Annotated in this window: 102 protein-coding genes (2 of these 102 cut by a window edge); 43 read left to right on the plus strand and 59 right to left on the minus strand. The window is 68.7% G+C overall.

What is annotated here, in order from left to right:
- Window positions 1-229: the 5' portion of a nuclear transport factor 2 family protein gene (locus tag VN461_02785; GenBank protein ID HXB53679.1), read on the minus strand. It extends 215 nt beyond the left edge of the window; only the first 229 of its 444 coding nucleotides appear in the window; its start codon is at window positions 227-229; its stop codon lies off the left edge, out of view.
- Between the two features lie 26 nt (window positions 230-255).
- Window positions 256-2,580 (minus strand): DNA polymerase II, encoded by a 2,325-nt coding sequence (locus tag VN461_02790; protein ID HXB53680.1) that lies wholly within the window; start codon window positions 2,578-2,580, stop codon window positions 256-258.
- A 140-nt stretch (window positions 2,581-2,720) separates the two neighbouring features.
- Between VN461_02790 and VN461_02795 the strand changes: the two genes are divergently transcribed.
- Together VN461_02795 and VN461_02800 are read left to right on the plus strand one after the other, a co-directional pair.
- Window positions 2,721-3,599 (plus strand): MBL fold metallo-hydrolase, encoded by an 879-nt coding sequence (locus VN461_02795; GenBank protein ID HXB53681.1) that lies wholly within the window; start codon window positions 2,721-2,723, stop codon window positions 3,597-3,599.
- 147 nt (window positions 3,600-3,746) lie between these two features.
- Window positions 3,747-7,085 (plus strand): PDZ domain-containing protein, encoded by a 3,339-nt coding sequence (locus VN461_02800; GenBank protein HXB53682.1) that lies wholly within the window; start codon window positions 3,747-3,749, stop codon window positions 7,083-7,085.
- Between the two features lie 23 nt (window positions 7,086-7,108).
- On the opposite strand, the gene VN461_02805 is transcribed toward VN461_02800, so the two are convergent.
- Window positions 7,109-8,170 carry a hypothetical protein gene (locus VN461_02805; GenBank protein HXB53683.1) on the minus strand — a complete coding sequence of 354 codons (1,062 nt, stop codon included), beginning with the start codon at window positions 8,168-8,170 and terminating at the stop codon, window positions 7,109-7,111.
- 88 nt (window positions 8,171-8,258) lie between these two features.
- Between VN461_02805 and VN461_02810 the strand changes: the two genes are divergently transcribed.
- The 7 genes from VN461_02810 (at window position 8,259) to VN461_02840 (ending at window position 16,825) form a co-directional block, all read left to right on the plus strand.
- Window positions 8,259-9,206 (plus strand): MoxR family ATPase, encoded by a 948-nt coding sequence (locus VN461_02810; GenBank protein HXB53684.1) that lies wholly within the window; start codon window positions 8,259-8,261, stop codon window positions 9,204-9,206.
- 2 nt (window positions 9,207-9,208) lie between these two features.
- Entirely contained in the window at window positions 9,209-10,489 is a 1,281-nt protein-coding gene (locus tag VN461_02815; protein ID HXB53685.1) for a DUF58 domain-containing protein, read from the plus strand.
- Window positions 10,486-11,652, plus strand: coding sequence for a DUF4129 domain-containing protein (locus tag VN461_02820; GenBank protein ID HXB53686.1), 1,167 nt, complete (start codon window positions 10,486-10,488; stop codon window positions 11,650-11,652). The genes VN461_02815 and VN461_02820 overlap by 4 nt, the downstream gene beginning before the upstream one ends.
- Before the next feature lie 5 nt (window positions 11,653-11,657).
- Window positions 11,658-13,199, plus strand: a complete 1,542-nt coding sequence (locus VN461_02825; protein HXB53687.1) for an ATP-dependent DNA ligase — start codon at window positions 11,658-11,660, stop codon at window positions 13,197-13,199.
- Window positions 13,200-13,338: 139 nt separating this feature from the next.
- A complete protein-coding gene (locus VN461_02830; GenBank protein HXB53688.1) occupies window positions 13,339-15,030 on the plus strand; it encodes a GMC family oxidoreductase in 1,692 nt (563 codons plus the stop codon).
- Between the two features lie 14 nt (window positions 15,031-15,044).
- Window positions 15,045-15,671: a gluconate 2-dehydrogenase subunit 3 family protein gene (locus VN461_02835; protein ID HXB53689.1), complete on the plus strand. Its 627-nt coding sequence runs from the start codon at window positions 15,045-15,047 to the stop codon at window positions 15,669-15,671.
- A gap of 29 nt (window positions 15,672-15,700) precedes the next feature.
- Window positions 15,701-16,825: a Gfo/Idh/MocA family oxidoreductase gene (locus VN461_02840; GenBank protein HXB53690.1), complete on the plus strand. Its 1,125-nt coding sequence runs from the start codon at window positions 15,701-15,703 to the stop codon at window positions 16,823-16,825.
- Window positions 16,826-16,829: 4 nt separating this feature from the next.
- Here the strand turns inward: VN461_02840 and VN461_02845 are convergent, their stop codons facing one another.
- Window positions 16,830-17,615, minus strand: coding sequence for a DUF1080 domain-containing protein (locus VN461_02845; protein HXB53691.1), 786 nt, complete (start codon window positions 17,613-17,615; stop codon window positions 16,830-16,832).
- A gap of 50 nt (window positions 17,616-17,665) precedes the next feature.
- Window positions 17,666-18,538, minus strand: coding sequence for a sugar phosphate isomerase/epimerase (locus VN461_02850; GenBank protein HXB53692.1), 873 nt, complete (start codon window positions 18,536-18,538; stop codon window positions 17,666-17,668).
- Window positions 18,539-18,671: 133 nt separating this feature from the next.
- Here VN461_02850 and VN461_02855 point away from each other — a divergent pair, with 133 nt between their 5' ends.
- Window positions 18,672-19,913, plus strand: coding sequence for a TIM barrel protein (locus VN461_02855; protein HXB53693.1), 1,242 nt, complete (start codon window positions 18,672-18,674; stop codon window positions 19,911-19,913).
- A gap of 203 nt (window positions 19,914-20,116) precedes the next feature.
- Complete coding sequence (locus VN461_02860) at window positions 20,117-21,790, plus strand: diguanylate cyclase (GenBank protein ID HXB53694.1); 1,674 nt, start codon at window positions 20,117-20,119, stop codon at window positions 21,788-21,790.
- Between the two features lie 35 nt (window positions 21,791-21,825).
- Here the strand turns inward: VN461_02860 and VN461_02865 are convergent, their stop codons facing one another.
- The 4 genes from VN461_02865 to VN461_02880 form a co-directional block, all read right to left on the minus strand.
- Entirely contained in the window at window positions 21,826-22,530 is a 705-nt protein-coding gene (locus VN461_02865) for a hypothetical protein (GenBank protein ID HXB53695.1), read from the minus strand.
- A gap of 69 nt (window positions 22,531-22,599) precedes the next feature.
- On the minus strand, window positions 22,600-23,481 hold the full coding sequence (locus tag VN461_02870; GenBank protein HXB53696.1) for a 2-oxoacid:ferredoxin oxidoreductase subunit beta: 882 nt from the start codon (window positions 23,479-23,481) through the stop codon (window positions 22,600-22,602).
- A 65-nt stretch (window positions 23,482-23,546) separates the two neighbouring features.
- Window positions 23,547-25,559: a 2-oxoacid:acceptor oxidoreductase subunit alpha gene (locus VN461_02875; GenBank protein HXB53697.1), complete on the minus strand. Its 2,013-nt coding sequence runs from the start codon at window positions 25,557-25,559 to the stop codon at window positions 23,547-23,549.
- Between the two features lie 5 nt (window positions 25,560-25,564).
- Complete coding sequence (locus VN461_02880) at window positions 25,565-25,807, minus strand: hypothetical protein (protein HXB53698.1); 243 nt, start codon at window positions 25,805-25,807, stop codon at window positions 25,565-25,567.
- Window positions 25,808-26,020: 213 nt separating this feature from the next.
- Between VN461_02880 and VN461_02885 the strand changes: the two genes are divergently transcribed.
- Together VN461_02885 and VN461_02890 are read left to right on the plus strand one after the other, a co-directional pair.
- Window positions 26,021-27,721, plus strand: coding sequence for a hypothetical protein (locus tag VN461_02885; GenBank protein ID HXB53699.1), 1,701 nt, complete (start codon window positions 26,021-26,023; stop codon window positions 27,719-27,721).
- Window positions 27,722-28,456: an HAD family acid phosphatase gene (locus VN461_02890; protein HXB53700.1), complete on the plus strand. Its 735-nt coding sequence runs from the start codon at window positions 27,722-27,724 to the stop codon at window positions 28,454-28,456.
- 55 nt (window positions 28,457-28,511) lie between these two features.
- On the opposite strand, the gene VN461_02895 is transcribed toward VN461_02890, so the two are convergent.
- The gene (locus VN461_02895; GenBank protein HXB53701.1) at window positions 28,512-28,943 is read right to left on the minus strand and encodes a plastocyanin/azurin family copper-binding protein; all 432 of its coding nucleotides are present in this window, start codon (window positions 28,941-28,943) and stop codon (window positions 28,512-28,514) included.
- Window positions 28,944-29,193: 250 nt separating this feature from the next.
- On the opposite strand from VN461_02895, the gene VN461_02900 reads away from it, so the two are divergent.
- From VN461_02900 to VN461_02915, 4 genes are all read left to right on the plus strand, one after another.
- Window positions 29,194-29,577: a BlaI/MecI/CopY family transcriptional regulator gene (locus tag VN461_02900; GenBank protein ID HXB53702.1), complete on the plus strand. Its 384-nt coding sequence runs from the start codon at window positions 29,194-29,196 to the stop codon at window positions 29,575-29,577.
- Window positions 29,574-31,565 carry a M56 family metallopeptidase gene (locus VN461_02905; GenBank protein HXB53703.1) on the plus strand — a complete coding sequence of 664 codons (1,992 nt, stop codon included), beginning with the start codon at window positions 29,574-29,576 and terminating at the stop codon, window positions 31,563-31,565. The genes VN461_02900 and VN461_02905 overlap by 4 nt, the downstream gene beginning before the upstream one ends.
- Window positions 31,562-32,560: a hypothetical protein gene (locus VN461_02910; GenBank protein ID HXB53704.1), complete on the plus strand. Its 999-nt coding sequence runs from the start codon at window positions 31,562-31,564 to the stop codon at window positions 32,558-32,560. The genes VN461_02905 and VN461_02910 overlap by 4 nt, the downstream gene beginning before the upstream one ends.
- Before the next feature lie 468 nt (window positions 32,561-33,028).
- Window positions 33,029-34,210, plus strand: a complete 1,182-nt coding sequence (locus VN461_02915; protein HXB53705.1) for a Gfo/Idh/MocA family oxidoreductase — start codon at window positions 33,029-33,031, stop codon at window positions 34,208-34,210.
- A 22-nt stretch (window positions 34,211-34,232) separates the two neighbouring features.
- Here VN461_02915 and VN461_02920 read toward each other — a convergent pair whose 3' ends face one another.
- Window positions 34,233-34,796, minus strand: coding sequence for a YdeI/OmpD-associated family protein (locus VN461_02920; protein ID HXB53706.1), 564 nt, complete (start codon window positions 34,794-34,796; stop codon window positions 34,233-34,235).
- 140 nt (window positions 34,797-34,936) lie between these two features.
- On the opposite strand from VN461_02920, the gene VN461_02925 reads away from it, so the two are divergent.
- A complete protein-coding gene (locus tag VN461_02925; protein HXB53707.1) occupies window positions 34,937-35,440 on the plus strand; it encodes a DinB family protein in 504 nt (167 codons plus the stop codon).
- 241 nt (window positions 35,441-35,681) lie between these two features.
- Entirely contained in the window at window positions 35,682-35,921 is a 240-nt protein-coding gene (locus tag VN461_02930; protein HXB53708.1) for a DUF6364 family protein, read from the plus strand.
- Window positions 35,922-36,034: 113 nt separating this feature from the next.
- On the opposite strand, the gene VN461_02935 is transcribed toward VN461_02930, so the two are convergent.
- Window positions 36,035-36,238 (minus strand): hypothetical protein, encoded by a 204-nt coding sequence (locus VN461_02935; GenBank protein ID HXB53709.1) that lies wholly within the window; start codon window positions 36,236-36,238, stop codon window positions 36,035-36,037.
- 766 nt (window positions 36,239-37,004) lie between these two features.
- Here VN461_02935 and VN461_02940 point away from each other — a divergent pair.
- The 4 genes from VN461_02940 (at window position 37,005) to VN461_02955 (ending at window position 41,689) form a co-directional block, all read left to right on the plus strand.
- Window positions 37,005-38,378: a PP2C family protein-serine/threonine phosphatase gene (locus VN461_02940; GenBank protein HXB53710.1), complete on the plus strand. Its 1,374-nt coding sequence runs from the start codon at window positions 37,005-37,007 to the stop codon at window positions 38,376-38,378.
- A gap of 561 nt (window positions 38,379-38,939) precedes the next feature.
- Window positions 38,940-39,356, plus strand: a complete 417-nt coding sequence (locus VN461_02945; GenBank protein HXB53711.1) for a response regulator — start codon at window positions 38,940-38,942, stop codon at window positions 39,354-39,356.
- A complete protein-coding gene (locus tag VN461_02950; GenBank protein HXB53712.1) occupies window positions 39,353-41,020 on the plus strand; it encodes an ATP-binding protein in 1,668 nt (555 codons plus the stop codon). The genes VN461_02945 and VN461_02950 overlap by 4 nt, the downstream gene beginning before the upstream one ends.
- A gap of 27 nt (window positions 41,021-41,047) precedes the next feature.
- Complete coding sequence (locus VN461_02955) at window positions 41,048-41,689, plus strand: class I SAM-dependent methyltransferase (GenBank protein HXB53713.1); 642 nt, start codon at window positions 41,048-41,050, stop codon at window positions 41,687-41,689.
- Window positions 41,690-41,771: 82 nt separating this feature from the next.
- Here the strand turns inward: VN461_02955 and VN461_02960 are convergent, their stop codons facing one another.
- Genes VN461_02960 through VN461_02970 form a run of 3 tightly spaced genes read right to left on the minus strand, consistent with a single transcriptional unit; the run spans window position 41,772 to window position 44,385 of the window.
- Window positions 41,772-42,149: a hypothetical protein gene (locus tag VN461_02960; GenBank protein HXB53714.1), complete on the minus strand. Its 378-nt coding sequence runs from the start codon at window positions 42,147-42,149 to the stop codon at window positions 41,772-41,774.
- Between the two features lie 47 nt (window positions 42,150-42,196).
- Window positions 42,197-43,471, minus strand: a complete 1,275-nt coding sequence (gene thrC, locus VN461_02965) for a threonine synthase (GenBank protein HXB53715.1) — start codon at window positions 43,469-43,471, stop codon at window positions 42,197-42,199.
- On the minus strand, window positions 43,468-44,385 hold the full coding sequence (locus VN461_02970; GenBank protein HXB53716.1) for a homoserine kinase: 918 nt from the start codon (window positions 44,383-44,385) through the stop codon (window positions 43,468-43,470). The genes thrC and VN461_02970 overlap by 4 nt, the downstream gene beginning before the upstream one ends.
- A gap of 142 nt (window positions 44,386-44,527) precedes the next feature.
- On the opposite strand from VN461_02970, the gene lptF reads away from it, so the two are divergent.
- A complete protein-coding gene (gene lptF / locus VN461_02975; protein ID HXB53717.1) occupies window positions 44,528-46,960 on the plus strand; it encodes an LPS export ABC transporter permease LptF in 2,433 nt (810 codons plus the stop codon).
- Between the two features lie 73 nt (window positions 46,961-47,033).
- On the opposite strand, the gene metK is transcribed toward lptF, so the two are convergent.
- The 4 genes from metK to murJ form a co-directional block, all read right to left on the minus strand.
- Window positions 47,034-48,185, minus strand: coding sequence for a methionine adenosyltransferase (gene metK, locus VN461_02980; protein ID HXB53718.1), 1,152 nt, complete (start codon window positions 48,183-48,185; stop codon window positions 47,034-47,036).
- A gap of 102 nt (window positions 48,186-48,287) precedes the next feature.
- On the minus strand, window positions 48,288-49,175 hold the full coding sequence (gene xerD / locus VN461_02985) for a site-specific tyrosine recombinase XerD (protein ID HXB53719.1): 888 nt from the start codon (window positions 49,173-49,175) through the stop codon (window positions 48,288-48,290).
- A 33-nt stretch (window positions 49,176-49,208) separates the two neighbouring features.
- Window positions 49,209-49,994 (minus strand): hypothetical protein, encoded by a 786-nt coding sequence (locus VN461_02990; GenBank protein HXB53720.1) that lies wholly within the window; start codon window positions 49,992-49,994, stop codon window positions 49,209-49,211.
- Window positions 49,995-50,094: 100 nt separating this feature from the next.
- Window positions 50,095-51,702 carry a murein biosynthesis integral membrane protein MurJ gene (gene murJ, locus VN461_02995; protein ID HXB53721.1) on the minus strand — a complete coding sequence of 536 codons (1,608 nt, stop codon included), beginning with the start codon at window positions 51,700-51,702 and terminating at the stop codon, window positions 50,095-50,097.
- Between the two features lie 44 nt (window positions 51,703-51,746).
- Here murJ and rpsT point away from each other — a divergent pair, with 44 nt between their 5' ends.
- Window positions 51,747-52,022, plus strand: coding sequence for a 30S ribosomal protein S20 (rpsT, locus tag VN461_03000; protein HXB53722.1), 276 nt, complete (start codon window positions 51,747-51,749; stop codon window positions 52,020-52,022).
- Here the strand turns inward: rpsT and holA are convergent.
- From holA to VN461_03165, 33 genes are all read right to left on the minus strand, one after another.
- Window positions 51,994-52,986 (minus strand): DNA polymerase III subunit delta, encoded by a 993-nt coding sequence (gene holA, locus VN461_03005; GenBank protein ID HXB53723.1) that lies wholly within the window; start codon window positions 52,984-52,986, stop codon window positions 51,994-51,996. The genes rpsT and holA overlap by 29 nt on opposite strands.
- Window positions 52,987-53,002: 16 nt before the next feature.
- Window positions 53,003-53,527, minus strand: coding sequence for an LPS assembly lipoprotein LptE (gene lptE / locus VN461_03010; protein ID HXB53724.1), 525 nt, complete (start codon window positions 53,525-53,527; stop codon window positions 53,003-53,005).
- Window positions 53,524-55,992 carry a leucine--tRNA ligase gene (gene leuS, locus VN461_03015; GenBank protein ID HXB53725.1) on the minus strand — a complete coding sequence of 823 codons (2,469 nt, stop codon included), beginning with the start codon at window positions 55,990-55,992 and terminating at the stop codon, window positions 53,524-53,526. The genes lptE and leuS overlap by 4 nt, the downstream gene beginning before the upstream one ends.
- A 48-nt stretch (window positions 55,993-56,040) precedes the next feature.
- On the minus strand, window positions 56,041-57,075 hold the full coding sequence (locus VN461_03020; GenBank protein HXB53726.1) for a histone deacetylase: 1,035 nt from the start codon (window positions 57,073-57,075) through the stop codon (window positions 56,041-56,043).
- Between the two features lie 10 nt (window positions 57,076-57,085).
- Complete coding sequence (locus VN461_03025; protein HXB53727.1) at window positions 57,086-58,768, minus strand: electron transfer flavoprotein-ubiquinone oxidoreductase; 1,683 nt, start codon at window positions 58,766-58,768, stop codon at window positions 57,086-57,088.
- A 127-nt stretch (window positions 58,769-58,895) separates the two neighbouring features.
- Entirely contained in the window at window positions 58,896-59,876 is a 981-nt protein-coding gene (locus VN461_03030; GenBank protein ID HXB53728.1) for an electron transfer flavoprotein subunit alpha/FixB family protein, read from the minus strand.
- 3 nt (window positions 59,877-59,879) lie between these two features.
- Entirely contained in the window at window positions 59,880-60,659 is a 780-nt protein-coding gene (locus tag VN461_03035; protein HXB53729.1) for an electron transfer flavoprotein subunit beta/FixA family protein, read from the minus strand.
- A gap of 115 nt (window positions 60,660-60,774) precedes the next feature.
- Complete coding sequence (gene fabF, locus VN461_03040) at window positions 60,775-62,022, minus strand: beta-ketoacyl-ACP synthase II (GenBank protein HXB53730.1); 1,248 nt, start codon at window positions 62,020-62,022, stop codon at window positions 60,775-60,777.
- 24 nt (window positions 62,023-62,046) lie between these two features.
- Window positions 62,047-62,295, minus strand: a complete 249-nt coding sequence (gene acpP / locus VN461_03045; protein ID HXB53731.1) for an acyl carrier protein — start codon at window positions 62,293-62,295, stop codon at window positions 62,047-62,049.
- A gap of 155 nt (window positions 62,296-62,450) precedes the next feature.
- Window positions 62,451-63,194: a 3-oxoacyl-[acyl-carrier-protein] reductase gene (gene fabG / locus VN461_03050; GenBank protein HXB53732.1), complete on the minus strand. Its 744-nt coding sequence runs from the start codon at window positions 63,192-63,194 to the stop codon at window positions 62,451-62,453.
- Window positions 63,194-64,144 (minus strand): ACP S-malonyltransferase, encoded by a 951-nt coding sequence (gene fabD, locus VN461_03055; protein ID HXB53733.1) that lies wholly within the window; start codon window positions 64,142-64,144, stop codon window positions 63,194-63,196. The genes fabG and fabD overlap by 1 nt, the downstream gene beginning before the upstream one ends.
- Complete coding sequence (gene plsX, locus VN461_03060; protein HXB53734.1) at window positions 64,141-65,175, minus strand: phosphate acyltransferase PlsX; 1,035 nt, start codon at window positions 65,173-65,175, stop codon at window positions 64,141-64,143. Before plsX ends, fabD begins: the two co-directional genes overlap by 4 nt.
- A gap of 26 nt (window positions 65,176-65,201) precedes the next feature.
- Window positions 65,202-65,384, minus strand: a complete 183-nt coding sequence (gene rpmF / locus VN461_03065) for a 50S ribosomal protein L32 (protein ID HXB53735.1) — start codon at window positions 65,382-65,384, stop codon at window positions 65,202-65,204.
- A gap of 9 nt (window positions 65,385-65,393) precedes the next feature.
- A complete protein-coding gene (locus VN461_03070; GenBank protein ID HXB53736.1) occupies window positions 65,394-65,963 on the minus strand; it encodes a DUF177 domain-containing protein in 570 nt (189 codons plus the stop codon).
- 31 nt (window positions 65,964-65,994) lie between these two features.
- Window positions 65,995-67,203: a phosphopentomutase gene (locus VN461_03075; protein ID HXB53737.1), complete on the minus strand. Its 1,209-nt coding sequence runs from the start codon at window positions 67,201-67,203 to the stop codon at window positions 65,995-65,997.
- Complete coding sequence (miaA, locus tag VN461_03080) at window positions 67,203-68,123, minus strand: tRNA (adenosine(37)-N6)-dimethylallyltransferase MiaA (GenBank protein HXB53738.1); 921 nt, start codon at window positions 68,121-68,123, stop codon at window positions 67,203-67,205. The genes VN461_03075 and miaA overlap by 1 nt, the downstream gene beginning before the upstream one ends.
- Window positions 68,124-68,192: 69 nt before the next feature.
- On the minus strand, window positions 68,193-69,311 hold the full coding sequence (locus VN461_03085; protein ID HXB53739.1) for a DUF4388 domain-containing protein: 1,119 nt from the start codon (window positions 69,309-69,311) through the stop codon (window positions 68,193-68,195).
- An 84-nt stretch (window positions 69,312-69,395) separates the two neighbouring features.
- A complete protein-coding gene (locus VN461_03090; protein HXB53740.1) occupies window positions 69,396-71,639 on the minus strand; it encodes a SpoIID/LytB domain-containing protein in 2,244 nt (747 codons plus the stop codon).
- Complete coding sequence (locus tag VN461_03095; GenBank protein ID HXB53741.1) at window positions 71,636-72,508, minus strand: TonB family protein; 873 nt, start codon at window positions 72,506-72,508, stop codon at window positions 71,636-71,638. Before VN461_03095 ends, VN461_03090 begins: the two co-directional genes overlap by 4 nt.
- Window positions 72,509-72,697: 189 nt before the next feature.
- A complete protein-coding gene (locus VN461_03100) occupies window positions 72,698-73,651 on the minus strand; it encodes a Gfo/Idh/MocA family oxidoreductase (GenBank protein HXB53742.1) in 954 nt (317 codons plus the stop codon).
- Window positions 73,644-74,498, minus strand: coding sequence for a UDP-2,3-diacylglucosamine diphosphatase LpxI (lpxI, locus tag VN461_03105; protein ID HXB53743.1), 855 nt, complete (start codon window positions 74,496-74,498; stop codon window positions 73,644-73,646). Before lpxI ends, VN461_03100 begins: the two co-directional genes overlap by 8 nt.
- A complete protein-coding gene (gene lpxA / locus VN461_03110) occupies window positions 74,495-75,742 on the minus strand; it encodes an acyl-ACP--UDP-N-acetylglucosamine O-acyltransferase (GenBank protein ID HXB53744.1) in 1,248 nt (415 codons plus the stop codon). Before lpxA ends, lpxI begins: the two co-directional genes overlap by 4 nt.
- Before the next feature lie 87 nt (window positions 75,743-75,829).
- Window positions 75,830-76,507, minus strand: a complete 678-nt coding sequence (locus tag VN461_03115; protein HXB53745.1) for an OmpH family outer membrane protein — start codon at window positions 76,505-76,507, stop codon at window positions 75,830-75,832.
- A 24-nt stretch (window positions 76,508-76,531) separates the two neighbouring features.
- Window positions 76,532-78,943 (minus strand): outer membrane protein assembly factor BamA, encoded by a 2,412-nt coding sequence (bamA, locus tag VN461_03120; protein ID HXB53746.1) that lies wholly within the window; start codon window positions 78,941-78,943, stop codon window positions 76,532-76,534.
- Entirely contained in the window at window positions 78,940-81,351 is a 2,412-nt protein-coding gene (locus VN461_03125) for an ATP-dependent Clp protease ATP-binding subunit (protein ID HXB53747.1), read from the minus strand. The genes bamA and VN461_03125 overlap by 4 nt, the downstream gene beginning before the upstream one ends.
- A gap of 135 nt (window positions 81,352-81,486) precedes the next feature.
- Complete coding sequence (locus VN461_03130) at window positions 81,487-82,152, minus strand: ABC transporter ATP-binding protein (protein HXB53748.1); 666 nt, start codon at window positions 82,150-82,152, stop codon at window positions 81,487-81,489.
- A gap of 99 nt (window positions 82,153-82,251) precedes the next feature.
- Window positions 82,252-83,481 (minus strand): FtsX-like permease family protein, encoded by a 1,230-nt coding sequence (locus VN461_03135; protein ID HXB53749.1) that lies wholly within the window; start codon window positions 83,479-83,481, stop codon window positions 82,252-82,254.
- A gap of 78 nt (window positions 83,482-83,559) precedes the next feature.
- On the minus strand, window positions 83,560-85,164 hold the full coding sequence (lysS, locus tag VN461_03140; GenBank protein ID HXB53750.1) for a lysine--tRNA ligase: 1,605 nt from the start codon (window positions 85,162-85,164) through the stop codon (window positions 83,560-83,562).
- Window positions 85,161-85,607, minus strand: a complete 447-nt coding sequence (gene nusB, locus VN461_03145; protein HXB53751.1) for a transcription antitermination factor NusB — start codon at window positions 85,605-85,607, stop codon at window positions 85,161-85,163. Before nusB ends, lysS begins: the two co-directional genes overlap by 4 nt.
- Complete coding sequence (gene ribH / locus VN461_03150; GenBank protein HXB53752.1) at window positions 85,600-86,079, minus strand: 6,7-dimethyl-8-ribityllumazine synthase; 480 nt, start codon at window positions 86,077-86,079, stop codon at window positions 85,600-85,602. Before ribH ends, nusB begins: the two co-directional genes overlap by 8 nt.
- Window positions 86,076-86,858 (minus strand): enoyl-CoA hydratase-related protein, encoded by a 783-nt coding sequence (locus VN461_03155; GenBank protein HXB53753.1) that lies wholly within the window; start codon window positions 86,856-86,858, stop codon window positions 86,076-86,078. The genes ribH and VN461_03155 overlap by 4 nt, the downstream gene beginning before the upstream one ends.
- 2 nt (window positions 86,859-86,860) lie before the next feature.
- A complete protein-coding gene (locus tag VN461_03160; protein HXB53754.1) occupies window positions 86,861-87,745 on the minus strand; it encodes a 3-hydroxybutyryl-CoA dehydrogenase in 885 nt (294 codons plus the stop codon).
- A gap of 37 nt (window positions 87,746-87,782) precedes the next feature.
- On the minus strand, window positions 87,783-88,967 hold the full coding sequence (locus tag VN461_03165; GenBank protein ID HXB53755.1) for an acetyl-CoA C-acyltransferase: 1,185 nt from the start codon (window positions 88,965-88,967) through the stop codon (window positions 87,783-87,785).
- Between the two features lie 136 nt (window positions 88,968-89,103).
- On the opposite strand from VN461_03165, the gene VN461_03170 reads away from it, so the two are divergent.
- Entirely contained in the window at window positions 89,104-90,153 is a 1,050-nt protein-coding gene (locus VN461_03170) for a hypothetical protein (protein HXB53756.1), read from the plus strand.
- 6 nt (window positions 90,154-90,159) lie between these two features.
- On the opposite strand, the gene VN461_03175 is transcribed toward VN461_03170, so the two are convergent.
- From VN461_03175 to VN461_03190, 4 genes are read right to left on the minus strand one after another with little or no spacing between them, the layout of a single operon-like run.
- Window positions 90,160-92,142, minus strand: coding sequence for an aconitase family protein (locus VN461_03175; protein ID HXB53757.1), 1,983 nt, complete (start codon window positions 92,140-92,142; stop codon window positions 90,160-90,162).
- Between the two features lie 34 nt (window positions 92,143-92,176).
- Window positions 92,177-93,226 (minus strand): 3-isopropylmalate dehydrogenase, encoded by a 1,050-nt coding sequence (locus VN461_03180; protein HXB53758.1) that lies wholly within the window; start codon window positions 93,224-93,226, stop codon window positions 92,177-92,179.
- Between the two features lie 25 nt (window positions 93,227-93,251).
- On the minus strand, window positions 93,252-93,428 hold the full coding sequence (locus tag VN461_03185) for a hypothetical protein (protein ID HXB53759.1): 177 nt from the start codon (window positions 93,426-93,428) through the stop codon (window positions 93,252-93,254).
- On the minus strand, window positions 93,425-93,829 hold the full coding sequence (locus VN461_03190; protein ID HXB53760.1) for a DUF6677 family protein: 405 nt from the start codon (window positions 93,827-93,829) through the stop codon (window positions 93,425-93,427). Before VN461_03190 ends, VN461_03185 begins: the two co-directional genes overlap by 4 nt.
- A 206-nt stretch (window positions 93,830-94,035) precedes the next feature.
- Between VN461_03190 and VN461_03195 the strand changes: the two genes are divergently transcribed.
- Genes VN461_03195 through VN461_03205 form a run of 3 tightly spaced genes read left to right on the plus strand, consistent with a single transcriptional unit; the run spans window position 94,036 to window position 99,012 of the window.
- Window positions 94,036-95,874, plus strand: coding sequence for a SpoIVB peptidase S55 domain-containing protein (locus tag VN461_03195; GenBank protein ID HXB53761.1), 1,839 nt, complete (start codon window positions 94,036-94,038; stop codon window positions 95,872-95,874).
- A 40-nt stretch (window positions 95,875-95,914) separates the two neighbouring features.
- Window positions 95,915-98,131 (plus strand): hypothetical protein, encoded by a 2,217-nt coding sequence (locus tag VN461_03200; protein HXB53762.1) that lies wholly within the window; start codon window positions 95,915-95,917, stop codon window positions 98,129-98,131.
- 56 nt (window positions 98,132-98,187) lie between these two features.
- Complete coding sequence (locus tag VN461_03205; GenBank protein HXB53763.1) at window positions 98,188-99,012, plus strand: glycosyltransferase family 9 protein; 825 nt, start codon at window positions 98,188-98,190, stop codon at window positions 99,010-99,012.
- On the opposite strand, the gene VN461_03210 is transcribed toward VN461_03205, so the two are convergent.
- The 3 genes from VN461_03210 to VN461_03220 are packed head-to-tail and all read right to left on the minus strand — an operon-like array spanning window position 99,005 to window position 102,024.
- Window positions 99,005-99,736, minus strand: coding sequence for a zf-HC2 domain-containing protein (locus VN461_03210; GenBank protein HXB53764.1), 732 nt, complete (start codon window positions 99,734-99,736; stop codon window positions 99,005-99,007). The genes VN461_03205 and VN461_03210 overlap by 8 nt on opposite strands.
- Complete coding sequence (locus tag VN461_03215; protein ID HXB53765.1) at window positions 99,733-100,371, minus strand: sigma-70 family RNA polymerase sigma factor; 639 nt, start codon at window positions 100,369-100,371, stop codon at window positions 99,733-99,735. Before VN461_03215 ends, VN461_03210 begins: the two co-directional genes overlap by 4 nt.
- Before the next feature lie 60 nt (window positions 100,372-100,431).
- Entirely contained in the window at window positions 100,432-102,024 is a 1,593-nt protein-coding gene (locus VN461_03220; GenBank protein HXB53766.1) for an MFS transporter, read from the minus strand.
- 70 nt (window positions 102,025-102,094) lie between these two features.
- Between VN461_03220 and VN461_03225 the strand changes: the two genes are divergently transcribed.
- The 14 genes from VN461_03225 to VN461_03290 all read left to right on the plus strand — a co-directional run.
- Window positions 102,095-103,285 (plus strand): hypothetical protein, encoded by a 1,191-nt coding sequence (locus VN461_03225; protein HXB53767.1) that lies wholly within the window; start codon window positions 102,095-102,097, stop codon window positions 103,283-103,285.
- A 1-nt stretch (window position 103,286) separates the two neighbouring features.
- Window positions 103,287-103,973: a carboxypeptidase regulatory-like domain-containing protein gene (locus VN461_03230; protein ID HXB53768.1), complete on the plus strand. Its 687-nt coding sequence runs from the start codon at window positions 103,287-103,289 to the stop codon at window positions 103,971-103,973.
- 4 nt (window positions 103,974-103,977) lie between these two features.
- Entirely contained in the window at window positions 103,978-105,756 is a 1,779-nt protein-coding gene (locus tag VN461_03235; protein HXB53769.1) for an ATP-binding protein, read from the plus strand.
- Window position 105,757: 1 nt separating this feature from the next.
- The gene (locus VN461_03240) at window positions 105,758-107,122 is read left to right on the plus strand and encodes a sigma-54 dependent transcriptional regulator (protein ID HXB53770.1); all 1,365 of its coding nucleotides are present in this window, start codon (window positions 105,758-105,760) and stop codon (window positions 107,120-107,122) included.
- Window positions 107,123-107,308: 186 nt separating this feature from the next.
- Complete coding sequence (locus VN461_03245) at window positions 107,309-107,830, plus strand: cupredoxin domain-containing protein (protein HXB53771.1); 522 nt, start codon at window positions 107,309-107,311, stop codon at window positions 107,828-107,830.
- Window positions 107,831-107,858: 28 nt separating this feature from the next.
- Window positions 107,859-108,293: a hypothetical protein gene (locus tag VN461_03250; protein HXB53772.1), complete on the plus strand. Its 435-nt coding sequence runs from the start codon at window positions 107,859-107,861 to the stop codon at window positions 108,291-108,293.
- A gap of 62 nt (window positions 108,294-108,355) precedes the next feature.
- A complete protein-coding gene (locus tag VN461_03255) occupies window positions 108,356-109,564 on the plus strand; it encodes an aspartate kinase (protein HXB53773.1) in 1,209 nt (402 codons plus the stop codon).
- 114 nt (window positions 109,565-109,678) lie between these two features.
- Window positions 109,679-110,872 (plus strand): chorismate synthase, encoded by a 1,194-nt coding sequence (gene aroC, locus VN461_03260; GenBank protein HXB53774.1) that lies wholly within the window; start codon window positions 109,679-109,681, stop codon window positions 110,870-110,872.
- A gap of 53 nt (window positions 110,873-110,925) precedes the next feature.
- Complete coding sequence (gene def / locus VN461_03265; GenBank protein ID HXB53775.1) at window positions 110,926-111,444, plus strand: peptide deformylase; 519 nt, start codon at window positions 110,926-110,928, stop codon at window positions 111,442-111,444.
- Between the two features lie 2 nt (window positions 111,445-111,446).
- Complete coding sequence (gene fmt, locus VN461_03270; GenBank protein HXB53776.1) at window positions 111,447-112,376, plus strand: methionyl-tRNA formyltransferase; 930 nt, start codon at window positions 111,447-111,449, stop codon at window positions 112,374-112,376.
- Between the two features lie 3 nt (window positions 112,377-112,379).
- Window positions 112,380-113,672, plus strand: coding sequence for a transcription antitermination factor NusB (locus tag VN461_03275; GenBank protein ID HXB53777.1), 1,293 nt, complete (start codon window positions 112,380-112,382; stop codon window positions 113,670-113,672).
- Window positions 113,673-113,742: 70 nt separating this feature from the next.
- Complete coding sequence (locus VN461_03280; protein HXB53778.1) at window positions 113,743-114,477, plus strand: PASTA domain-containing protein; 735 nt, start codon at window positions 113,743-113,745, stop codon at window positions 114,475-114,477.
- Entirely contained in the window at window positions 114,474-115,124 is a 651-nt protein-coding gene (rpe, locus tag VN461_03285) for a ribulose-phosphate 3-epimerase (GenBank protein HXB53779.1), read from the plus strand. Before VN461_03280 ends, rpe begins: the two co-directional genes overlap by 4 nt.
- Window positions 115,121-115,343, plus strand: the 5' portion of a protein-coding gene (locus VN461_03290; protein ID HXB53780.1) for a thioesterase family protein. 176 nt of this gene lie beyond the right edge of the window; only the first 223 of its 399 coding nucleotides appear in the window; the start codon lies at window positions 115,121-115,123; the stop codon falls past the right edge of the window. Before rpe ends, VN461_03290 begins: the two co-directional genes overlap by 4 nt.

A 115,343-nucleotide genomic window follows, 5' to 3' on the forward strand; every position in this document is an offset into this window, starting at 1 on the left:
AGCCTTGGGCTACGGCCGGCTGGCCGCGCAAGGTGCCCTGGGCGGACAGGAAAACCGCCTCCACGGCGAGGAAGGACGCAAAAGCCTGGTGATCGCGATCGGCCATGGTCTTGGCGAAGGCCCGCTCCGTGTCCCAGACCTGGCGGGCGAGGTCAGCCCGCGACTCGGAGGACGTCTCGACGGGGACGACGGCGGCCAGGAGGGTCACCCCGGTCAACAGCCATCTCATTTTTCACCTCCCGGGGGCGGGAAGCCTCAAAACAACGAGAGCTGGGAATCGTCGCCCACCACCCCGTTGAAGTCCAGACCCAGCAGGGCCAGCACTGGGTCCGCGATCGGCTGCACCTGCTTCTGGACGTAATGCTCATAGTCGATCGGGCTCCGCCGCCCGTCCAGGGGCTCGGGCCCCGCCACCGTCATGAGATACGCGATGCGCCCGCGCGCCCTGCCGGGCATCTTGCGCGCCGCCGCCACATGCGGGGGGGTGGTGGCGGTATAGGCGGCGGGGTCCTTGCGCAGCGCCTTGCGGTACACCAGCTGGTCGTCGAGCCGGCCCGCGCGGAGGTCAGCCACGACCCGCCGGAGATAGTCCTCTACCGGGCGGTCCGAGAAGAGACGCGCGAAGAGCTCGCGCTGGGCCTCCTTGGCGAGTTCGGTCCAGTCCCCCCGCACGGCCTCCATGCCGGTGAAAACCACCCGCGCGCCGGCCGGGCCCTCGACGAGCCCCGCATAACGCTTGCGCGCGCCGATGGTGCCCCGGCGCACCGCGGGGAGATACAGGCGCGAATAGACCCTCTCGAACTGGAGCTCCAGGCCGCTGCGGACGTGCCAAGTACGTTCAATGTGGGCCGCGAGATCGCGGGTGAGGTCCGCGGCCAGGGTCTCTCCCAGCCTCTGGGCCGCCGCGGGGTCGGCCTCCCCGGACTCGAGGAACAGGCTGTCGGTGTCCCCGTAGAGCACACGCCGGCCGCCCGCCTCGATCCGCGCCTTGCCCCAGAGCAGGATCTCCCTCCCGAAGCTCGTGATGGCATTGGCCAGCCGCGGGTCGTGGAACCGACAGGCCGGGGTTCCCAGCACGCCATAGAAGGAGTTCATGAGGATCTTGATGGCGTGACTCTTGACCTGTTCCCCCGCCCTTCGGGCCGCGTCGCGGAGGGGCAGGATCTCATCCAGGAGTTGCGTGAGGATGCCGGGCCGGCGCGCGAAGGCGGCGCCGTTCGGGGCCAGGATGGGATCCGGATCCTCCACCACCCCCGGTCGGAGCAGGTTCAAAGGATCGATCTGAAACGTCCGGATCAGGCTCGGGTAGAGGCTCTTGAAGTCCAAGACGACCACGTTCCGGTAGAGGCCAGGAAGAGGTTCGAGTACGTGGCCCCCGCCGGTCGGCTCGGTGGGCCCCTCCCCGGCCCCGACGCTGGGGGCGACCACGCCCCGCCGCCCCAGCTCGCTAAGGTAAAGGAAGTCGAAGGCCGCGATGGAAGAGGAGACGCGATCCGGGGGCAGGCCGGTCAGGCGGCTGCGCTCGACCGCTAGCTCCACCAGGCGGAGCTTCTCCAGGATCTCGAGGGCCAGGCGCGCGTCCGTGGCGTTGTAGTCCACGAAGCGTGGCCGGTCCTCCTTGAAAAGGCGCAGGATCTCCTCCGCCCGGCCGTGCCCAGAGATGCTCTTGCCCTCCCCCAACACCTCGCGGGCCACTCCGTCCAGGCTGTAGTCGCCCATGCGGACGAAGGCGCCCCGCAAGAGATGGATGCCGTCCAGGACCACGCGCCCCGGGACAATCGCCTCGTGCGTTCGCCCCCAGCCCCGGGCTCGGAGCCGCAACCGCCCGGGGCCCCGGCCGAGCTCGGTCGACACGCCCAGGGCGCCGGCCAGGCGCGCCAACACGGCCAGGTCAAACTCCACGATGTTCCAGCCGGTGAGGACATCGGGGTCGAGCTCCCGGATCCGCTGGCAGAATCCGATGAGGAGCTCGCGCTCGGTGGCAAAGGGAATCGCATGGGGAGGGGTCGACCAGCCGGGGGGCGTGAGGAGCAGGACCTCCGTGGCCCCGGCACCGTGGATCCCGATCGAGAGGAGCCGCCGAGCTCGGGGGTCAGTCTCGATGTCAAAGGACAAGACGGAGAGCCGGGGCGTCCAGTCGGCGGGACCAAGCGCAGGGTCTTCGAAGACTAGGCCCAGGCCGGGGACGGAACGCGCCTCGCCACGGATCCACAGCGACCCCCGGATCCCCCGGTCGATGAGGTACCGCACCGCGAAGCGAATGTCCGCCTCGTGGCAGCGTATCCCCGCCCGCCTCAAGCCTTCGCGTAGGGGGAGGGTGTCGGAGGGTGTTGTCACCTCGACCCGAGACACGGGTTTGCCCTCGAGCGAGACTTTGCCCGCGGGCGTGATCCGCCCCGCCCCCAGTTCACGGGCGCGCTCGGCGTCGTCCGTCTCCACGTAGAAGTGCGGGACCTCGCGGTGGTCGCGGACGAGAAACGCTCGCCCGTCCTCGAGCCGCCCGTAGAGGTGGATCACGGGCTGGCCCGACTCGATACGGTAGGTCGGCTGCAGAATGAATCCGCGAAGGGGAGCGGGCATGCCGGGGGCCAGGCAGTTGGAACCGCGGGAGTTGTATCACATCCCCTGCCGCCGGGCCGTCCTCTTCGCTTGCCCCTCGCCGACCCGAGGGAGTGGGGAGGTCAAGGTTCCCGGCTGGGGCTAGAATCGGAATCAGGCTCGTGGCCAACCCCGCCCAGCGACATCCCGCCAACGCTCCTGGTCCCTGGTTCGTGGACCTCTCCTGCATCAATTGCGACGTGTCCCGTCAATGCGCGCCCGGAATGTTCGGGGAGGCCGACGACCAGGCGGTGGTCGTTCGCCAGCCCGCCACCCCCGACGAGGTGCGGGACGCCACCCGGGCCATGCTCGCGTGCCCCACCGCCTCCATAGGCGTCACGGGAGAGAAGCCCCCGACCGAAGGCCTCTTTCCCCAGCGCCTCGAGGACGGCGTCTACTACTGCGGCTTCACTTCCCGCCGCTCGTTCGGGGCGAACCCGTACTTCGTCGAGCAGGAAGGGGGAAACCTGCTCGTGGACTCGCCCCGGTTCGTGCCCGCGCTCGTGGACGCCTTCGAGAGCGCGGGCGGCCTCGCCCACGTCCTCCTCACCCACGGCGACGACGTGGCCGAGGCGGAGCGCTACGCGCGGCACTTCCGCGCACGGGTCTGGATCCACGAAGGTGACGGTGCGGCCGCCCCCTTCGCCACCGACGTCCTCCGGGGCCTGGACGCCGTGGCCCTCACGCCCGTTCTCACGGCCATTCCCGTGCCCGGCCACACCCGGGGCAGCGTCGTCTACCTGCTTGGGGGCCGCTTCCTCTTCAGCGGAGACTCGCTGTACTGGAGCCGCCGCCGCGGCCGGCTCTCTGCCTTCCGGGACGCCTGCTGGTACTCCTGGGCGGAGCAAGCCCGGTCCCTGGCCCGCCTGGAGGGGCACCCCTTCGAGTGGGTCCTGCCCGGCCACGGCAGTAGGGCCCACGGTCCCGCGCTACAGTGGCAGGCCGAGCTCCGGGACCTCGTGCGCTGGATGGCGGGTGCGGCCGGCCCCTCCGACTGGTGAACGGGGCCTCGCCCCGCGAGCTCGAACACCCGCATCGAGCCCTCGGCGGGGGAGCTCCCGGGAAGTATCCAGTCCATTGAATCCCAACCTTGCGCTCGCCCGGCAGAAAGCGTATGAAGTGCGGGCCATCCTGCTTGAGGAGCCCAGATGATCCCTCCCCGTGGCCTAGCCGCTGCCCTGTTCATTGCCGCTTTCGTGGCCATCCCGCCCGCCACGGCAGTCGCCGCTACGCGAGCCAAGGAGGCGCAGCCCGACGGCTTCTACCGCTATCCCACCATCGGCGGAGGGATGATCGTCTTCGCCGCCGAAGGGGACCTCTGGAGGGTCCCCGTGGGCGGCGGTGTCGCCGTGCGCCTGACCGCCCACGAGGGCGAGGAGCGCTTCCCTCGGATATCGCCCGACGGTCGGCTCCTCGCATTCACGGCCCAGTACGAAGGGAACGACGACGTCTACGTGATGCCCCTGGCGGGGGGGGAGCCCTCCCGTCTCACCTTCCATCCCGCGCCCGACCAGGCGATTGGCTGGACCGCCGACGGCAAGATCCTCTTCCGGAGCCGCCGCGATCATCCCCACGGGGACTACCGGGTCTACAGCGTCTCTCCGGAAGGAGGAATTCCGGACATGATCCCCCTCGAGCCCGCGGCCTGGGTCAGCTTCGAGCCCGGGGGCTCACGACTGGCGCTGCAGAAGATGGGACTCGAGTTCCACAACTGGAAGCGCTACAAGGGCGGCGAGGCGGAAGAGATCTACGTCGGCACCCTGGAGCCGCTCGCCTTCACCAAGGTCACGACCTACGACGGAAAGAACGCCTTTCCCATGTGGGCCCCCGACGGGCGGATCTACTTTGTGACCGACCGCTGGGGCCGACCGAACCTGGCCTCGATGAAGCCCGACGGGAGCGACGTCAAGAGGCTCACGCACTTCGAGGACTACGACGTGCGTTGGCCGGCGATGAGCGACGGCAAGATCGTCTATCAGCACAAGATGGACATCTGGCTCTTCGACCTCGCCTCTGCCAAGAACGAGCAGGTCACAATCCAGCTGCCCAGCGACCGGCTGCAGGTGCGCGAGCGCTTTGTCGACCCCCGGCCGACCCTGCGGTCCTGGGGGCTCGCGAAGGACGGGGAGCGCATGGTCCTCGAGACGCGGGGCGACGTCTGGGTCGCGCGCACACGAAAGAAGGGCCTCATCCGCCGGATCACGCAGGATAGCGCGGCCCGGACCAAGTCACCCGTCTTCGCCGCCGATGGCAAGACCATTGCGACCTGGACGGAGGTGAACGGGGAGGAGCAGCTGCTTCTCCACGCCGCCGACAACGGCGGCCCTCCCAAGCAGGTGGGTCTCCTTCCGCCCGGCTGGCACTCTGCGCCCGCCTTCTCGCCGGACGGAAGGAGGATCGCTTGGGGGGACGAGAAGTACCGGCTCCAGGTCTCGGACGTGACGAGCGGCAGCGCGTCGGTTCTGGACAAAGGGGAGTGGGAGATAACCCGCTACACCTGGTCTCCGGACAGCCGGTACCTGGCCTACGTCGTGACCCTCCAGAACCTCTATACCCAGGTGAAGGTCTGGGACGGGCAGTCGAACAAGACCCATGAGGTCAGTGATCCGATGTACAACTCCTTCTCTCCCGCCTGGGACGCGAAGGGAAAGTACCTCTACTTCCTCTCCGATCGTTACATCAACCCCTACCTCGACCGCAACGAGGCCCGATTCATCGTCAACGAGGCCACGGTGCCGTGCGTCCTGGCCCTCCAGGCCGACGGCACCCTGCCCTTCGCCCCCCGGGGCGACACCGACCCCATAACGCCGGAGGAGAAGAAGGACCAAGGCAAGAGCGACGCCAAGAAGGACGAGAAGAAGGATGCGCCGGCCAAGGAGGAGAGGGTGGAGCCCATCCGGATCGACTTCGACGGGTTGGCCGATCGCTTGGTTCAGGTGCCGGTGGCGCCGGGGAACTACGACGAGCTCCGCGCGGTGGAAGGGAAGCTCCACTGGCTGAAGGCGCCCAACCGCGGACTGATGCCGCCGGGCGATGAGACGGAGAGACCGGGAGCCGAGCTTCAGACCTACGAGATCGAGAAGGAGAAGGTCTCGACGGTCGTCCCCGGCGTGCTGGCCTACGAGGTCTCGCTAAACGGCAAGGTCCTCGTCTACCAGACCAAGGACGGGTTTGTTCGGCTGGAGGCGGGTGCCACCGCGGCCCCCAAGGACGAGGCCGCCCAAGAAGCCAGGATCGACCTCTCCGGCTGGTCGGTGGGCATCAACCCCCGGGAGGAATGGAAGCAGATGCTCCACGAAGCCTGGCGCCTGCAGCGTGATTTCTTCTACGACCCGAAGATGCACGGCGTCGACTGGGACGGCGTCTGGAAGCAGTACGGTCCCCTCGCCGATCGCATTTCCTCGCGCGACGACCTCGAGGACATGCTGGGCGAGATGTTCGGCGAGCTGAACGTGGGGCACGCCTATCACTCAGGGGGGGACCTGCGCCGGGGCAAGCCGGTGGGGACGGGGCTCCTCGCCGCTGATCTCAAGTACGACCCGGCCAGCGGTTTCTGGCAGATTGAGAAGATCTACCGGGGGGATTTTCCGGATCCCCAGTGGAGCTCCCCCCTGGCCCGGCCCGATCTTCGGGTCAAGCCGGGGCAGTGGCTGGTGGCCATCGACGGCAGGCCGCTGGCCAAAGGCGAGGACTACCTGAGACGGCTCGAGGGCCGCGCGGGGCAGGAAGTGGAGCTGTCGATCGGCAACGCCCCCCGGCTCGAAGGGGCGCGACGGGTAGTGGTCAAGACCGTCCCTGATGACCGGCGCATCCGCTACGCGACCTGGATTCGGGAGACCCGCGAGTACGTGGACAAGAAGAGCCATGGCCAGATCGGGTACCTGCACCTCTACGACATGGGGGGGCTCGGCCTGCAGCAGTTCTCCCGCGACTTCCCACCCCTGTGGAACAAACGCGGTCTGATCGTGGACGACCGCTGGAACCACGGCGGGTTCGTGGCCCCCATGATCCTGGCCCACCTGCAACGGAAGGTGCTGGCGGTGGGGGGGACGCGCTACGGGGCCGTGGACACCGTCCCTTCGCACGCCTTCCACGGTCACCTTCTCGCTCTCATCAATCGTCAGGGAGGGAGCGACTGCGAGACCCTGGCTCTGGGCTTCAAGGAGTTCAAGCTGGGACCGGTCGTCGGCACCCGCACCTGGGGCGGCTGGGTGGGCATCCGGGGGGATAAGCCCTTGCGCGACGGAGGGATGGTCACCGAGCCCGAGTTCGGCGGCTGGGACCCCAAGGGTCATGAGTGGATCATCGAAGGGCACGGCGTCGACCCTGACGTGGAGCTCGATCTCGGCCCCGATGGGCTGCTCCGCGGCCGGGACGTGCAGATCGACTACGCCGTCGACCAGCTGTTGGGTCAGATCGCGCAAGATCCCCAGGACCTGCCCCCGGCCCCGCCGATCCGGCCGCGACCCCTCCAGCCCGTGAAGTGAGCGCGGTCGCCCGCGCGGCGGGGTCAGCGGAAGCGAACGAGCGATACGAGGATCTCGCGCGTCTGGCCGTCCGCCGGGCGCCACTGGACGAGGATCGGGCTTTGGTACGTGCCGCGGACCAAACGGGCTTGCCCCTGTCCGGGGTGGTCGGAAGCCAGGAAGCTGACCCGCCGCGAGCGCAGGAAGCGGCGTGCGGGTACGGCCATGACTTTGGCGACAAGCCGCTCCACCGCCGACTCGTCGAGCCGGAAGGCCTCCATGAGGGTGTTCAGGACCCGCACGAAGTCGTACTTCGCGTAGTTGATGGTCTTGCCCGGGATGGCGAGGGGATCCTCGAGCATGTGGCGGCTCTTGAGGGCCGCGAATTTCAAGGGGTTGCGCAGGATCTCCACCAGGTCGTGCTGCATCAGCAGCGTCTCGTACTCGTTCACGGTGAGCCCGGCGTGACGCTCGCCGGGGGGGAGGGCGATGTCGACACGCCCCTTTTCGAGGCCGGCGCGGCTCAGCCTCTCGTTGATGGCGTCAATGATGCCGAGGCGGGGATCGGCCAAGTTGATGGAATCGATGGGGTGGCGGGACACGGGAACCGTGAGACGTGTCCGGTCCACCACCTCTTCATCGTCGTAGGCGAGCACGCTGGTCGTCCGTTGCCGAGGCGTTCCCGTGTTGACCCCGTCCAAGTCTATGAAATAGACGGGGGTACCGGGCCGGTTACGATAGGTAACGCAGTTGCGCATCCCGGAGCCGATGAATGTCAGGTGGGAGTCCCCGTTTCGCGGCTCTACCTCCTGCTGCTCCGGGGAGAGCTCCGCCCTTAGGTGGACCTGGTCATGTCGATAGGCCCCATTGGGGGGAAAGAGGGTGCGGAAGGTCCGGAAAAAGAGGTCTAAGCGGTCGCTGCGGTGGTGCAATCGGGCGGAGAGGCTGTGCTGCAAGTACCCGGCCGTGGTGTGGAGCGACGAGTAGAGGGCCCTCCGGTAGCGCGCCAGGAGGTCGCCGTCCTCGACCGCGATCTTGAGGGCGACATCGATGGCGTCGTAACGGCGCTCGGGTTCGAGGGTGAGTCGCAGCTCCCTAGGTGGCAATGCCGTTACTATTACGCTATTACTGGCCTCCGGGCGATGTCAAGTTGAGGCCGGCGGGGGTTGGCCGTCCGGGCTAGAATTTCGGGGCATGGCCGAAGTACCCGTCTTCGCGCGGCTTGTCGAAAACATCGGGCGGGTGGTGCTGGGCAAGCGGGGGGCGGTGGAGACGGTGGTGGCCGCCCTCCTCGCCCGGGGGCACGTGCTCCTCGAGGACGTACCAGGGGTGGGGAAGACCGTACTTGCCCGCGCCCTCGCCCGTTCCATCCGGGCCGATCTGCGGCGGGTCCAGTGCACACCGGATCTGCTACCCAGCGACGTAACGGGTGTGTCCCTCTATAACCCAAAGGAGCTCAGCTTCGAGTTCCGCCCCGGGCCCGTTTTCACCCATATCCTCCTCGCGGATGAAATCAATCGGGCGACACCACGCACCCAGTCGGCCTTCCTGGAAGCCATGGAGGAGCGACAGGTCTCGGTGGACGGCGCCACCCACCCCCTTCCCAGCCCCTTTTTCCTGATCGCGACCCAGAATCCAATCGAGCTGGCGGGGACCTTTCCGCTGCCGGAAGCCCAGCTCGACCGCTTTCTGGTGCGCCTTTCTCTGGGCTACCCGGACGACGCCACCGAGGTCCAGGTCATGACCGCCCAGCGCACAAGCCATCCCCTGGAGAGCTTGGAGCCCGTGACCGACCTTGCCCCTTTGGTGGCCGCCCAGGAGGCGGTGACCCGGGTCTTCGTCCACGAGTCGATCGTGCGCTACATCCAGCGGCTGGTGGCGGAGACCCGCCGTCACACCCACGCCGCCTACGGCGCGAGCACCCGGGGAGCCACCGGGCTCGTGCGTGCCGCCCAAGCCCTGGCTGCGATCGGGGGCGACCGTTTCGTGACCCCCGAGCACGTGCAGAGGCTGGCGGAGAGCGTTCTCGCCCACCGATTGGTTGTGAAGCCACGCTCCCGCGTCCAGGGAGTGGATGGGCGGATGGTGGTGGCGGACGTGATGCAGAGGGTAGAGGTGCCGATCGACCTCGAGCCGGCCTGACCATGGATGGAGGGTCGTCGCCCGCCTATCGCCACGTGCTGCTTGCCGCCTGTCCTCTGGCCGGCCTGCTCGGCCTGGCTCTGGGCCTACCCGCCCTGAGGGCCTTCGCCGCCGCCTCCTCCCTTCTTCTTCTCTTCGCTTACGCCCTCCCGCACCGGCGCCTGCGCGGGCTCGCCATCCGCCGCGAGCTCTACCCCAGCGCTTTCGAGGGCGAGGGGGTCGCGGTGTCCCTCGTTCTAGAAAACCACGGGGGAAGGACCGTCCATCTCGTGGAGATTGCGGATAGTTTCGGCCCGGGTCTGGCCCACCGGCAGCTCCTCCTCGAGCCCGGACCCCTGCACGGGCGGTGTAGCCGTCGCCTGACCTACCGAACCTTCTGCTCGCGCTCGTGGGGGATCTATTCCGTGGGGCCCCTCTCCCTCCGCACGGCTGATCCCATGGGGCTCTTCCCGACCCGGCGCTCCATCCTCCAGGTCGAGCCCTTCGCCGTCTACCCCCGGGTCTATCCGGTCGAGGGCATCGAGCGCCTGGGTGGGCGGGCAACCGCCACGCCCCAGCCCACGACCCGGGACCGGTCCGGCCAGAGCCTGGCCTACCTCGGGGTGCGGGACTACCAACCCGGAGACGAACTGCGGCGGGTGCACTGGCCGGCCACCGCCCACCGGGGCCGCCCGGTCGTTAAGGTGCAGGAAGTCGACCTTGTGCCCTACCTGTCGTTGTTCCTCGATCTCGAGCGCGCCCACCGAGCGGGCACCGGCCTGAAGTCCACCCTCGACTACCTCGTGCGCTCGGCGGCCTCCTTGCTGGCCTCCGCCCTCCGCGTGGGCGACACCGTGCAAGTCTTCGCCGAGGGACGCTCGCCCCTCCTCCTGCCGCCGGGGCAGGGGGACGTCCACCTCGCCCATGGGCTGTGGGAGTTGATCCGGGCACGGCAGGAAGGGACGGCGTCGCTCTTCGAGCTGGTACTCCGTCACCGCCCGGCCCTTCCTGAGGGTTCCACGGCCGTGCTCCTCCTCGGGACCATCTCCTTTGCGGACGAGGATCTCGACGAGGTCCTGGAAGCCCTGGCCGCCCGGCGCATCCAGGCGTTCGTCCTGCTCGTGAACAATCACTCGTTTATCCCCATCGACCATCGGGTGCTGCCCCGAGAGCAGGCGGAGGAGCGGACGCGTGAGCTTCTGGCCCTCCTTCGCCACCGGGGCGTGGCGGGGACGGTGCTGAGCGCGGAGGATGACTTGGAGGAGGCCTTGGGACGAGTGGACAGCCTGGGGATGCCGGCGTGAGCGCGCCCCGCCCCCCGGCGGCGGGGGCTGCCTTGGCCTCCGCCCGCTCCCTGGCTCTCTACGGGCTTTCCCTGAGCGCGGGGGCGGGCGTGGCCCTCGCCTGGCCGGGGCACGGAGACCCAACCCTGGGGCTCGCGGGGGCGGCCCTGGGCCTGGCCGCAGCCCAGGTCCTGGGGGACGGACTCTCCCCGTGGCTGGAGGGAACTCTGGGGCCCCGCGCGCGCCTCAAGGCGCGCTCCTGGGCAGGCGTGCTGTACACCGGCATCGCCCTCCTCGGTCTGGCCGTCGTCGTCGTAGAGCCTAGACTGCTGCGTCCGGCAGGCACCCTTTTTCTTCTCTTGCAGGGGTTGTTCCTCCTCGGCGGGCCTCCCTTCGGGGGTTCGGTCCTGGCCGTGGCCAACGCCCTCGTGCTCGTGTTCCTGGTTTCCTTCCGCGGGGGGCTGGTCGCCGCCGCCTGCGTCACGGGTTCGCTGGGCCTGCTCGTCTTTTTCCTGACCCTCGACCACTACACACGCCAGCTCTCCTGGTATCCCCACCGGGATGTCTTCTTGACGGGGGCGGCCCTGCGCCAGGCCGCAGCCGTAGCCGCGCCCCTGGTGCTGGGCCTTTCCCTTTTCTTTGCCCTCTACCCACCCGCGTCCTACGCGCGCCTCCCCCTCCCGGACACCGACTCCGCGGCGCGGTCGGAGCAAGTGGCCAAGGCCTACCGCCGCCTTCTCCTGCTCGCGATCGCGGGCGGAGGGTGTGTTCTTCTCGCGACCCGGCTTTTCCGGCGGGGTCCGAGGGAAGAGCCGCCCCGGGAGGAGCTGGTGGAGCCCCAGCGCGGCCAGGAGGAGACCCTCCCGAGACCGCCCCACCGCCGTCGACTCTACCTGGGCACGCGGGGCCGCATCGTGCGTGCCTACCTGCGCGTCCTTTCCCAGGGCCCTCGCTTGGGCCTCCGTCTCCGGCCGAGCCTGACCCCCCGGCAGATCGCGGCCTACCTTCGTTACCCGGCGGCGGCGGTGGCAACCCTCACAACCCTCTTCCTGGAGGCCCGTTACGGTCCGGAAGAACCCGTAGAGACGGAGGCCCGCGCGGCCGAAGCAGCGGCCGGGAGCATCCTGGCCCGACCACGCTCCGCCGCGGTCGCTCGCCGCGCGGTGCCCGAAGCCGGGGGTTGAGGGCTATGGACTTCGATCGGCTGGTCGACTTGGTCGATCGCGTCCGATCCACCACAAAAAAGACAGAGAAGGTCTCGCTTCTCGCCGAGTTTCTCCGCCAGACGGAGGGGAGAGAGACCGCGCTCGCGACGCTCTATCTCTCGGGCGACCTCCCCCAGGGCCGGATCGGCATCGGCTGGAAGATGGTGCAGGCCGCGATGACCGAGCAGCCCCCCTCCGGACCCCCCCAAACCCTGCTCGACGTGGACCGGGCCTTGGGCGCGATCGCGGCCGAGGAGGGCCCGGGCTCCTCCGAGCGCAAGATCCGAGGTCTCCGGGCCCTTCTGGAGCGAGCCGACGCCCGAGGCCGCCGCCTGTTGGCCGGGCTACTCATGGGGGAGCTCAGGCAGGGAGCGCTCGAGGGGCTCGTGAAAGAGGCGGTCGCCCAGGCCGCCCGTCTTCCCCCGGCGGACGTCCGGCAGGCCGCCATGTTCTCGGGCAACCTCGGGGAGGTGGCGCGGGCCGCCCTAGAGGAGGGGGCGGCCGGCCTCTCCCGGTTCTCGCTCCGGCTCCTCTCGCCGGTGGCACCCATGCTCGCCCACACCGCGGACGACGTGGGCGAGGCCCTCGAACGGCTGGGGGAGGCAGCCTTCGAGTACAAGCTGGACGGGGCCCGGATCCAGCTCCACAGGGCGGGGGACGACGTCCGGGTCTTCACCCGTCAGCTCCAAGATGTCACGCCGCGGGTGGGGGAAGTCGTGGCCTGGGCCCGGGCCCTCCCCACCCGGGGCATCGTGCTGGAAGGGGAGACCATATCCCTAAGGCCCGAGGGAAAACCGCAACCCTTCCAGGTCACCATGCGGCGGCTGGGCCGGTCGAAGGGGGTGGAGGCGGCCCGTCAAGAGCTCCCGCTCTCTTCGTTCTTCTTCGACTGCCTATACCTGGAGGGCGAGGGTCCGCTCGTCGCGCTCCCCTACGCGGAACGGGCGGAGCGTCTCCAGCGCATGATCCCCTCCGCATCCCTCCTGCCCCGCATTGTTACGGGCCGCCCGGAAGTGGCCCAGCAGTTCATGCGCCAGGCTCTGGAGGCGGGGCACGAAGGGCTCATGGCCAAATCGCTGACCGCTCCCTACACCGCCGGCCAACGCGGCTTCCACTGGCTCAAGCTCAAATCCGCGCGGACGCTCGACCTCGTAGTTCTGGCCGTGGAGTGGGGGAGCGGCCGTCGGAAAGGCTGGCTCTCCAACTTGCACCTGGGAGCACGCGATTCCGCGAGCGGCCAGTTCGTCATGCTCGGGAAGACGTTCAAGGGGCTCACCGACGCGAGCCTCAAATGGCAGACGGAGAAACTCCTCTCCCTGGAAGTGGGACGGGATGACTGGACGATCTATGTGCGCCCGGAGCTGGTGGTGGAGATCGCGTTCAGCGATGTCCAGGAGTCGCCTCGGTATCCCGCCGGTCTCGCCCTGCGCTTCGCGCGCGTGAAGCGCTACCGTCCTGACAAGTCGGCCCAGGAAGCCGATACCATCCAAACCGTCGCCGAGATCTTCCGCCAGCAGCGGGCCTGAGGGCGCGCCCGTCGACCGCTCTCCCGCGGGCCGGGCGTCCAATGGCCAAGGAGCGGGCGCAGCGGGGAGGGGCCGGTTGACCGCACTGGAGGAAGGGCGTAGGTTTCCCCCCGACCGAGGAGGGAGCCCCAAGATCGCCATGGAGATATTGGACCCAGGTAAGGCCTACGACGTCTGCATTGTCGGCTCGGGAGCCGGCGGGGGGATGGCGGCCAAGGTACTGACGGAGGCGGGGGCGGACACGGTTCTGCTGGAAGCGGGGCCCTGGTGGGACGTCGAAAAGGACGGGGCGATGTTCAAGTGGCCGTACGAATCGCCGCGCCGGGGAGCGGGCCACCGCTTGAAAGGCTTCGGAGAGTTCGACGGGAGCATCGGAGGCTGGGACCTGGAGGGCGAGCCGTTCACGACCGCTAAGGGCAGCTCGTTCATGTGGTGGCGCAGCCGCATGCTGGGCGGGCGCACGAACCACTGGGGGCGCATCTCCTTGCGCTTCGGTCCCTACGACTTCAAGGGCCGGAGCCGCGACGGGCTCGGCGACGACTGGCCCATCTCTTACGAAGAGCTCAAGCCCTTCTATGACAAGTTGGACCGGCTGGTGGGCATCTTCGGCTCCCAGGAGAATCTCCCCAACGAGCCGGACGGCGTCTTTCTTCCCCCGCCCGCGCCGCGCTGCTACGAGCTTCTGGTCAAGCGCGCTTGCGACGACCTCAAGATCACCTGCATCCCGTCCCGGCTCTCCATCCTCACCCGGCCGCTCAACGGCCGGGAAGCCTGCCACTATTGCGGACAGTGCAACCGTGGATGCTCCACGCACTCCAACTTCTCCACCCCCTCCGTCCTCCTGCCCCCCGCGCTCAAGACCGGCCGGCTCAAGATCGTGACCGGGGCCATGGCGCGGGAGGTGCTGAGCAATTCCGAGGGCCGGGCCACCGGCATCTCCTACATCGACACCGCCACCGGACGCGAGAAGCAGGTCCGGGCCCGCATCGTGGTACTCGCCGCCAGTGCCTGCGAGTCGGCCCGCCTCCTCCTCAACTCGAAGTCGTCGCGTTTCCCGGACGGTCTGGCCAACGGCAGCGGCGCCGTCGGTCGCTACCTGACCGACACCACCGGCACCGAGGTGGTGGGGCACTTTCCGCAGCTCATGGACGGGCTCCCCCACAACGACGACGGCACGGGGGGCATGCATCTCTTCATGCCCTGGTGGTTGGACAACCGGAAGCTGGATTTTCCCCGCGGTTACCACGTCGAATTCTGGGGTGGCCGGGGCGTCCCCAGCTACGGGTTCATGCACAACATCCACAAGATGAGCGGGGGGGGGTACGGCCGGTCGCTGAAGGCCGACTACCGCAAGTTCTACGCTTCCACCATTGGCTTCTCCGGCCGCGGGGAGATGATCCCCAATAAGGACTCCTTTTGCGAGATCGACCCCGACGTGGTCGACCGCTGGGGGATCCCGGTGCTGCGGTTCCATTGGAAGTGGTCAGACTACGAGCTCAACCAGGTCAAACACATGCAGGAGACGTTCCGGCTCATCGTCGACAAGTTGGGTGGCAAGGCCCTGAGCAAGATGCCGGACCGGGAGGAGGAGTACGGGATTTCCAAAGGGGGACAGATCATCCACGAGGTCGGGACAACGCGGATGGGCGACAGCCCGCGCACGTCCGTGCTCAACAAGTACTGCCAAGCCCATGAAGTCCCAAACCTTTTCGTGGCCGACGGGGGTCCCTTCGTCAACAACGCGGACAAGAACGTCACTTGGACCATCCTCGCTCTGGCCATGCGGACCTGCGAGTACATCGCGGAGGAGAGGCGGAAGGGAACGCTTTAAGGGAGCAGAGACAGATGGCCGAGATCGGACGCCGGGGACTGCTGAAGATGCTGGGGGTCGTACCCGTGGCCGCCGCCCTGCCCGTGGCTCGGGCGGAGGTCCCGCCCGCCGCTCCCCGCGCCCGGGAGGCGAAGGCCCGAGCGGGCGCTTTCCCGCCAAAATTCTTCACCACCCGCGAATACGCCACCGTGCGGGTGCTCGCGGACGCCGTGATCCCCCGCGACGAGCGCTCGGGAAGCGCCTCCGACGCCTTGGTGCCCGAGTTCATGGACTTCATCATGATCGATCCCATGGCCAACGACCGTGAGCGCGAGCGGCGGCAGACCGCGATGCGGGGCGGCCTGGCCTGGCTGGACGCGGAGTGCGGGCGGCGCTTCGCCAAGGCCTTCCTCGAGTGCAGCGAGGGGGAGCGGGCGCAGGTGCTGGACGATATCGCCTGGCCAGAGAAGGCCCGCCCGGAGATGAGCCACGGCGTGAAATTCTTCAACGACTTCCGCGACCTCACCGCTTCCGGCTTCTGGAGCAGCCGCATGGGGGTCGAGGACCTCCAGTACCAGGGCAACACGGTCGTCGTGGACTGGACGGGGTGCCCCCCGGAAGTGCTCAAGAGGCTCGGACTCTCGCCCGCAACCAAGCCCTGAAGCGGCGACGGCTACGAAAGAGGCCCCCCATGCCAGAGGTGAACGTCGCCCTCATCGGCTACGCCTTCATGGGGCGGGCCCACAGCAACGCCTATCGCCAGGTCGGTCCTTTCCTCAACCCCCGGCTCAAGCCGCGGCTCAAGGTCCTGTGCGGCCGGAACGCCCGGGCGGTGGGGGAGGCGGCCCGTCGGCTGGGCTGGGAGGAGACCGCTACCGACTGGCGCCAGGTGGTGAACCGCAAGGACATCCACCTCGTTGACGTGAGCACGCCTGGAGACAGTCACGCCGAGATCGCGATCGCGGCCGCGCGCGCGGGAAAAGCCGTCTTGTGCGAGAAGCCTCTGGCCAACACCCTCAAGGACGCCAAGGCCATGCTGGCGGCGGTTCGAAAGGCTGGCGTCGTCCACATGGTGTGCCACAACTACCGCCGCGTCCCCGCCGTGCAGCTCGCCCAAAAGCTCATCGAGCAGGGCCAGCTCGGCGAGATCCGCCATTTCCGCGCTACCTATCTCCAAGACTGGATCGTCGATCCCTCATTTCCCCTCGTCTGGCGCTTGCGCAAGGAGCGGGCGGGCTCGGGGGCTCTGGGTGACCTCGCATCGCATGCCGTGGATCTCGCCCGCTTTCTGGTCGGGGAGATCACGGAGGTGGCGGCGGCCCTGCGCACCTTCATCAAGGAGCGCCCGTTGCCCGAGAACCCCAAGAGGCGAGGGCGGGTCAGCGTCGACGATGCCGCGGCCGCGGTGGTCCACTTCGCGGGGGGTGCTCTGGGGACCATCGAGGCCAGCCGTATGGCGCCCGGCCGCCGTAACTACAACCGGTTCGAGGTCAACGGAAGCCTAGGCAGCGTGGTCTTCGATCTTGAGCGCCTGAACGAGTTGCAGGTCTTCCTGCGCTCCGACGCGGGCGCCATCCAGGGCTTCCACGACGTGATCGTCACCGACTCCGCGCACCACCCGTACATCAAGGCCTGGTGGCCGCCCGGCCACCTCATCGGCTACGAGCACACCTTCACCCACACCGTCTACGACTTGCTGGAGGCGATCGCGGACGCGAGAGTACCCCGCCCCAGCTTCGAGGACGGCGTGATCAACCAAACGGTGCTCGAAGCCATGGAGAAGGCCGCGCGGATGCGGCGCTGGGTGACCGTTTAGGCCTCTACGGCCTCTCCTCCGGCAATTCTCGGAGCCAGATGTTGCGGTAGCGGACGGGGTTGCCGTGCTCCTGGAGCATGAGCGGGAGCCTGTCTGGATGGGGCCCGTACGGCGGCCGCGCCTTGTGCGCCGTGGGCCCCGTGAGCTCGGTGGCGTGCTGCACGACCACACCGTTGTGGAACACCGTGACCCGCGCTGGGCGGCGCAGCGCGCCGGTGACCGCGAAGCGTGGGCCCTCGAAAACGATGTCGTAGCTCTGCCACTGGCCGGGCCGACGGGAAGCGTTCACGAGCGGCGGGGTCTGCCCGTAGACGGCGGCCGCTTGACCGTCCGCGTAGGTGGGGTTCTCATACGAATCGAGAACCTGGATTTCGTACCGCCCCATCAGGAAGACCCCGCTGTTCCCCCGCCCTTGGCCATCGCCCGCCACCGAAGCGGGCGTCGCCCATTCCACGTGGACCTGGCAATCCCCGAACGCCTGCTCGGTCACGATGCCCCCCACGCCCTTGACCACTTCCGTGTAACCGTTCTCAACCTTCCAGCCTGCGGGACCTTCCTTTTCCGAACGCCACCGGGAGAGGTCCTTCCCGTCGAAGAGCACGATGGCATCGGAAGGCGGTCGCCCAGGAAGTTCGGGCGTCCCGGGTGTTCCCGGATCGACCACCGCGGGCAGGGGCCGCTTCGGGTCGTGAATCTCCCACTGTCGCGGCGGGCCCTGTTCCGCCGCGGCGACGACAGCACTCAGGGCCAGAATGAAAGAGGCGCGGTGGGCACTCGCGGTGAAGCTCATGTCGGCGGCACTCCTTTCCTATGTGGCGCGCGGGCGGGGTCGGCCCGCTTCTAGGTCTTCTCCTCCAGGGCCCGCCGGAAGTACTGCAGGGCGTGCCGGACACCCTCCGTCGGGTCGCTCTCCTCGATCTCGTACTCGAGATTGGCGCCATAGCGGAAGTGGACTTCCTTCAGGACCCGTGCGATCTCCCGCAGGGGCGTGGCGCCCTCCCCGAAGCGACGGTAGCTGTGCGCGGGGTCCCGATCCCGATCCTTGATGTGGAGGCTCACGATGCGGTCATGGTGCTCCCGGAGGTAAGCCACGGGGTCGTGCCCCGCCGCGTAGAAGTGCCCCACGTCCAGGTTGATGGCCAGGAAGCGGGAGCGCCCGGCCAGCGCTTCCGCGAAGTCATCGGGGCCTTCGAACTCCTGCTTGCGGTCCCCCTTGAACCAAGGGTCGCCAAACCAGTGGTTGTGAAGACCCAGGTAGACCTCGTGCTTGCGGCACCACTGGTCCAGGCGCGGCACGAGGCTCTTGCGCACGGAAGCCGTCATCACCTTCGTGCCCAGCCGCTTCGCCCCCTGGAAGCCCCGCTCGAGTTGCTCATCGGTGGAGTCGGGGGAGAAGTTCACGCAATAGGCGCTCACGGTGATCCCCGCCGAATCGAGCTTCTGGCGGGCAGCGTCGAAGTCGGCGTCGCTGGCCTTGGCCGGGTCGAGGTGCCCCTGCCACAGCTCGAGGCTGCTGATACCCACGGATCTCATGGCCCCGATCATGCGGTCCAGCCCGAAAGCGCGGAAGGTGTAGCTTTGGACCCCGACCTTTATGCCCCCGAACACCGACGGCGGGATCTTGCCCGCCTCCGCGCGGGCTCGGGGCAAGAAGAGGCCGGCTGAGGCCCCCGCCAACCCGGCCGAGAACGCACGACGCGTGACTTTAGTCATGATGCCTCCCCGTTGGTACTGATGGTATGCCGAGGCGCCGCTTCCGCAAAGGCTTCCGTGGCCGGCCTGTGGGTTGACGGCCGTGGGCCACTGAGCGTAACGTGCGCCCCTATCCTCCGCGCGAGGAGGCATCATGTCCGTCTCTGCGTTCCGACCCCTATTCATGCGGATCGGCGTCCTCACCGCCGCCCTGCAGGAGCTGACCCCGCGGGCTATTCGCGACCCTGACCCCGATCGAGCCATCGAGGACTGGCTAGCCTTTGCCCGCGAACTGGGCGTGGACGATATCCAGCTTTCCGCCGCCCTGCATCCGACGGAGGCGGACGTCCCGGCCGAGGCCTTGCTGGACCCGGTGGCCAACACCCTTGACCTCCGGGCGCCCTTCGATCGGGGCCGAGCGGGACGCGTGCACGCGGCCCTCCAGTCTTACCGGGTGGGACTCTCCGACCTCGCCTACTTCGATAACATGCTCCACGACGACCCGGCCATCCGAAGAAAGAAGCACGCCTTCATGGGGCGGGTGTTCGAAGCGGCAAGCCTGCTTGGGGTGTCGGCAGTCTGCGGGTTCGTGGGACGGAACCAGACCCTGAGCATGGACCAGAACCTCGAGGACTTCCGGGAGAGCTTCGTGCCCCTGCTCAGGGAGGCGAAGGCTAGAGGGCTCGTCTACCGCGTCGAACAGTGCCCGATGCCGGGCTGGACTACGGGGGACAACTTCCACAACAACATCGCCTACACCCCCGGAACCTGGATTGCCCTCCACCGGATCTGCGAAAGGGCGGGGGTGGGGGATCAGTTCCGAATCCACTACGACCCCTCCCACGCCATCCTGATGGGGCAGGACACCCGCTCGCTCTTTCAGTACCTCCGGGACGAGGGCTATCCCTTCTTGATCGGCGGCTTCCACGTCAAAGGCCAGGTCATCGACGCCCGCGGCGTGGCCGGCTGGGGTTACGGCGGGCAGACGGTGGAGCGCGGGGACTGGAAGGACGGGCGGCCTTCCGAGAAGCCGGCGGACCAAGCCCTGGCCTGGCGAAAGCAGACGGTGTTCTGCGAGCACGAGCTTCCGGGCACTGCGCGCCACGACCCGCTGGCCTACCTTCAGAACCGAACCGTGGACTGGCTGGACCATCAGCTCGCCGCCCGCGAGCTGCTCGCGCTGGACATCCCCAGGACCCACCTGGTGGTGGAGCACGAATACCCGAAGGCCCGCATCCAGGACAAGGAGCGGCTGCTCCCGATCCTGGCCGGGTCCATCGCGTTCACGCGCAAGATCGACGAGGCGGCCGCCTGCATGTACGCCCTCCAACGCGAGGTTCTGCCCGGCCAGGGCATCCCCGTTCAAGGTCGGGGCCGAGAGGCTTACCGGAGCTAGGACCCGAGGAACCGGAGAATCCTCCCTCCCCGCACGAGCGGAGCCATCTCGTTGTTCTGAAGCGATTTCCATTGATCACGGACGCGCTCTATCGCCTCCAGGGGTGGCCGGTTAACCTGGCTCGGGCGGTCCCGCCCGCTGGAGAAGGGTCCCTCCGATGAGGTCGACTGCAGTTCGGCTATGATCGAAGGCTGGAGGTAGAGTTGCGGGTCCGCTTCCAGACCAAGGTCTTGCTCCTCGTGCTGGCCGGGGTCGGTTTGCCCGTGTCGCTGATGGGCTGGTACCTGCTCCACGCCAACGGGGAAGTGCTGGCGGAGAAAGTGCGCGAGGCGCTCTCCAACCAGGTCTTCCGCAGCAGCAGCCAGCTTGATGACTGGATGCAGCAACGCCTGCACGAGGTCTCACGGTGGTCGGCGTCGTTTGTTGTCTTCGAGAGTGTGGAAGCGCTCACCCGGCCCGCGGTAGAGGCGAACAAAGCGCGCCGAGATCTCGCCGCTTACCTAGAGTCCGTGCTGGGGCACTACCGGAACTACGAGTCCCTGTTCGTCATCGACCCCCGGGGAAGGGTCCTGGCCTCCACCCGCCAGGAGCGTTGGGAGGACTGGGGCCAGGCCCTGCTCGATCGCGGGGGCCTGGAGCGCGGGGGCGTGGTGAGTCCAATTCATCAATCTGCCTTCGAAGGCCGGCCCACGATGCTGGTGGTGCACACGATCCAGGGCCGGTCCGATAGCGCCATTGGCTATTTCGTGGAGCGGGTGGATCTGCGGGAGCTGGAGTCGCTCTTGGGGCCCACCGACACCGACCCGCCATACTCCTTCTGGCTGCTGGACGAGCGGGGTCGGGTGATGATGCGTGCGGGTAAGGTGCCCGATGCCCCCGGCGAGCAAGTGTTTCCGGGGACGCTGCCCCCGGAGGGCCAGGAGACGGGCCCTGCGGCCAGCGTCTTCATGCCCGGCACAGGCACGGTGATCTACGCCGTGCGCCGCCTGAGCGGACCCACCCGCGGCTTCGTGGCCGCCACCGTGTCCGCCAGCGCGGCCTACCGCCTCCTGAACGAGGCCCGCACTCGGCTTCTCATCATCGTCCTGCCCCTGGTTGGCCTGGTGCTTCTGACCAGCTTCCTGGTGGCGCGCAATCTTCTCCGGCCGGTCTTAAAGCTGTCCGAGGCGGCCAAGGGAATCAGCGCCGGCGATCTCGAGGTCTCGCTCCCCGTGCGTGGGAACGACGAGATGGCCGATCTCACCCGCGCCTTCAATGAGATGACCCTGCGCGTGCGAGAAAGCCAGAGGACGCTGGAGTCGTTGGCCATCACCGACGGCCTCACCGGGCTCTACAACCGCCGCCACTTCGAGGACACCGTGGACAAGGACCTGCGCCTCTGCGAGCGCGACGCACGCACGTCCAGCTTGCTCCTGCTCGATCTCGATCACTTCAAGGAATACAACGACCACTGGGGCCACACCCAGGGCGACACCGAGCTCAAGCGAGTGGCGGCCGCGGTCAAAGACTCGATCCGCGCCACCGACATGGCCTTTCGCTACGGGGGAGAAGAGCTGGCCGTGCTGCTCCACTCCTGCCCCAAGGGCCAGGCGGTGCAAGTGGCGGAGAAGATCCGCCAAGCGGTGCGCGCGCCCGCGGTGAAGCCGGGGGCCCTCGAGGGACGCACCACCACCATCTCCATCGGGGTGTCTACTTTTCCGGAGGATGCCCACGGCGTGCGGGAGCTCGTGGACGCGGCCGACGGCGCGCTATACGCGGCGAAGGACCAGGGCCGAGACCGCGTCATGCTGGCTAAGGCGATTCCCCCCGCCCCCACATCACCCGCAGAGGCACGACGAGACGCCAAGAAGGAAGGGACGCCCGTCCGCCCGTCCTAGGTGTGACTCGACGAGGGGGCGCAGGCGTGCTTCCCTCAGGGAGGCGGCGGGCTCGCCTCCCGGCCCTTGGTGACCATGTCCTGGACCTTGCGGGCGAAGAACACGGCCGCTCCGAAGTTGTTCTCGCTGAGCTGACGCTCGGCCTTGGCCAGCAGCTCCTGGCAGCGCCCTAGGGTCACCTTGTCCCGCGCGTCCAGGCGACCCATGAGGATGCGCGCCTCCGCAATTGCGGACGACGCATCAGCCTTGGTCTCGATTCCCTGCAGCCGAGCTTTGGTCCGCACGACCTCTGTCTCCGTCAGCTCCAACTCGCGCTGCAGCAGGCTTACCCGCTGTTCCAGCCGCCGTCGCTCTTCCTCGCTCCGGCGCAGTCGGCCCGCGACCTCCGAGTTGTCGTGCGCGGCCTTGTCGGTAGGCGGGCCCTTCGGGTAAAGGCGGGTCAGGTCGGTGGCACAACGGGCTTCCGCCGCGGCCAGCCGCCCTAGAATTTCGGCCCTCTGCGTGGCGTCGGGCGCGGCCGCGCTGTTCGCGCTGAGCGCCTCCGCCTCCTTCAGATGGCCCTCGGCCTGATTGAAGATTTCGGGAACCCGCTGGGGGGCGCCGGCGCGGCGGGCCTCGTCTACGGCAACACGGGCAGGTCCCAGGTCCAGCCCTCCCGTGCGTTTGGTCCCCCCCTTTGTGCTGGCGCAAGCGACGAGGGAGACCGCGAGCAGGACGACCCAAGAGACCCTAAAGAACATACCCAGGAAGAGTCTAGCACGGGGTGGGCGACGGGCTTCGCGACCCCCCAAATGGGGGTTGCCCCACGGTTACATCGTCTCTGCCAAGAGCTCCCTAAAGGTGTCGCGGCCCAAGCCCAAGGGCTGCCCGACCAGAGGACCCTTCTTCAGGATCGGCTCGCTGTCCTCGTAAGTGGGCCGGTCCCCTTGATAGAGGCACCCGATGGGGATCCGGGAGCCAAACTCCATCGACTTCTGCAAGGCCGCCGCCTGGTCGGTCGGATCGTAGCCCTTCTCATCGTCGAGCTTGTAGACCCGCTCCTTGAACCAGGGGTAGGTGTTGACCTTGTTGAAGGTGACGCAGGGACTGAACACGTCGATCAAGGAGAAGCCCCGATGCGCGATGGCGGCCGCGGTGAGCTTCGTGAGGTGCTTCTGCTCTCCGGAGAAGCCGCGGGCCACGTAGGTGGCGCCGGTGGCGATGGCCAGGGCCAGGGGTTGGACGGGCTTCTCCGCGTTGCCACGGGGAGTGCTCTTGGTCTTGTGGCCCTCCGCGGTGGTGGGGGAGGCCTGGCCGGTGGTGAGACCGTAGATCTCGTTGTCCATGACGATGTAGGTCAGGTTCAAGTTCCGCCGCATGGCGTGGATGAAGTGCGCCATCCCGATCCCGTACCCGTCGCCGTCTCCCCCCACGGCCACGACGTGCAGGTCGTGGTTGGCCAATGCCGCCCCCGTGGCCACGGGCAGGGAGCGCCCGTGCAGGCTGTGCACGCCGTAGGCGTGTATGAAGCCGGGCAGGTTCGAGGAGCAGCCGATGCCGGAGACCACGAGCACCTTGTGGGCCGGTATGCCCAGCTCGACGATGGCCTCCTTGAGCGACTTGAGCACCCCGAAGTCGCCGCACCCGGGACACCAATCGGGATCGACCGCTCCCTCCAGGCTCTTGAGGGTCAATTCGACGGTGGTGGTCATAGCGGTCCTCCTCCTTCTCCGGCTGGGTAACGCGCTGCCCTGTCCCCCGATTCCCTGTCCGCTCCTTACCCTGCCTGCGGTTGGCTCGACGCCATGGAATGAAAGCCATGAATGGAGCCCGTGTCCATGCCGATGACGAGCATCCCTTCGAGGTTGCCGTCGGCGCTATTCACGAGCTCCACCTCCCAAACGGCTTCGCCGTATCGTCCGCGGGCAGCCTGTGCGAGACGGGCGGGCCGAGCCCGGTCGTGCATGTGGATGCGTACGTAGTGGTAAGCCATTTCCCTCGCCTCGTGCTCCTGAACTGTGAGGTCTACGGGCGTGCCCGCGATGAAGTTCTTGACCAAGCGGGCGATGTAGGCCGGCTCAAAGGGCTCGCCGTCGTACCGCGTGAGAACGTGATCAACGGTGAAACCGGTCTCCGCCCGCAGATGGCGGGCGAACTGGCCGCTGAAGTTGTTCTCGACCACGATCGTCCGCTTGCAGGCCTTGAGGATGGCCGTGGCCTCGCTGTCATGGAAGGGGTGCATGTACTTGAAGTGGAGCTGGTTGGTCGCGATGCCATCCCGGGTGAGCTGAGCGGCCGCCTCCCGGATGACGCTCCACGTGGAGCCCCACCCGATCAGCGTGACTTCGGCCTGGGCGGGGCCCTCCAGGACGGGAGGCTTGAGCCGGGCCCGCACGCCCGCCATCTTCCGCATCCGCTTCTCGTGCATCTTCCGGCGGATGGCGGCATTCGTGTGCTCGTCGCTGATGAGGATCCCGCTCTCGTCGTGGTCATCCGTGCCGGAAACGTGGATCAGCCCCGCGAGGCCGGGCCGGGCTCGCGGCGACACTCCCGAGGGGGTGAGTAGGTAGCGCTTGTAACCTCCATTCACCGAGTCCTCGGGGCTGAGCTCGGTGACCCACTCGCCCCGCTCGATCGGAACCTCGCTCGAGATTGCCTCCGGGTCGACCGTGGAGCGGTGCTCCCCCAGGAGGAGGTCGGAGATGAGGATGACGGGCAGCTGGAAGGTCTCCGCGAGGTTGAAGGCCTCGACCGCGGTATGGAAGCTGTCGGCCGCGTCCCGCGGCGCGATGATCACGCGCGGGAAGTCGCCCTGCGAAGCGCCCAGGGCCTGGTTCAGGTCGCCTTGCTCGGTCTTGGTGGGAAGACCGGTGGACGGGCCCCCGCGCTGAACGTTGACGATGACGACCGGGGTCTCGATCATGCCCGCCATTCCGATCGCCTCGCTCATGAGGGCGAAGCCTCCCCCGGAGGTGGCGCACATGGCGCGGACCCCCGCGTGGCCGGCCCCGATGGCGAGATTGATGACCGCCAGCTCGTCTTCCGCCTGCTTGACGAGCACCCCGCACTTCTCGCTGTGGGCAGCGAGCCAGTGGAGGATGAACGAGGCCGGGCTCATGGGGTAGGCAGAATAGAACTTGCAGCCCGCGGCCACCGCCCCCAGGGCGGTCATGAGGTTGCCGGTTACCACCGGCCGACTCTTGCGCGTGAAGTTCCAGCGGTAGCTCAGGGGGGGAACCTTACCCGCCGCGTATTCGTAGCCGGCCCGCAGCACGCCCATGTTCTGGTCGATGATCTCCTTCTCCTTGCGCCCGAAGGTCTCGGAAAGGATCTTGGCCGTCGCTTCCAGCTCGAAGCCGATCAGGTGCAAGAGCGCACCCAAAGCCGCCGTGTTCTGCATGACGGGCAGGAGTTTACCCAGGCGCGCGGTCAGCTCGGGCACGGGCAAGGGTACGAGGGCGACCCCTTTCCGTACGAGGGCGGGATCGCACTTGAACCTCGCGCTGTTGAAGATGATCGCCCCCCCGGCTTCCACTTCGCCGGCATGGCGTTCGATGCTGTCCTGGTTGAGGGCGATCAGCACGTTCAAATGGTCGCCGTGGTTGTCGACCTTCTCCTCCGAGAGCCGGAGACGCAGCCAAGTGTGTCCGCCCCGGATCAGCGACTGATAGCTGTTGTAGGTGAAGAGGTGCAACCCCAGCCGCGCGGCGGTGCGGGCGAGGGTATCGCCCGTCCGGTCGAGACCATCGCCGGCAGCACCTGCGATTCCGACCACGATCTCCGTCGTCATCGTGCCTACTCCTCTTCTAGTTCCTCTCCCAGCAGCGTCGGGTACACCTCCAGGATCTCCGGACTCAGGGCGTGCAGGACCTCGGCCAGGCCCTCCAGGGTGCCGCTGTCATGGACCCTCCAGACGGCGACCACCCGATGGTCGCCGTCGGGCGACGGCAACCCCATGCGCTGGATACGTCCCAGCTGCTCGGCGACTGCGAGTGCTTTTCCGGGCAGCGTCTCGACCACGATCTTGGCAACAAGCATGACGTCCTCCGGCGGCCTTGGTACGACGGGCGCGGGAGCGCGAGTCGGTCGCAAGGCAGGTATACGCCTGTCGGGCGGGGGGGTCAACCTCGATCTGATCCTCCTCGATCAGATCCTCGATCTGACCCTCGTATGGCGGCCTATCTACGAGCAGGGGAGACCTGATGCTCGACATCCGAAATACAATCAGGTCCTCACGAGGAGGAGGGTCTTATGGCGAAGGCGTTCCCGTCCGCATTTGCGCGCGCGTGGGGGGTGTGGGGAGGGGTCTTGGCCTTGTTGGTGACGCCGGCCCTCGCCCAAACGAACCACAAGCACTATGAAAAGCCCGCGGGCGCGGACAAACCCGGCCCCTCCGGGCAGCTCGCGCCCCGGCTCCAGAACCTGGGTCCACACGCTTTTCTCGTGACCACCCGGTCAAAGCCAGCGCAGCTCTTCATTAATCAAGGCGTGAACCTGACCTTCGGTTTCAATCACGCCGAGGCCGGCCGGGCCTTTCGGGAGGCGGCGCGGCTCGATCCCGACTGCGCGATGGCCTACTGGGGACAGGCCCTCGTACTCGGCCCCAACATCAACGCGCCCATGTCGCCTGAGGACGAACCGAAGGCGCATGCGCTGGCTCAGAAGGCCCTCGCCATGAAGGCCAAGGCGTCGCCCCGGGAGCGGGCGTACATCGACGCCGTGGCCCAGCGTTATTCCGGCAAGGCAGACGACCGCCCCGTTCGTGACCGAGCCTATGCCGACGCCATGCGAGCCGTCTCTCGAAAGTACCCGAATGACCTCGACGCCGCCGCGTTCCTGGCGGAGGCTCTCATGGACCTCCGGCCCTGGAACTACTGGGCCCCGGACGGCTCACCCTACCCGGAGACGCCAGAGATCGTGGCCGCTCTCGAGTCGGTGCTGGCCCGCAAGGCCGACCACCCGGGCGCGACCCACTACTACATCCACGTAATGGAGTCCACGAAGAGCCCGGAGCGGGCGGAGGCCGCGGCCGACCGGCTACTCAAGCTGATGCCGGGAGCCGGACACATGGTCCACATGCCCTCTCATATCTATCAGCGCCTGGGGCGCTATGCCGATGCCTCGGCTGCCAACGAAAAGGCCATCCTCGCCGACGAGGACTACATCGCCCAGTGCCAGGCCCAAGGCATCTACCCAATGGGCTACTACCCCCACAACATCCATTTCCTCTGGTCCGCGGCCACGATGGAAGGGCGCAGTGGGCTGGCCATCGAGTCCGCGCGCAAGGTCGCCTCCAGGGTCGCCGATCCCATGCTGGAGCAGGTCCCCCTCCTCGCGGGCTTTCGCGTCGTGCCGTACTTCGCGCTGACACGCTTTGGCCATTGGAACGAGATGCTGCAAGAGGCTCCCCCCCCGGAGCGTAGCCTTTACCTCACCGGCGTGTGGCACTACGCCCGCGGAATCGCTTTCGTCGGCAAGGGCCAACTGGACGACGCCGACAAGGAGCTCGCGGAAGTGCGGCGTATCGCCGCCGATCCGGGCCTGAACTTCAACCTCTTCTCGCCCAACACCGCGGCCGCCATATTCTCCATCGCGCCCGAGGCCCTGGCCGGCACCCTGGCCGCGGGTCGGAAGCAGTACGAGGAAGCGATTGCGCATGTCGAACGCGCCGTGCACCTGGAAGACTCACTCGCGTACACGGAACCTGCGGAATGGCACTACCCGACCCGCCAGCTCCTGGGTGCGGTGCTCCTGGAGAGTGGGCGAGCGAGGGAGGCCGCGACCGTCTACTGGGAGGATCTGAGCCGCAACCGGGAGAACGGCTGGTCGCTCTTCGGGCTGACGAAAGCCCTGCGCACCCAGGGCCGGGACGCCGAGGCCGCGGCCGTGGAAAAGCGCTTCCAAAAGGCCTGGGTCAAGGCCGATGTCGAGCTGACGGCCTCGCGGTTCTGAATGCGGGGCCCGACCAAGACGATGCCCCGCTGCCCCCGCACGATTGTCCGTGGCGTCTCGACCATCACCTGGGCCGCCCTTGCGATACTCGCGACAGGGGGTTGCTCCAGCGGCTCGAGGATCGCGCCCGTCCCCAACCTCTTCGACGCCCAGAGGCAGATCGAGACCTACATCTCCTCAGGCCGGTACGAGTCGGACTGTGTGGCGGTCGCGGATAGGGCCCAAGCCTACCTCGAGGCGCGTGCCCGCCAAGTCTCGAAGCCGGCCGTCGTGTTTGATATCGACGAGACATCCCTCTCCAACTGGCCCGCATACCGAGCCAACGGCTGGGGACGCGTCACGTCGGGTGGGTGCGACCTCGACACGGGCCCTTGCGGCTTGCGGGCCTGGCAGGCGATGGGGAAATCGCAGGCCATTCGGCCCACCCTCGAACTGGCCCGCCGGGCACGATCCTTGGGGGTAGCCGTCTTCTTCATCAGCGGACGCCCGCCCCAGCTCCGAGAGGCCACGGAGCGCAACCTCAGGGAGCAGGGCTATGAGTGGGACGGGCTGATCCTGTTCCCTGAGGGGGCTCACTTCACGAGCGCGGTGGATTTCAAGGCCCCGGAAAGGCGCCGCCTGGCCGAGCAGGGCTACACCATCCTCTTCACCATCGGCGACCAGGAGAGCGATCTCACAGGCGGCTACGCGGAGCGCACCTTTAAACTTCCCAACCCCGTCTACTTCTTGCCTTAGGGAATTCGCGGCCGCCCCGTTGACGCTGCGCCGCCCCCCGTTTCCTGCCAATCGATCAGTTGGTGGCCGTGATGCGTCCCGTCATGCTGGGATGGATGGCGCAATGATAGGTGATCACCCCTGGAGTCCTGAAGGTGATCGAGGACGTCGTGGCCCCGGGCGTCACTTGATCCGTGCTGAAACCTGACCCACCCGAACCCCCACCGCCGTAGTCCCCACTGCCCCCTTGACCGCCGCTATCCTGGACGATCTGATGGATGATCGTGTCGCTGTTCTTCCACGCGATCGCCGCGCCCACGTGCAGCGTCACTGGGTTCGGTGAAAAGGACATCGAGCCATTCTCGCTAACGATCGTCACCACAATGGCTGGAGCCCCACTCGTAGTGACGCCAGAGGGGGCGGAGATCATGGACGGCGAACTCCCGCCACACATCACGGCGCCGAGGCTTCCGACGACAAGAAGAACTCCGAGAGCGATTCGATTCATCTTGGGCTACCCTCCGCTGCGGGGTAGAGCAAGAACCGTACCCCAGTGCGGCTCCCCATAACCCATTGACGGCGCTGGCCCTAAGCCACGCCCGACCATCAACGGTACTTACCGGGGCCGTAAGTGATTTACCAAGCTCGGCACAAGTCGGCCGCGACCACACTCCTGCCCCGAAGAAGCGGCGGGTCTCCAAATCAATATACGAAGATTATCGTTGACACGACGAAGACCTTCGTAGTAGCGTCTGCCCATGGTCTCACCTCCGCGCCCAACGCCGGCCGAGTTGGAAATCCTGCGTTTGCTCTGGGAACACGGGCCCAGCACGGTGCGCGAGGTCCAGGAACGCATGGAGCAGCACCGCCCCACGGGCTATACCACGGCGCTCAAGCTGCTCCAGATCATGACAGAGAAGAACTTGGTCCGACGGGACGAAACCGCGCGCGCCCACGTTTACACGCCGCGGGCTCCCGAAGACCAAACGCAGCGGCAGCTCGTGCACGACCTGCTTGACCGGGCGTTCGGCGGCTCGGCGACCAAGCTGGTCATGCACGCGCTCTCGGCGCGACAAACGTCGCGCGAGGAACTGGCGCGTATCCGGGAGATGCTCGATCGGCTCGAGGGAGGTGGAGAATGATCCGGGCCCTTGGCTGGAGCCTTCTACATTTCGTCTGGCAGGGAGCCGCGGCCGCGGCCTTGCTGGGGAGCCTGAACCTCCTCTGGCGACGCTCGGCGCCCCAAGTCCGGTATCTGCTCGCTACCGCGACACTCCTTCTCATGCTGCTCCTCCCGGCCCTGACGTTCTGGCTCATGCGCGCCTCCACGGACCCCGTTGGGCCCATGGCGGACGCGGGGAACCCGGTGGGGAAGTGGTCGCCCTGGGCGTTCTCGACCCTGGGATCGACAAACGCGCCGCGCTCAGCGACCGCGGGACTGAACCGGCGGATCGAACCGCTGCTCCCCACCTGCGTGGTCCTCTGGGGGGTGGGCGTTCTCGCCCTTTCCTTACGAACGGTCGGTGGTTGGGCATTGGTGCAGCGCCTCCGGCGCTCCCGGCTCACGAGGCCGACACCGGTGAGCGAGGGGACGCTGGAGCGGCTACTTGGGGCCCTGCGGGTCTCGGCCCCCGTGCGCCTGTACGAGTCCGCCCTTGTCCAGGTGCCCACGGTCATCGGGTGGCTGCGGCCAATCATTCTCCTGCCCGCCTCCGCCGTGATCGGACTGTCGCCGACCCAACTCGAGCTGATCCTCGCCCACGAGCTCGCCCACATCCGCCGCCGTGACTACTTGGTCAACTTGCTCCAGGCCGCGGTGGAGACCCTTCTCTTCTACCATCCGGCCGTCTGGTGGGTTTCCCACCGCATGCGAATCGAACGCGAGCACTGCTGCGACGACCTCGCGGTGGCGGCGGGCGGGGACGCGGCCCGCTACGCGCGGGCTCTGGCCGACCTGGAGGGGCTCTGCTCCGCGCCCGCGTTGGCGATGGCCGCCACGGGCGGTTCGCTCTGGGACCGGATCGCGCGGCTGGTGGGCCCGCCGCAACATCTGTCGCGAGCGTCGCGCGGCCTCGCCACGGTGCTGACTCTGACCGTGCTCGGCCTCGCCCTCGGGGTCGGGTCGTCGCTCCTGTGTGGTCCCTCGACCCTTAAGGCGACGTTCGCCGCGTCGACCCTATCCGACGATCATCCCTCCCAGCCGGCCACGTCGGAGGATCCCTCTGCTCCGGCGACCGCGGCCGCGCTCGAGGAGCCTCCGCAGGGGGCGCCCGCACCGGAGCCGAAGCCGAAACCACGCCCCGCACCGGTGCCCCGCGCCGCCCCGCGCGCCTTCCCGCTGGAACGCGTCCTCGAGCTGGCCCGCGCCGGCGTCACCCCCGAATACATTGACGCCATGGACGCCCTCGGCTACCCGTCGCTCACCGCCGATCAGCTCATCGCCCTGCGGTCACAGGGGGTCGGTCCCGAATACATCCGCGACCTCGCCGGCGAGGGATACAAGAGCCTTTCGCCGGATCAACTCATCTCGCTCCGCGCGCAGGGAGTCTCCGCTCGCTACGTGCGCGGGCTCAAGGAGCAGGGAATCACCGGCCTCTCAATTTCTAACCTTCTCGAGCTGCGCGCCCAGGGCGTCTCGCCGGAGTACGTGGCGGAGATGAAGGGGGCTGGGTACGAGGAGCTGTCGGTGTCCAGACTCATCGCCCTGCGCAGCCAGGGAGTAAGCGGCCGGCTTGCCGCCGAGCTGAAGGCGCTCGGCTATGACAAGCTGCCCCTGTCCAAGCTGATCGCGCTGCGGAGCCAGGGGGTGAGCCCCACCTATATTCGCGAGATGGCTGGCCTGGGCTACCCCGGGCTCGACTTGCCGGTGTTGCTGGGACTCCGCACTCAGGGGGTCACGCCCGAGTACGTGCGCGAGCTTAAGGAGGCGGGATACGAGGACCTCCCGGCCGGCATGCTCATTGAGCTCCGGTCGCATGGGGTCACGCCTGCGTTCATCCGTGAACTGAAGGAGGCCGGCTTCAACAAGCTACGGCCCGAGGAGCTGATCGAGCTCCGCAACAGCGGGTTACGCGGCGGGCTGCTCAAGCGGCTTAAGAGCCTGCAGCAACCGGGGGGGGTACAGCCATGACGGAGCGGGGGAGTCGGAAGTGGGGTCTCGGCGCCTGCGCGCTGGTTGCCGTGCTCTTCGTGACCGGGGCCGCAGGCTCTCCGACGTCGGAGGGTATTAGAGGTGTGTGGACGGCGGAGCGCTCCACCTGGCCTGTCGACACGGGCGGGACGACCACCCTCGTTCAACTCTCAATCCGGCGCGCCGGCGGAGGCCGGGGGAACTGGGATTCGTCGCATCCCGTTCCCCTGGCCGAACTCGAAGGGCTCACGACGGCCCTGATGGACGCGGCCTCGGCCGACGTCCGTTTCGCCTGGAAGCGCGACGCGGGCAGTCTCGGTTTCGAGGGCCGCTTCCAGACGGGGGAGGGGGCTGGGCACTTTACCTTTACTCCCAGTGTAACCTTCATCGCCGATATGCGAAGCCGCGGCTATGGCGACATCGATGACGAGAAAGCCCTGACCCTCGCTATTCACGATGTCAGCCGGGCTTTCCTGGAACAGCTGGCCGCTCTCGGTTACGAGCGCGTGCCGATGGACAAGCTGATGGCGTTGCGCATCCACGGCGCGAGCCCCGAGTTCATCCGCGGCCTGGCTGGTCTCGGGTACAAGCGCCTTCCCGTAGATCAGCTCGTGGCCCTCCGGATACACGGTGCCAACCTCGATTTCATCCGTGACATCCGAGGCCTCGGGTTTACCGATCTGGCCCCCGATCAGCTCGTGGCCTTCCGGATCCATGGGGTGAGCCCCGACTACATCCGTACCTTCCGGGGCCTGGGCTACGACCGGCTCACCCCGGACCAGCTGGTTTCCATGCGGATCCACGGCGTCACGCCTGAGTTCGTGACGGAGCTGAAGGGCCTCGGCTACTCGGGCGTGGCCGTGGATGTCCTCGTCAGCCTGCGCATCCACGGAGTGACCACCGAATTCGTCCGCCGCGTGCAGGGCCGAGCGGGGAAGGCGGTCACCGTCGACCACCTCGTTTCGATGCGGATCCACGGCGAGGAACCGGAGTAGTCGGCTGCGCCCTGACCAAGGGATCAGGGCTCTGGCGTCCACCCCGGACGGCCTCGGGCTAGCGCCGGCGAGTGGTATTGGATCCCCGTGACCTTCTTGATGTCACATCGATTGCCAGCGCGGGAGCGTTTGACGCTTCGCCTCCCTCCGCGGGGCCGGCGAACGCACCGAGCGCTCCGCGTTGAGGTGGGCCGGGCCTAGTAGGCGGCCTCCTGATCCATCTCCCCGCGCGAACGGCAGGCAGAACTCCTCGCGCCCGGCCTTGCCGGCCCACCAGCTCTTCTTCCCCGACACCCAGCTCGCGTTGCTCGCGCGTCCTTGATACGAGACGCCCCCAGCGTGGTTCGAGGTAAGCTAGCTGAACCCGATATCAGGCATGCTGCACTCTAGGGCCAACGAGAACCGGCAAAGCGGCCTTGTCAGGGGTCGCTGACCGTCGACGCGGTGTGGGGATGGCAAGGAGGAACCATGGTCGCTGAGCGAGCGGGGCGGCGCGAGTTTCTGAGATCGTCCATCACTACCGTGGCGGGGCTCGCCTGGGCCTCTGCCCCCCCTGAGGGAGTCTCGGCTTCCCCACGGCTTCTCGCGAACGCCTCGCCGCAAGCGGGAGAGCCGGCGCGGGCCAAGGGCGCGCGCATCCGCTTCGCGGCCGTCGGCCTGAACCACGGTCACATCTATGGACAGGTGGAGGCGGTCCTTCACGGAGGGGGAGAGCTGGTCTCGTTCTTTGCGAAGGAGCCGGACCTCGCCAGCGCTTTCTCCAAGCGTTACCCGCAAGCAAGGCTTGCCGGGGGCGAACGGGAGATCCTCGACGACCCCTCGATTCAGCTCGTTGTGAGCGCCTCGATCCCAAATGAACGCGCACCGCTCGGCATCGAGGTCATGCGCCACGGCAAGGACTACATGGTCGACAAGCCGGGAATCACCACCCTCGGGCAGCTTGCGGAAGTGCGCCGCGTCCAAAAGGAAACCCATCGCATCTACTCGATTCTCTACAGCGAGCGGCTCGAGAATCGAGCGTCGGTGAAGGCGGGGGAGTTGGTCAAGGCGGGAGCCATCGGCGAGGTCATCCAGACCATCGGGCTGGGGCCGCACCGCATGAACCCCAAGACCCGCCCGGAGTGGTTCTTCGAACGCGAGCGCTACGGCGGCATCTTGTGCGACATCGGCTCGCACCAATTCGATCAGTTCCTGTTCTTCACTGGATCCACACGGGCCCAGGTGATCGCCTCCCAAGTGGGCAACGTTCATCATCCCGACACTCCCGGCATAGAGGATTTCGGCGACGTGATGGTCTCCGGAAACGGAGGCAGCGGGTACATCCGCGTCGATTGGTTCACCCCGGGCGGGCTGAACACCTGGGGAGACGGCCGGCTCACCATCCTCGGCACGGAGGGGTACATCGAGCTCCGCAAGTACGTCGACATCGCGGGCCGGCCGGGGACGGATCACTTATTCCTGGTCGACCAGAAGGAGACGCGCTATATCGACTGCAAGAACCAAGAGTTGCCCTACGGCGAACAGTTGGTCAACGACATCCTCAACCGGACGGAAACGGCGATGTCGCAGGAGCACTGTTTTCTGGCGATGGAGCTTGCGCTGCAGGCGGAGGAGCGAGCGCAGCGGGTGGGCCCTAGGAAGGTCGTTTGAATATTCCGCCAACCAAAGTATTTCAATGGAAGGCCTCGCCTCTGGCCAGCATGGCCAGAATGATTTCCATGCGCCTCTGCCTCGCTTCGGGCTTCTTGGCGGTTTGCAGCCGGTAGGCAATCGCATACCGGTTCGCTTTGTTGAGCGACTCGAAGAAAGCCTTCGCTTTCTTTTGTCGGCGTAAGGCCGCCAGAAAATCCTTCGGAAGGGTCGCCTTGCTTGGGGAGTCGTAGGCGGCGGCCCAACGACCATCCTTCTTCGCGGCATCGACTTGGGCCCGACCGGCCGCCCGCATCCGGCCGGCCCCCGTCAGCCGTTTCGCGTGTTGCGTGTTGATCTTGGACCAGCCACTCTTGGGGCGTCTTGGGGTGAACCTTTGCAACCATGAAGAGGCGTCGTAGCGCTCCTTTCGGGCGTCGATCCATCCAAAGCAGAGCGCCTCATCCAGCGCCTCGGGATATGTGATGGAGGGCTTTCCTGAGCCCTTCTTGAAAATGCGCAGCCAAATCCCACCTGACTTGAGATGATTCGCGCTCAACCATTCATGAAACTCCAAGGGTGATCGAAAGCTGAGGGTTTCAGTCATGAGGCCCAAGAGCACTCGTCAGCTGCTCCAACGTTAAATCTCCCCCGGTGAGTCTATGCCGACAAGCGGCTGGACGAAATGCGGCTGGTGCGCAGCGGATAGTTTTGCTCTAATTGGACCCTATGACACCCGATCAAGCCTTGCTCATTCTCAACTCGGTTGGCTTGCCTTCGTTGCACGCCGAGTACCCCACGACCAAGAAGGTCATAGCCGCCATTCCCGCGGACAAGGCCGACTATCGTCCGGATTCGATCTCCCGCAGCGCGCTCGATCTTGCCTGGCACATCGTCACGGCCGAGAACCGCTTTCTGGAGGCGGTCTTATCGGGCGCGTTCGATCTAACACCGCGGCCTCGACCGGACACGGTTCTGTCGCCGGCAGACGTCAACTCCTGGTACGAAGAACGGTTTGCCACGAGCATCGCGCGATTGAAGGGTCTATCTGGCGACCAACTTCTAAAGACGATCGATTTCCGTGGCGTATTCCGACTCCCCGCCGTCAGCTTCATACAGATCGCCCTGAATCATTCCATCCATCATCGCGGCCAGCTGACGATGTACCTGCGGCCCCTAGACGCCAAGGTGCCCTCGATCTACGGCGAGAGCTACGACGCGCGCATGGCACGCGAGGCGCTTCGGACCTGAGGGCGGGGGCGACGCTCTTCCCACGTTGATGTCTGAGTCTCATCGCCCTCGTCAGAGGAGCAGTACGTCGTCCAAGCTGAGGTAACTCTCCTGGCGCCCGCGTCACTCGTAGGGCCCCGGGTTCCTCGAACCGCTGCCCCCTGCGCATGTAGCCGGGAAACAAGCATCGCTCAGTCCGTTGGTACTGGCCGGCGGAGGCCTACCATTGCCATACGTGCGAATAGAGTGATATCGTACGTACATGAGCAAGCTGACCTTGAGCGTGGACGAAGAGGTCGTGGAGCGGGCTAAGCGGTACGCCGCCAAGCGAGGGACCTCTGTTTCGCGCTTGGTGGAGACTTATCTCGACGCGCTCGCCCGGCCACTGGCGGTGAGGGATCAAGACCTGCCGCCCATCACCCGACGGCTCCGAGGGATTCTCAAAGGCGCAAGGTACAGCCGCGAGGACTATATCGACCACCTCGAGCGGAAGTACCGTTGAAACGGCTGCTCTTCGATGTCAACGTTGTCCTCGATTTCTTCCTCGACCGACCGCCCTTTGCGGATGCCGCAGGTGCCCTTTGGGCTGCAGCGGAGAGGAAGGAGATCGAAATTCTAGTCCCCGCCCACGGGGTCACGACCATCTTCTACCTGGCCGCCCGCCAGCGGGGCGCCTCGTTTGCACGCCGCGTCGTGAGCGATCTGCTCGCCCTCCCGACCGTCGCCGCTGTCGATGGGGCAGTCCTTCGCCGCGCGCTGCTGCTCGGCCAGCCCGACTTCGAAGATGCGGTTTGCGCTGCCGCAGCCGAAGCTGCTCAATGCCACGTACTCGTGACCCGGGACCCGAAAGGCTACCCAAATTCTCCCGTGCTGGTCGCGGACCCGCCCACGGCGTTGTCTCTGCTCGATGGCCCGAGCCCCAGAGGGGTGGCTGAGCGACCTCCGGCGGCCTACACGAAGACTCTCCGTGGCCGCCCCCGCCCACGGGGGCGCAGACGTCGACCCCATAGGCCTCGTCGGCCGAAATGAGATCGGCCACCCCGACCTTATTGTCACTGGCCCTGCCCTACTCAAGGGCGAGAGTAGGGGAGCTTCATCCACACTGCTAGGCTGCAAGCCACCTTAGCCTCTCTCCGGCTACCTACCCCAAAGGAGGCTTGGCAGGCCCGTTTTGGCGTCGCCCGGGCTGACCTCGGTGGGCATCTAGCTTACGCAGAGCCAAGTCCTGACCAAGCAGCAAGCACGGACCACTCTCTCGAGACCGTGGGCACGCCTGGCGGCCTTCTCTTGGGGCCACCGACCGGTCCTCAGCCCTGCGAAGAAGTGGTGCCTTACAGGTCCTTCCACATACCTAGGTTTACATAATATATCTTATCGGAAGCTAGAATCCCCGCTTTCTGCTTGGCCGCGAGCCGCCCGGGGCGGGTCGCCCGGGCTCAGGGACACCTATGAAGACCACGTCTCGAGCCTGCCGGCGCTCGCCGGTTCGGAAGAGTCGGCATCACTGTAGAATCGGCCGACTCCGAGGATGCCCCGCTTAGCTACAGCCCTATTGCTCGAAGTGACGCGTGCGGATGTCGGGCGCATGCTGCGCGCCGATGCCCTCAACCTTGGCCTCGGGCCGGTCTTGGTCGTCGTGGGCATCACTACGCTCGTTGTCTACGCTCGGCCCATGGTCCGCCGGACGGAGTCGTCGCTGCCGTGGTTCGGCCTGTTTGCCCTTTTCTATGGCCTGCGGCTCCTGGCCCACACCGAAACGTTCCGCCTCTTCTTTGGTCTACCCACCACGTTTTGGCTCTATTTGGTCTCAGGCCTGACCTACGTGATGCCGCTTCCCGTGGTCCTCTACCTGCGGGCCATCTTCCCTCGGTGGCGCCGGCGCCTGGGCTGGTTGGCTTTCTTCCTGGCCGCGTTCGCCTTGGTTGCCTTCTCCGGGGACGCGGTGCTGCAACGGCCCGGCTCGGCGGGAACCCCTAACAGTCTGATCGCGATCGCGTTCATGGTGGGAGCCTTAGCGGTCCTGTTTCGCTGGAGGTGGCCGCCCAGCCGTGACCTGAGTACGCTGCGTGTGGGCCTCATTAGCCTCGCGGTGACGGCGGTGCTCGACAACTTGCGGGGACTCGGGGTGCTGTCCTGGTCCGGCCCCAACCTGGAACCGGTGGGGTCCACCGTGCTCATCCTGTGCCTGGGCGCGATAGCGGCGCGGCGTGTCCTCCGGGATGCGGAACGCCTACTCGCCCTCGACAAGGAGCTCAGCATCGCGCGCCAAATCCAGTCGTCGATCCTGCCCCGTTCCATGCCGAGCGTCGCCGGGCTCACGGTTGCGACGCGCTATCGACCCATGACCGCCGTGGCCGGGGACTTCTACGATTTCTTAGAGATGGGCGACAGCCGCCTGGGCGTCCTCGTGGCCGACGTATCCGGCCATGGAGTGCCGGCGGCCATGCTCGCCTCAATGGTCAAGGTGGCGGTTGCAGCGCAAAAGCTACAGGCGGACGATCCCGCGGCGGTCTTGACCGGAATGAACGAGACGCTCGAGGGCCAGCTGGGCGGCCAGTACGTGACGGCGGCCTATCTCTTCTTAGACCGCGAGGCGGGAGTGATGCGATACAGCGCCGCCGGTCATCCACCGCTCTTGCGCTGGCACCCAGACGAGTCGCGGATACACGAGCTCGAGGAGAACGGCCTGCCCCTGGGGTTGATGGACGTCGCCCACTACCATCAGCTCGAACAGCCACTGCGGACGGGCGATCGTTTCCTGCTCTACACCGACGGGCTCGTGGATGCCACAAATGCCGCGGGCGAGTTCTTTAGCGTCGAGCGGGTGAAGGCCGCGGTTGCCTCAAGTGCGGCCCTCTCCGCGGAGAGCGCTGCGGACCTGCTCCTGGAGCAGGCACGAGCCTGGGCTCTCGGGAACGTTGCCGATGATTTGACCCTTGTGCTCGTGGATTGCGTTTGACCGCGGCGCGAGGCCCACAAACCCCGAAGCGTCTCAGGAGAATTGGCGAGAAGCGATCCTTTGTTCGCGTGTCCGAGCGATGAAGTTCAACAGTCCAGACGAGCTGCATCAATTCGTAACGGCCGTGCGGCGGGAGCTAGGCGAGTCTCGACTCCCGGAGGCCGCGCGCCGGCTCGCCAATGTGCAAGCGACTGTTTTCACGACTTCCTCTGAGTGGCTTGGGGAGCTTGGCGCAGCGGTTACTCAGATTCGCGCGGAGATGGAAATACCACCGGCTCTGGACAACAAGCTTGAGATCATCCTCACTGCGGTACGCGAGGCCTGGCCATCGACCTAGGCGGCATTCACCGGAGTTTGCAGTCGCCCGCGCAGTAAAGATGGCCTTTCCCCCTCCGCCGGCGCAGCCAGCGCCTTCCGGCATTCGTCTGAGGGAACAGGAGTTACGGTCAGATCGTCGGATCCGCGTGGGCCGCGGGCGACGGAGGGGCGTTCCGGCTCCCCCCCTCACTCCTGGGTTACAATTGGACTTCGGTAAGCGACTACCCTTCGGAAGGAAACCGCATGGCCAAGCGCGTTCTCGTCGTCGACGATCACGTCCCCACGCGGTCCCTCATTCGGACGCTCCTGGAGGCAGAGAAGCAGGAGACGTTTGAGGTTGTGGAGGCGGGATCGGGCACCGAGTGCCTGAAGGCGGCCGACCAGAAGGGCCCCTTCGACTTGGTGTTGCTGGACGTGAACCTTCCCGACATGGATGGCTACGCCGTATGCAAGGCCTTGCGTCACGTCGACAAGAGAGTGCCCATCGTTTTTGTGACCGCTAAGGGCGACCTGAAGGACTACACGACCGGCCGCGACGCCGGCGGCGACTCCTACCTCGTGAAGCCCATCGCCCGGGCCGCGCTCCGATCGATTGTGAGCCTCTTCACCAGCATCGAGCGGAGCAAAAATCCCGACCAGGCACCGGGCGCCAAGCCGTGAGCACCGGCGCGTACCAGGGCCACATCGCGATCGTCCACGAGGATCCGGAGCGGGCGGAGGCCCTGGCCCAGATTCTGCGCTCGGTCGGGCATCGGGTGACGCTGGTGCCCCCCGGCCGCCGCGTCGTCCAGGGTGTGATCGATTGCGCGCCCGACCTCCTCATCGGCTCCCTCTCCCTCATCGACCCCAGCCTGGGCACGGTCGTGCGGAGCGTACGCCAGGCCCTCGGGCAGGAACCTCCCGTCCTCGTGGTCTTCCGCTTCGACGCCCGCGACGTGCCACCCGAAACAGATGAGGTGTTGCGCGAACCCGTGGACGCCGTGGAGTTGGAGCTGAGGGTGTCGCGGCTCCTCCGGAACCAGGCCGAGAAGCGGATCCTCCAGCGCAAGGCGCAGGAACTGCTGGGCCTCTACAAGATGTCCTGGGCCTTCTCGCTCGCGGGCGGGGCGGGCGCGCTCTTCGGCCACCTGGCCCGCCAGAGCGCCGATCTGCTCAAGGCGGAGCGGGGGCTGGTCTTTCTCTTCGAGCCCGAGCGTCGTCAGATGGTCGCCCAGGGCCCTGGTTTTGGGCTCACCCCCGAACAGGTCAGCCGGGCCCGCTACCCGGTCGACGGAGAGGCCCGCTCGCGCTGGAACTTCCGCAAGAACGGCCCCCTCGTCTCGAACAAGGCCCAGGCCGACACTCGTCTCCTCGCCGACGTCGTGCAGGACCTGGGGATCAGCTCGGTGATGATCGCCCCCATAACGCGGGGGCCTCAGATCCAGGGGCTGCTCATGGTCGCGGACCGTCCGGCCCGGATTCCCTTCGGAGACGAGGACTTGAACCTGCTCCTGGCCCTTGCCGGTCAGGCCACGGTGGCGGTGGAGAACCTGCGCCTGCACGAGGAGCTCAAGCGCGCCAACGTCCTCCTCCAGGAGTACGATCGGCTGAAGAGCGAGTTCGTAGGCATTGTGGCCCACGACTTCCGCCGGCCGCTCATGGCCATCCGGGGCTTCGCGGAGCTCGTGCTCGAGGAAGAGGATCTCACCCTCGAAGCCCGCCGGGAATTCATGCGTACGGTCATCAGCGAGACCGAGCACCTGGCCCTGCTCGCTAACGACACCCTTCTCATTACCCAGATCGAGACCGGTCAGTTCTCTTTCAACTTCACCGATGTCGATCTCGGGCCCTTCATCCTGGACGCCGTTCCCCTGGGCCTGTCCGACCATTCTGTGCTCATGGACATTCCTGCGGGGTTTCCGAAGGTCGTGGCCGACCCCGAGCGCCTGCGCCAGGTCATCACCAACCTGACCATGAACGCGGTGAAGTACTCGCCGGAGGGCGGCTCCATCACCGTTCGCTGCCGCGAGCGCGGCAGCCATCACGTGGTCATCGAGGTCCTCGACCACGGCCTGGGCATCCCCCAGGACCAGATCAGCAAACTCTTCCAGAAGTTCGCGCGGATCCGAAGTGAGAAGCACCTGTCGATCTCGGGCACCGGCCTGGGCCTCTACATATGCCGGCTGATCGTGGAAGGCCACGGCGGCCAGATGTGGGTGGAGTCAGAGGTGGGCAAGGGCAGCACGTTCGGCCTGGTCCTTCCCCTGGACGCGCGCAGCGCGCAAAAGGTGGTCAAGGAAACAAGCGAGCACGCCCAGGCCCGGGACCCCGCATCTCCCGCTTGATTTAAGCTGGCCGCGGAGGCAGAAACCGTGACCAACAAGTGCCTGAGCGTCGCCCTCGTGGCCGCAGTCTTTGCGGGGCCGTCCGCCCCCAGCCGCGGCGGCGACGCCTCTGAAGAGCTGGATGCCCGGGTGCGGGGGTTCCTCGAGCACTCTCGCAACGATTGGCATGATCTCAATGTCCCCTACGAGGATGGCCAGGTGCTCCACGACCTCATCGTGAAGAAGGGATTCAAGCGCGGCCTGGAGATTGGGACCTCCACCGGGCACTCCGGGGTCTGGATCGCGTGGGCCATGAGCCAGACGGGAGGGAAGCTCGTGACCATCGAGATCGACGAGCGCCGGCACGGGATCGCCCAGAAGAACTTCGAAGCCGCCGGCGTCGCCCGTTTCGTCGATGCCCGGCTCGGCAATGCCCATGAGCTGGTGAAGGAGCTGCCCGGCCCGTTCGACTTCGTCTTCTCTGACGCGGACAAAGACTGGTACACCCAATACTTCAAGGACCTCGACGGGAAGCTCGCGGTGGGCGGCTGCTTCACCGCCCACAATGTCCTCGACGGGTTTGCCGGCGTGGGCGCGTTTCTGGACTACGTGCGGGCCCGCCCAAACTACGAGACGACCATCGACCACACGAGCCGGTCGGGGATCTCGGTGAGCTGCAAGACGCGATAGCGGGCCGGGGATCCCCGCCCCGTGGTTTCCGCCCGCCGTCGTCCGCCTCCGCAAGAGGGACGCGGATCCGCCGGCAAGCGTCTCAGTGGCGGTGCCGATCGGGCAGCCCGAAGCGCCGGGCAGTGTCGCCCTCGGCATCGAACTCGATGAGCACCGCCGTCTCCTCCCCCACCACCCAAGCGTCGTGGCCGGGATCCAGGGCGAGAACGCAGGGAGCGACGAGGTCGAATTCGCACCCGTCCGGGTAACGGCCCCCGACGTGCCCGCGGGCCAGAAAGCCCACATGGGCATGCATGCAGAGATCGGTGCCCACGACCGGCTTCATGTGGGTCGACCAGCGGAAGCCGGGCGGGTAGATCACTCGCTTGACCCGGCCGTTCGCCGCCGGCACCACATCCAACTTCACCCCCCCGACTTCGCGATGGTCGGCACCGGAGATTGCGGCGAGCAGTGAGTCCATGACCACCTCCAGGATCGACCCCGGGGTTCTCGCCCTCCCGGGATCGTTCAAGCCCTTCCCTTCCCGAACCTGCTCCTCTCGAGCAGCTTCTCCACCGCCGAGACGGTGGCTTCGATCGCCCGGGGTGGGTTCGCCCCCCGGGCCCGGCCCTGGTGGAATTCGATGACGCTCTGCGGGTCCTTGAGAAGGTGGCCGGTGAGGACGGCGACCACCGACTCCCCCGCCCGGATGAGCCCGCGACTCTTGAGCTGCCGGGCTCCGGCCACGGCCGCGGCGGAGGCCGGCTCGCAACCGATGCCCGCCCCATCCACCACCGCCTTGGCCTCGAGGATCTCGCGGTCGTGGACCGCCGCCACCACCCCCTTGGTCGCGCGCACCGCCCGCACGGCGCGCTCGAAACTTGCGGGGTCGCCGATGCGAATGGCCGTGGCCACGGTCTCTGCCTTGACGCGGAAGCGCTCGCGGAAGCCGGTGCGAAAGCTGCGGTAGAAGGGATTGGCGCCCGCGGCCTGGATGGCGGCAATGCGGGGGAGCCGCTTGATGAGCCCCAGCTCGCGGGCCTCCAAGAGCGCCTTGCCGAAGGCGGCGGTGTTGCCGAGATTGCCGGCGGGGACCACGATCCAGTCCGGGGGTTCCCAGCCGCGCTGCTGCAGCATCTCCAGGACGATCGTCTTCTGGCCTTCGATCCGCCAGGGGTTGATCGAGTTCAGCAGCATGAGGCCGAGGGCCTCGGAGGCTTCCCGCGCCAGGCGCAAGCAATCGTCGAAGTCGCCGCGCACGAGGAGAGTGCGCGCCCCGTAGGCCAGGGCCTGGGCCAGCTTCCCCGCCGGCACCTTCCCCGCGGGAACGAAGACCAGGGCGGGCAGGCCGGCCTGGGCCGCATAGGCGGCCATGGAGGCGGAGGTGTTGCCGGTGGACGCGCAAGCCACGGCCCGGGCGCCCGCCCGCACAGCCTGGGTCACGGCCACCGTCATCCCCCGGTCCTTGAAGGAGCCGGTGGGATTCTCGCCCTCGTGCTTCAAGGCGAAGTCCGTGAGCCCCACGTAGCGGGAGACCCGGGGCCGCCGGTAGAGCTCGGTGTTGCCCTCGGGATGGGAGACCGGTGTGACGCCGGGCAGGACCAGTTCCCGGAACCGCCAGACGCCGCTCCCTTGCCCCGCCCGGTCCGCGGCCAGGCGCCGGTCGAAACGGGCGCGCAGCTGGCGGCCGGAAGGCCCTGGACAGTGCAGCACGTCCAAGAGGCCTCCGCAGGCGCATTGAACGCGGGACGACCGAGCGGGCACCTGCGTGCCGCAGGTCGCGCAGCGGAGGAGAAGGCTCACGGCAGGACGCGCGCCCCCTGCCCGTCGACCTTCGCCACGTGGGTGGTGGCCGCCATGCCCAGGGTGCGGTACGCGTCCTCGAGTGCGCGGGCCACGGGGCCGGAGCCCCCCTGGGTGACGATGGCCACGAGAGTGGGCCCGGCCCCGCTCACGGCCACGCCTAGGGCCCCCGCCTCCCGGGCCGCGGCGCGCGCCTCCGGGTAGCCCGGATAGAGGGGGGCGCGGGCGGGCTCGGCGATGCGGTCTTCCATGGCCCCCCGCACCAACTCGGCGTCGCCGTGCTCGAGGCCGAGAAGCAGGGCCCCGAGGTGAGCGGCTTGGGCCACGGCCGCGGAGCGTCCCACCTGCCGCGGCAGCACCTTCCGGGCCGCCGCCGTCTCCACGCCGTAGGCGGGGGTGACGAGGACGAAACCCAGGCTGGAGTGGACTTGGACCAGTCCGAGCCGCGGGGGGTCGAGACTCAGCACCAAGACCGCCCCCCCCAAGAGCGAGGGGGCGACGTTGTCGGCGTGGCGCCCCGCCACGACGCTCTCCGCCTCCAGCGCGGCCAGCAGCAGGTCGTCACGGCCCAGGCGGGCGCCGACCACCACGTCTGCCGCCACCGCCCCCGCCACCGCGGAAGCTGCGCTCCCCCCCATGCCGCCGGAGAGAGGGAGGCCCTTCTCCACCGTCAACTCCAGACCGGCCTCCGAGCCGGCGCGCCGAAGGACCGCGGCGGCGGCGATGGCCGCGGTGTTGCGGTCAGCCTCGACGGGGATGCGGGGATCGGATACTTGCACCACGCGCACCCCGGGCGGGCCATGCCGCGCAGCGGTGACGCGATCGCCTTTGCCCGTGAAGGCCACGCCCAAGCAATCGAAGCCCGGGCCCAGGTTTGAGGCCGAGCCCGGCGCATAGACCGTGACCCGGTCCACCTAGCCTCCGTCCTCCCTTGCCCTCGTGCCCACCACCTGGACCTCCCGCCCGCGCGCCTGCTCACGATATCGCAAGGCGATCACCCGGGAAAGCCGCCCCGCGGGGCGGGGGCATTCGCACCTGCGTGCTACGATGGGCCGGATGGCGTCTCTCTCGCTGCGGCCCACCATTCTCGACCGCTACATCCTGCGCGAGATGCTCCCACCCACCGGCCTCGGGCTCCTGGTCTTCACCTTCGTCCTCCTCATCAACGAGATCCCCCGCCTGCTCGCCATCCTCGTGGCACGCAGCGCCGACTTCTACACCATCCTGCGCGTGTTTTTTAATCTGCTGCCCAGCATCTTCGCCGTGACCATACCCATGGCCTTCCTGCTCGGGGTGTTGCTGGCCTTTGGGCGCCTGGCCAGCGACAGCGAGATCGTGGCCTTGCGGGCCACGGGCGTGAGCCCTCTGCGCCTGCTGGGACCGGTGCTCATTCTCTCCGCCATTACGGGCCTCCTCACCTTCTACATCAACGCGGTGGCCCTGCCCGCGGCCAACCAGGCCCACCGAGAGTTGGTCTTCTCGCTGGTGGTGACCAAAGCCCGGACGGTGGTGAAGCCGCGGACCTTCACCGACGAGCTGCTCCCCGGCCGCATGATGCTCTATGTCTCCGACATTTCCGCCGAAACCGGGGACTGGAAGAACGTCTTCATTCATGACAGCCGGGAGCAAGACGCCCCCAAGGTGATCCTGGCCCGCACCGGCCGGTTGGTGATCGACAAGAACCAGAGGGCGGTGACGCTTCACCTGGGGCCGGGCACCCAGCACACGTTCCCGCCCGCCGACCCCGCGAAGTACGAGGAGTCCCAGTTCAAGTTTGCGGACTTCCCCCTCCCCTACGACGAGTTCTTCCCTCGGTTGCCCCTGGCCAAGGGGGACCGGGAGATGACCCTGCCCGAGCTTCAGGCGGCCATTCGGGAGGCCCAGGCCAAGGGTAAGCCGCCCAAGGAGTACGCCCGATTCGCGGTGGAGTGGCAGAAGAAGTTCGCGATCCCCACCGCCTGCCTGGTCTTTGGCGTTCTCGGGCTGGGTCTGTCCCTGGGTAGCCGGAAAGAGGCTCGCTCCGCCGCCTTCGCCCTTGCCATCGGTGTGATCTTCGTCTACTACGTCTTCCTCCGCATGGGGGAGCAGGCCGGTGACAACGGCATGGTCTCTCCCTTCCTGGCTATGTGGACGGCGAACATCGTTCTGGGGGCGGCGGCGGTGGCGCTCCTCGCCTTGAACAATCGCGAGGCCGCTTTCGATCCCCTGGACCCAACCCATTACCTCGGGTGGGTGCCCAAGGTGCGCCGGGCCGCGCCACCCCCCGGGGCCGGCTCCCCCCGGCCCCCGGCCCAAAGGGCGGCGGTGGTGCTCCGCATCCCCCGGGTGGTGGTGCGCTTCCCCACCCTCCTCGACCGCTACATCGCCCGCGCCTACTTCGGGCACTTCCTGCTCGTGCTCACCGGCTTCGTGTCCATCTTCACCCTGGCCGAGTTCCTGGACCTCTTCAACGACATCCAAGAGAACAAGGTCAGGGGGGTGGTGGTCGTGCACTTTTACGCGTTCCACCTCCTCGCCATCGTCAACCTGGTGGCCCCGGTGGCGATCCTGGTGGCGGTGCTCGTGACCTTCGGCGTGCTCGCCCGTCGCAACGAGATCACGGCCATGAAGGCGGGCGGCATAAGCGTGTACCGCGCCGCCGCCCCCCTCCTCGGCGTGGGTCTCTTGCTGAGCCTCAGCCTCTACCTCGCCCAGGAGTTCGTGCTGCCCAGCACCAACCGCATCGCGGCCCTGGACTTCAACGTGATCAAGGGACGGCCGCCCCAGTCCTCCGGCTTCCTGGACCGACGCTGGATCCTGGCCAGCGACAACAAGCTCTACAACTACGATTACCTGGTGGAGCGGAAGAACCCGGCCGAGGCCGGGATCAAGGACCTCCGGAGCCGACCCGAGTTCGCCCTCTTTGGCCTTTCCATCTACGACGTGGACGGCAAGACCTGGAGCATGCGGGAGCGGGTGTTCGCCAGCCGTGCCGCCTGGAACCCGGCCTCCGAGACCTATGACCTGGAGCGGGGCTGGCGGCGCCTGCTCGAGCCCCCCAGGTCCTTCCGGAGTTTCGACCTGGAGAGGGTGCGGGCCCTCGGCCGCGACCCCGGGGGCGAGATCGACCCTCCCCACTACTTCCGCCGCGAGGAGAAGCCATCCGATACCTTGGGATTTGCCGAGCTCCGGACCCACATCGCCTCTCTCGAGGCCCTGGGCTTCGATACCGCTCCCCTCCAAGTCCAGCTCCACCGCAAGCTGGCCTTCCCGGCGGTGGGCCTCATCATGACCCTGCTCGGGATCCCCTTCTCGTTCACGGTAGCCCGCCGGGGCGCTCTTTACGGGATCGGAGCCTCGGTCGTGATCGCGATCGTCTACTGGGCTTGCCTGGGAATCTTCGAGGCCCTCGGCAACAATGCCCTCCTGCCTCCCCTGCTCGCGGCCTGGGCCCCGAACCTGATCTTCGGGGCAGCGGGTCTCTACCTGATGCTGACGCTCGAAACCTGAGGCGGGGTCATTCACGCCCGGGGGGGGCGCCGACCGGCGTCAGGCTCTTCCCGGCAGGTCCGCTTGCGAACCCTCAGCGCTTCATGAAAGAGCGGAGGGCCTCGGCCTTGTCCGTCCGCTCCCAGGTGAACTCCGGCTCGCTGCGTCCGAAGTGGCCGTAGGCGGCGGTCTTCTTGAAGATGGGTCGGCGCAGGTTCAGGTACTCGATGATCCCTTTGGGGGTGAGGGGAAAGATCTCGCGCACCGCTTCCACGATCTTGGTCTCCGGGACCTTGCCCGTGCCCATGGTGTCGACCATCACCGAGACTGGATCCGCCACCCCGATCGCGTAGGCAATCTGCAGCTCGAGGTGATCGGCGAGGCCGGCGGCCACCACATTCTTGGCGATATGGCGGGCCATGTAGGACGCCGAGCGGTCCACCTTCGTCGGGTCCTTCCCCGAGAAGGCGCCGCCCCCGTGGCTGCCCACGCCTCCGTAGGTGTCCACGATGATTTTGCGACCGGTGAGGCCACAGTCCCCCTGGGGCCCCCCCACCACGAACCGTCCGGTGGGGTTGATGAAGTACTTCGTCCGCGAGTCGAGGAGGTTGCTGGGGATCACGGCATGGATGACCTTCTCCAGGATGTCCTCCCGGATGGTCTCGATCTTGACCAGGCTGCTGTGTTGGGCGGAGATGATCACGGCCTCCACCCGGACCGGCTTCTGCCCGTCGTACTCCACCGTGACTTGGCTCTTGCCATCCGGCCGGAGGTAGTCGAGGATCTCCTCCTTCCGGACCTGGGTGAGCCGCCGCACCAGCTTGTGCGCGAGCATGATGGGCAACGGCATCAGCTCTTCGGTCTCGTTGCAGGCATAGCCGAACATCAGGCCTTGGTCCCCCGCCCCCCCCGGATCCACGCCCTGGGCGATGTCGGGGGACTGCCCGTGAATGGAGGAGATGACCGCGCAGGTTTCGTAGTCGAAGCCGTACTTGGCGCGCGTGTAGCCGACATCCTTGATGGTCTGGCGGACGATGTCGGGGAGCTCCGCGTAGGCCTGGGTCGTGATCTCGCCCGCCACGAAGGCGAGGCCGGTGGTGACCAGGGTCTCGCAGGCCACGCGGCTATAGGGGTCCTGCGCGAGAAGCGCGTCCAGGACCGCGTCCGAGATCTGGTCCGCGATCTTGTCGGGGTGCCCTTCGGTCACCGACTCCGAGGTGAAGAGATGACGCCCGTTTTTCGCCATGATTGTCTCGATCTCCCGGGGCCCGGCCTCTCCCTTGCGGCAACTCCGGGCCACCCAAAAGCTGGTAGGGTATCACCCGCGAGAGGGGGGGTCAACGGAGTCTCAGGCCCGAGGGTGGAACTGATCGTAGAGTTTGCGCAGCCGCTCGCGCGTGACGTGGGTGTAGATCTGGGTGGTGGAGATGTCGGCGTGCCCGAGCATGGCCTGCAGCGACCGCAGGTCCGCACCCCGCTCCAGCAAGTGGCTGGCGAACGAGTGGCGGAGCACGTGGGGAGTCAGGACTCGCTCCACCCCCGCCGTGACCGCGTGCCGCCGCACGATCGACCACAGCCCCATGCGCGAGAGGCGTCGACCGCGCTGGTTCAGGAAGAGACTGGGGTCCCCGCCGTCCTTGGCCAGCCGGGGCCGGACCTCGCGGAGGTAGCGCTCCACCCAGCGCACGGCCACCCCCCCCACCGGCACCAGCCGCTCCTTGCGCCCCTTCCCGAAACAAGTCAGGAGCCCCACCTCCAGATCTAGATCCCCCGGCTTGAGGCCGATGAGCTCCGAGACCCGCAGGCCGCTCGCGTAAAGGACCTCCAGGATGGCCCGGTCCCGGATCCCGAGGGGGGTCGCGGCATCCGGGGCCTCCAGCAGGGCGTCCACCTGCGCCGGGGTCAGGCAGCGCGGCAGTCCCTTGAAGGCCCGGGGGGCCTTCAGGTTTTCCATGGGGTCGACCGGGAGCCGACCCTCGCGGACCGCGAAACGATAGAGGCCGCGGATGCAGTGCACGCTCCGCGCCACCGACCGCGGGGAGAGCCCTGCCGAGCGCAGGCTGCCCATGAACGCCGCGAGGTCGGCTTGGCGGAGGGCGAGAAGGCTCTTCCCACGCCGCCGCGCGTAGGCCCCCAGCCGGGCCAGATCCCGGCCGTAGGCCAGGAGCGAATTGGGGGCGAGACCGCGCTCCACCCGCAGGTGGTCGAGGTACTCCTCCGTGATGGCCACACTCACCCCGCACTCCCCGGGTGATGGAACGGCCGCGCGCTAGATGCTCAGCTCCCCGCCGATGAGCCAGCCGGTCATCTCGAAGTTGACGTAGTCCCGGCTGTTCCGGCCCTCGACGGAGAAGCGCCGGTAGCCCCCGGAGACGGCCAGGTGGTCGGAGAGGTGGAGGCGCGCCGTGACCTCGAGTTCCCAGAGGTGTCCGCGATCCCCGATCGTGAACCCCGAGAACTCCCCCTCCAGGCTGAAGTGCCCCTGGTAGATACGACCCGCGAGGCCGAGAATGGGTGCGGGTATGCTCGCGCTCTCGAGGTCGCGCTGGCCTTGCGCGCTAGCCACGATGACGGCATCCACGGTCAGGTACTTGGCACCGATAAAGGCCCCGAAGAAGCCCTGCCGGCTCTTGACGAAATCCCACTCGAGGGCCCCGGTGTAGTACCCGCCCTTGAGGCTCGTGTTGACCGTGCTGCCCGCCCGATAGAGGTTCTGTCCGAAGCTGAAGTTGGCGGCCGCGGTCGTGTTCCCGGTGTAGTTGAAGGACGTGTAGTCACCGCGGAGCTTGAAGCCGGGGCTGAGCTTGAGAGCCCCCCTCACCTCCCACGTGGACTGGTCGGTGACGCCGAGGTCGTTCTTGACGTCCAGGAGCGTCCCCGGCGTGGTGCTGAACCCCTTCTGGATCTGGGAACTCAGATTGGGCCACCACTTCCAGTATTCCGCGCGCAAGTGGTAGTTTTCTTGGCTTGGCAGCTCCTGGACCTGGGCCATCCCCAGTGCCGGCAGGGCCAGCAGCAGGAGAACGGCACCAGGAGCAGGGACAGGTCGTATCATTGGCCTCCTCGAGCCCGCAAGCTGCGGACCGGGCAGACGATACCATGAGATCCCCATCAACCACAAGCCTTTGTGTGGGTCCGGACGACGACTCCTAGGGCTAGAGGTCCCGCCGGCCCGCCCCCTTCAGGAGATCCAGGACGGCCCTCGCCTCCGGAACCTTGAGGCCGTAGGCGGCCAGGCCGTAGACGAGGACGCCCACGACGACGGGCCCGAGCCCCGTGGCCAGCTGAGCGAGAAGACCCTCTGACCCCAGCCAGGCCTCGAGCTGCTGCGCCAAGAGCCAGGTCACGAGCGCCATCACGGCCGTGGCCCCCAGGATCCGCAGAAACCGCATCGGCCAGCCCCGCCCTCCGAGGCCGCCCACCCGCCGCTCGAAGACGGCGAGCAGCACCGCCACGTTGGCGAGCGATCCCACCGCGGTTCCCAGGGCCACCGCGCGGAACCCCACGCGCGTGAAGAAGAGCACGTTGATGACCACGTTGGTAACGACGGCGAGGGCGCTGGCGAGGAGGGGGACTCGCGGCTTGCCCAGGGCGTAGAAGGCGGGGGCCAGCACCTTGACCCCCGTATAGGCCAGCAGACCGATGGAATAGGCCAGAAGGGCAGCCGCGGTGTTGGTGGTGTCGGAGGCCGCGAAGCGCCCGTGCTGGTATAGGAGGCGCACGATCGGCACCCCTAGCACCATCAGGCCCGCGGTGGCGGGCAGGGTCAAGAACGCGAGCATGAAGAGCGATTGCCTCAAGGTCTCGCTCAGGCCCACGAGGTCACCCGCCGCCGCTCGGCGGGCGAGGCCGGTGGTGGCGATCGTCCCCAGGGCCACCCCGAAGATCCCGATGGGGAGATAGAGGATCCGGAAGGCATAGTTGAGCCAGGCCACGCCGCCGGGCTCAAAAGACGCGAAGTAGCTGTTGACGAAGATGTTGATCTGGACCGCGGCCAGGCCCACGGTGGCAGGGGCCATGAGCCCAGCGATCCGCCGGATACCCGGATCGCCGGGGGCCCACTCGGGGACGAACCACCAGCCCATCCGTCGCAGGGACGGGAGCTGAACCAGGAGCTGGGCCGCTCCCCCGAGCAGGGTGCCCGCCGCCCAGCCGAGCGCGACCTGCTCCAGGGGAAAGCCCAGGGCCCAGAGCGCCCCTCCCCAGACGATGGCGACGAGGTTGAACATGGCGGGGGCGAAGGCGGGCGGCCCGTAGCGCTCCTCCGCATTCAGCATCCCCATGGCCACAGCCGCGAACGAGACGAGGGGCAGGAAGGGCATCATGACCCGGGTGAGTCGGACCGTGAGCTCCGCCTTGCCGGGCACGGCCCTAAAGCCGGGGGCCAGGACCGCCACCAGGGGACCCGCGAACACGATGCCGGCCGCGACCACAACCCCCAGGAGCGCGGCCAGGAGGGTCAGGAGGCGGGAGGAGAGCCGGTGCGCGCCGGGACGGCCCTCCTCCGCCAGGGCTCGGGTGTAAACGGGCACAAACGCCGCGGAAAGGGTGCCTTCCGCGAAAAGGTCCCGGAGGAGGTTGGGGATGCGGAAGGCGATTTGAAAAGCATCGGCGTGAAGGCCGGCGCCCAGGAGGGCGGCGAAGACCTGCTCCCGCACCAGGCCCAGAACGCGCGAGACCAGGGTGAGGCCGGAGACGAGGCCGGCCGCGCGCAGGAAGGACCCGCTGCCTCCCCCCTCCTCGCCCTTGACCTGCGGGTCCAAGATCGCTAAACTGTTAGTTTGTCGCCGTTAAGAGGGAGGAGAGAGTGGCACAACACGCGTCGGCTCTGAAGCAGATGCGGCAGAGCTTGAGGCACCGGGCCCGCAACAAGAAGAGCCTGTCCCAGCTCAAGACCCAGGTGAAGAAGCTCCGCGCGGCCATCGCCAAGGGTGACGCCGACGCCGCCCGCGCGCTCCTGCCCGCGACGGTCGGGCAGATCGACAAGGCCGCCCGCAAGGGCGTCGTCCACGACAACGCGGCCGCCCGATACAAGAGCCGGCTCTCGCGCAAGGTCAACGCCCTGGCCGGGGCGCGTTCCTAGCCCCCCGCGGGGACCCGCAGGCCTCCGCCACCGCCGCCGTCAGGGCCACGCGGGCGTCGGCCCCCTTCTTCATCCCCCGGTCGGCGCGGCCGAGGGCCGCTAGCGCCCGCTTCAGCTCGGGCTCTGCCCAGCGCTCCGCGGCCTCCAGGAGCGCGGGCAGCTTGAAGGCCATGGTGGGCGGGAGCAGCCGGGCCAACTCCGCCCGCGAGGCCCGCCGCTCGCGGAGGGCGACCGCCCCCCGCACCTGCCGGAGCGAGCGGTGCAGCGTGCCCACGATCTTCGGCGGCTCCTCCCCCTCCTCCAGCAGCGCCTCCGTAAGGGCCAGCACCCGGTCCGCGTCCCGCCCCGCGATCGCGTCGCTCAGCCTATAGAGAGGCGGGGCCAGGCCCCGGCCCAGGACGGCTGCCACCTCCTCCGCGGAGAGTGCGCGCTCGCCTTCGCCGTAGGCCTGCAGCTTATCGAGCTCGCCCATGAGCCGCCGCAAGTCCTGGCCGACGCGTTCCAGGAGCTCTTCGAACCCCTCCTCCGTGAGCTTGAGCTTGCGCCGGCGTGCGTGTTCGGCCACGTAGGCGCGGAGCGCCTGGCCCTTCTTGGGATCCGCTCGCACCACCGCCGCCTTGGCCAGGAGATGCTTAAAGGCCGTGCGCCGCTTGTCGGGCCGGGCGGCGAGGAAGATGAGGGTCACGCCCGAGGTGGGGCTCTCGAGATAAGACTCAAGACCCTCCCCGTCTCCCTTGAGGCCTTCCGCCCCCCGGACCACGATCGCCCGGCGCTCTGCAAAGAGGGAGCCCATGCCCGCGGAGTCGAGCACGCGGGCCCAGCTCGTCTCATCTCCGTGCAGGCTCTGAACGGTGGCCGCCCGGTCGAGCCCGACCGCGCCGCGCAGGAGTTCCTCCAAGGCCTCCTCGGCCAGAAAGGAGTCCGAGCCCAGAATCAGGTGGACGCCCGCCGAATGGCCGCTCACCGGCAATCGGCCGGGCTCAGAAAGCCTCCAGCATGGCCGCCACCAGCGTACGGGCGAAGGCGGAACCCAGGCGATCGATGGTCTGGTCCTCACGGTCGAAGTAGCCCGTGGCCGCATCCCCGATGTCGTACTCGTCGCGGAACGAGAAGCCTTCGCTGGCCCAGATCGGATCCTTCTGCCCGATCTTCTTGTAGGTGATCTTGGCCACGAGCGTGATCGCGTAGCGGTTGGCCTGGGTGCGGGTCCCCTCCGCGCCCAGACCGACGGGGGTGACGGTGTAGGCCGTGATCTCCCCCTCCACCAGGGCGTCCACTCCCGACGGTTCCTGCACCACCGTGAACCGATTGCGCTTCTGAAGCTCTTCGATGACCTTCTGGGTGATCTTCTGGTCGAGGCCCGGCTTGCCCGTGCGGTCTTTGAACAGGGGCACCCCGAGGCGCTTGATGGTGGGATCGGTCGTGATCCCCTTGCCCACAAGGGCGTACCCACAGCCGGGCCCGAGGGCGAGCAGACCGAGGATGGCCGCCGCCCGCGCCCTCATCGGGTCACCACGCTGACCAGCCGCCCGGGCACCACCACCACCTTCACGATCTCCTTCCCCTTCACGTGCTCGGCTACCTCGGTCAGGGCCCAGCGGCGGACGTCCTCCTCCCGCGCTTCCCGCGGCACCGTCACGTGCCCGCGGACCTTGCCGTTGACCTGGACCGCCAGCTCCAACTCCTCCTCCCGCGCGGCCGCGGGATCCGCCACCGGCCAGGCCGCGCGCACGAGCCCGCCCTTCCGGCCCAGCCGCTCCGCGAGCTCCTCGCAGAGATGGGGCGTGAAGGGGTTCAGGAGGAGGACCAGCGTCTCCAGGGCCTCGCGGAGCACCGCCCGGCCCCCCTCCTCCGCGGACACCCTCGGCTCGAGCTCGACGATGGTGTTGTAGAGCTCCATCATGGCCGCCACCGCGGTGTTCATCTGCAGCCGCCCCTCGATGTCACGGGTGACCTTGGCCACCGTCTGATGCACCTTGCGCCTGAGATCCCGGCCGGCGGCGGGCAGCTCCTGGGGGAGGGCGGGGGCGGCGGCCAGCGCCTCCGCGTACCGGTCGATCAGACGCCACACTTTGTTGATAAAGCGGTGGGCGCCCGCGATGTTCTCGTCGCTCCACTCCAGAGGGAGATCCGGGGGGGCCACGAACAGGATGTAGAGGCGGAGGGTGTCCGCCCCGTAGCGGTCGATCATGTCGTCGGGAGCCACCGTGTTCCCCTTCGACTTGGACATCACGTCCCCGTCCTTGTGGACCATTCCCTGGGGGAAGAGACGGGTGACCGGCTCGTCGAAGGGCACGAGCCCGAGGTCGCGCATGAACTTGGTCCAGAAACGGGAGTACACGAGGTGCAGGATGGCGTGCTCGATCCCGCCCACGTAGAGGTCGATGGGGAACCAGTAACGCACGGCCGCGGGGTCGAAGGGCCCGTCCTTCTTGCGCGGCGAGAGGTACCGGTAGAAATACCAGGACGAGTCCACGAAGGTGTCCATGGTGTCGGTCTCGCGGCGGGCCGGACCTCCGCAGCGAGGGCAGGCGGCCTCCACGAACGTGGCCACCTTCTCGAGCGGGTTCCCGCCCTCTCCCGTGAAGGGGGCGTCGGGGGGCAGGACCACGGGAAGGTCCTCCTCGGGAACCGGGACCAGCCCGTCCTTCGGGCAATAGAGGACGGGAATCGGCGTCCCCCAGTAGCGCTGCCGGCTGATCAGCCAGTCCCGAAGCCGGTAGGTCACGGTCGCCTTGCCGAAGCCCTGGGCGGCGGCATGGGCGGCCAGGCGGGCCTTGGCCTCGTCGAAGGGGAGGCCGTTGAAGCCCCCGCTGTTCACGAGGCGGCCCGGCCCGTCGTAGGCCGCCGTCAGGGCGTCACCCTCGAGCGGTGTCCCCTCCCCCTGAATCACGACCCGGATGGGGATCCCGTACTTCCGCGCGAACTCGAAATCGCGCTGGTCGTGGGCAGGCACGGCCATGATGGCGCCCGTTCCGTACCCCATGAGCACGAAGTTACCCACCCAGATCGGGATCCGCTCCCCGCTGAAGGGGTTGATGGCGTAGCGCCCGGTGAACACGCCCTCTTTTTCGATGCCGCCCTCCAGCCGCGCGCGTCGATCCTGGGCGCGCAGGCGGGCGATCGCGGCCCGCGGCTCCTCCGCCTCGGGAGCGCCCGCGAGGAGGGTTTCCACCATCCCGTGCTCGGGGGCCAGCACCATGAAGGTCGCGCCGAAGATGGTGTCGATGCGGGTGGTGAAGATGCGAATCGGCTCCCCCCCCGGGACCGGAAAGTCCACCTCCGCCCCCGGCGAGCGGCCGACCCAGTTGCGCTGCTGGACGAGCACGCGCTCCGGCCAAGCCTCGAGCTGGGCCATGTCGTCGAGGAGCTGATCCTGGTAGGCGGTGATGCGGACGAACCACTGGTCCAGCTCGCGCTCCTCGACCTTGCTATGGCAGCGCCAGCACTCTCCTCCCTCCGCCTGCTCGTTGGCGAGCACGGTCTGGCAGGAGGGGCACCAGTTGACGGCCGCTTTCTTCCGGTAGGCGATCCCCCGCTCCAGCATGCGCAGGAAGAACCACTGGTTCCAGCGGTAGTACTCGGGGTCGCAGGTCGCGATCTCGCGGCTCCAGGGGTAGCTGAAGCCGAGACGCTGGAGCTGCCGCTTCATGCCCGCGATGTTGTCCCGAGTCCATTTCTCGGGGTGGATGCCGTGCTTGATGGCCGCGTTCTCCGCGGGCAGGCCGAGGGCGTCCCAGCCGATGGGATGAAGGACGTTGAAGCCCCGCATCGTCCGGTAGCGGGCCACCACGTCGGTGATGCAGTAGTTGCGCACGTGCCCGACGTGGATGTCGCCCGAGGGATAGGGCAGCATCTCCAGGCAGTAGTACTTCGGCCGGGAGGGGTCTTCGGTCACCTCGAAGGCCCCCTGCTCCCGCCAGCGCTCCTGCCACCGCGGCTCAATCTCGTCGAAGAGGTACTCGCTCATGACTTGGGGTCGAAGATTCGATGCTAACACAGGCCCCGGGAACGGCCCTCAGGAGCTCAGGATCGGCCAATGCTCCCGGAGTTCCCGGCAGTAAGCGGGCACGAGGGTGCCCGCCCGTCCCCCCGCGGCGGGAGGCAGGGGAGCGTGCTTCTCCCCCAGGAGCAGCCGCGTGACCGATGCCGCTCCCCCCGCGAGCGCGTCCAGGCCGTAGCCGCCCTCAAGGACGAAGAGGGCCCGGCCCTTGGCCGCCCCCGCGGCGATGCCTAGGCAGACGTCCGTGAGCTCCGCGTAGCCCTCGGCGGTCAGGTCCATGCCGGCCAGGGGATCCCCGCGGGCGGCGTCAAAGCCCGCGGAGACCAGCACCAGCTCGGGGTCGAAGGCCCTGCCCACCGGCTCCACGATCGTCCGGTAGATTCGGGCAAAGTCCTGGTCCCCCATCCCGTCGGGCAGGGGGAGGTTCACGGTGAAGCCGCGGCCTTTGCCTTCTCCCACCTCGTCGAGGGCTCCCGTGCCCGGGTAGAAGGGGTAGGCGTGGGAGGAGACGTAGAGCACGCGGGGATCGTCGTAGAAGATCTCTTGCGTTCCGTTCCCGTGGTGCACGTCGAAGTCGACGATCATCACCCGATGCAGGCCCCGGTGGAGGGCATGGGCCGCGGCCACGGCGACGTTGTTGAAGAGGCAGAAGCCCATGGCCTGGTCTGCCCGGGCGTGATGGCCGGGGGGACGCACCGCGCAGAAGGCCCTATCGATCTCTCCCTCCAGGGTCCGGTCCACGGCGTCGACCACCGCTCCCGCGGCGAGGAGGGCGGCGGCCTGCGAGCGGGGGCCGGCCTCGGTGTCGGGATCGAAGCGGAAGCGCCGGCCCTTGGTCGAAGCCACCCGCCCCACGTGGCCCTCGGTGTGGACGCGCAGGAGCTCGGCGGGGGTGGCGGAGCGGGGCGGAATGAGGTCAAGCCGCCCCTCCAGCCCCGCCTCGCGGATCCCCTTCCGCACCGCATCCAGCCGCTCCGGCCGCTCGGGATGGCCGAAGCCCGCATCGTGCTCGCGAAACAGGGGGTCGTCGTAAAGGGCGACGCGGGGCATGGTCCTAAGATCAGAGGTCGTCGTACCGCGGGCCGCCCCCGCCTTCGGGCGTGACCCAGGTGATGATCTGGTAAGGGTCCATGACATCGCAGGTCTTGCAGTGCACGCAGTTGGAGAAGTTGATCTGGAGCTTGAGGTCGCACGAACCTCCGCTCTTGGGCACCATCTCGTAAACCGCGGCCGGGCAGAATTTTTCGCAGGGGTTGCCGTACTCCTCCCGGCACCTCGTCTCACAGATGCCGGGATCGGCCACGTGCAGGTGGACGGGCTGGTCCTCGTCGTGCTTGGTCCCCGAGTGGTAGACGTCGGTCAAGCGATCGAAGGTGAGGACGCCATCCGGCTTGGCCCGCTGGAAGTCATCGCGGGTCTTCCCCTCCCCGTAGTAGTCGGCGAGGGAGTGCACCTCCGCGTAGCCGCGGGAGGGGCGCAGAGGGTCGACCAGCCCCCGACCTGCGGTGAGCATCTGCAGGCCGCTGTGGAAGAGGCCCGCGTAGAGACCGTGCTTGAAGCCCTGATGAAAATTCCGCACCCGCCAGAGCTCCTCCTTGACGTAAGAGGCGTCGACCCTATGCTCGAACTGCTGCAAGCGGGCGGCCGAGCTATCCCCGGCCAGGACCGCCTCCAGGGCGGTCTCCGCGGCGAGCATCCCGGTCTTGATCGCGAGGTGGATGCCCTTCAGGCGCATCGCATTCAGGTAGCCCGCGGCCTCGCCCACGAGAAGGACGCCGTCCGCGTAGGGCCGGGGGATCGAGTACCAGCCCCCCTCGCTGATGGTGCGTGCTCCGTAACGGACCATCTTCCCGCCCTCCAGGATTCCCCTCAGCAGGGGGTGCCGCTTAAAGGCCTGGAAAAGACCGTGGGGATCGAGGAAGGGGTCGTGATAGTCGAGGCCGACCACGAGGCCGAGGGAGACGCGCTCCTCCGTGAAGCCGTAAATGAAGCCCCCGCCAAACGTGCGCGCGTCAAGCGGGTAGCCCATGGTGTGGATCACGGCCCCCGGGGCCAGGCGTCCCTTGGGCACCTCCCACAGCTCCTTGATCCCGATCGAATAGACCATGGGGAACCGGCCCCGATCGAGCCCGAGGCGGGGCACGAGCTCCTTGGCGAGGCTGCCCCGGGCCCCTTCGGCGAGGATCGTGACCTTGGCCCGGAGGTCCACCCCGGCCTCGAAGTTGCCTTTCCGCTGGCCGTTCTTGTCGATGCCCTTGGCGCCCGTGCGCACGCCCACGACACGCTCGCCCTCGTACAGCATTTCCGCGCCCGGGAACCCGGGCAGGAGGTCAATCCCCCGCGCCTCCGCCTGCTGGGCCAGCCATTTCACGAGTTGGTTCAGGCTGATGATGTAGTGGCCGTGGTTCCGCAGAGGGGGCGGGACGAGGGGAAGCCCGAGCTTGCTCCCCGCGGTCAGCATGTAGACGCGATCCTCGGAGACCCGCGTCGCGACAGGTGCCCCCCTCTCCTCGAAATCGGGGATCAGCTCCCGCAGGGACACCGGATCAAGCACGGCTCCGGAAAGGCAGTGGGCCCCGAACTCGGCCGCCTTCTCCACCACCATGACGGAGGCCTCGGCCGATCGGCCCGTCGCCCGCCCGTGCGCCCCTAGCCGGTCCTTGAAATGGATGGCGGCGGCCAGGCCGGCAGGGCCGCCCCCCACCACCAGGACGTCGGTCTCGAGTGTCTCGCGCTCGGGCATCAAGGCCTCTCCGCAACCCAGAAGATCACGGCCCCCCCTGGGGCCGTCCAGGTGGCTATCCCCGGGGCCTCCGCGGCGTGCGGGAATCTCCTGTCCGTGGGGCTCCCTCCGTCCCGCCGCGCCCCTCTCAGCCCTTGGCTAGAAAGTAGGCCTTGGCCGCCTGGGTCAGGCGGGGCAGGATCTCGAAAACATCGCCCACCAGGCCATAGTTGGCCACCTTGAAGATGGGTGCGTCGGGGTCCTTGTTGATAGCCACGATGTACTTGGAGGACGACATGCCGGCCAGGTGCTGGATGGCCCCGCTGATCCCGCACGCGATGTACAGGGTCGGGGAGACCGTCTTTCCCGTCTGGCCCACCTGCATCTGATGATCCACCCAGCCCGCGTCCACGACCGCCCGTGAGGCCCCCACCGCCGCCCCCAGGGCCTCCCCCAGGCTCTGCACGAGGTGGAAGTGCTCGGGGCCCTTCAGCCCCCGCCCGCCGGAGACGATGATCTGAGCCTCGCTCAGCTCGATCTTGCCCGCCTCGGCCGCGTGCACCGCGGTGACCCGGGCCCGGGCCGCCGCCTCCACGGTGCCCGCCACGACCTCCACCCCGCGGGTGGCGTCCGGCGGGCGGAGGGCGAACACGTTGGTGCGGAGGGTGGCCATTTGGGGCTCCCCCTCCCAGCGTACGGTGGCGTAGGCCTTGCCAGCGTACATCGGTCGCCGGGCCAGAAGCCGCCCCTCCTTCAGGGTCAGGGCCACACAGTCGGAGACGAGGCCGGCCCCGATCTCGGCCGCAACCCGCGGAGCCAGGTCTTTGCCCATGGCGGTGAAGGGGACGAGGACCACGCTCGGCTTCACCGCCCGGATGGCCTGGGCCAGGGCCCGGGCGTAGGTCTCGGTGGCGTAGTGGGCGAGGGCGGGGTCGTCAAAAACGTGGACCCGGTCCCCCCCGTAGTGGCCCAGTTCCGCGGCCAGGCCCTTGACCCCCGAGCCCAGGAGAACGGTCTCCACCCGGGCGGCGAGGGCGTCGGCCAGACGCCGCGCCTCCGACACCGCCTCCAGAGAGGGGCGCCGCAGGCGGCCGTCCCGAACCTCCGCGAAAGTGAGGATTCCCCCCATGGGTCAGATCACCTTGGCTTCTTCGTGGAGGAGGCGGATCAGCTCCCTGGCCTGCGTCTCCGGATCACCCTCGATCATCTTGACCGCGGGGCGGGCGGGCGGCAGCTCCATCGACACCACGCGGGTCCGCGGAGCCAGGGCCGCTCCGTCCAGGCCCAGGGCCGCCGCGTCCAGGGCCTGCATCGGCTTCTTCTTCGCGGCCATGATCCCCTTTAGGCTCGCATAGCGCGGCTCGTTCAGCCCTTTTTGGGCGGAGAGCACCGCCGGAAGCGACACCTCCCAGGTCTCGTGCGCGCCCTCGATCTCCCGCTCCACCACCGCCTTGCCATCCTGGATCTCGACCTTCACCACCACCGTTACCTGGGGGAGGTCCAGCAGCGCGGCCAGGACGCCGGGAACCTGGCTATGGTCTCCGCCCACGCCCTGCTGGCCGGTGAAGACGAGGTCGAAGGGGGCCAGGGTCTTGATGGCCGCGGCCAGGGCCCGCGCCGTGCCCAGACTGTCCGTCGCCTCGAAGAGGGGATCCTTGAGGTGAAGGGCCGAGTCCGCGCCCATGGCCAGCCCGTTGCGCAGCGCGGATTGCACCCGGTCCGGCCCCAGCGCGACCAGGATCACCTCCCCCCCTTTCTTCTCCTTGATCTGGAGAGCCTCCTCGATCCCGAACTCGTCGTAGGGAGACACGATCCAGTTGATCTCCGCCTCCGAGATCGCGTCGCCGGAGGGATCGATGCGGATCCGGGTTTCCGTGTCCGGGACTTGCTTCACGCAGACGATGATCTTCACGTTCAGGAACCCTTCTCCCGCTCTCGACTGCACGTTAGTCCAGGTCGGGCCCTGCTGGCAAATGAATCACGGTTCATTTTCGGGATGGCGGGAGCTCTCCGCGGGGGGACCCGGCTCACTCGAGGAAGCGCTGGAAGAGAAGAGCCCCGTTCGTTCCCCCAAACCCGAAGGAGTTCGTGAGGGCGTACTCCACCCGCGCCTTGCGGGCCTTGTGGGGGACGAAATCCAGGTCGCACTCGGGGTCGGGGTTCTCCTGGTTGATGGTGGGGGGCAGGATCTGGTCGCGAAGGGCGAGGGCCACGATCCCCGCTTCCAGCCCCCCCGCCGCCCCCAGGAGGTGCCCGGTCATGGACTTGGTGGAGCTGATCGGCATTTTTCGGGCGTGGTCGCCGAACACCGTCTTCAGGGCTATGACCTCGATGCGGTCGCCCACCGGGGTGGAGGTCCCGTGCACGTTGACGTAGTCCACCGCTGACGGCTCCACCCCCGCGTCCTGGAGCGTCCGGCGCATGACCCTTATGGCCCCGTCCCCGTCTTCGCAGGGAGCGGTGATATGGAAGGCGTCGCTGGACATGCCGTAGCCGACGAGCTCGCAGTAGATGCGGGCGCCCCGTCGGCGCGCCATCTCCAGCTCCTCCAAGACCAGGATCCCCGACCCTTCCCCAATTACGAAGCCGTCGCGGTCGCGGTCGAAGGGCCGGGAGGCCTTGGCCGGCTCCTCGTTGCGCGTGGAAAGGGCGCGCATGGCCGCGAAACCGCCCACCCCCAGGGGGGTGATCGCGGCCTCGCTCCCCCCGGCAATCATGCAGTCCGCCTCGCCCCGCTGGATCAGCCGGTACGAGTCCCCCACCGCGTGGGCGCTGGTGGTGCAGGCGGTGCACGTGGCGGAGTTGGGGCCCTTGGCCCCGGTGCGGATGGAGACCCAGCCGGAGGCCAGGTTGACGATGGAGGCGGGGATGAAGAAAGGGCTCACCTTGCGGGGCCCCCCCTTGAGCAGGGCTTCGTGCTCCCGTTCGATGGTGGCGAACCCGCCAATGCCGCTCCCGATGTAGACCCCCACCCGCTCCGCAATCGCGGCGTCGATCTTGAGGCCCGAGTCCCGGACCGCAAAGTCCGCGGCCGCCACCGCGAACTGGATGAAGCGGTCCATCTTCTTCACGTCCTTCTTCTCGACCCAGTTCAGGGGATCGAAGCCCCGGACCTCCACCGCGAACCGCGTCGTGTGCTGGGAGGCGTCGAAAAGGGTGATGGGGGCCGCCCCCGATCGGCCCCCGAGGAGGCCCTTCCAGGTCTCCTCGGTGCCGATGCCGAGGCCCGACACGAGGCCCACACCGGTGACTACGACCCTGCGTTTCTCGGACACGAGCCCAGCTCCCTTGCCCGGCCCCTACTTCTTGGCCTTGTCGCCGTGCTTGTCGATGTAGTCCACCGCCTCCTTGACGCGCGTGATCTTCTCCGCGTCCTCGTCCGGGATCTCGATCCCGAACTCCTCTTCCAGCGCCATGACCAGCTCTACGGTATCGAGGCTGTCCGCCCCCAGGTCGTCCACGAAGGACGCCTCGGGCGTGACCAGTTCCTCCTCCACCCCCAGCTGGTCCACGATGATCTTCTTCACGCGATCGGCAACAGGCTCCATGAGGCTCCTCTCTAATCAAGTCCGGAAGGCGCGGCCCCCCACCCCCCGGGCCCCCCGCGCGCTCCGCGGGGGTCGATCCCCCTTCGCGCGCGGCCGCGACGCGGGGCCGGCGATGAGTTGTTCCCCTTTTCCGTCATCCGGGGGTCCCTGGCATTCTACATGTGGAAGCCACCGTCCACCCCCAGCACCTGACCCGTAATGTAAGCCGCTGCTTCCGAGACCAGAAAGGCCACGGCTGCGGCCACGTCCCCCGGTCGGCCCACCCGGCCCATGGGGATGGCGGCCACCACCGCCTCCCGGGCCTTGTCCGTCATGGCCGCCGTCATGTCCGTCTCGATGAAGCCAGGAGCCACCGCGTTCACGGTGATGGACCGGGAGGCCACTTCCCGGGCCACGGACTTTGTGAAGCCCAAGATCCCCGCCTTGCTGGCCGCATAGTTGGCCTGGCCGGGGTTCCCGGTGAGGCCCACCACGGAGGTCACGCTCACGATCCGTCCACTGCGCTGCTTCAGCATGGGGCGCAGGGCGGCCTGGGTGCAGTGGAACACCCCGCTCAGGTTGGTGGCGAGGACTTCCTCCCACTCCTCCGCTTTCATGCGCAGGAGCAGGTTGTCCCGGGTGATGCCCGCGTTGTTGACCAAGTGGTCCAGGCGCCCGTGCGTCTTCAGGATGCCCGCCACCGCCGCCTCCACCGAAGCCCGCTCGGCCACGTCCAAAGAGACGGCCTCCGCACGTCCGCCCTCCCCCACGATTTCCGCCACCGCCTCCGCCAGTCGGATCGTGTCCCGTGCCCCCAGCACCACGGTGGCCCCGTCCGCGGCCAGAGCCCGCGCGATGGCCCGCCCGATCCCCCGGGAGGCCCCCGTGACCAGCGACACCCGGCCCGTGAGCCCTCCCATCAAAGCTCCGCCCGCGCCGGCGCGGAGAGGGCGGACACCGCGCTCTCGAGCGACGCGGGGTCGTTCACGTTCAGGGTCCGCACCCCCTTGGCGATCTTCTTCACCAGACCGGTGAGCACGGTCCCCGGACCCACCTCGACCATGGTTTGCACTCCCTCTCGGACCAGCCGCTCGACGCATTCCTGCCAGCGCACGGGGGCCGAGACCTGGCGGACCAAGCCCTCCCGGCAGGCGGCCGCGGTACGCACCACGGCCGCATCCGCGTTGTTGACGAGGGGAACGAGGGGATCCCGGAAGTTTAGCCGGGCCAGATCTGGGGCCAGCCTCTCCTGGGCGGGTACCATAAGCGCGCAGTGGAAAGGCGCGGAGACGGGCAGGCGCAGGGCCCGGCGGGCTCCCGCGGCCTTGCACCGCTCGGCCGCGCGGTCCACGGCGGTGGCGTGCCCCGCGATCACGACCTGGCTGGGGCTATTGATGTTGGCGGGGGAAACCACCTCGCCTTGGGCAGCCTCCCGGCAGGCTCTCTCGACGCCGGGGAGGTCCAGGCCAAGGATGGCCGCCATCGCCCCCTGGCCAACGGGTACCGCTTCCTGCATGTACTCTCCGCGCCGGCGCACCGCCACCACCGCTTCTCCCAGGGGCAGCGCGCCCGCCGCTACCAACGCGGAATACTCGCCCAAGCTGTGCCCGGCCACCCAGGCCGGGCTGAGGCCCCGCGCGAGCAGGGGGCGAACCGCGGCCACGCTCGCGACCAGGATCGCGGGCTGGGCATTGGCGGTGAGCTGCAGTTCGGACTCCGGCCCCTCGAAGCAGAGGCCGGACAGCGAGAAGCCCAAGGCCCGGTCGGCCTCCGCGAAGGCGGCGCGGCTCTCCTCGAAGTGCTCGACCAGGGCCCGGCCCATGCCCACTTGCTGGGAGCCCTGACCGGGGAACAGGAGGGCCAGGCTCACGCCCCCGCCTCTTGCTTGCGCGCGCCCAAGGCCCGGAGCTCGGCCCCGATGCTCTCGTTCACCCCGCTCCGACCGAACTCCGCCGCCACCCGGATCCCGTGCTTGATGGCCCGCGTGTTGGAACGTCCGTGGCCGATCACGCAGCAGCCTTTCAAGCCAAGGAGGGGCGCTCCTCCGTACTCGGCGGGGTCGATCCGGCGCTTCAGGGCTCGGAACGCCGGCCCGGAGAGAAGGGCCCCCAGGCGGGTCCAGGGCGTGCGCTGGAGCTCCTCCCGCAGGAGCTGCAGAAGAGACTCGGCCAGGGTCTCGCTGGCCTTTAGGGCCACGTTCCCGGTGAAGCCGTCCATGACGATCACGTCCACCCGGCCGGAGAAGAGGTCGTGCCCCTCGACGTTCCCGATGAAGTTCAGGCTGGAGCCCTTGAGCGCCTCGTGGACCTCTTTGGTCAGCTCGTTGCCCTTGGTCTCCTCCTCCCCCATGCTCATGAGACCCACCCGTGGATTCGGGGTATGGAAGACGTCACGGGTGTACGCATTCCCCATCACCGCGAACTCCAACAGATGGCGTGCCTTGCAGGCGGCATTGGCGCCCACGTCCAGGAGCACGGTGCGGCCGTGGACGTGGGGAACAACCGCAGCCAGCGCCGGCCGGTCCACCTCCGCGATCGTGCCCAGAGCCAGCTTGGCGATGGTCCAGCACGCCGCGGTGTTGCCCGCGGAGAAGAAAGCGCCCGCTTCTCCATCCCGGACCAGCTCCACCGCCACCTGAATGGACGAGCGCCTCTTCAAGGTGGTGCGGTTGACCTTCTCGCCCATGCCCACGACGTAGGGTGCGTCCACGACCTCGATGGGCAGCCCTTCGCCGCCCGTCCGGCGCAGCTCCGCCCGCACCGTCCCTTGGGGGCCCACTAGAATGGAGGGGAGGCCGAGCTCACGGCAGGCGATGACCGCTCCCTCCACCACCACGGCCGGCCCGTGGTCGCCCCCCATGGCGTCCACGGCCACGCGGGTTACGGGCGCTGCTTCTGGCATGCCCCGCCGCAGATCGAGGCCCTACCCTAGACCTCCTCCACCCCGACCACGGGCTTGCCCTTGTAGTACCCGCAACGAGGGCAGACCCGGTGCGACAGCTTGGGCTCGTGGCAATTGGGACAGAGGCTGAGCCCGGGGGATGTTAGGTGGTCGTGGGCGCGCCGGCGATCGCGGCGGGCCTTCGAATGACGGCGCTTGGGATTGGGCATGTCGAACTCCTAGTGAGAGCCTTCGTTCAAGAGCTTCTTCAGGCCGGCGAGGCGGGGATCCGGCTCCTCCGTCGGGGCCGGGCATCCACAGCTCCCTTGATTCCAGTTCGCGCCGCAGGACGCGCAGCGCCCGCGGCAGTCCTCGCGGCAGAGCCGCTTCAGGGGGACGCTCAAGAAGAACTGCTCCCGGACCATCTCCCCCAGGTCGAGGCGCTCGCCCTCGTAATAGGCCACGACCATGTCGCGGTCGGTGAGCTCGACCTCGTCCTCCTCCTCTTCCGCCTCCTCCCCCGCCCGGTGCGGCAAGTAGAACAGGTCCAGCTCCTGGTCGATGGAGAACAGGAAGGGCTCGAGGCAGCGGCCGCACTCCAGGCCCAGCCCGGCCTTGAGGTGCCCGCGCACATGCACGGTATCCCCGTCCGTCTTCTCCAGGCGGCAGCGCAGGCTCCCCCCCGGCTCCAGGGTGAAGCTCCTCTCGTTTTCGACGTGGACCGCCCCTGGCTTGAGGGCGTCGTCCACCTCCATTCCCTCGGGAGGGATGTGGCCTATTTCAATGACGAGCATCGGGCGTGCGCTCAAACCTTCGATTTTACCGATTCCTTCTGTTTCGTCAAGCACTTACCCCCAGAAGGTCCGTCAGGAAAGAGGTGCCCGCGGCCAGGGGGGCGACTCCGAAGTTGTCCGCCAAGGTGGCCCCCAAGTCCGCGAACGTCGCCCGCACACCGAGGTTCACCCCCTCCCGCACCCGGGCTCCGACGACCAGAACGGGGACATGCTCACGGGTGTGGTCGGTGGAGGTGTCCGAGGGGTCGCAGCCGTGGTCGCCCGTGAACAGGAGCACGTCGTCGGGGCCCAGCGCCTCCCGCAGATCGGGGAGCCGGACATCGAGGGCCTCCAGGTTGGCCGCGTATCCCGCCACGTCATTGCGGTGGCCATAGAGGGTGTCGAAGTCCACCAGGTTGGTGAAGATGAGCCCCCCCTCTGCCGTGCCCAGGGCCTCCAGCGTCCGGTCGATCCCATCCGCGTCGGACCGAGTGTGGACGTCGGTGGTGAGGCCGCGTCCGGAGAAGATGTCCCCGATCTTGCCTACACCGTGTACGGCCACTCCCCGCGCGGAGAGGCGGTCGAGGAGCGTCTCCCCGGGGGGCGGCACCGGAAAGTCCCGCCGGTTGGACGTGCGCTTGAAGTCGTCGCGCGTCTTCCCCAGGAAAGGCCGGGCGATCACCCGGCACACCCCGTGGCCCAGGCAGGCGATCTCGTAGCCTATGCGGCAGATCCGGTAGAGCTCCGGGAGGGGGACGACCTCCTCGTGCGCAGCCACCTGGAACACGCTGTCCCCCGAGGTGTAGAGGATGGGCGAGCCCGTGCGCAAGTGCTCCTCCCCGAGGTCCTTCAGGATCTCGGTACCCGAGGCCGCGCGGTTGCCGAGCACCTTGCGGCCGATCCGCTCCTCGAAGGGCCGCACGACCTCGGGGGGAAAGCCGTGCGGGTAGGTGCGGAAGGGAACGGTGGTCAGGACACCCGCCATCTCCCAGTGGCCGCTGGTCGTGTCCTTGCCCGCGCTGCCCTCGGCCATCTTGCCGAAGGCCCCCAGCGGTCGCGGATAGCGCGCCCCCTTGAAGGTCGGGGTCAGGTTCCCGAGGCCGAGGGCGGTGAGGTTCGGGATGCGGACGGAACGGGAGGCGAGCACGTGGCCGAGGGTATCGGCCCCGTCGTCCCCGAAGGCCGCTGCGTCGGGGGCCGCCCCCACCCCGAGGCCGTCGCACACGATCACCACCGCTCTGCGGAACGGCCCCGTGCCCGGCTTGCTCCCGGCCATCACCCCTCCGCCCGGTCCAGCCAGGCCACCGCAGCCGCGTAGGCGCTATCGAGGTCGGGACACCAGGCCACCGAAGCCTGGTGGCGGAACCAGGTCATCTGCCGCTTAGCGAGCCGCAGAGTGTCGGAGACGATATCACGCTCGGCCTCGGCCCGCGCAAGTTGGCCCCCCAGGAGGGCCAGCGCCTGCCGGTATCCGATGGCCCGCAGCGGCCGCAGCTCGGGGGCGTAGCCACGGGCCAGGAGGCCCCTGACCTCATCGAGCAGGCCGCGGGCGAACATGTCGCGCGTGCGCTGCTCCACGGCCAGGCGCAGGGCCGGGCGTGCGGGCGTGATCCCGACCAGGAAGGAGACGAAGCCGCCCAGGGGCTCGCCGGCACCGCGGTGGTGCTCGGAGATCGGTCGGCCGGTGGCCCGGAAAACCTCCAGGGCTCGCACCACGCGCAGGCGATCCCCCACCGGTAGCCGGGCCGCCGCTTCCGGGTCTACCCGGGCCAGCAGGCGGTGGAGCCGGGCCTCCCCGTAGCGCTCCGCGATCGCCTCCAGCCTCCGCCGCAGGGCGAGGTCTCGGGAGGGCCCCACGAAGAGGCCCTGGAGCAGCGCCCGGAGATAGAGACCCGTGCCCCCCGCCACGATCGGCAACCGCCCCCGCCGCGTGATGTCGAGGAGCGCGGCCCGCCCCCGGCGGGCGTACTCCGCGGCCGAGAACTCCTCGTCGGGGTCCACCACGTCCAGGAGATGATGGGGCACGGAGCGCCGCTCCTCGAGGCTGGCCTTGGCGCTGCCGATGTCCAGACCGCGGTAGACCTGGAGGCTATCGCAGGAGACGATCTCGCCCCCGCGTTCCCGGGCCAGGCGCAGGGCGAGGGCGCTCTTGCCCGCCCCCGTGGGCCCGACCACCGCGATCAGCCGCGGCAACACGGCGGTCAAGCCGTCAGGACCGCGGCCCGGGGAGTGCGGGGCCGGGAAGGCCCGCGGGCGGAGGCGACGTCAACGCTCGCGGAAGGCCTTGATGATCGTGCTCTCGTGTTCGGCCCCGAGGGTGCGCTTCACGGCCAAGAGCTCGGCATAGAGCAGCTCGTTCAGGGCGTCCACGAGGAGGGCCCGTCGCTCCTCTTCTGGCAGCTTGTTCAGGTTCCGCTCCACCACCGCCGCATCGAGGGAGCCGTCCTTCTGGAGCTTCACCCCCCCGAAGACCTCCTTGCGTGCCTCCCGAAGGCCCCCCAAGTATTTCTCGAGGACGTTCTCGGCGATGGGGCCAACCTCCCGCACCATGTACCGGAAGATGAAGCCGTACATCTGGTTGAAGGAGGTGAGCACGGAATAGAGGGTGTCCGCGGGGACGAAATCCTGGTCGAGGGTGTGGACCTTCCTGCCCTTGGCGCGGACGATCCCCGTGCTGAGCAGGGCATAGAGGACCTTCAGCGTCTCGTTGTCGCCGATTTCGCTCTCGTGGCAAATGTCGAGCACGCTGCGTTCGCCGTCCACCAGGGCCAGCACGTGCAACTCGTAGGACTCGAGGGCGCTCTCGGGCAGGAGGTTGTCCGGCTCCAGCACCAGCAGGCCCTCGGGGTAGCGGCCCTGGATGGCGCCGTTCGCGTCCACCCGGCGGAGCCCGGCCAGGATCAGGCGCTGGATGTCGAGGTCGACAGTGATGCGCTCCTTCTCGGGGAGGCTGGACTCCTCGAAGTGGAATTGCCCCTCGTCCCACTGGAAGAGGCTGGAAACGATCTCCTGGACCTGAAACTGCACGCCCTCCCAGAGGTCCTTGGGGGAGAGCGCTCCCATCTCCACCAGCACCTTGCCCTGGCGCTTCCCCTTGGAGATGGCCTTGATCGAAGTCTCGTACTCCTCCACCGTGATCTTTCCATCCCGGATCAGGATCTCGCCCAGCCGGTCGTTGGGCAGGTTACTGGAGCCGAACACCACCCGCCCGTCCTTGAGGTAAATGGCCTTGCGCGCGCCGCCCGAGACCAGGGAGAGGATCCCGGTGTTCTTCGAGAGGCGCAGCTGTTCGAGGATGTCGGGAAGCGGGAGCTGCGTGAGCTGCCCCCGTAGACCCCCGGGCACGACGAATGGCTCAAACCGCTTCGGGAGTGTCGTGGTCATGGCGGATGTCTAAGACACGCCACATTTTATGGGAATACGGGGCGGGCGGCAAGCCGGCGGCGAGGGCCGTCGGCCCCGACCGCGCTAGCCGACCTTGCCCAGGCTGATTCCGGAGTAGTAGTGCCGGAGGATCTGCTCGTACGTGGCCCCGGCCTGGGCCATGCCGAAGGCGCCGACCTGGCAGAGACCGACCCCATGGCCCCAGCCCTTGCCCGTGAAGACGAAGCGCTCCACCGCTCCCTTGGCGTTGGTCTCGCGATCGATCACGAACAGGCTTTCCCGCAGCCCCAGCCCCAAGCGCACACGGAGGCCCCTCAGGAAAAGATCGCCGCGCTCCCCCCGGATCTCGAGCTCCACCACGCGCCCGGACACTCCCAGGCGCTTGGGCACCAGGTCTCGGACCCGGCCCACGTCGCCATAACGGGCCAAGGCTTGACCCAGCTCGACCGGGGTCGCCCTCACTTCCCAGCGGTAGTAGCCGGAGCTGCGATCCGCGGCCACGCCTTTCCGGTTCTGCTCTGCCTCCAGGTAGGTGACCCGACCCTCTTGCAGGACGAAGCTCACGCGGTCGCCCACGGCCAGGCTCAGCTCCGAGGCCGCGGCCCGCACGCCGTCCAGGTTGCGGTAGAGCCTCGCGGCCGCGTCGAGCGGATAGGACTCGGCGTTCTCCGCACGCATGACGGTGATCTGCCCCTCGGCCGCCCCCGCGAACTCCGCGGTCACGAGGCCGGGCAGACCCGCCTTCTCCCCCGCCCGGGCCAGCAGGGTCACCGCCTCGGCCCGGGTGAGGGCGACGTTGGCGCGCAGCGTATTGTCGGGGAAGGGCGAGAGCACGCCCTCTTGCACCAAGACCGCGGTGGCCACCCGCTCGCCGTCGCCCGAAAAGTCGCGGCGGTCTTCCACCTGCAACAGATAGTCGGCATCCTGCGGGTTCAGGAGGCGCTCACCCCGCTCCTCCCAGCAGAGCGACCCCACCAGGAACTGGGCGAAGGTCCCCCGGCGCGCCAGGGACGCCCCCACCGGGCTCTCACAGCCCTTGCGCCGCAAGGCGATCAGCATGCGTCCGGTCCAGGCCTTGAGCTCGGCGTCCGTGGGGATGCCCTTGAGGGCGGGCACCGCGTACAGGCGGGGCTCGAGGACGCCGAGGGCGACGAGAAGGCCGGCGTCCCGGGAGAGCCCGGGCACGTCCCCGAAAGTGCGGGGGGAGGCGCTCGTCCGGACCGTGGCCCAGGCCGAGCGCTCGGGGGCGCAGGACACCCCCCGGAGGTAGGGAGCGGTCTCGCCCTCGAAGACGTTTTCCCCGTCCTCGGTATGCCCGCCGCAGGTGGAGGTGTAGAAGGCGTTGATGGGCTTGCCCCCGTACAGGGCCACGATCCCCCGGGTCGCTTCCACCGCCTGGTCGCTGAGCGGGTTCTCCGAGGACCGGCCGCGGTACACCTGGCAGGCTGCGCTGGCGCAGAGGTCGAAGCCCTTCAGCTTGTACTCGACCCGGTGCCCAAGGGCGTAGCTCCGCGCCGCCACCGCCTGGGCCTTCAGCGCCTCGAGCTGGGGGAAGGCCTGAGGGGACAGCTCGTTCGGGACCACGCCCCGCACGTAGTCTTCGAGGTTGACGATGTTGACGACGGTGAGAGTGCCCGCGTCGCCGGGCCGGACCTCGAAGAGACCTCGGTAGGGCAGGGCGTCGGCGGACAAGATCTCGGTCGCGACGGAGGGCACGACCGTGACCACCCCGAACTCCTCCCCCGTCTCCAGGAGGCGGATGCGCCCGCCACCGGGGCCCGCCTCCTCCACCACCCAGGCCCCGGGCAGGCCGCTCCGGCCGAGGCGGCCGGCCAGCCCCTGGGCCTCGTCGCGGCTCTGAAACTCCCCCACCCGGACTTGGTGGGTCTGGGTGGCGGCGTTCCAAGCGACCGTGGGGGCGATCCCCAGCGTCTCCTGCACGCGCTGCGCGATGGCCCGGGCCCCGCTCTCGCTGGCTAGGCTCACCACCTGCACGCGGAAGCGACGCGGGGGCGCCGCCGCGCGGGAGGCGGCCATGAAAGTGGCGCGGGGTAGATGGCTCTTTCGACCCCCCTCGCCTTGGTGGGCGGCGGTCCAGATCACAACCCCGGACTCCGCGCCGATGGAGACCCGCGACACCTCGGAGAGGATGCCCACCCGGATGACCGGCAGCGGCACGGAGGCGTCGGGGGGCAGGGCGGGGGGAACGGGTGGAGCGGGCGCTCCCCGGGGAGGGACCGTGCGGCAGCTGGCTGCCGTCATCCAAGCCGCGATGACGGCGCCGGCCAAGGCCGCGCCGCGAGTGCCCAGGGCGGCTCTACGACTCACGATCCGTGCGGCCCTTCGTTGTAGAAGAAGCTCACCTGTATCGTGACGCTCGCCGGTCCGTAGTCCGAGGGCAGAGCCAGGAAGCGGCTGCCTTGGAGGGCGTTCTGGGCGGCCCGATCCATGGCAGGGGTGCCCGAAGACTTGAGCATCCGTAATGCGGAGAGGCTACCGTCCCTCTCGACCGTGAACTCGAAGTCCACGTGACCCTTGAAGCCCATGAGCGCGGGCTGGGGCACGATCCAGTTCCGGTAGACCTCGTTCTTGAAGTGGTTGATCCAGAGCGTGAAGTCCGCCCCTTGGGGGTCGAAGAACAACCCGCCCAGGTTCTGCCCCCCCGTCCCCGTCGGGATCCCCAGGCGGGCCTCCCGGTCCAGTCGCCTTTCCACGTTCTCGATGGCGGAGTTGATGGACGGCCCCAGGGACCCCGGCCGGGCCTTCGATCCCTCGCTTCCACGGGTCAGCTCGCTGCCGAGCCCAGGGGGGACACGCAGGCCCTCTCGACCCGGGACTTGGGGAGAAGGAGCCCCGGCGTCGGCCGTTTTGGGGAGCGGGCTCGCGGGAGCGGAGGGCGCCGGGGTCTGCTGGGCATCCGGCCGACCCTTCGGGGCCTTGGTCAGGTCATCTTCGCGGCGGAGTATGAGCGGGCCCTTCGTTCGCACATCGGTCGGGGGGCCAATGCTGATCCGGTCCTTGGCCCGGGGGTCGGGAGGCTTGGCGGGGGCCGGGGTCGCCATGGGCCGAGGCTCCCGCCGCCGCATGGGAACCAGCCGCCGCAAGACCTCTTGGGGGGGCAGGAAGACGGCTTCCTTGCGCTCCAGCGTGGCCGGATCGGGGGGTTCGACTGTTCGGGCCGTTGGGACCCGGCTCACAAGCATCATTAGGATCGTCAGGTGAACGATCGCCGAGACTAGGAAGCCCTGCCGTTGGTTGAAAGGCCCCACTAGCTCCACCACCTCGCAAAACGACCCTTGATCATAGCATAGACCGTCGCCACGGCCGCAGCGTTGACCACAAGATATTGTGGCATTCCCGCCGCTGCCACGATTACTCGTGTAGTTTCAGCGACGTACGGCGTCGGTCTCGGCCATTCGAGCCAGGATCGAATGGGCCAGCGCCAGGGCCCGCCGACCGTCCCCACCCGTCACCACGGGCTGAGAGCGCCTCAAGACCGCCTCCAGGAAGGCCTCGTCTTGCCGCCGCAGCGGCTCCTCCTCGGGGGCACTCGTCCTTTCCGCGCTGATCTCGGGCCTCCCGTCCGCCCCCTGTGTCAGACGGCAGACCTGGGCCTCTCGGCCGGCAAAATCGACGGAAACGTAGGTCCGGGGTGAGAAAACCCGGAATTTCCGCACCTTGTCCATGGAGACACGGCTCGCGGTCAGGTTGGCGATCAGTCCGGAGGCGAAACGCAAGCGGGCGTTAGCAATGTCCACCTTCGGGGTCAGCACCGGGACCCCCACCGCGTCCACCTGGAGCGCCTCCGAACCGTCGAGGGCGAGGACGATATCGAGGTCGTGAATCATGAGGTCCAGCACCACGTCGATGTCGAGGCTGCGGGGGGAGAAGGAGGCGAGGCGATGGACCTCGATGAACCGTGGTTCCGCCACCGTGGCCAGGAGGACATCGGTGGCGGGGTTGAAGCGCTCGATGTGGCCGACCTGGAGCACTGCCTGGCGGTCCTCGGCGAGCCGGATGAGGTCGTCCGCCTCCGCCAGGGTGACCGTCATGGGCTTCTCCACCAGCACGTCCTTGCCGGCTTCGAGAAGAGCCCGGACCACGCCATGATGTTCCACGGTGGGCACGGCCACCGTGGCCGCGTCCACCTCCGGGAGCATCTCGTCCAGGCCGTCGAAGGCCCGGCATCCGTAGAGGCGGGCCACCTCCGCCGAGCGCGGGCTATCCGCGTCGTAAACCCCGACCAGCCGCGCCCCGGGCAGGCTGTGGTAGACCCGTGCGTGCTGCTTGCCGAGAGCACCCACCCCGACCACCCCCACCCGCACCACGCGCTCAGTCATGGGCGGGCGGCTCGTCGAGGGCACCCATGCCCCAGACCGTCAATCCGTGGCGGTTGGCCTCGGTCAGAAACTCGGTCCGGTCGATCAGCAGCGTCTTCCCCGCCTCCACCGCGAGCGTGCGCGCTCCCGATTCGCGCATGGCCTCGAGCGTGCCCCCCCCCACGACGGGCACGTCGAAGCGCATGTCCTGCTTCGGCTTGGCCACCTTGACTACCGTCGTGCCGGGCCCCGCGATCCGGCCCGCCCGACGGATCACGTCGTCGGTCCCCTCCATGGCCTCCAGGGCCACCGCTGCCCGGTCCTTGACCACGACCGTCTGCCCGAGGTCGAGCCTGGCAAGGGCCCTCGCCACTTGGCAGCCGTACGCGATATCCTTGCGCTCCTCCCGCGAGGGAGCCCGACGGGTCATGGCCCCCACCTCGGCCAGCTGGTCCTGCAAGAAGAGGGTGGAGGGGAGGAGCGTGATCCCCTCTCGGGCTAGGGCCTCGACCACGCCCCCGATCAGGCTGTCCGTGTTCTTGAGGGCGAGTCGGCCCAGGACCCCCATCAGTTTCAGGTCGGGGACGATGTCCGCGAAGATCTGCCGGTGCTTCACCTGGCCGGCCATCACCGCCTCCACCGCCCCCCCCGACCGCAGGGCCTCGATGCAGCGGCCGAGCTGGCCGAGGCCCACCCAGTGGATCTCGTCCACCGCCTGGGCCAGCTCGGGGGACGCCTCCTCGCGGATGGCCACCGCCACCACCCGTCGTCCGGCCTGCCGGGCCCCCGCGGCCACCAGGAAGGGGAAGCGCCCGTTGCCTGCGATCAGCCCCAGGGGCGGCGGTGCGCTGCTCTCGGCTACCGTCACGGCTCTTCGGCCACACCGCGGCGGCGCCGCCGCTTCAGGATCACCCCCCGCGCGGAGGATCGGATGAACTCTATGATTTGCCGGACTTCGGGTGTGGAGGGGCCTTCGCTCGTCAGTCGATCCAGGGCGGCCGAGGTGTTGAGCTGGCTCTGAAGGAGCAGACGGTAGGCCTGGCGGATGGCGTCCATGGCCTCCCGGCTGAAGCCGCGCCGGGTCAGGCCCACGATGTTGATCCCGTAGATGCGGGCCCGGTTGCCCACCGTCTTGGAGTAGGGCAGCACGTCCTTGGTGACCACGGTGTAGCCGCCCACGAAGGCGTGGGTCCCCACGCGGCAGAACTGGTGGACGCCGGAGAAGGCCCCGATGGTGACCCAGTCCTGGACCTCGACGTGACCGGCGAGGGTGGCGGCGTTGGCGAAGATGGTGTGGCTGCCCACCTGGCAGTCGTGGGCCACGTGGACCTCGGTCATGAACAGATTGCCGGAGCCGATGCGGGTCACCATGCCCCCGCCCGCGGTCCCCCGGTGCACGGTCACGAACTCGCGGAAGGTGTTGCCGTCCCCGATCACCAGGCGGGACGCCTCGCCCTGGTATTTCAGGTCCTGGGGGGCGAGACCGATCGAGGAGAAGGGGTAGAGGTGGTTGCCCGCGCCCAGGGTGGTATCGCCCCCCACCACCACGTGGGAGTCCAGGGCCGTGCCCCGCCCCAGCCGGACTCCCGGCCCCACCACGCAGTACGGGCCCACCGTCACTCCTGGCTCCAGGACCGCCCCCGGCGCGACCCGGGCCGTCTCGTCGATCTCGGGGGAGGCGAGGGTCGTCACCTGAAGCAGCAGCCGCGCCTCCGCCACCCGGTGCTCCCCCGCCCGGACCTCACCCCGGAATCGGCAGAGCGGGCCGCGCCGGTGCAGCAACCGGACCTCCAGCTGGAGCTGGTCGCCGGGGGTCACCGTCCGCCGGAACTTCGCTTCGTCGATCCCCACCACCTGGATCTGGACCCGCCCGGGGTCGGGGGACGCCCTCAGGAGCCAGATGCCCGCGGCCTGGGCGAGGCTCTCCATGAGCAGGACCCCGGGCATCACGGGCGCGCCCGGAAAGTGGCCCGCGAAAAAATCCTCGGAGCCGGTCACGTTCTTGGTCGCAACCAGACCCGCCGCGTCGTGCTCGAGGATGCGGTCCACGAGCACGAACGGGTACTGGCTCGGGATCTGCCGGACGAGACGGCCGATGTCGATCGTGGCCATGGCGAGTGCGCTCCCCGGGGGGTCCCCGGGGAGCAGATACGCTCCCCTCTTAGGCCCCGACCACGGCCCTCCCCCCTCGCGGGGAGTTCAGGGCTTGGGGGCGGGGCTCGGAGACGGCTTCGGCGGCGCGGGCACGGCCGGCTTCGGGGCCGGGGGCTTGCCGGCGGCGGCCTTGGCCGCCTTCTCCGCATCGTCCGCCTTCACGATCACGTCCCGGGAGATGTCGTAGTCGCGATTCACGGTTAGGGTCACCTGCCCGTCGAGCAGGATGTCGATCCCCTTTTCCTTGGCCACCGACTCGATGTGGGGCTTCATCTTGATCTGGAACTCGTTGTTCAGGGCCTGGGCCTGCTGCTGGGCACGTTCCCGCATTCGCTGAAGCTCGGCCTGGCCGTCCTCCAGGAAGGCCTGCCGATCCCGGGTCTTCTTGACGATCTCCTGCCTCTTCTTCTCCACCGCCTCCGGGCTCAGGACGGATCCCTGTTTGTCCAGCTCGTCTTGCAGGGCCTTGACGGCGGCGTCCATCTTCTGGAGCTCGGACTGCTTCTTGGTCCCCTCGGCGTCGATCTCGCTCTTCAGGGCCTCCAGTTGGGCTGCGTACCCCTTGCCGAGCAGGCTCTCGCTGGAGACTCGTGCCATGTCGATCACGGCAATGCGGGGAGCCTTCGCCTCTGCCCGCGCGGGGGCGGGGGGGGCAGCCTCCTGGGCTAGGAGGCAGGGGGTGGCCGCACCGAGGGCGAGGGCGGCAATGACCGTCTTGCTCATGTCTTCTCCTTGGGAAGGTTATCTTTAGAAGGTGGTGCCGACGGAAAACTTGAAAGTCGACTTCGGCTGGAACGAGTCTCGGTTCGGGTTGAAGGCGTAGATCAGGCGGAAGGGCACGTTGAGCACGGGCATGATGAAGCGCATTTCCACGCCCGTCGAGGTGCGCAGCTGGCTGAAGCGGATGGGGTCCCCTTCCAAGAAGGTCTGACCGGCGTCATAAAAGAGCACCCCCCGGAGGGGGCCCACGATGTCCACGTAGTACTCGGCGTTGAACAGAATGAACTTGGTCCCCCCCAGGGCCCGGCCACTCGAGTCCACCGGTCCCACGGTGCGGATGTCGTAGCCGCGGATCTGGTTCTCTCCCCCCAGGAAGTAGCGCTGGTAGAGAGGCAGGATGGTGGTGGCCCCGAACGGAATCACGAAGGCCGCCTCCCCCCGCACGCCGAGGGCGGTCCGTTTGGTCAGTCGGAAGTACTTGATGGTCTCGAGGCTGGGCCGGTAGAAGCTCACCGTGCCCCCGAGAGCGCCTCCCGTGAGCTGGAAGGTCCCCGTCACCTTGGCGCCGCTGTGGGGAGTGTACGGGTTGTCCACGGTGCTATAGACGAGGCTGGGGGTGATGGTGCTCTCCTGGCGCTCGCCCGTTCCCCCGAAGAAGGTGGGGTCGAAGACGGGTCCGGTGGAGAGCAGGCTGCTGGTGCCGGTCGCGGGCTGGAAACCCGCGATGTTGATGATCTGGTACGAATAGCTCATGAACAGCCTAGACCAGCGGCCGACGGGAATGCCCCCCGTCACGCTGCCCCCGGTGTTCTCCTGGGTGTACCCGGCCACGTTGACGAAGCTCTGGTAGGTGAGCTTGCGCTTGAAGAGCTCGATGCCGGCGGTGATGGGGCGGTCGAAGAGGTAAGGCTCGGTGACGCTGATGGAGTAGTTCTTGGTGCGCGCCCCCGTCTGCGCGCCCAGGGAGAGCGTCTCCCCCGCGCCCAGGAAGTTGGCGGTGGAGAAGGAGGCGTTGATGAAGAAGCCCTCCAGCCCGCTCACCCCTCCCCCGAACGTGAACTGGTTCCGGTTCTGCTCTTCCACTTTGAACGTGATGTCCAGCTTGTCGTCGCCTTTCCCGCTGGGCGCCAGCTGGGGGGCCCCTTCCATGGGCTTGAAGTAGCCGAGCTGGTTGATGCGACGGATGGAGAGCTTGAGGGCCTCGGTGTTGAACACGTCCCCTTCGTTGATGAACACCTCGCGCCGGATCACCTTGTCGCGGGTGGTGTCGTTTCCGGTGAAGTGAATCTGGCCGACATAGTACCGCTTGTCTTCCTCCATGCTGAGGGTGACGTCCACCACCTTCTTCTCGGGGTCGGGCTTGCGCTTGGTGCCGCCCGTCCACTGGAAGTAGCCCAGGCTGCCGTAGATGTCGCGCAGCTTGTCGTAGCCCTTCTTGAGCCGGGACTCGTTGTAGACCTCGCCCGTCTCCAGCTTGAAGAGGGGGCGCACGAACTCCTCCTTGAGCACGGTCAGCCCCTCGAACTTGATCTCTCCCACCCGGTACTGATCGCCCTCGGTGACGGGGATGGTCAGGCGCTGCCACTTCCGGGGCTTCTTGGGAGAGGACCCCTTGTCGTCGAAGTAGGCGATGACGGGGTTGCCGATGCGGGCGGTAACGTAGCCGTGGTTCAGGTAGAAGTCCTCCAGCCGGCCCTGGTCCCCCCGCGGGTCCTCGGAACCCCCCGACCACTTGTCCTCGGTGTAGGTGGTCTTGCCGCCCAGCCAGCTCAAGTTCCAGAACCCGGCCTCCTTGATCTTATTCATCTGGTGCTTGAGAGCGGCCGAGGAGAAGACCGTGTTCCCCTCGAACACGATCTCCTTGATCTTGGCCTTGGGCCCGTCGTCGATGATGAAGGAGACCTGGTATCCGGATCCCCCCACGACCTTGGCGTCGTGCTTCACGGTCGCGAAGGGACGCCCCTTCTCCTGAAGCATCTCGCGGATGATCGCCTCCACCTTGCGGGCCTTGGCCAGGTCGTAGAACGTGTCCAGGCGGAGCTGGGCGTCCCTCTTTTTCAGCTCGTCCTCGATGTTGGAGTTCGTCAATTCCTTGCTGCCGCGGAAGTCCACGATCTGGATGCGCTTGCGCTCGTTCAGATTGAAGAGAATGATCTTCCCCTTCTGCCCGTCGCGCACCTCCAGGGTCAGGTCCTCCAGGAAACCCGTCTCCCATAGGCGCCGGAAATCGTCCTTCAGCCGCCGCTCGTCGTAACGATCCCCCGGCTTGGTGGTTACGTAGAAGAGCAGGGTCTCCCGCTGAAGGTACTGGTTCCCCTGGACCTCGATGTTCTCCACCACCGGCGCCTCGGCCTCCTCCTGCGCCCCCGCTGGCACGCCCCCCAGCAGGTAGCCGGCCAGGAGCAGGCCGGGGACCGCTCCCGCCCGAGCCCGCATCATGAGGATAGGGCCCCTCCGCGCTCGTCCTGCTCGTACCAGAGCGTTCCCTCCCGCACCGCGATGGAGATGGGCCGCCCGGTGCGGATCTGGCCCCGGATGAAGGCCTCGGAGAGAGCGTCCTCGATGTGACGCTGGATGGCACGCCGGAGCGGGCGCGCGCCGTAGGAGCGGTCGGATAGGGTCTTGGCCAGGAGCCACTCCACCGCCTCGTCCCGGATGGAGATCACGATCGCCTTCTCCTTCAGGTTGGCGTTGAGCTGCTCCACGAGCAGGCGGGTGATGCGGATCAAATCCTGGTCGGTGAGGGCGTCGAAGATGATGATCTCGTCGATGCGGTTGATGAACTCGGGGTTGAAGGTGCGCTTCACCTCGCCCATCACCATCTCGTTGATGCCCTTCTCCGTGTCCTTGGCCTCCCCGGAGGAGAAGCCCATTCGCCCCTTCTTCTCGATGAAACGGGCGCCGATGTTGGAGGTCATGATGATGATCGAGTTCTTGAAGTCGATGGTGTTACCCAGGCCGTCCGTCAGGTGACCGTCCTCGAAGACCTGGAGGAGTACGTTGAACACGTCGGGGTGGGCCTTCTCGATCTCGTCCAGGAGCACCACCGAATACGGGTTGCGCTTCACCCGTTCCGTGAGCTGTCCTCCCTCCTCGTGGCCCACATAGCCGGGAGGGGAGCCGATCAGCTTGGAGACCGAGTGCTTCTCCATGTACTCCGACATGTCGAAGCGCACCAGGCTGCGCTCGCTCCCGAAGAGGAAGGCCCCCAAGCTGCGCGCCACCTCCGTTTTCCCCACCCCGGTGGGGCCCAGGAACATGAAGGAGCCCACCGGGCGGTTGGGGTTCTTGAGCCCGGCCCTCGTGCGCCGGATGGCCCGGGCCAGGGCGCTGATCGCGCTCTCCTGGGACACGATCCGCCGGTGCAGCTCCTCTTCCATGCGCAGGAGCTTCTCCGACTCCTCCTCTTTGATGGCGGTGATCGGTATCCCCGTCCACTTGGAGACCACCTCGTCGATGTCGGCCTTGGTGACCTCGTGCCCCCCCGGCCCCCCCATGTCCCAGTGCTCGCGCACGATGTGCAGGTTCTCCCGCTGGGCCCCTTCCTCGTCCCGGAAGAAGGCGCCGCGCTCCAAGGATTCGCTGCGGTCCACCACCACCCGGATCTTGCGCGAGAACTCCGGGGTCTCCTCGGGCACGGCCACGTCCCGGAGCTTCACCCGGCTCCCCGCCTCGTCCAAAAGGTCGATGGCCTTGTCGGGGAGGAAGCGGTCGGTGATGTAGCGGCTGGACTGGTACACCGCCGCCTCCAGGGCCTCTTCGCGGTAGCTCACGTGGTGGAACTTCTCGTAGCGATCCTTGATCCCGCGCAGGATCTGGACCGTCTCCTCCTCCGTGGGCGAGGCCACCTTCACCGCTTGGAAGCGGCGCTCCAGGGACCGGTCCTTCTCGATGTATTTGCGGTACTCGCCGGGGGTGGTGGCACCGATGCACTGGATCTCCCCCCGGGAGAGAGCGGGCTTCAGGATGTTGGCCGCGTCCAGGCTCCCCTCCGCGGAGCCCGCACCCACCAGGGTGTGGAGCTCGTCGATGAAGATCACGATGTTGTGGCTCTCCGTCAGCTCCCGCATGATGGTCTTCAGCCGCTCCTCGAACTGCCCGCGGTACTTTGTCCCCGCCACGATGAGGGAGATGTCCAGGGCCAGGATGCGTTTCTCCGCCAGGTAGACGGGCACGTCGCCCTGGACGATCTTGTTGGCCAAGCCCTCCACGAGGGCGGTCTTGCCCACCCCCGGCTCCCCGATGAGAACGGGGTTGTTGCGGGTGCGCCGGCAGAGCACCTGCACGATGCGGCTGAGCTCGTCGTCGCGCCCGACCAGGGGGTCGAGGCTGGCCCGGGCCGCCGCCTCCGTGAGGTCGCGCGAGAACTCCGACAGGAGGGGAGTCTCCTTGGTCTTGCCGACGTTGGCCTTCTCGTTCAGGAGCTGAACGATGTCCTCGCGGACGGCGGACAGCCGCATCCCTTTCTCGGCCAGGATGCCCGCGGCCACGCTCTTCTCTTCCCGCATGAGGCCGAGCAGGATGTGCTCGGTCCCGATGTAGTTGTGGAGCATGCGCTCCGCCTCCTCGGAGCCGTAGCCGAGGACACGCTTGGACTCCGGGGAGAGGGGGATGTCGACCGAAGTCGACACCTTGTCCCGGTAGAGGGCGCGTCCCTCGATCTCCTTCCGGATGCTCTCCATGGAGAGATGGCTCTTGCTGAAGATGCGGGAGGTGAGGCCCTTGCCCTCGCGGATCAGGCCCAGGAGGAGATGCTCCGTCTCGATGGAGCTGCTGCCCAGCTGGCTGGCTTCGTAGCGGGCGAAGAAGATCACCCGCCGCGCTCGCTCGGTATAGCGCTCGAACATCACTCCCCATCCCGGGCCGCACCCCGGCTCACCTGGGTGGAGGGCGACCCTCGACCGGCGGATGGCGCCGGCCGCGATCAGGACCGATGATAGCCCAAAACCCCCCAAACGCCGTCAGGGAGATCGGCCACGCTCTCAGGCGGGAACGAGCGCCCCTCCCTCCAGATGTAGGGTGCGGTCGCAGGCTGCTGCCAAGCGCTCGTTGTGTGTGACCACCACGACCGTGATTCCCTTCTCCCGGTTAAGACGCCGCAGCATCTCATGGAGTCGGTCCCCGGTCTGCCGATCGAGGTTGCCGGTGGGCTCGTCAGCCAGGAGGGCGCGGGGCGAGCGGGCGAGGGCCCGGGCCACCGCCACCCGCTGCTGTTCTCCCCCGGAGAGCGCCCCCGGCCGATGGTGGGCCCGCTCCGGGAGGCCCAGCTCGGCCAGGAGGCCGGCCGCCCTTTCCCGCGCCTCCCGCGCCCCCACCCGCCCGATGAGGAGGGGCATCATGATGTTCTCGAGGGCACTAAACTCGGGGAGCAGGTGGTGGAACTGAAAGACAAACCCCAGGGCCTGGTTCCGGAACTCACGCAGCCGAACCTCGGGCAGGGCCAGCACCTCCTCGCCATCAAACGCGATCCTCCCTCCCTCCGGACGGTCTAGGGTTCCGAGCACGTGCAGGAGGGTGGACTTGCCCACCCCCGAGGTACCCGTGATGGCGAGCATCTCCCCCCGGGGGACCACGAGGTCCAGCCCCTGGAGCACGGGCAGGTAGCCCGCGGGCGTCCAGTAGCCCTTGACCACGCCCTCGGCGACGATGAGATTCTCGCCCACGGTCAGAGGAGACCCCCCGCTCTGCGGCCCCCCGGCCGGTCCGGCAAGAGGGAAGCCCCCCTTCGCGTCAAGCTGTCTTCCTCATTATTCGTTCCGCAGGGCTTCCGCGGGGTCGAGGCGGGCGGCCCCCCGGGCGGGATGGAGAGTGGCCAGGAAGCAGACGAGGATGGCGCCCCCCACCACAATGGCGGCGTCCCCGGGCAGCAGATGAAAGGGCACGTAGGAGATCTGGTAGACGTCCTCCGGGATGCGAATGAGGCGATAGCGATCCAGGATGCGGCAGGTCCCCCAGCCCAGAAGAGCTCCCGTGGCCGTACCCACCGCCCCGATCACCGTCCCCTGGAGCATGAAGATCCGCATTACCGCCCCCCGCGAGGCCCCCATGGAGACGAGGATGGCGATGTCCTTGTGCTTTTCCATCACCATGAGGATCAAGGTGGCCACGATGTTGAGGGCGGCCACCATCACGATGAGACCGATGGTGATGGCGATGGCCGTCTTCTCGAGCCAGAGGGCGGAGAAGAGGCTCCGGTTCATCTCGATCCAATCGGTCTTGGTGTAGCCCTCCCCCAGGTGGGCCAGAATGGCCCGGCCCGCGGCCTTGACCTCGAAGATGTTCGCAATCCTCACCTCGACCAGGCTCGCCCGGCCGGGCTTGTCGAAGAGCCGCTGGGCGACGGATAGCGGCAGATAGGCCCAGGCGGAGTCGAACTCGTAGAGGCCGCTGCGCACCGTGCCCGCCACCCGCAGCTTGGCCACCCGCGGCAGCACGCCCATGGGGGAGAGCCGCCCCTGGGGCGAAGTGGCCGTGACCACGTCCCCCACCCCCACCCCCAGGTTGGCGGCCAGATCCCGGCCGAGCAGGATGGGGCCGATGCCCTCCCCGGGGCCCTCCAGGGGCGCCAGGCTACCCTCCTCGATCTGCCCCGGCAGGTCGGTGACCGTGCGCTCCGACGCGGGAACGATCCCCTTCAGGGTGGCCACCGCGGAGCCGGCGGGGCTGGTGAGGAGCCCCTTGCCGTAAAGGGCGGGGGCCGAGCCCAGGACCCCGGGCACCTGCCGCACCGCCTCCACCACTTCCGCGTAGTTCTCGAAGGCGTCGCTACGCTTCGGGAAGATGCTCAGGTGGGCGGTCGAACCCAAGATCTTGGCCCGAATCTCGGCTTGCAGCCCGGTCATGAGCCCGAGGGAGATCATGAGGGCCATCACGCCCACCACCACCCCCAGGATGGAGATCGCGGAGATGACGGAGATGAAGGCCTGCTTCCGTCGGGCGGTCAGGTAACGCAGGGCGATGCGCAGCTCGAAGGGCATCAGTGCCCCCCATCCCCGCGCGCCGCGACGCCCTGGAGTGAAATAGTAGAGAGGACTCTCCGCCTCATGCCTTACCGGTCACTTCTCCGGTTTCGCGGCGGGCGTCTCCGCACCCCGGCCCCGCTCCGGGCGCATGTGGGGGAAGAGGATCACGTCGCGAATGGAGGGGGAATCGGTGAGGAGCATGGCCAAGCGGTCGATGCCCACCCCGCAGCCGCCGGTGGGGGGCAGGCCGTAGCCGAGGGCGCGGATGTAGTCCTCGTCCATGACGTGGGCCTCGGCGTCGCCCCGCTCCCGCTCCCGGATCTGTTCTAGGAAGCGGGCCCGCTGTTCGAGGGGGTCGTTCAGCTCCGAGAAGCCGTTCGCCAGCTCCATCCCCGCCGCGAAGAGCTCGAAGCGGTCGGCCACCTGCGGGTCGTCGGCCCGCGCCTTGGAGAGCGGCGAGACCTCCACTGGGTAATCGACGATGAAGGTGGGCTCCCAGAGGGACCCCTCCACAAAATCCTCGAAGAGGCGAAGGATCCGTTTGCCATGGGAAAGACCCGGGTAGGCGTCGACCGCGACTTTGTGCCTCTCCCCGAAGGCCCGGAACGCGGGGCTGGCCAGGAACGCCTGGAGCTCGGTGGGGGCCCCGAGGGCTTCCGGTCGGAAGCCCAAGCCGGCTTCCCCGCGGAGGACACGCGCGATGCTGTCCGCCATGCGCAGCTTGGCGAAGGGCAAGGAGAGGGAGACCTCGCGCCCTTTGTAGACGACGGGCTCCTCCCCGCACACCCGCCGCGCGGCCGCGGCGATGAGGGACTCCGTGGTCTCGATCACGTCCCGACAGTCGAAGTAGGCGGTGTAGAACTCCAGCATCGTGAACTCGGGGTTGTGCATGGACGACACCCCCTCGTTCCGGAAGTTCCGGTTGATCTCGTAGACCCGCTCCAGGCCTCCAACCACCAGGCGCTTCAGGTACAGCTCGGGGGCGATGCGCAGATACAGGTCGAGGTCGAGGGCGTTGTGGTGGGTCACGAAGGGTCGGGCCAGGGCGCCCCCCGCCACCGGCTGCATCATGGGGGTCTCGACCTCGACGTAGCCGCGCCCGTCCAGGAAGCGACGGATCTCGGACACCATGGCGCTCCGGGACAGGAACACCTTGCGGACCTCAGGGTTGGCCATGAGGTCCGCGTAGCGCTGGCGGTAGCGGATCTCGGTGTCGGAAAGGCCGTGCCACTTCTCGGGCGGCGGCAAGAGGGCCTTGGCCAGGAAAGTGAGCTCGCGGGCCTCGACGGAGAGCTCCCCTTTGCGGGTGCGCATGACCGTGCCCGAAGCCCCCACGAAGTCCCCCAGATCCAGGAGGTCGAAGAGCCGGTAGCCGGCCTCCCCCACCTCGTCCAGGCGGACATAGATCTGGAGCGAGGAAAGGCCGTCGGAGAGGGTGGCGAAGGAGGCCTTGCCGTGGCCCCGCTTGGTCAGCACTCGACCCGCGATGCGCACCGTGAGCCCGAGGGCCTGGAGCTGTTCCAGGCTCTTATCGCCGTGGGCGGCCACGATCTCTCCCAGGCGGTGGGTGCGTTCGAAGCGAGTCGGATAGGGATTGACGCCCAGCGCACGCAGAGTGGCCAGCTTCTCCAGACGCTGGGCGGACTCGCCGGGCCAGCCCGGCACCGGCGGCTCCGGCTCTCCCCTTTCGTCGCTCATACCCCGGGTGTCTCCTTGACGCGCGCGGTCTCCGCGGGCGGCCGCACGCGGCGCCGGATGGCGTCGAGCACGCCGTTCACGAAGGCCGGGGAGTCCGCCTCCCCGAACCGCTTGGCCATCTCCACCGCCTCGTCCAGGATCACGGCCGCGGGCGTGGCCGGCTCGCACAGGAGCTCGTAGACCCCCAGGCGCAGAATGTTCCGGTCCACGGCCGCGATACGGTCGAAGCGCCAGTTGAGGGCGGCGCCCGCGATGGCTTCGTCGATCCGCGCCTGTTCCGCTTGCGCCCCCCGGGCCAGCCGTTCCGCCGCCTCCCGGGTCTCGTCGGTGGTGGTGCGCACCTTCCAAAACAACTCCGCCACCCGCTCCATGGGGTCGCGGGTGAGGTCCCACTGATACAGCATCTGCAGGGCGCACTCCCGGGCTTTCGTTCGTCTACCCACGCCGCCCCCCCAGCCCGCGCAGCACATGGACCATGGCCACCGCGGCCCGGGCCGCCTCCGCCCCTTTGTTCCCCGCCCCGGAGCCGGAGCGAGCCCGAGCCTGGGCCTCGTCGGCCACCGTCAGCACCCCGAAGCCCACGGGCACGCCCGTCTCCCGAGCCACCGCCGCCAGCCCGGCCGCTGCTTCCCGGGCGATGTGCGCATAGTGGTCGGTCACTCCCCGGATCACCGCCCCCAAGGCCACCACCGCGTCGAAGCGCCCCGAGGCCGCGGCGGCACGCGCGGCCAACGGCAGCTCGAAGGCCCCGGGCACGTTCACCACCGTCACCGCCTCCGCCGCCGCGCCCATCTCCAGAAGAGCGGCCTGGGCCCCCTGCAGGAGGCCCTCCCCGATAGCGGCGTTGAAAGTCGAGCGCACGACGGCCACCCGGAGGCCCCGCGCATCCGGCCGCTCCTGAGGGGCTTGCTTCACTTGCCCTGGAACTTGGCCGCGCGCTTTTCCAGGAAGGCCCGGGTGCCCTCCTTCATGTCCTCGGTGGTGCAGATCAGGCCGAAGAGCGTGGCCTCCAGGTACTGTGCCTCCGCGAAGGGCATCTCGAGGCCGGCCCGGACCGCCTGCATGGTGAAGCGCAGGGAGAGCGGGCCGTTGGCGAGCATCTTGCGGAGCAGCGCCTCCGATTCCGCCAGGAGCCGGTCCTTGGGCACCACGCGGTTCACGAGGCCGATGCGGTGGGCCTCCTGGGCATCGATGGGCTCGCCCGTCAGCAGCATCTCGAGCGCGCGTCCCTTCCCCACCAGCCGGGCGAGGCGCTGGGTGCCCGCGTAGCCGCACATGAGCCCCAGCTTCACCTCCGGCGTGCCGAGGCGCGCGCCCTCCGCGGCCACCCGGACATGACAGGCCATGGCCAGCTCGCAGCCCCCGCCTAGGGCGAAGCCGTTGACCGCGGCCACGACCGGCTTACCCAGGTTCTCGATCCGGTCCAGGGTCGCCTGGCCGCGCCGCGAGCGCTCCTGTCCGTCCACCGGACGCTGGGTGGCCAGCTCCGAGATGTCGGCCCCCGCCACGAACGCCTTCTCCCCCGCCCCCGTGAGGATGACGCCGCGGACTTCGGGATCCGTGCCGAGGGCAGCGAAGGCCGCGTCCAGTTCGGCCATGGTCTCATCGTTGAGCGCGTTCAGCTTGTCGGGCCGGTTGACGGTCAAGACCGCCACCCCCTCCCGCTTCTCCACCCGCAAGTTCCGGTAGTCCATGCTCACACCAAGCCCGCCACCGGCCGGGGCGGTTCCTGGGAGTAGTCGTAGAAGCCCCGCCCCGACTTCTTGCCCAGCATTCCCGCCTGCACCATTCGCTTCAGGAGGGGGGGTGGGGCGAACCGCTTCTCGCGGAACTCGTCGAACATGATGTCGGCGATATAGTAGGTGGTGTCCAGGCCCACGAAGTCGAGGAGGGTGAGCGGCCCCATGGGGTGACCGCAGCCCAGCCGCATCCCCTCGTCGATGTCGGCGGTGGAGCCCACCCCCTCCTCGAGCGCGCGCACCGCATCCAGCAGGTAGGGAACGAGGAGGCGGTTCACGATGAAGCCCGTGCGGTCCGCGGCCCGGATGGGCGTCTTCCCGAGCCGCTGGGCGAAGGCGAAGGCGGCCTCGACGGTGGGGGCGGAGGTGAGGGGGGAGCGAACCACCTCCACCAGCCTCATGAGGGGCACGGGGTTGAAGAAATGCAGGCCCACGAAGCGGTCGGCCCGCCCGGATGCGGCCGCCATCTCCGTGATGGAGAGCGAGGAGGTGTTGGAGGCGAACAGGGTCGAGGGGGGGCAGACCTTGTGGAGAGCCTGATAGACCTCGCGCTTGGCCTCCAGGCTCTCCACCACCGCCTCCACCACGAAGTCGCAGCCGGCCAGCCGTTCGAGGGCGGTCGTCCCCTCCAGGCGTCCCCGCACTTCCTGCGCGCGCTCGGGCGTGAGCTTGCCCTTGTCCACGCCTTTCTTCAGGAAGGACTCGATCCGGCCCAGGCCCTTTCCGAGAAGCTCCTCCGAGACCTCGCGGACGACCACCTTGAACCCCGCCTCCGCGCAGACCTGCGCGATGCCCGAGCCCATGAGTCCGCAGCCGACCACCCCGACGGTTCTTATTTCCATTGTCCTTGTCGCTCGCCGCCCGAGGGGGAGCGCTCGCTTACGGCTCGTTCTGGATGATCATGGCGATGCCCTGTCCGCCGCCGATGCAGGCGGTGGCCAGGCCGTACTTCGCCTTCCGCCGTTTGAGCTCCAGGGCCAGGGTCAAGAGCAACCGCGTCCCTGTGGCCCCCAGCGGATGCCCGAGGGCGATCGCTCCTCCGTTCACGTTGGTTCGCGCGCGCTCGAGCCCCAGCTCTTTCTCCACCGCCAGGTACTGGCCGGCGAAGGCCTCGTTGACCTCCACGAGATCGATGTCCCGGAGGGAGAGGCCGGCCGCTTCCAGGGCCCGGCGGGAGGCGGGGACGGGCCCGATGCCCATGATGTCCGGGGGCACCCCGGCCATTCCCCAGGACACGACGCGGGCGAGGGGTCTCCGGCCCCGGCGCTCCGCTTCCTCCTCGCTCGCGATCACGAGCGCGGCCGCCCCGTCCACGATCCCGCTCGCGTTCCCCGCGGTCACGAAGCCGTCCTTGCCGAAAGCGGGCCTCAGCGCGGCCAGTCCTTCGAGCGTGGTCGAGGGCCGCAGGTGGTCGTCGGCCTCCACCCGCCGCGTCTTCTTCCCCTCCCGAACCTCGACGCCCACGATCTCCTCCCGGAAGACCCCCCGTTCCGCCGCCCCCGCCGCCGCCTTCTGGCTGCGCAGGGCGTAGGCGTCCATGGCCTCGCGGTCGATCCCGTGCTGGCGGGCCAGCTTGTCCGAGGTTTCGGCCATGTAAAGGCCGCAGCGGGTGTCGAAGAGGGCGACCATCAGGCTGTCCTCGAGCTTGCCTTCCCCGAGGCGGAGGCCGGCGCGGGCGCCCCGGATCACGTGCGGAGCCTGGGTCATGTTCTCCATGCCCCCGGCCAGGACCACACCCGCCTCCCCTAGGCGGATCATCTGCGCGGCCGAGACCACGGACTGGATCCCCGAGCCGCACAGCCGGTTCACGGTGAGGGCGGGGGCCTCCACGGGCACGCCCGCCAAGAGGCCCACGTGGCGCGCTCCGTAGATGGCGTCGCCCGAGGTTTGGAGGGCGTTGCCCATCACCACGTGGTCGACGGCGGAGGCAGGCACGCCGCTCCGCTCCAGGGCCGCGGCCGCCGCGTGACCGCCCAGCTCGAGGGCGGAGACATCCTTGAACGCCCCCACGTACTCGGTGAAGGGCGTTCGCGCGCCCCCCAGGATCACGACCTCCTGAGACATCGGCTTGCCCTCGCGGCCGCGGGCGCGGGCGTGGCCGCTCGCGGCCAGAAAGAACGGAGAGTATAGCACGCTCGTCTCCGGCGCTTTCCGCCCGGACCTTGACTTCCGCGCGGGGCCGGGGCTAGGCTCGCGACTGATGCGCTCCCTCCCGCTCCGCCCCCTCTTGGTCGCCCTCGTGCTAGCGGGAGCCTGCAACCGCGACTACCCGAGCCCCTTCGGCGGCCTGGGACGCACCGTGTCGCCACCCTCCGCCGCCGCCCTGCTCTTCACGAGCGGGGCCTGGGCGACCCAGTCCGGCTCCGGGCGCGAGCTCTTCGCGGCCAACGCCGATGGTTCGGGAGTCACACGCTTGACGTTTTGCAACGACGGCGCCACATGCGACACGGTCGAGGCCGCCATCGCCACCGACCGGCAGCGCACGGAGGTCCGCCGGGTCAAGACCACCACCCCCGGCACCGCGCTTGTTTACATCGACCTCCAGAAGGCGGCGGAGGCGGAGATCATTCCCGCCTCCCAGCAGGTATCGGGGATCGACTGGTCGTCCCAGGGCGATGTGCTCGTCTACAGCGCCCTCCGCTCGCCCGGGCTGGACGACCTCTATCGGGTCGACCCCAACGGCCAGAACGCGGCCGACCTCTCCTGCACGACCGCGGGTACCACGGGCACGCTCCCCTGCGACCCCACGATTCGCGAGCGACGGCCCCGGATCGACCCCACGGGCAACGTCGCCGTCTACGAGCGCATCGACGCTACGGGCCGGGGCCAGATCTACATCTTCCAGAACTCCGCCAACAAGATCCAGGTCACCTCGGGGGGGACGCCGGGCGCGGCCCTGCCCGGAACTCCCTACGTGATCGGCTCCGACGCGGATCCCGCCTATTCTCCCGACGGGGGCTCGGTCGTCTTCCGTCGCCTGACCGATCTCGGTAGCGGGGGGCTCGGCAGCTGGGACGTCTTGACCGTGCACTCGGACGGCACCGCGCTCGCCGTCTTGGCCACCGGTCCCCTGTACCGGGGGGCACCGGACTGGGGAACCGCGGGCATCGTCTTCGCGGAGACGGATGCCGCGGCTGCGACCACGAGCCTAGTCGTCGTCCAGCCCGATGGCACCGGCCGCCATGTGATCCTGACCCAGCCCTCGACCTTCAACCTCGGCTTCCCACGCTGGCTGCCCGCGGCTCACTGAGCCGGGTCAGGCTCCGAACATCCCCTCCCGGTAGGCGACGATCCTCCCCTCCACCGCGGAAGCGGCTACGGTCAGGGGCGAGCCCAGGTAGAGCTTGCCGGGCCCGGAGCGGTTCTGGTAGTTGCGGTTGATGGCGGAGACCGTGATCTGCTCCGTGTTCGAGGACACTCCCGGGCCGCAGCCGATGCAGGCCCCGCAGCCGGGATGGATCACCGTCACCCCCGTGCGGGCGAAGACCTCAAGGTAGCCGCGGCGGCGCGCGTACTCTTCCACGCTCGCGGAACCGAACTGGATATAGAACGCGACCCCTTCCTTGACGCGCTTCCCCGCGCTCAAGGCCTCGTGCATGACCCGTGCGTAGAGGTCGAGGTCCACTTCCTTGCCCGCGGTGCAGGATCCCCCGTAGGCGATGTCGATCTTCACTTCCGGCAGCTCATCCACCCGGGCCCCGTTGGTGGGATCGGAGGGAATCCCGTGGTCGGGATCGCCGGGGGTGGCCACCATGGGCGGTATCAGCGCGAGGTCGATGGTGTGGACGCCACCCGCATAGACGGCGCCGGGATCGGGGACGAGCACCCCCGCGCGCAGGCGCTCCTTGGCCACCCCTGGCCGACGGGCCGCGATCCAGGCCAGCGTCTCCTCGTCCGCTTCCACCACCCCCGCCCGGGCCGAGCACTCCGTGGCCATGTTGGCGAGGGTGGCCCGCTCGTCGGGGGCCAGCCCGCGCAGGCCGGGACCGCCGAACTCCATGATCCGGTCCAGGGTCTCCTGGCGGCGAGCGTGGTTGGCCAAGATGTAGAGCATCACGTCCTTGGCCGTGACGTTGGGCTTGAGCTCGCCCGTGAGCTCGAAGCGAATCGATTCCGGCACCTCCACAAAGGTGAAGCCGGCGTGCAGGAGGGCGGCGTACTCGGTGGCCCCCACCCCATAGGCCAGCGCCCCCAGCGACCCCCCCATGCAGGTGTGGCTGTCCGTGGCCTGGATGAAGTCGCCGGGCTCGATGATCTTCTCGCGGGCGACGGTGTGGCAGATCCCGGGGGAGATCCCGTCCTGGGCGGAGTAATCCTGGACGCCCGTCTTCGCCTGGAAGACACGCTGCATGTCGCGTTGAACTTGAATCTTGGCCGCGAAGGGGGCCATCTTGGGTACCCCGTCCGCGTAGATGAGGTGGTCTTCGAACACCGCGAACTTAGCGGGGTTGGCCAGGCGGTACTCGGCCCCGAACTCCTGCTCGAGAAAGTAGTGCACCTGGGCGGTCGTGAACTCGTGCGAGTAGCCCCCGTCCACGCGGACGCAGATGGCATCGCCCGGTTGCACCCAGGCCGGGCCCTTCACCCCGAGCAGATGACGGGCCAGGATCTTCTCTCCCAGGGTCATGGACCGGGGGCCCGTTTTCAGGGGGGGCAGCGAGACCTCCCCCCGGGAGTACGCCCGGGTGAAGGGAAACAAGCCGCCGTGCTCCACGATCTTCTGCGTGATGGGGTCGTAACCCCGGGCAAACTCACCCCGCGGTATGGCCTCCCCCGCCTGCAGGCGGAGGAGCATGGCGTGGTCGCCCATGAGGACGCCCTGGGCGATGTTGTTGCGGGCGTGGATGGGGGCGAAGGAGGCGGCGATGGCAATCCGGATCCCCGACCACTTCTCGGCCTGGACCGCGGTCTCGCGCGAGGAGCCGACCCCCTTGCGGTAGCCGGAGACGATCACCTCGAAGTTGCCCGCCCTGAGCGAACCCGGGGGGAAGAGACGCTCTTTGCCGATCGTGATCCCCGCGTAGGCGTTGCCGGCGATGTCCTCCGGACGGTAGTCGAAGCAGGCCCAGGCCGGGGTCATGGCGTCGGTGTTCACGTCGTCGAGGAGGTCCTCGACCTTGAGATCCGCCATGCGCAGGTCCAGCTCCCCCCGCAGTTGGCGGCGGATCAGCTCGGGGTCTTTGGTAAGGAAGAGCACGCGCTTGCCGGGGGTCAGGGAGACGGCGGCGCGGGCCTGCATAGACTCGATATTAGCACCCGCGGGCGAGGGGGTTTCAGCTGCGCAGCCGGTCCTGGATGGCTTCGCCCACCTCGCGCGTGCCCAGAGTCCCCCCGATGTCGGCGGTGGTGCGGTCGTTTTCCACCGCCCAGCGGACCGCGCCTTCGATGCGGTCCGCCTCCTCGCCCCAACCCAGGTGCTCGAGCATCAATCCTGCGGTAAGGATCGCTCCCATGGGATTGGCCACGTTCTTCCCCGCGAAGCGGGGGGCCGAGCCGTGCACGGGCTCGAAAAGGCTGATCTGCCCCGGATGGATGTTGCCGGAAGCGGCCATGCCCAGCCCCCCCTGGAGCCCGGCCGCGAGGTCGGTGACGATGTCCCCGAACATGTTGGAGGTCACAATCACCTGGAACTGGCTCGGTTCCCGGATCAACTGCAGGGTCAGGTTGTCCACGTAGAGGTGGGTGGCTTCGATCCCGGGGTTCTCGGCCGCCACCGCCCGGAAGACGCGCTGCCAGAGTTCGTGGGCGTGGATGAGCACGTTCGACTTGTCCGCCATCAGGACTTTCTTGCGCCCCTGCGCCACCGCGAAGGCGAACGCATGGCGCACGATGCGCTCCACCCCCTTGCGGGTGTTGAGGTCGATCTCGGTGGCCACCTCGTCGGGGGTGTCCTTCTTGAAGTTCCCCCCCATCATCACGTAGAGGCCCTCGGTGTTCTCGCGGAAGACCACGAAGTCCACGTCCTCACGACGGGCCCCTTTGAGGGGGCAGAGCTTCTCGTGGAAGAGGCGGACCGGCCGGTAGTTGACGTAGAGGTCCAGCTTGAAGCGCAGCCCGAGCAGGATGTCCGCGGCGTGCCGGTTGTCGGGCACGCGGGGATCCCCCATCGCCCCCAGGAGGATGGCGTCGAAGCCTTCTTGCAGCATCTTGATGCTTCCCGGGGGCAGGGTCACCCCGGTCTTCAGGTACTTCTCCGCACCCCAGTCGAAGGGGGTCATGCGCAGGCTCTTGCCCGCGGCATCGGTGACCGCGCTCAGGGCCTTGACCGCCTCCGCGATGACCTCGACCCCGATGCCGTCGCCCGGCACCACCGCGATGTGCAAAGGACCGGTGGCCAGGGGAGCCTGCCTAGCTGGGGAAGGGGCTCATCAGCCAGCCCAGGATCACGGTGGAGAGGACGAAGGCCGCGAAAGCGAAGAGCCCGAAGCGGACGCGGCTCCGCGTGTCGTCCCGGAGCAGGGTGGCGAACACGCTGGACACGAGCAAGGAGAATACGAGCAGGATGAAGAGGTGGCTCGGCCTCAAGGCTTCCGCCTCAACGCGGTGTCGTGGGCGTCCAGGATGACGAGGACGTTCAGGAGCCCGCCCACGGCCGTGAACGTGTTGCCGTATTCGTAGGTGACGGAGGTCACCTGGCCCGTCTCGAAGCCCAGGGCCCGGGCCGCGAAGTAGGGGATGCCCACCGCCATTTGGGCCAGGCTAAAGAGCAGGGCCAGGGGGTCCTCGAATCCAAGGTGCAGCTGCAGGCCGGAGTCCATCGCCACCCCCAGGAGGAATAGCGCCCCGATCGCGCCCATGAAGATGAGACCCTTGGCCCGGCGCCCCAGGTAGAGGTGGCCCGCTCCCGGCACTAGCCAGGCGAAGAGGCACGCCGGCAACACCCGCGCGCTTCCCCCGCTGTCCGTCTCCGCCCGGCTCTCGGCCACGCTCCACCCCCCTCGCCCCTCCGGCCGGGCGAAGCTCCGGATGTTACCGGCGGGGTCGGAGCGCCGTCAAGGCCGCGTGGGCAACGCGCCGGGTCAACGAGAAACGGTCCCCTTCACCAGAGTGCAAATGTCCGTTTCCTGTTGGCGTCGACCGTCGCCATTGACGGCCGCGGCGCGCGCCCCTAAGATCTTCTGAGATTGGGAATATGAACATCCGCCGCCCTTGGCTCCCCCTCGCCGCAATCGTCACCGCGCTCGGCTCGCCCTCCCCCGCCCTCGCCCAAGGCATCTTCCCGTTCGAGCGGATTCGGCCGGGGATGACGGGAACGGGCCTGACCGTCTTCGAGGGCACCCGCATCGACGAGTTCAGTGTCCGCGTCCTTGGCGTGCTCGAGAACGCCATCGGGCCAAGGCAGAGCGTGATCCTCGCGCGCCTGGAAGGGGGCCCCCTCGAGAAGACGGGGGTGATCGCGGGCATGAGCGGCAGCCCGGTGTTCATCGACGGCCAGCTGGTGGGAGCCGTGGCCTACAGCTTCCCGTTCGGCAAGGAGCCCATTGCCGGGATCACGCCCATCGGCGAGATGATCGAAGCCACGCGGATCCAGGCCCCCCGCGCGGCCTCCGCGCGGGGGACTCCCCCCTGGGGCCCCGCCGGCCCCGCCGGGCCTTTGGACCGCGAAGCGGTCATGGCCGCGCTGCGTCGACCGCTGCGGGCGTTCGCCCCCGGCCCCTTTGCCGGCGAGCCCCTCCCCCCGGCCCTGGCCGGAGCGACGCTCGCGCCCCTCGCCCTCCCCCTCGTCTTTTCCGGGTTCGACCCCGCCACTTTCGAATGGGCACACGGTGTCTTCTCGGGTCTAGGGTTCGCCCCCGTGCTGGGAGCCAGCGCCTCCGGGGTTCCTCCCGACGCTCTTCCCGACCTCAAACCGGGCGGAGCGCTGGCCGTCTCCCTCATCGAGGGCGACCTGGACCTGTCCGTGACCGGCACCATTACCCACATTGCTGACGGCCGGCTCTACGCCTTTGGCCACCCCTTCTACAACCTCGGCCCCACCCAGTTTCCTTTGCGGAAGGCCTACGTCTATTCGATCTTCCCCAGTCTGCAGCAGTCGTGGAAGATCAGCGCCGCCCTGGAGCCCGTGGGTACCATGGATCAGGACCGAACCACCGCGATCGCAGGCCTCCTGGGTGCCGCTCCCCGCATGATCCCCGTGGAAGTGCGGCTCAGCACGAGCCGCGGTCAGGAGCGGCAGTTCTCGTTCCGGATCGTGGAGGATGAACTCCTGAGCCCCGTGCTCACCTTCATGGCTCTGCTCTCCGTTCTCCAGGGCAACGAACGGGCGTTCGGGACGTCGACCGTCCGCGTCAACGGCCGCCTGAGTCTGTCCGGGGGGCGGGAGATCAGGGTGGAAGACCTCTTCGCCACCGGCCAGCCCTCGGTTCAAGCGTCCGCGCTGGTGGCCGCCCCCCTGGCCTTCGTCATGGCCAACGACTTCCAGAAGGTGATGGTGGAGAAGGTGGACCTTTCGGTTTCGTCCTACGAGACGGTTCAGAGCGCCACCCTGCAGCGGACCTGGGTGGAACGCACGGGCCCCGTGCGCGCCGGCTCCGCGGTCCCCGTGAAGGTGCAGCTCCGCACGTATCGGGGTGAGACCCTCCTCGAGACCATTCCCCTCACCATCCCCCCGAGCGCCCCCGCCGGCCCCTACACCCTGCTCGTCTCGGACGCCCAGGCCCTGAACGTCCTCGAGCAGCGGGAGATGCGGCAGCCCTTCATACCCAAGGACCTCGACCAGCTCATCCGTGCCATCAACGGTCTCCGCCGCAGCAACCACCTCTACGCCCGCCTGCTGCGCCCGGTGGACGGAGCCATCGTCTCCGGCGAGTACCTGCCCTCTCTACCCTCCTCCGTGCTCGCGGTTCTGGGTGCGAGCGAGCAGGGCACGGGCCTTATCCCCATTCGGACCGCCACCGTCTGGGACTTCGAGCTCCCCGTCGACTACGCAGTTACCGGCTCCCGCCTGATCTCCCTCTCCGTGGAGAGGTGAGGATCCGCCTTTCTGCGCCGCCCCCCCTCCTGGAGGAACAATGCCCCGTGGCCCGGCCGTCACCCTCGTTCTTCTCGCCCTTGCCCTCCCCTTGGGGGCGGCCCAGCCACAGTTCTGGAGGATCGAGGGGGCCCGGGATTTCCTGGATGGCGACACCAAGGGGCTCTCCGTCGACTCCGAGGGGCGGGTCCGGCTAGCCCCCGCCACGCGCGTCCTCCACGACCCCGAGACTCCCAACGTTTGGTGCCTGGCCCAGGACCCCAAGGGCACTCTCTACGCGGGCACCGGGAATGATGGCAAGGTCTTCAAGGTTGAGGCCGGCAAGGGGTCGCTCTTCTTCGACGCCGCGGAGCTGGAGGTCCACGCGTTGGCCGTGGGGCCGGATGGTCGGCTGTACGTAGGGACGGCGCCCAACGGAAAAGTCTACGCGGTGGACGCCGGGGGCCGAGCCACAACCTTCTTCGATCCCCCGGAAAAGTACATCTGGGCCCTGCTCTTCGACAAAGCGGGCAACCTGCTGGTGGCCACGGGAGCGGAGGGCAAGGTCTACCGTGTGGACCCCAAGGGCAAGGCCCAGATCGTGCTCACCAGCCCGGACACGCACATCCTCTCCCTGGCCACGGATGAACGCGGCAACGTCTACGCGGGCAGCTCCCCCAACGGGATCATCTACCGCCTCGACGCCGCCCTGAAGGTTTTCGTGGTCCACGACTCCGCCTACCGCGAAGTGAAGGCCATCGACGTGGGGACGGACGGAAGCCTGTACGCGGCCGCCGTGGACGGCAAACCGAAGGACGACACGACCCGCCCCTCCGCTCCCGTCCCGCCCGCGGTCTCCCTGGGTCCGACGGCAGAGGTCACGGTGACCGAGAGCTTCACCATCCTTCCCCCCGCCGCCGGCGCCCCCGCCCCGCCGCCCCGGGGGCCAGAGGGCCCCGCTCCCGGGACCGCCAAGGGGGCCGTATTCCGGATCCTTCCCTCCGGCGAGGTTGACACGCTGTGGTCCTCCCCCGACGAGACGCCCCACTCCCTCGTGCGCTCGGGAGATGCCGTCCTCGTGGGCACGGGCAACAAGGGCAAGCTTTACCAGGTGAGGGACAACCGCACTTGGACCATGCTCATGGTCCTGCCCGCCGACCAGGTGACGGGCCTGGCCCGGGGCAGCGCGGGTACGGTCCTCCTCGCCACCTCCAATCCCGGGCGCATCTATGCCGTGGAGGGCACGCCGGCGGCCAAGGGGACCTTCACTTCCAAGGTCAAGGACACTGACACCGTCTCGGGTTGGGGGCGGCTGCGCTGGGAAGCCAGCCTTCCCGGAGGGACGGAGATCGAGATCCAGGCCCGCAGCGGCAACACCGGCAGCCCCGACTCGACTTGGTCGGATTGGTCCGCTCCCTACCGCCACCGCGAGGGCGACGCCGTGACCAGCGAACGGGCCCGCTTTCTCCAGGTGCGCGCGGTTCTGACCGGCAAGGATGGCGCGTCTCCCGTCCTGGACTCGATTACGGTAGCCTATCTCCAGCGCAACCTCCGGCCGCAGGTCCAGTCCATCACCGTTCATCCTCCGGGCGAGGTATTCCAGAAGCCGATCTCGATCACGGGCGAGATGGAGGTGCTGGGGCTCGAGCCGGGGCAGGCTCCGGAACGGGGCCCCGCGGCCGCGGCCACCCGGGCCAGCATGCCCCCCGTCACCAGCTACAGCCGACGGCTGTACCAGAAGGGAATCCAAACCTTTTCCTGGAAGGCCGACGACCCGAACGGCGACACCCTCGTCTACGACGTGCACTATCGCGCCGTGGGGGACAGCAAGTTCCGCCTCCTCCGCAAGGGCATCACGGAGCCCGTGCTGGCCTGGGACACCTCGACCGTCCCCAACGGCCGCTACCTGATCCGGGTCACGGCCTCGGACGCGCCAAGCAATCCGTCCGCCCTCGCCTTGACCGGTGATAAGGAGAGCGTGCCTTTCGACGTGGACAACACCCCGCCCGTCGTGACCGCCACCCTCGTCCACCGCGGCGCCCCGGTCCGGATCCGGGTGGTCGCGAAAGACGACAGCAGCATCATCCGCAAGACCGAGTACTCGGTCGACGGCGGACGCTGGGAGGAGGTCCACCCCACGGACGGGATCAACGACTCCCTCGAGGAGACCTACGAGATCACCCTCGACGCTATGCCCGGCCCCGGACCGCACGTGGTGGTGGTGCGGGCCTTCGACCTCCTCGGCAACGCGGCCACCGCTCGGGTGGACGTGCCCTGAACCTGCTCCTCCTCCGGGCGGGGGGGCTGGGGGATATCCTCCTTCTCCGCCGCGCGGTGGCGGCTCTGCAGCGAGCCGGCCACCGCGTCGGCCTGCTCGCCCCCACGCGGGCGGGGGCCGCTCTCCGAGGGCGGGGGGTGGGCGAGGTCTCCGAGCTGTTCGATTGGGAGGGCGCCGAGGTGGCCGCGCTCCTTGCCGGCGACGCCCCGCGGGGAGGTCCCTTGGAGGAACACCTGCGCGGCTGCCAAGCGGTCCTGGCCTACACGCGCAGCCTTCCCGTCATCGAGGCCCTGCAGCGCCGGGTGCCGCGCGTGGTCGCCCACGACCCCGACCCGCGCTCCGGACATGCCTCGCGCTGGCTCGCTGATCCCGTGCGGGCGTGGGGAGCCGACCCCGATCTGCTTCCGCCCCCCCTCACCCCCAGCCCCCAAGAAGAGGATGCCGCAGCCGCTTTCTGCCGGGCTCTTCCCCGGGGCTTCGTGGCCCTCCACCCCGGAAGCGGGGCTCCCGCCAAGACCTGGCCCACCGAACGCTTCCACGCCCTGGCCACGGCGCTCTCTCCCGACCGTCCGTGGCTCCTCGTCCGCGGCCCCGCAGAGCCGGTCGGCCCCGCTCCCCCCGGAGCCGTGGTCGCGTCCGAGCTGCCTCTTCGCCTCCTGGGGGCGGTGCTGGCCCGGGCGGGCCTCTACGTGGGGAACGACTCGGGCGTCAGCCACCTGGCGGCGGCAGAGGGCGCTCCCACCCTGGCCCTCTTCGGGCCCACCGCGCCCGAGGTCTGGTCGCCCCTCGGCCCGCGGGTGCTGACCCTGCGCGCGCCGGGGAGGGCGATGGGCGAGATCGCGGTGGAGGAGGTGGCCGCGAAGGCGGACCTTCTCAGGTGAGGGGGGGCCAGACGTCGAGCCGGCTGATCAGGCGGTAAACGCTCACCGCCACCGGGCGGCCGTGCAGGCGCACCGGCTCGAAGCGCTCGCGACGGAGGGCATCCACGACCGGGCGTGCGCGCTCGAAGTCCCCCCCCAGGAGGGTGACCATGGACACGCTGCCGTCTCGCGCCACCACCGTCTCCAGGAAGAGCGTCCCCTCGTTCATCCCCGCCAGCACGCTCTCGGGCAGGCTTCCCCCCTCCCGAGTGTGGGGAAGGCTCACCTCCGCAGAGGGGAATAGGGGGTTGCTCTCCGTCCCGTGGGCGGCGGGAACCCTCGGATCCCAGACCTCGCCCAGGACCCGGACCGAGGCCGGCGGCAGGGGTCCCGTGTCTTCATTAAGAAGAAGAAAGGTGGCGAGCACCGCGAAAAGGATGAGGGCGGCCGGGATCAGGCTGGGCAGAAAGAGCGGACGCGCGGCGGAGAAGGACCGGAACAGCAGGGCCAGGCCGGGACCACGGCTCTCCACCTCCAGACGATCCAGGACCCGCGCGGCCACCGACTCGCAAGGCGAGAGGTTCGGAAGGTCGCTCACGAGCTGGGAGGCGGCGCACAGGGACTCCGCCCGCCCCCGGCAGTCGGGACAGGCGGCGAGGTGGACGTCGATGGCCCGGGCCTCCCCCGCGCCAAGGTCCCCGTCCAGGTACGCAGACAGCACGGGTACGACGGCTCGGCACCTCATGGCCACCCGTTCTCCCCCACGCGCTCGAGAAGGCTCCGGCGCAGGGCCTCCCGGGCCCTCGCCAGGCGGCTCTTCACCGTGCCCTCGGGCAGGGAGAGAGCGGCCGCGATGGCCTCACAGGAGAGCCCCTCCACCTGGCGCAGCAGCAGGATGGCGCGGTGGTGGAAGGAGAGCGACAGGAGCGCCGCTTGCACGAGTAGCGCGGTCTCCCGCTGGCGGACCTGCTCGTAGGGGCTCGCCCCGCCCTGCCCGGAAGCGGCAAGGCGCGCCTCATCCCTCACCGTCAGCTCCTCGAGCGGACGCGAACGACTCCGCCGACGGCGGCGCCACCACCGCAGACGGTTGTGGCAGCGGTTGACCACGATCCGGTAGATCCACGTCTTGAGACTGCTTCGGCCTTCGAACCGGCCCAGGGTTCGGTAGACCTGAAGGAACACCTCCTGGGCGATGTCCCGCGCCTCCTCGGGATCGCCGGTCAGGCGGGCGGCCAAATTGAAGACCATCCCTTCGTGCAGGGCCACCAAGCGGGCGAAGGCCTGAGCGTCCCCCTGCCGGCAGCGCTCCACGAGGGGGCCCTCCTGGACCGCTCCCCGCAGCGTTTCCAGCGACCCGAGCGACATCTCCCCCGTGGTCATCGCGGCTCCGCTCGTTGTCGACTTGGACACCACTCCTGCCCCCGTGGTTCCCCCTGAATCTTACCCTGGGCGCCCGGAGTTATTCCCATCCGCAGCGGGACCGGACCCCTCCCCCCGCCCACCCCGCGCGACCAAGGCGGCGGCGGAAGCCACCCCCGCGGCCAGCGTGAGGACGGTCAGGCCCGCAGCCGTCGTCCAGTCCGCGAGGCTCTGCGGGGCCAGGGCCGCCCGCAGGGCGCCCCCGAAGTCGAATCCCCTTTCCGCCCGGCGGCTGGCCAGGCCCCCCACCAGCCCCACGGTGAGCAGGCCGAGCGTCGCCCCCGCGAGCGCTCCCCCCGCCGCGCGGAGCAGCAGAGCGGCGCGTGAGAGGGGAGAGTCGGGCCCCCGCGCCGCCACCTGGAAATCAGGCTCGCGGGCCCCCCAAGGAACGAACCGGGCGAGGAGGACCAGGCCCGGGAGGCCCATGAAGACGGAGAAGACAAAGAAGTCCCGCCAGCCGATGGCGTCCGCCATCACCCCCGCCACGGGGCCGCAGAGGATCCGGGGTAGCGTGAAGAGGCTCGACAGAAGAGCGTACTGGGTGGCGGAGAAGCGCTTTTGGGTCAGGCGCAGGAGGAGCACGCCGAAGGCTCCCGCGGCCATGCCGCTCGTGCCCAGCTCCAGGGCCTGCGCCCCGTACATGAGCGGTCGGTTCACGCCCACCTCCGCTACCGCTGCGTATCCGAGGTTGGCGAAGACTTGCAGGAAGCCGAAGACCCAGAGCGCGCGGCCCAGGCCCAGGGTCTGGGTGAGCACACCTCCGAGGATCGTCCCCGCCACCGCCGCCGTTTGACCGATGGTGGCGGTAGCCACGCCCACGTCGAAGTCCTGGTAGCCCACCTGCACCAGGAAGGGGCGGATCAAGGCTTGGCTGAGGTTGTCGCTCAGCTTGTAGAGGACCACGAAGGCCAGGATCTCGAGCGCGCGACGCTGGGCCAGGAAGTCCACGAGCGGTGCCCACACGGCCTCGCGCAGGGTGCGGGGTGCGCCGGGAACGACTTCCGGTTCGGGGGCAAACCAGGTCACGAGCATCAAGGGTAGGTAGGCGAGGGCGAGGAGGGCGTTCACGAGCGCCCAGGAGGTCTCCGCGGCCAGGGTGATGGAGACGCCCCCCGAGACGAGCATGGCCGCCCGGTAAAGGGCCACCCGCGCCCCCACCGCGACGCCATGCTCCTCCCGGCGGAGCACCTCCACCGCGTAGGCGTCGATGGCGATGTCCTGGGTGGCGGCGGCAAAGGCGATGGCCAGGGCCAGCGACCCGATGACCCACACCGCCCGCGGCTGGCCCGAGACCGCGGACAGCCCGAGGCCAAGGGCGACGAGCGCTACCTGGCTCACGAGGATCCATCCCCGCTTGCGACCGAGGAAGGGGAGCGGGTAAGCATCCATGGAGGGCGACCACAGCAGCTTGAAGGTCCAGGGGGCCTGGGCCAGGCCGAACAGACCGATGACCTTGATGTCCACCCCCGCCCGAGCCATCCAGGTCGGGATGGCGATCCAGACCAAGCCCAGGGGCAGGCCCGAAGAAAACGATAGGAGGACGACGGAAAGGAGCCGCCAGCTTCCGGCGACGGCGCGGAGGCTCTGCCAGGTGGTCAGCTTGCTCGAACTCATCCCGGGGAGGCGGCCTCCGGCCGCGAGCATAACATCGGGCCCCGTGGTCGCGGCTTATACTATGAAGTCCATGAGCCGCCGGGTCCGCTTCGGCCTCGTCATGACCCTGGCCCTCCCCGCCGCCCCCGCCCCCGCCGCCGACCCCATCGTGCTCTTCGGGGGCCGGGTCACGCTGGGAGGCGAAGTCAATCTCACCTTCGCCCCTGAGGACGACGGCTATTTCAACTACGACGGCTACCGGAACAATACCCTCCGGCGGGCCCGGCTGGGCGTGGCGGCGGGACTGCGGGCGGGCGACCACCTGGCCCTGGTCACCCAGGTCCTGAGCGACAACTTGGGCACCCCGCGCATCTACGCCCTCTACCTGCGGGCGCACCCGTGGAAGGAGCGGTCGTTCGACATCCAGGTCGGCCGCATCCCCCCCGTTTTCGGGGCCTTCCCCCGGGAGGGCTACGGCCCGGATCGTCCCTTAGTCGGCTACCCGCTCGCCTATCAGTACCTCACCTCGCTGCGGCCCGATGCCGCCCCCGCCTCCGCCGATGGTCTTCTGGCCATGCGGGGGCGGGGCTGGCTGACCCAGTACCCGATCGGCTCCCCTGCCCCCGCGAACGGCCTCCCCTTGGTGGACGCGGATCGCTGGGACACCGGCTTCCAGGTCCGCGTCGGATCGGAGCCCCTGGAAGCGAGCGCGGCCGTCACCCAGGGCACGTTGTCCGATCCGCGCTTCTCCGACAACAACGACGGCAAACAGCTCTCCGGCCGTCTGGCCTGGCGTCCCCTCATCGGCCTGGTGGTGGGGGTCTCGGGGGCACGGGGCCCCTACCTGTCCAAGGTCGTCCAGCAGGCCGCCGGCGGCGCGAGCGGCAGCTCCCAGACCGCCTGGGGCCTCGACCTCGAATATTCGCGCGACTATTGGCTCTTCCGGGTCGAGGCGGTGGGGAGCGCCTGGGACGTCCCCGTGCTCAGGCCGCCCCTGCTCCACGGCCCCGTCCGGGCGCTGGGCCTGGACGGGGAGGCCCGCTACAAGATCGCCCCTGGTCTCTACGTGGCGGCCCGCCTGGACCATCTGGGGTTCAGCACGGTGGAAGGCTCCGCCGGGCCCCGGTCTTGGGATGCTCCGGTCTGGCGGGTGGAGGGCGGCCTCGGCTACTCGGTGCGGCGCGACCTCCTCTTCAAGCTCGTTTACCAGCACAACTGGAAGGACGGTGGCCCCCTGCGAAGCCAGGGTTTCCTCGCCGCCCAGCTCCTCTTCTGGCTCTAGGATGCCCGCACCCCTGGCTCTCCACCTCTTGGCCGTGACCGCGCTGCTGGGCGCGGGCGGAGGACAGGTCGCGGTCGCCTCCGCCCTGGCTCCCTCTGGCTCCATCCGGGGTCGCGTGGAACTGCGCCGCGTCCCCCCGCCCGTGGAGCCGCGCCTGGCGGTGAACGATCTCGGGATGCCGGCCCCCCGCGACCTTCCCGACCGGCGGCGAAGCGTGGTTTACCTCGAGACCGCCCCCCGGGGCGCCTTCGAGGACGCGGAGAGGCCGCGGGCCACCCTGGATCAGCGCAATCAGACCTTCGTGCCCTACGTTCTGGCCGTCATCGTGGGGACGACGGTGGACTTTCCCAACAACGACCGCACCTATCACAACGTCTTCTCGTTCTCGAAAGCCCGGCGCTTCGACCTCGGCCGCTACGGCCGTGGACAATCCAAGGCCGTCCGCTTCGACGAGCCGGGGGTGGTGAGGGTGTTCTGCGAGATCCACTCCCACATGAGCGCGTTTGTCCTCGTCTTCGCCCACCGCTACTTCGCGGTGACAGATGCCGAGGGCCGGTATCACATCGACGACGTTCCCCCCGGCACCTATACGGTGGTGGCCTGGACAGACGGGGAGGCGCGCCAGGCTCGCGCGGTGCGGGTGCCCGAGGGTGGGGGGTCCGTGGAGCTCGACTTCGCCCCCAACTGACACCATGAAGCTGCTCTCCTCCCTCCAGAATCGGATCTTCCTGGCCAGCGCCCTCCTGGCCATCCTCTCCATTACCTTCGCCATCCGTTTTGTCACCGTCAGAGTAACGGGGGAAGCGGAGCAGGAGCTGCGCCGCGGCCTGGTGGAGGCGGGAGACCTCGTGGAACAACAGCATGCGGCCCGCCTCGAGACCCTCACCGTCATGGCCCGGCTCATCGCGGATCTACCCAAGCTCAAGGCGGTGGTGGACACGGGCGACCCTCCGACCGTGCAGCCCCTGGCCCAGGATTACAAGGCCCGGGTGCGGGCGGACGTCTGCGTGGTCACCGGCCGGCGGGGGCAGGTGCTGGTCGCGATCGGCGCTCCGGCCGCGGAGATGGAGGGCAGCCCCGCCGTGCGCACCGCCCTCGCGGGGCGGGAGTCGGTGACCTTCCGCCCCGCTCCGGGTGGCCTCCTCGAGATCGTCACCGTGCCCGTGGCCATCGGTCCCGATCCCCCCGAGGTGGCGGGAACCCTGAGCCTCGGCTTCGCCCTCGACGACGCCCTCGCCGCGCGGTTCAAGGCGGTGACGGAGAGCGAGGTCGCCTTCGCCCTCGATGGCCAGCTGCGGGCAGCCACCCTCCCAGGGGGGCGCGGCCCCGCCCTCTCCAGCGTTCTGGAGAGCGACGCCATCGCAACCGTGCTTCTGGACGGCGCAGAGTACGTGGCCCTGCGGCACCCCCTCTACGCCCCCGCCGGCCCCCGGGCCCCCATGGCCGTCATCCTGCGCTCGCGGACGGAGCGCCTCCGTTTCGTGCGTACTCTGGACGCGGCCCTGCTCGTCGCGGCCCTCATCGCGGTTCTGGTGGCGGTCCTGCTCAGCTACGCGGTGGCCCGCACCGTGACCCGCCCCCTCTCCGTCATCACCGCCACCATGAGGGAAATGGCGGCCACCGGCGACCTCACCCGCAAGATCCCGGGGGGCCGCGTCTGGGACGACGAGGACGCCCACCTCCTCGCCCGCACCTTCAACAGCCTCACGGACGCCATCGCGCGCTTCCAGCGCGAGGCCGCGCTGCGGGAGCGCCTCTCCGCGCTCGGCCGCCTCTCCACCGTCATCGCCCACGAGGTAAGAAATCCGCTCATGATCATCAAGGCCTCCCTAACGACCCTCCGCCGCGAGGGGGTGCCCACTCCGGAGCTCAGGGAAGCGGCGGCGGACATCGACCACGAAGTGGCCCGCCTCGACCGCACGGTCAGCGACGTCCTCGACTTCGCGCGTCCGGTCCGGCTGGAGTACGCGCCCACCGACCTCAACGCATTGTGCCGGGAGGCCGCCGTTTCCACCCTCTCCGGGGATTCGTCCCCCGCCGTGCACTTCTCCCTCGACCCCGGTCTAAACCGGGTCGTCACGGACGGGGAGCGGCTGCGCACCGCCCTCGCCAACATCCTGTCCAACGCCTGGGAGTCGGTGCGGGCCCGGGGGCCCCTGCCCGCGCCCACGGGCGACGCCACCGCCGACATCGATCTTGAGACCGTGGCTCTCTCCCCCGACCGCGCCGCCATCGTGGTGCGGGACCGCGGAGTGGGCATCGACCCCGCGGATCTGCCCCACGTTTTCGAGCCCTATTTCACAACCAAGCGCACGGGGACCGGGCTCGGCCTCGCTATCGCCAAGAACATCATCGATTCGCTGGGGGGCACGCTCTCCGCCCAGAACCGCCCCCCCGAAGGGGCGGAGGTCCGGATCGAGCTGCCCACCGCGGAGCCGCGCCCCTCCGCCACCGCCCCCGGGGCCGCCTGAGATGGAGCCCCGCGGCAGCATCCTCTTGGTCGACGACGAGGAGCGCATCCTCAAGGCCCTCGGGCGGGCTCTGCGCGAGGAGGGGCACGAGGTCGTGGCCACCTCCAGCGCCCGGGAGGCTCAGCGCCTCTTGTCCGGGCGCACCTTCGACCTCTTCGTGGTCGACAACCGGATGCCCGAGCGGACGGGCCTGGAGCTCATCCGGGACCTCCTGGCCTCCGCGCCGGAAGGCGACCGGCCGCAGGTCATCATGATGACCGCCCACGCCACCGTGGAGAACGCCATCGAGGCCATGAAGCTGGGGGCCTTCGACTACCTGCAAAAGCCCTTCGAGGTCGAGGAACTCCTGGTCGCCGTGCGGCGCGCGCTCGAGCACCAGCGCCTGCGTACCCAGCACCTCTACCTCCTGAGCGAGCGCGACGAGCAGTTCAACCACTACGGCATCGTGGGAGGGAGCCGGGCCATCCAGGACCTCCTCCACAAGCTGGAGCAGGTGGCTCTGACCAAGAGCACCGTCCTCATCAGCGGGGAGACGGGGACGGGCAAGGAGCTGGCGGCGCGGGCCATCCACGACCGCAGCGCCCAGCGGGGGCTGCCCCTCATCAAGGTGAACTGCGCCGCCATACCCGAGACCCTGCTGGAGTCGGAGCTCTTCGGCCATGTCCGGGGGGCCTTCACGGGGGCCACCTCCAACAAGAAGGGAAAGTTCGCCCTCGCCGACGGAGGAACCCTCTTCTTGGACGAGATCGGAGCCACGAGCTCGGCCCTCCAGGCCAAGCTGCTGCGCGTCCTCCAGGAGCGGGAGTTCGAACCTCTGGGCGCGGAGCGCACCCAAACCGTCGACCTCAGGGTGATCGCCGCCACCAACCGTGACCTGCCGCGGATGGTCGCGGAGGGCCGCTTCCAGGAGGACCTCTTCTATCGGCTGAGCGTCATCCCCATCGCCCTCCCCCCTCTGCGCGAGCGACGCGACGACATCCCGGCGCTGGTGGACCATTTTCTGCGCAAGCACGCGCAGCGCACGGGCAAACGGATTGACGGGGTGGCCAAGGACGCGCTGGCCTCGCTGCAGTCCTACGACTGGCCGGGAAACGTCCGCGAGCTCGAGAACACGATCGAGCGCGCGGTGGTCCTGTCCAGCGGCCCGGTGATTGAGGCGGCCGACGTCTCCCCCTCGGGGGCAGGGGGAGCCGCCCCCTCCGGCCCGCCCTCGCTGAAGCTGCACCAGAACATCGAGTGGGTGGAGCGGGAGACGATCGGCCGCGCCCTCCGGGAGGCCCGCGGGGTTAAGAAGGCCGCGGCCGAGCTTCTCGGCATCAGCCAGCGCGCTCTCAGCTACTACCTGGCCAAGTACCATATCGAGTAGGAGGCCGCGGCCGGAGGGAGGAGGCTTTCGGTGGCCGTAATCCCTTACGGCGGCCGTAAGGGGCGGGCTCCGAGAACCCGCCCGAATCCCGGATTCTGGCCCGGACGGGCGCGGCACACGGCTTGCTCCCCGTCTTTTGGGTCGCGGGGCGCCCGAGCCCCGCGGCAGGGGAGAGTGGAGCGGAGCATGAGGCTGAAGGCGACGCAAGTCCTTTCCGTGACCGCGCTCCTCGCGGTCCTGCTCGACCCCGCCCGCGCCCCCGGGGAGCCACCCAAGCCGCGCTCCTTCGACATCACCGCCTCCCGCTTCCAGTTCGAGCCCGCCCGCCTGGAAGTGAGCGAGGGGGACGCGGTTCGGCTGACCCTGCACTCCACCGACACCACCCACGGTTTCGGCATCAAGGAGCTGACGGTGGAGGCGGTCATCCCCAAAGGAGGAGAGCCGGTGACGGTGGAGTTCGTGGCCGACCAAGCCGGCACCTTCGAGTTCTTCTGCACCGAATATTGCGGCCCGCGCCACCGCGAGATGAGGGGGACCCTGGTGGTCACGCCCCGCTCGGCTCCCCCCTCGCCCACCCCCTCGCCCGCGCAAAGCGCAGGCGACGCGCGGAGATCGGCTTCGGACGCAGCATCTCCCGCTTCACGGCCCCGGACCCCGGCCTGCTCGCCCGTGGTCGTGCCCTCCCCCGCCCGTGCGGCGGGGGATTGAATTGAGCGATCTCTCAATAGGAGGCCCCGTGTCAGCGCGTGCGCGGAAGAACGGTTCGGAGCAGGTCGTCCCCGGGCTCGTCCTCCTCCTCTTTGCCCTCGCCCTCGGCGCCTGCGGGGGCTCCTTGTCCCCCTCATCGCCCTCGACTCCCGCTCCCACCCCCACCCCGTCGGGTCCCCCCGGGCCCACCGTCCTCCTCACCTCGATGGGGGCCAGCCCGAAGACGATTCAGGTCCCCTTGGGCAGCCGGGTGACGTTCGTCAATCAGGACAACCAGGACCACGAGATCTTTTCCGATCCCCACCCCGAACACACCGATTGCCCCCCCATCAACGCCGTCGGCGAACTTCTTCCCGGCGAGACCCGGACCACCGGCGTGTTCACGGTGGCGCGAACGTGCGGGTATCACGACCACGGCATGCCCACCAACACCCTCTTCCAAGGCACGATCGTCATTCAATAGAGGAGTCGGACGCGACCCGCGCGGGCGCGAGAAAGCCCGCTACAATGCCGGCGGGGGTGGCCTTGGGGGTAGTGGTCCAGAAGTACGGCGGCTCCTCGGTCGCGGACGTCGAGCGCATCCGTCAGGTAGCCGACCGCATCGCGGCCACCCGGGCCACGGGCCAGGACGTGGTGGTGGTGGTCTCCGCCATGGGCGACACCACCGACGAGCTCCTGGGTCTGGCCCGGCGTATCTGCCCCAACCCCGCCCGGCGAGAGCTCGATATGCTGCTCTCCGCGGGAGAGCGCATCTCCATGGCCCTGCTCTCCATGGCCCTGAACGCGCGCTCGGTTCCCGCCGTCAGCTTCACCGGCTCCCAGTCCGGCATCATTACCAACGACGCCCACACCAACGCTCGCATCGTGGAGGTCCGCCCCTACCGGGTGCAGGACGAGCTGGCCCGAGGCAAGGTGGTGATCGTGGCCGGTTACCAGGGGGTCTCCTACAAGCGCGAGGTGACCACCCTCGGGCGGGGGGGATCCGACACCACAGCCGTGGCCCTGGCCGCCGCCCTCGGCGCGCAGTCGTGCGAGATTTACAGCGATGTGGACGGCGTCTACTCCGCCGACCCCCGGCTCGTGCCCGAGGCCCGCCGACTGGCGGAGATCTCGTACCCGGAGATGCAGGAGCTGGCGGAGGCAGGGGCCCGCGTCCTGAACGCCCAGGCCGTGGAGTTCGCTAAGGAAAGGGGAATCGCGCTCTATGCGCGTGCGAGTGCGGGGGGCCCGGGCGAGACCGTGATCCGGCGCGGCCCCCCCCGTGCGCCGGGTCGGGTGGTGGGCGTGGCGGGGGAGACCGGCCTCCTGGTCTTGTCCCTGGCCAGCGAGGGCCCGGAGGATCTGGCCCGGCTCCTGGCCCGGCTGGACGCACGCTCCACGGGGGGGAAGCAGCTGCTCTTCGAGGGGAGCGCGGGCCACGCCTCCCTCGTCCTGTCCCGGCAGGACCTGCACGACTACCCCGCCCTCGAAGCGGAACTCAGCGGTGAGGAGAGCGGGGTTTCTCTGCGCTCGGGCGTGGGAGCGGTCTCCGCCATCGGGGCCGGGATCAACGCGAGCTTCGGCAACGTCCGCGAGGCCCTGGCCGTCCTCACCGGGATGGGGGCCGCGGTCCTGGGCCTCTCCACCTCCAGCTTCCGCATCAGCCTCCTCCTCGAGGAAGGCTTCGTCCCCGAGGCCATGCGTCTGCTCCACCGCCGCCTGGTCGTGGACGAGGTCACTGCCCCCGAGGCTTGAGCGGCGTTCCTCTGGGTTGGGGGGAGCGCGCGCGCGGCCGCCCTCATTCTCGCGGCCTACCGCGTTTCTCCCGCGTTTCTTGACAGGTCCCGGGGGGTGCCCTAGGCTCCGTTCATGTTGCGGTTCCTGACCGCGGGAGAGTCGCACGGGCCTGCGCTGACTGTGGTCGTGGAGGGCTTGCCCGCGGGCCTTCCCGTCAACCGCGAGTCCATCGATGCCGACCTGCGCCGGCGGCAGGGCGGCTATGGCCGGGGCGGCCGCATGAAGATCGAGAGCGACCAGGTGGAGGTGCTCTCGGGCGTCCGCCACGGGCGGACCCTCGGCAGCCCGGTGAGCTTTCTAATCCGGAACCGGGACTTCGAGAACTGGCGCGACGTGATGTCGCCCGAGCCCCTGCCCCCGGAGACCCGCGACCGACGCGTGCTCAAGTACCCGCGGCCCGGCCACGCCGACCTCGCGGGGGCCCTCAAGTACTTGACCGACGATCTGCGCAACGTGCTCGAGCGGGCCAGCGCTCGCGAGACCGCGGCCCGGGTGGCGGCGGGAGCCCTCGCGCGCACGCTCCTGTCCGCCTGCGGGATAGCGGTGCGCAGCCACGTGACCCGGATCGGCGGGGCCGCCCTCCCCCCCGGCCCCCCCCTGAGCTGGGAGTCGCTGGAGCGGGTGGAGGAAAGCCCGGTGCGCTGCGCGGACCGGGAAGCGGGGGCGGCCATGGTGGCGGAGATCGACCGCGCCAAGAAGGACGGCGACACGGTGGGGGGGATTTTCGAGGTGGTGGTGCGCGGCCTGCCCCCCGGCCTGGGCTCCTTCGCCCAATGGGACCGCCGCTTGGACGGACGCCTGGGCCAAGCCTTGATGTCGATCCCCGCCGTGAAGGCGGTGGCCGTGGGGGCGGGGTTCGCCGCCGGCCACACCTCGGGGGCGGCCTTCCACGACGAGATCCTCTACGACGACACCCAGGGTTTGCACCGCGGTAGCAATCGGGCGGGGGGCCTCGAGGGCGGCGTGACCAACGGGGAGGAGCTGCGCGCGCAGGCGGTGGTGAAGGCTATCCCCACCCTCCTCATCCCCCTGCGCTCGATCGACCTCAAGACCAAGGAGCCCCAGGCGGCGTCTGTCGAGCGCAGCGATACCTGTGTGGTGCCGGCGGCGGGGGTCGTGGGCGAGGCCATGGTGGGCTGGGTCGTGGCCGACGCCCTGCTCGAGAAGCTGGGGGGCGATTCGCTGACCGAGCTGCTCGACCACCTGGAGGCCACGCGCCTTCGCTGGCGCGAGCTGCTGTCCCGCCGGACGCGCGAAGGACCCTGAACCAGAAGGGGGGTCGAGATGGCTGCCTCTCCCTCCGCCCCCTGAGGAGATCCATGGCCATTCGGCCCATCGTGAAATTCGGTCACCCCGTCCTGCACGCCCCCGCCGCCCCCGTCCCCGAGGTCGACGGGAGCGTCGTGACCCTGGTCAACGACATGGTCGAGACCATGTACGCGGCTCCCGGCATTGGCCTGGCCGCACCCCAGATTGGCGTCCCCCTCCGCGTGATTGTCATCGATCTCTCCGTGGGCGAGGACAAGAAGCAGCTCATCCGTCTCATCAACCCTGAGGTCGTGGAGAGGGTGGGCGAGCAGCGACATGAGGAGGGTTGCCTCAGCGTTCCCGGCTACGCGGGATCCCCCGTGCGGCCCGCGCGGGTCACGGTCAAGGGGCTGGATCTGCAGGGGAATGACAGCGTCTTTACCGCTACCGAGCTGCTCGCCCGGGCCTTCTGCCACGAGATCGACCATATCGACGGCCTCCTCTTTGTGGACCGCCTCTCCCCCCTGAAGCGCGACCTCCTCCAACGAAAGCTCCGGAAGAGGGCGAAGAACGACGACTGGGACGACTGAGCATGCGGATCGTCTTTCTGGGCAGCGGATCTTTTGCGATCCCCGCTCTCGAGGCCTTGATCACGGCCGGGCACGAGGTGGCCACCCTCGTAACTCAGCCCGACCGGGAGAAGGGGCGGGGCCGGGCCTTGGCCCCGCCCCCCCTCAAGCCGGTGGCCCTGGCCCGCGGCATCCCCGTCCTGCAGCCCCCGCGGGTTCGGGATCCCCAGGCCCTCGAGGCCTTGCGCGCGCTCTCCCCCGAGCTGCAGGTGGTGGTCGCTTACGGCCAGATCCTCCCCCGGAGCGTGATCGAGATCCCCCCCCGGGGGACGGTCAACGTCCACGGCTCCCTCCTCCCCCGCTATCGGGGGGCGGCCCCCATCGCCTGGGCGATCGCCTCGGGAGAGACGGAAACCGGCGTCACGACCATGCTGATCGACGAGGGTCTCGATACCGGCCCCATTCTCCTTGCCCGCTCCACACCGATCGGGCCGGAGGAAACGGCCGCCGAGCTGGAGCCCCGCCTGGCCCGCCTGGGCGCGGAGCTCCTGCTGGAGACGGTGCGGGGTCTCGGGGACGGCCGTCTCCAGCCGCAGCCGCAGGATCAGGCTCTTGCCGGCTACGCCCCTCTTCTTAAGAAAGAGGATGGGCGCATCGACTGGACCGCTCCCTCCGACGTCGTGGCCCGGCGGGTCCGCGGCTTCAACCCCTGGCCGGGTACCTATACTCTTTGGCAGGGCCGCGTCCTGAAGGTATTGCGGGCCCGCCCGGCCCCCGGCGGACCCGGCGAGCCGGGAACGGTGGTGAGGGTGGACCGCGAGGGCCTGGTCGTGGCCTGTGGGCACGGCACCCGCCTCGACCTCCTCGAGGTCCAGCTCGAAGGGCGCCGCCCGGTCGTTGCCTCGGCCTTCAGCTCGGGAGCGCGGCTCCACCCGGGGGCGCGCTTCGGTTAGACCGTGGCCACGCCCGCCCGCCGCCTCGCCTTCCAGATCCTCACGCGGGCGGAGTCCGCTCGCGCCACCCTGGCCGATCTGCTCGCGACACCGGAGGCCGAGGCCCTCCCTCCCCGCGAGCGCGCCTTCCTCCACGAGCTCGTCCTGGGAACCCTGCGGCGCCGGGGCGGGCTGGACCATGCTCTGCAGCCCCTCCTGGACCGGCCCCTGGGTGAGCTGGACGCTCCCGTGCGCACAGCCCTCCGCCTGGGCGCCTACCAGATCCTCCACCTGCGGGTGCCGGGGCGGGCCGCCGTCTCAGAGGCGGTGGACCTCGTCCGCGACCGCTCCCGAAAGGCGGGCGGCTTCGTCAACGCCGTCCTCCGCCAACTCCTACGCGTGGGCCCGCCCCCCGAGCCCGATCCGGAGCGGGATGCCCTGGCTTGGCTGACCACTCTCGGATCGCTCCCCGGCTGGCTGGCCAAGCGCTGGCTCACCCGGCTCGGACCCGCCACCGCGGTGAGCCGCGCGCGGGCCTTTCTGGATCCGCCCCCGGTTTTCCTCCGCTTGAACCCGCGGGTGGGCGACGCTCGAGCCCGGGCCCAGGCGGCTTTGACCCTCCGGCCCTTGGCTGTGCCCGGAGGGTGGGAGGCCACGCAGGGCCGCTGGGCGGAGCTGGCGGCGGCGGGCGTGCTCTACGTCCAGGACCAGGGTTCGCAGATGGTGGCCCATCTCGCCGCCCGTCCCGGGCGCGTCCTGGACGCCTGCGCCGCTCCCGGGGGCAAGGCCCTCCTGATCGGAGATCTGGGGCAGGGGATCGTGGTGGCGGGAGAAGCGGCGCCGCGACGCCTCCGCACGCTCGCCGCGCTCTGCCGGCGCTGGGGCGCGACCAACGTGTACCCCCTCGGGGCGGATGCCCGGCGGCCGCCCTTCGGGGCCGCTTTCGACACCGTTCTCCTCGACGCCCCCTGCACCGGCCTCGGCACCCTGGGGCGCCACCCGGACATCCGCTGGCGGCTGCGCCCCGCCGACATCCCGCGCCAGGCCCGCCGGCAGAGGGAGCTCCTGGAGAGTCTGGCCCCGATCGTGAAGCCGGGGGGAGCCCTCGTCTACGCGACGTGCTCGGTTGAGGATGAGGAAAACGATGGTGTGATCGCCCCGTTCCTGGCCTCCCACCCGGGCTTCGCTCCCGCACCCCTTCCCGGCTGGGCGGCCCCCTTCGCGGAAGGGCCCTTCCTGCGCCTTCGCCCGGAGCGCGACCGCGGCGACGCCTTCTTCGCCGCCCTCCTGCATCGCTCTGGGGGAGGCGGCCGGTGAGGGCCGAGCGTCGCTTGTGGTAGTCTCTCCTTCTATCCCTCGTTCGGGACGGGCCCTAACGAAACCGCCATTGACCATCCAGCGCTTCGCCGTCCTCCTCGTCAAGAACGGCCTTCTCTTCCTGGCCCTCGTGGCCGCCTTGAGCGCGAGCGCCCTCCTCACCATGCGGGCCGTGCTGACCTCCCAGGACGTGGTCGTCCCCTCCCTGGTGGCCCGGCGCATCCCCGAGGCTGGGATCTTAGCCGCCCGCCGGGGCCTCTCCATCCGCGTGGAGGGCAAGCGCAACGACCTCCGCGTGCCCGCGGACCACATCCTGGCCCAGGAGCCCGTGGCCGGCGCCGCCCTAAAGGCGCACCGCAGCATCCGGGTCTGGCTCAGCCTGGGCCCCCGCCGCTTGGCGGTTCCCGCCGTGGAGGGTGAGAGCTTGCGCACGGCGCGGCTCACCCTCGAGCAGGCCCAGGTCCCCATCGCGCGGGTCATCGAAGTCAACGACCCCCAGGGGGAAGGTACGATTCTCGTCCAGCACCCCCCGGCGGGGGAGGCCGATGCCATGGGGGAGGGCATCTCCCTGCTCGTGAGCCGCGGTCCCGCGGGAGCCGATTACTTGATGCCCGACCTCATCGGCCGCAAGGCGGAGGACGTCCTGGAGGGGATGCGTGCGGCCGGCCTGAAGGTCGCCGAGGTGCGGTACCGGACGTACCCCGGCGTGGCCCCCGGCATCGTGCTCCGCCAGTCCCCCCCCGCCGGCCACCGGGTCAGCTCCCGCAGCTCCGTGAGCCTCGACATCAGCAAGGCCACGCCGTGATCCTCGCTCCCTCCATTCTCTCCGCGGATTTCGGCCGGCTTGCTGAGGAGGTGGCGCGGGCCGAGCAGGGGGGGGCCGGCCTGGTCCACGTGGACGTCATGGACGGTCACTTCGTCCCCAATCTCACGATGGGGCCGGTGGTGGTGAAGGCGGTTCGGAAGGCCACCGCCCTCCCCATCGACGTCCACCTCATGATAGAGAACGCCGACCGCCACGCCGACGCCTTCGTCGACGCGGGGGCCAACTGGATCAGCCTCCACGTCGAGGCCATGCCCCATCTGCAGCGGACGGTGGCCCACTTGGCGAGCCGAGGGGTCCGCCCGGGGGTGGCCCTCAACCCCTCCACCCCCCTGGGCAGCCTGGAGGAGATCCTGCCCGAGCTGGCTCACGTGCTGGTCATGTCCGTGAACCCCGGCTTTGGTGGCCAGGCCTTCCTGCCCGCCAGCCTGGACAAGGTCCGGCGCCTGAAGCGGATGCTGCAGGAACGTGGGCTGCATGCCCAGATCGAGGTGGACGGCGGCGTCGACGCCCAGAACATACGCTCCCTCCTGGACGCGGGGGCCGACGTATTCGTGGCGGGCAGCGCCGTCTTCGGGCAGGGAGACGCCGAGGCCGGGGTCCGGCGCTTGATCGAGGCCTGCCGGTGACCACTCCCTCCTCGTCCACCATCCGCGTCCGCTACGCGGAGACCGACCAGATGGGGGTGGCCTACCACGGCGACTACTTCGCCTGGTTCGAGGTGGGGCGCACCGACCTCCTTCGCCACCGCGGCCTCACCTACCGGGAACTCGAGCAGCAGGACCTGCGTCTGCCCGTCATCGAGACGGGGGCCCGCTTTTTGCGGCCGGCCCTCTACGACGACGAGC

The sequence above is a fragment of the Vicinamibacteria bacterium genome (assembly GCA_035570235.1).
In the GTDB taxonomy this organism is placed as follows: domain Bacteria; phylum Acidobacteriota; class Vicinamibacteria; order Fen-336; family Fen-336; genus DATMML01.

Bases quoted from the DNA above. Each gene is read 5' to 3' on its own strand.
- VN461_03225 (HXB53767.1), top strand. From the start codon at position 102,095: ATGAGCCGCCGGGTCCGCTTCGGCCTCGTCATGACCCTGGCCCTCCCC.
- VN461_02855 (HXB53693.1), top strand. From the start codon at position 18,672: ATGTCCGTCTCTGCGTTCCGACCCCTATTCATGCGGATCGGCGTCCTC.
- VN461_03195 (HXB53761.1), top strand. From the start codon at position 94,036: ATGAACATCCGCCGCCCTTGGCTCCCCCTCGCCGCAATCGTCACCGCG.
- VN461_03135 (HXB53749.1), bottom strand. From the start codon at position 83,481: ATGCCCTTCGAGCTGCGCATCGCCCTGCGTTACCTGACCGCCCGACGG.
- rpmF (HXB53735.1), bottom strand. From the start codon at position 65,384: ATGCCCAATCCCAAGCGCCGTCATTCGAAGGCCCGCCGCGATCGCCGG.
- metK (HXB53718.1), bottom strand. From the start codon at position 48,185: ATGGCGAAAAACGGGCGTCATCTCTTCACCTCGGAGTCGGTGACCGAA.
- leuS (HXB53725.1), bottom strand. From the start codon at position 55,992: ATGAGCGAGTACCTCTTCGACGAGATTGAGCCGCGGTGGCAGGAGCGC.
- VN461_02945 (HXB53711.1), top strand. From the start codon at position 38,940: ATGGCCAAGCGCGTTCTCGTCGTCGACGATCACGTCCCCACGCGGTCC.
- VN461_03245 (HXB53771.1), top strand. From the start codon at position 107,309: ATGAGGCTGAAGGCGACGCAAGTCCTTTCCGTGACCGCGCTCCTCGCG.
- VN461_03230 (HXB53768.1), top strand. From the start codon at position 103,287: ATGCCCGCACCCCTGGCTCTCCACCTCTTGGCCGTGACCGCGCTGCTG.
- VN461_02870 (HXB53696.1), bottom strand. From the start codon at position 23,481: ATGACCACCACCGTCGAATTGACCCTCAAGAGCCTGGAGGGAGCGGTC.
- VN461_02880 (HXB53698.1), bottom strand. From the start codon at position 25,807: ATGCTTGTTGCCAAGATCGTGGTCGAGACGCTGCCCGGAAAAGCACTC.
- VN461_03155 (HXB53753.1), bottom strand. From the start codon at position 86,858: ATGGACTACCGGAACTTGCGGGTGGAGAAGCGGGAGGGGGTGGCGGTC.
- VN461_03075 (HXB53737.1), bottom strand. From the start codon at position 67,203: ATGGCCGGGAGCAAGCCGGGCACGGGGCCGTTCCGCAGAGCGGTGGTG.
- VN461_03020 (HXB53726.1), bottom strand. From the start codon at position 57,075: ATGCCCCGCGTCGCCCTTTACGACGACCCCCTGTTTCGCGAGCACGAT.
- lysS (HXB53750.1), bottom strand. From the start codon at position 85,164: ATGAGCGACGAAAGGGGAGAGCCGGAGCCGCCGGTGCCGGGCTGGCCC.
- VN461_03200 (HXB53762.1), top strand. From the start codon at position 95,915: ATGCCCCGTGGCCCGGCCGTCACCCTCGTTCTTCTCGCCCTTGCCCTC.
- VN461_02830 (HXB53688.1), top strand. From the start codon at position 13,339: ATGGAGATATTGGACCCAGGTAAGGCCTACGACGTCTGCATTGTCGGC.
- lpxA (HXB53744.1), bottom strand. From the start codon at position 75,742: ATGGCCACGATCGACATCGGCCGTCTCGTCCGGCAGATCCCGAGCCAG.
- VN461_02990 (HXB53720.1), bottom strand. From the start codon at position 49,994: ATGATACGACCTGTCCCTGCTCCTGGTGCCGTTCTCCTGCTGCTGGCC.
- lptF (HXB53717.1), top strand. From the start codon at position 44,528: ATGGCGTCTCTCTCGCTGCGGCCCACCATTCTCGACCGCTACATCCTG.
- VN461_03125 (HXB53747.1), bottom strand. From the start codon at position 81,351: ATGTTCGAGCGCTATACCGAGCGAGCGCGGCGGGTGATCTTCTTCGCC.
- VN461_02885 (HXB53699.1), top strand. From the start codon at position 26,021: ATGGCGAAGGCGTTCCCGTCCGCATTTGCGCGCGCGTGGGGGGTGTGG.
- VN461_03235 (HXB53769.1), top strand. From the start codon at position 103,978: ATGAAGCTGCTCTCCTCCCTCCAGAATCGGATCTTCCTGGCCAGCGCC.
- VN461_03170 (HXB53756.1), top strand. From the start codon at position 89,104: ATGCGCTCCCTCCCGCTCCGCCCCCTCTTGGTCGCCCTCGTGCTAGCG.
- VN461_02905 (HXB53703.1), top strand. From the start codon at position 29,574: ATGATCCGGGCCCTTGGCTGGAGCCTTCTACATTTCGTCTGGCAGGGA.
- lptE (HXB53724.1), bottom strand. From the start codon at position 53,527: ATGAGGGCGCGGGCGGCGGCCATCCTCGGTCTGCTCGCCCTCGGGCCC.
- VN461_03030 (HXB53728.1), bottom strand. From the start codon at position 59,876: ATGGGGGGAATCCTCACTTTCGCGGAGGTTCGGGACGGCCGCCTGCGG.
- VN461_02865 (HXB53695.1), bottom strand. From the start codon at position 22,530: ATGTTCTTTAGGGTCTCTTGGGTCGTCCTGCTCGCGGTCTCCCTCGTC.
- VN461_03215 (HXB53765.1), bottom strand. From the start codon at position 100,371: ATGACCACGGGGGAGATGTCGCTCGGGTCGCTGGAAACGCTGCGGGGA.
- VN461_02895 (HXB53701.1), bottom strand. From the start codon at position 28,943: ATGAATCGAATCGCTCTCGGAGTTCTTCTTGTCGTCGGAAGCCTCGGC.
- VN461_03240 (HXB53770.1), top strand. From the start codon at position 105,758: ATGGAGCCCCGCGGCAGCATCCTCTTGGTCGACGACGAGGAGCGCATC.
- aroC (HXB53774.1), top strand. From the start codon at position 109,679: ATGTTGCGGTTCCTGACCGCGGGAGAGTCGCACGGGCCTGCGCTGACT.
- VN461_02875 (HXB53697.1), bottom strand. From the start codon at position 25,559: ATGACGACGGAGATCGTGGTCGGAATCGCAGGTGCTGCCGGCGATGGT.
- VN461_02810 (HXB53684.1), top strand. From the start codon at position 8,259: ATGGCCGAAGTACCCGTCTTCGCGCGGCTTGTCGAAAACATCGGGCGG.
- VN461_02900 (HXB53702.1), top strand. From the start codon at position 29,194: ATGGTCTCACCTCCGCGCCCAACGCCGGCCGAGTTGGAAATCCTGCGT.
- plsX (HXB53734.1), bottom strand. From the start codon at position 65,175: ATGCCAGAAGCAGCGCCCGTAACCCGCGTGGCCGTGGACGCCATGGGG.
- VN461_02920 (HXB53706.1), bottom strand. From the start codon at position 34,796: ATGACTGAAACCCTCAGCTTTCGATCACCCTTGGAGTTTCATGAATGG.
- VN461_02890 (HXB53700.1), top strand. From the start codon at position 27,722: ATGCGGGGCCCGACCAAGACGATGCCCCGCTGCCCCCGCACGATTGTC.
- VN461_02825 (HXB53687.1), top strand. From the start codon at position 11,658: ATGGACTTCGATCGGCTGGTCGACTTGGTCGATCGCGTCCGATCCACC.
- VN461_02940 (HXB53710.1), top strand. From the start codon at position 37,005: ATGCTGCGCGCCGATGCCCTCAACCTTGGCCTCGGGCCGGTCTTGGTC.
- fabG (HXB53732.1), bottom strand. From the start codon at position 63,194: ATGGGAGGGCTCACGGGCCGGGTGTCGCTGGTCACGGGGGCCTCCCGG.
- VN461_03220 (HXB53766.1), bottom strand. From the start codon at position 102,024: ATGAGTTCGAGCAAGCTGACCACCTGGCAGAGCCTCCGCGCCGTCGCC.
- VN461_02915 (HXB53705.1), top strand. From the start codon at position 33,029: ATGGTCGCTGAGCGAGCGGGGCGGCGCGAGTTTCTGAGATCGTCCATC.
- VN461_02910 (HXB53704.1), top strand. From the start codon at position 31,562: ATGACGGAGCGGGGGAGTCGGAAGTGGGGTCTCGGCGCCTGCGCGCTG.
- def (HXB53775.1), top strand. From the start codon at position 110,926: ATGGCCATTCGGCCCATCGTGAAATTCGGTCACCCCGTCCTGCACGCC.
- fmt (HXB53776.1), top strand. From the start codon at position 111,447: ATGCGGATCGTCTTTCTGGGCAGCGGATCTTTTGCGATCCCCGCTCTC.
- VN461_02850 (HXB53692.1), bottom strand. From the start codon at position 18,538: ATGACTAAAGTCACGCGTCGTGCGTTCTCGGCCGGGTTGGCGGGGGCC.
- VN461_03025 (HXB53727.1), bottom strand. From the start codon at position 58,768: ATGCCCGAGCGCGAGACACTCGAGACCGACGTCCTGGTGGTGGGGGGC.
- VN461_03100 (HXB53742.1), bottom strand. From the start codon at position 73,651: ATGACTGAGCGCGTGGTGCGGGTGGGGGTGGTCGGGGTGGGTGCTCTC.
- VN461_02960 (HXB53714.1), bottom strand. From the start codon at position 42,149: ATGGACTCACTGCTCGCCGCAATCTCCGGTGCCGACCATCGCGAAGTC.
- VN461_03115 (HXB53745.1), bottom strand. From the start codon at position 76,507: ATGAGCAAGACGGTCATTGCCGCCCTCGCCCTCGGTGCGGCCACCCCC.
- VN461_02815 (HXB53685.1), top strand. From the start codon at position 9,209: ATGGATGGAGGGTCGTCGCCCGCCTATCGCCACGTGCTGCTTGCCGCC.
- VN461_03210 (HXB53764.1), bottom strand. From the start codon at position 99,736: ATGAGGTGCCGAGCCGTCGTACCCGTGCTGTCTGCGTACCTGGACGGG.
- VN461_02840 (HXB53690.1), top strand. From the start codon at position 15,701: ATGCCAGAGGTGAACGTCGCCCTCATCGGCTACGCCTTCATGGGGCGG.
- VN461_02835 (HXB53689.1), top strand. From the start codon at position 15,045: ATGGCCGAGATCGGACGCCGGGGACTGCTGAAGATGCTGGGGGTCGTA.
- VN461_03165 (HXB53755.1), bottom strand. From the start codon at position 88,967: ATGTCTCAGGAGGTCGTGATCCTGGGGGGCGCGCGAACGCCCTTCACC.
- VN461_03175 (HXB53757.1), bottom strand. From the start codon at position 92,142: ATGCAGGCCCGCGCCGCCGTCTCCCTGACCCCCGGCAAGCGCGTGCTC.
- VN461_02790 (HXB53680.1), bottom strand. From the start codon at position 2,580: ATGCCCGCTCCCCTTCGCGGATTCATTCTGCAGCCGACCTACCGTATC.
- VN461_02845 (HXB53691.1), bottom strand. From the start codon at position 17,615: ATGAGCTTCACCGCGAGTGCCCACCGCGCCTCTTTCATTCTGGCCCTG.
- VN461_03160 (HXB53754.1), bottom strand. From the start codon at position 87,745: ATGGAAATAAGAACCGTCGGGGTGGTCGGCTGCGGACTCATGGGCTCG.
- acpP (HXB53731.1), bottom strand. From the start codon at position 62,295: ATGGAGCCTGTTGCCGATCGCGTGAAGAAGATCATCGTGGACCAGCTG.
- VN461_02930 (HXB53708.1), top strand. From the start codon at position 35,682: ATGAGCAAGCTGACCTTGAGCGTGGACGAAGAGGTCGTGGAGCGGGCT.
- VN461_03085 (HXB53739.1), bottom strand. From the start codon at position 69,311: ATGACCACGACACTCCCGAAGCGGTTTGAGCCATTCGTCGTGCCCGGG.
- VN461_02800 (HXB53682.1), top strand. From the start codon at position 3,747: ATGATCCCTCCCCGTGGCCTAGCCGCTGCCCTGTTCATTGCCGCTTTC.
- bamA (HXB53746.1), bottom strand. From the start codon at position 78,943: ATGATGCGGGCTCGGGCGGGAGCGGTCCCCGGCCTGCTCCTGGCCGGC.